Source organism: Citrobacter sp. Cpo091, from assembly GCF_030332645.1.
In the GTDB taxonomy this organism is placed as follows: domain Bacteria; phylum Pseudomonadota; class Gammaproteobacteria; order Enterobacterales; family Enterobacteriaceae; genus Citrobacter; species Citrobacter portucalensis.
In genome coordinates this window covers 230687-346029 of the sequence record NZ_JAOWHL010000040.1, presented here as the reverse complement: position 1 = coordinate 346029, position 115343 = coordinate 230687, and the positions used below count along the sequence as shown (strand labels likewise).

Sequence of the window (115343 nt, the reverse complement as noted above, 5' to 3'; positions counted from 1 at the left end):
TCACGCTCACGCAGGGAAGGGGATTACCCATCATCTGCCGCTGATTGTGCTGATGATCCTGTCCACCTTCGTTGGCGCGCTGATTGTGCCGCCGCTGCAGGGTGTACTGCCTGCGACGACCGAGCTTGAGCATGGTCGCGTCATGACGCTGGAAATTACCTCCGGTATCGTAGCGATTGCGGGCATCCTGATCGCAGCATGGCTGTGGCTGGGTAAACGCACGCTGGTGACGTCGATTGCGAACAGTGCGCCGGGCCGCCTGCTGGGTACCTGGTGGTATAACGCCTGGGGCTTCGACTGGCTGTACGACAAAGTGTTCGTTAAGCCGTTCCTGGGTGTTGCCTGGTTGCTGAAACGCGATCCGCTCAACTCAATGATGAACATCCCGGCGATCCTTTCCCGCTTTGCAGGTAAAGGCCTGCTGTTGAGCGAGAACGGTTATCTGCGCTGGTATGTTGCATCAATGAGCATCGGCGCCGTCGTTGTGCTGGCACTGTTGATGGTACTGCGTTGAGTTTGTTGGCTGGATGAACGATTGCCGTATGGCGCTGCGCTTATCCGGCCTACAAACCCAAAAATAATTTTTAGAATTCGTTGAAAATCTGTTCCTGATGTACAGGCGTCATCGGCGAAGTCAGACCGGAGACCGCCAGCGCAGAGCAACCGGAGCGTACTGAAGTACGTGAGGATTGCGAGCACTGCCGGGATTTGGGCTGACGAGTGAGATAGCCTGAGCAGGAGTAAATATAAGGGACATACTTAGCTATGTTATTACCCTGGTTGATATTAATTCCCTTTATCGGTGGCTTCCTGTGCTGGCAGACCGAACGCTTTGGCGTGAAGGTGCCGCGCTGGATTGCGCTGATTACCATGGGATTGACGCTAGCGCTTGGCCTGCAACTGTGGTTGCAGGGCGGCTATTCACTGACGCAATCCGCTGGCATTCCGCAGTGGCAGTCTGAATTTGTCCTGCCGTGGATCCCACGTTTTGGCATCTCTATTCATCTGGCTATCGACGGTCTGTCGCTGCTGATGGTAGTGCTGACCGGTCTGCTCGGTGTTCTGGCGGTACTTTGCTCCTGGAATGAAATCGAAAAATACCAGGGCTTCTTCCATCTGAACCTGATGTGGATCTTAGGCGGCGTGATCGGCGTGTTCCTTGCCATCGACATGTTCCTGTTCTTCTTCTTCTGGGAAATGATGCTGGTGCCGATGTACTTCCTGATCGCGTTGTGGGGGCATAAAGCCTCTGACGGTAAAACGCGTATCACGGCGGCGACCAAGTTCTTCATTTATACCCAGGCGAGTGGTCTGGTGATGTTGATTGCCATCCTGGCGCTGGTGTTTGTGCACTACAAAGCGACCGGCGTGTGGACCTTCAACTATGAAGAGCTGCTGAATACCCCGATGTCCCACGGCGTGGAATACCTGCTGATGCTGGGCTTCTTCATCGCCTTCGCGGTGAAAATGCCGGTGGTTCCGCTGCACGGCTGGTTGCCGGATGCGCACTCTCAGGCACCGACCGCAGGTTCCGTTGACCTGGCGGGGATTTTGCTGAAAACCGCAGCCTACGGTCTGCTGCGCTTCTCTCTGCCGCTGTTCCCGAACGCGTCGGCGGAGTTTGCGCCTATCGCAATGTGGCTTGGCGTAATCGGCATCTTCTACGGCGCGTGGATGGCCTTTAATCAGTACGATATCAAACGTCTGATTGCTTACACCTCCGTATCGCACATGGGCTTCGTACTGATTGCTATCTACACCGGCAGCCAGCTGGCTTACCAGGGTGCTGTTATTCAGATGATCGCGCACGGTCTGTCCGCAGCCGGTCTGTTCATCCTGTGTGGTCAGCTGTACGAACGTCTGCACACGCGTGATATGCGTATGATGGGCGGCCTGTGGGGCAAAATGAAATGGTTGCCTGCGCTGTCAATGTTCTTCGCAGTGTGTACGCTGGGTATGCCGGGTACAGGTAACTTCGTTGGCGAATTTATGATTCTGTTCGGCAGCTACCAGGTGGTTCCGGTCATTACCGTGATCTCGACCTTTGGTCTGGTGTTTGCCTCTGTTTACTCGCTGGCGATGCTGCATCGCGCTTACTTTGGTAAGGCGAAGAGCCAGATTGCCAGTGTTGAACTGCCAGGGATGTCGCTGCGTGAGCTGTTTATCATCCTGTTACTGGTTGTGCTTCTGGTACTGCTTGGCTTCTATCCGCAGCCGATTCTGGATACCTCGCATTCTGCGATGAGCAACATCCAGCAGTGGTTTGTTAATTCCGTTACTACTACAAGGCCGTAAATCGCCATGACAATAACTCCACAACACCTGATTGCGCTGCTACCGCTGCTGATCGTCGGCTTGACGGTGGTGGTTGTGATGCTCTCCATTGCGTGGCGACGCAATCACTTCCTCAATGCCACGTTGTCGGTCATTGGGCTTAACGCCGCGCTGGTTTCGCTCTGGTTTGTTGGCCAGGCGGGCGCCATGGACGTCACCCCGCTGATGCGGGTTGATGGTTTCGCCATGCTCTACACCGGGCTGGTGCTGCTGGCGAGTCTTGCCACCTGTACCTTCGCTTACCCGTGGCTGGAAGGCTACGATGACAACCGGGAAGAGTTCTACCTGTTGGTGCTGATTGCCGCACTTGGCGGTATTCTGCTGGCTAACGCTAACCATCTGGCGGCGCTGTTCCTTGGTATTGAGCTGATCTCTCTGCCGCTGTTTGGTCTGGTTGGCTATGCGTTCCGTCAGAAACGTTCGCTGGAAGCCAGTATCAAATACACCATTCTGTCTGCCGCAGCGTCTTCCTTCCTGCTGTTCGGTATGGCGCTGGTGTACGCGCAGTCTGGTAATCTGTCGTTTGTTGCACTCGGTAAGAGCCTCGGCGACGGCATGCTGCACGAACCGCTGCTGCTGGCGGGCTTCGGTCTAATGATTGTTGGCCTCGGCTTTAAACTCTCGCTGGTTCCGTTCCACCTGTGGACGCCAGACGTATACCAGGGCGCTCCTGCTCCGGTTTCCACCTTCCTGGCGACGGCGAGCAAAATCGCTATCTTCGGCGTGGTGATGCGTCTGTTCCTGTACGCACCGGTAGGGGATAGCGAAGCGGTACGTATCGTACTGGGCGTGATTGCCTTTGCTTCCATCATCTTCGGTAACCTGATGGCGCTGAGCCAGACCAATATTAAACGTCTGCTCGGTTACTCTTCTATCTCTCACCTCGGCTACCTGCTGGTGGCGCTTATTGCTCTGCAGAGCGGCGAGATGTCGATGGAAGCGGTTGGCGTTTACCTGGCCGGTTACCTGTTCAGCAGCCTCGGCGCGTTCGGGGTGGTCAGCCTGATGTCCAGCCCGTACCGCGGCCCGGATGCGGACTCTCTGTTCTCCTACCGTGGTCTGTTCTGGCATCGTCCGATCCTCGCGGCAGTGATGACGGTGATGATGCTGTCTCTGGCAGGTATCCCGATGACGCTGGGCTTTATCGGTAAGTTCTACGTACTGGCCGTCGGTGTCCAGGCTAACCTGTGGTGGCTGGTTGCCGCGGTGGTGGTCGGTTCCGCGATTGGTTTGTACTACTACCTGCGCGTTGCCGTAAGCCTGTACCTGAGCGCACCGCAGCAGTTGAACCGCGATGCGCCGTCCAACTGGCAGTACAGCGCGGGCGGTATCGTGGTGCTGATTTCTGCTCTGCTGGTACTGGTGCTGGGTATTTACCCGCAACCGCTGATCAGCATTGTGCAGTTAGCGACTCCGCTGATGTAAAAGAAATACGGAAACGAAAAAACCCGCCTTGGCGGGTTTTTTTATGCGTGAAATACGGTCAGTTTAATAGCTGACGGCTTACCAGCGGACCGCTGATGCCTTTCGCTGTGCGATCCATCACTTCCTGGATCACTGAAGAAAGCTCATTGACTTCGAATTTGGCCACGTAGCCATCCGCTTTTACTCGGCGAACGTGATCTTCGTTCGCGCTACCGGAAAGCGAAGAGTGGATAACGACCGGGATTTTCTTCAGACGTTCGTCGGTTTTTATCTTACGGGTAAGCGTAAAACCGTCCATCTCCGGCATTTCGAGATCGGTGAGAACCAGAGCGATCTTCTCACTGACAGGCTTGCCCTCCGCCAGCGCTTCTGCGGAAAGCTGCTGAATTTTTTCCCACGCATCCTGGCCTGTTACATGCATCAGATGCGGGATCTCCATGGCGTTTAGACCTTTTTCCAACATGGCGCGGGCCACTTTGGAATCATCAGCCACAATCGCCACCGCACCCGGCGTGATGTTGAATTTATTGGTTTTCAGAGCGGTTGCGCGCAGGTCGTGGTTCGCTGGTACGATGTCGTACAGGATCTGCTCAACGTCGAGCACCAACGCCAGGTTGTTGGTCTCTTTGTTGTCGTCCAGGCAAGCGATACTGGTGATATAGCGACCATTAACGGCTTTCTCGGCGGTATGCACCTGTTGCCAGTCCAGGCGCATAATGTTTTCCACTGACTCCACAGCAAACGCCTGGACGCTGCGGGCATATTCTGTGATCAACAGGATGTTGAGTCCGGTCTCTGGCTTACAGCCCGCGACGGCGGGCAGGTCAATCACCGGGATCACCTGATCGCGAATATTAACCATACCCAGTAACGGGGCCTTCATACCCGCCGGACGCGTAAAGGTCGGCATCGGCACGATTTCACGCAGTTTGAATACGTTGATGCCAAACAGCTCTGATTTCTGCTCCTCAACAGATTTGCCGAGGCGAAACAGCAGCAGTTCAAAACGGTTAGACAGGGTTAGGTTTGTCCTGTCATCAATATCTTTCTGGAAATTGTTCATCCTGTCCTCAGTGTGAAAGCCAGCCTTTCCACTGTTATCGGCACTGAGGCGGAAAAATAGAGCGTTAAACGCTGAAAATGGCGAAATCGTGAGCCAGTACCGTGTCTGGAAATATTGTTTTGCACTCTGCGAGTAAGCGCTGGCAGCCTTTTTCATCGTAGCGTGAGCTAACGTGGGTCATTATCAGACGTCCCACTCCGGCATCCAGCGCCAGCTGTGCGGCTTGTCGGGTTGAGCTGTGCCCACGACTGTTTGCTTTTTCCTCCATTGAAGCGTCCAGCGTGGTTTCGTGTACCATGACATCTACACCTCGAGCCAGTTCAATGGCGGACGCGCAGGGTCCTGTGTCACCGAAAATAGCGACTGATTTTCCCCTGGTGGCCGGGGCGAGGAAGTCGGCACCGTGGATCGTACGTCCATCTTCCAGCACGATGGTTTTCCCAGCTTTCAAATCCTGAAACCACGGGCCCGCTTTAACGTCTGCCGCCTTCAGGGCATTGGCGTCAAGCGCACCGGGTTTGTCGTGCTCTTGAATGCGAAAACCGTAGCATTCCAGCGGATGCGCCAGCGGGTAAGCCGTTACTTTTCGCAGGCCGTCATCCACAATCTCACCCGCGGTGATTTCTACAATATCCAGCGGATAATCGGTCCAGGAGCCGCTCAGACGCAATGCGGTTTCGGTAAACTCTCGCAACCCTTTTGGCCCGTAGAGCGTCAGAGGCTGGACATTGCCGGCCATTGAGCGACTGCACAGTAGCCCCGGTAAACCAAACAGGTGATCGCCGTGCAGATGGCTGATAAAAATACGATCGAGTTTTCCTGGATTGAAAGGCGTGGTGAGCATCTGATGCTGCGTCCCTTCGCCGCAATCAAAAAGCCACAGCCCCGCCTGAGTCGGGTGTTGCAGATTCAGTAAAATTGCCGTTACATTGCGTGAGCGCGTGGGGACTCCCGCAGACGTGCCTAAAAATAGTAATTCCATCTTTGCGTTACACTTTTCGCCATCAATAAGGCAGGGTGTTCAGGTTATCACAACATAGGGGCAGACAATGATTCACTGGCAAGATCTCCACCATGCAAAGCTGAGTACCCAACAACTGTACGCACTACTTCAGCTACGATGCGCGGTGTTTGTAGTTGAGCAACAGTGTCCGTACCAGGATGTGGATGGCGATGACCTGGCTGGAGAGAATCGGCATATTCTGGGCTGGCATAACGATGAGTTGGTGGCGTATGCGAGGATTCTGAAAAGCGATGACGAGCTGGAGCCGGTAGTGATTGGTCGGGTGATTGTAAGCGAAGCGCTGCGTGGTGAAAAACTGGGGCAACAGCTAATGGCCCAGACGCTGGCATCCTGCGCGCAACACTGGCCATACAAGGCGTTGTATCTGGGCGCGCAGGCGCATCTGCAATCATTCTATGCACGCTTTGGCTTTGTTCCGGTGACGGATATCTATGACGAAGATGGTATTCCACACGTCGGAATGGCGCGGGAAGCACATCAGGCGTAAACAGGCGCAATCAGTCCAGGTTGTCTATAGTTAGCGGGTACGTCAATAGAAAGGGAGAATATAATGTCTTTTCATTCTTATGAATCACGTATCGATGATGATCTGGAATTATTAAGTGAAACGCTGGAAGAGGTGCTGCGTTCTTCTGGCGACCCAGCAGATCAAAAATACCTTGAGTTAAAAGCGCGGGCAGAGCGGGCGTTAGAAGAGGTGAGAAATCGCGTCAGCCATGCTTCTGACAGCTACTATTACCGTGCGAAAAAAGCCGTTTGTCGGGCGGATGACTATGTGCACGAAAAACCCTGGCGCGGAATCGGCGTTGGCGCCACAGTCGGTTTAGTGATGGGATTATTGTTAGCGCGGCGATAAATTCCGTTCTGTCATCGCATTTGTACGTACTCCCTAACTGGGGGTACTGCTTTTTCTGCTCAGTACCCCGTATAATGAGAGGTTTTTAACAGGGAGAGGTCCGCGTGCATTCAATCACTACTGCGCTGGAAAGTCTGATGCGTCATTTATCGCAAGAGATGCCAGCAGCACCTGGAATTCGTATTTACGATATACCTTTCCCACTGAATGATGCGTTTGACGCTTTAGGATGGCTGGCCAGTCAACCCGTCTGGCCCCAGTTTTACTGGCAGCAGCGTAACGGCGATGAAGAAGCCGCCGTATTAGGGGCCGTCGCCGCATTTTCCTCGCTGGAATCAGCCCAGCAATTTTTACATCAGCATGATAATCATCCCGACCTGCGCATCTGGGGCCTGAATGCCTTTGAGCCTCAGCGTGGCAATTTACTGCTGCCGCGGCTGGAGTGGCGACGTTGCGCCGGAGTGGCGAGCTTACGCTTACATCTCTATAGCGACGTGTCGCTACGTGAAGACGCTACACAAGCGATCGCCTTCATCTCATCGCTTGCTCCCGTAAAACCGCTCCCTGCATTGCGTTTGAATTTGATGGGAGAACAGCACTGGCCGGAGAAAGCTGGCTGGATAGACCTGATAAAACTCGCCACTCAAACGATCGCAGGAGAAGATCTCGATAAGGTCGTGCTGGCGCGGGCGACCGATTTACAGTTTTCTCAGTCGGTTAATGCCGCTGCCGTGATGGCTTCCAGCCGTCGCTTAAATCTGAACTGCTACCATTTCTTTATGGCATTCTCCGCCGACACCGCTTTTCTTGGCTCTTCTCCTGAACGTCTGTATCGACGACGTGATACGGCGCTGCGCACCGAGGCGCTGGCCGGAACCGTGGCCAATCACCCTGAGGATCATCGGGCCTGGCAATTGGGCGACTGGCTAATGAAAGATGATAAAAACCAGCGCGAGAATATGCTGGTGGTCGAAGATATTTGCCAGCGCCTGCAAGGCTGTACGCAAACTCTCGATGTGCTGCCACCGCAGGTGCTCAGGCTGCGTAAAGTGCAGCACCTGCGCCGTTGCATCTGGACGGAACTGAATCAGGCCGACGATACGCTTTGCCTGATGCAGCTCCAGCCCACGGCGGCAGTTGCCGGTATTCCGCGTGAGCTGGCGCGTGAATTCATCCAACAAAATGAACCCTTTGAACGCGAGTGGTATGCCGGTTCAGCGGGTTATCTTTCTTTGCGCCAAAGCGAGTTTTGTGTGTCATTGCGTTCAGCGCAAATTAGCGCAAACGTGGTACGCCTGTATGCCGGGGCAGGGATTGTACGTGGCTCAGATCCTGAGCAGGAATGGCAAGAAATAGACAATAAAGCGGCAGGATTACGTACTTTATTACAGATGGAAGGATAGTGATTTCGTGTATATTTCCGATTCATATCAAAAATCCATTTATTCGATTCTCTATACTGTGTCGCAATATTGATACCGGACAATCTCATGTCAGTAAGCGCATTTAACCGACGCTGGGCGGCGGTCATTCTGGAAGCACTCACTCGCCACGGCGTCAGGCATGTCTGCATTGCCCCTGGCTCTCGTTCTACACCGTTGACGCTGGCGGCAGCGGAAAACCCCGCATTCATCCACCACACCCATTTTGACGAGCGCGGTCTTGGGCATCTGGCCTTAGGTCTGGCAAAAGTCAGCCGGCAGCCTGTCGCCGTGATTGTGACGTCCGGTACCGCGGTGGCGAATTTATATCCCGCGTTGATTGAAGCGGGCCTGACCGGTGAAAAACTGATTTTACTTACCGCTGACAGACCGCCAGAGCTTATCGACTGTGGCGCGAACCAGGCGATTCGTCAGGCCGGAATGTTTGCCTCGCATCCATCGCAAACGCTCTCTTTACCGCGTCCTACTCAGGACATTCCGGCAAGCTGGCTGGTGTCCACGATTGATAATGCGTTAGCTGCCCTGCATAGCGGGGCGGTTCATATCAATTGCCCGTTTGCGGAACCGCTGTATGGCGATATGGACGAAACGGGGATTGCCTGGCAGCAGCGCCTCGGCGACTGGTGGCAGGACGATAAACCCTGGCTGCGAGAAGCGCGTCGGCTGGAAAGCGACAAACAGCGTGACTGGTTTTTCTGGCGACAAAAACGCGGCGTAGTCATTGCGGGCCGCATGAGCGCGGAAGAAGGTAAGAAGGTTGCGCAGTGGGCGCAGACGTTAGGCTGGCCGCTGATTGGCGATGTTCTGTCGCAAACCGGACAACCGCTGCCGTGCGCCGACCTGTGGCTGGGAAATGCGAAAGCTGTAGCTGAATTGCAGCAGGCGCAGATTGTGGTGCAGCTTGGTAGCAGCCTGACCGGAAAACGTCTGCTGCAATGGCAGGCCAGCTGCGATCCGCAGGAATACTGGATTGTCGATAATATCGAAGGCCGCCTCGATCCGGCCCATCATCGCGGCCGCAGGTTGGTGGCGAAAGTTGGCGACTGGCTGGAGCTGCATCCGGCGGAGAAACGTCAGCCCTGGTGTATTGAGATCCCTCATCTGGCGCAACAGGCCTGGCAGGCGGTAGAAGCCCGTCGTGAGGCGTTTGGTGAAGCGCAATTAGCCCACCGTATCCGCGACTACTTGCCGGAGCAGGGGCAGCTGTTCGTGGGTAACAGTCTGGTGGTACGCCTGATTGATGCGCTGTCGCAGCTTCCGGCTGGTTACCCGGTCTATAGCAACCGTGGCGCGAGCGGTATTGACGGCCTGCTGTCAACGGCAGCTGGCGTACAGCGTGCCAGCGCGAAATCGACGCTGGCGATTGTTGGCGATTTATCTGCGTTGTATGACCTGAATGCGCTGGCGTTATTGCGCCAGGTTTCTGCACCGTTTGTCCTGATAGTGGTCAATAATAACGGCGGGCAGATTTTTTCCCTGCTGCCGACACCAGCCAGCGAACGCGAACGGTTCTATCTGATGCCGCAGAACGTACATTTCGAGCATGCTGCCGCCATGTTTAACCTTAAATACCAGCGCCCGGAAAACTGGGAGCAGTTGGAGAGCGCGTTGACTAACGCGTGGCGTACACCTGCGGCCACGGTGATTGAGCTGGTGGTGAACGAAACTGACGGGGCGCAAACCTTGCAGCAACTGCTGGCGCAGGTAAGTCACCTATGATCCTGCATGCGCAGGCGAAAGAGGGCCAAACGGGATTTCCCTGGCTGGTTTTCCTGCACGGTTTCTCTGGCGATTGCCAGGAATGGCAGACGGTCGGCGAAGCGTTTCAGGATTATTCGCGGCTATACATCGACTTGCCGGGACACGGTGGCTCCGCTGACATCGGCGTGAGTGGGTTCGATGATGTCAGCGTTTTGCTGCGTAACACTCTACTTAGTTACAACATACTTAACTACTGGCTGGTGGGATACTCTCTTGGCGGCAGAATCGCCATGATGGCGGCCTGTCAGGAGATGCCTGGGCTTTGTGGTCTGGTGGTTGAAGGCGGACATCCCGGCTTGCAAAGCGAGGAGGCGCGCGTTCAGCGTCGTCTCTCGGATGGCCGCTGGGCTGCACGTTTTCGCGCAGAGCCGCTACGTGAGGTGTTTAATGACTGGTATCAACAGCTCGTTTTTTCCTCGCTGAACGCGGCACAAAGAGAGGCGCTGGTCGCTCTGCGTAGCCAGAATAATGGGCAAACGCTGGCGGCAATGCTGGAGGCCACCTCGCTTGCCGTACAGCCTGATTTACGTGCGCAACTCACGACGCGCACATTTCCGTTTTATTATTTATGTGGTGAACGTGACGAAAAATTCCGCGCTCTGGCGGCGGAAATATCAGTACCAAACCATGTGATTCGTAATGCCGGACACAACGCGCATCGGGACAACCCCGCGGGCGTAGTGGACTGTCTGGCTCAGATTCTGCGTCGCTGACTATAGGACATTTTATGATCTATCCTGATGAAACAATGCTTTACGCACCGGTAGAATGGCACGATTGCTCTGAAGGCTATACCGACATTCTTTACGAGAAATCCACCGACGGTATCGCAAAAATCACCATTAATCGTCCACAGGTACGCAATGCCTTCCGTCCGGTCACCGTGAAAGAGATGATCCAGGCGCTGGCAGATGCCCGCTATGATGACAACATCGGCGTAATTATTCTGACTGGTGCTGGCGACAAAGCGTTCTGCGCAGGCGGCGATCAGAAAGTGCGTGGGGACTACGGCGGATACCAGGATGACTCCGGTGTGCATCACCTGAACGTACTGGACTTCCAGCGTCAGATTCGTACCTGTCCGAAACCGGTAGTAGCGATGGTTGCAGGTTTCTCCATTGGTGGTGGCCATGTGCTGCACATGATGTGTGACCTGACCATTGCGGCTGAAAACGCCATCTTTGGTCAGACCGGCCCGAAAGTCGGTTCTTTCGACGGCGGTTGGGGCGCTTCCTACATGGCGCGCATCGTCGGTCAGAAAAAAGCGCGTGAAATCTGGTTCCTGTGCCGTCAGTACGATGCAAAACAGGCGCTGGATATGGGTCTGGTCAACACCGTGGTTCCGCTGGCGGATCTGGAAAAAGAGACCGTACGCTGGTGCCGTGAAATGCTGCAAAACAGCCCAATGGCGCTGCGCTGCCTGAAAGCCGCACTGAACGCCGACTGTGATGGTCAGGCTGGTCTGCAGGAGCTGGCAGGTAACGCCACTATGCTGTTCTACATGACGGAAGAAGGTCAGGAAGGCCGTAACGCCTTTAACCAAAAACGTCAGCCTGATTTCAGCAAATTCAAACGGAATCCGTAATGCGTAGCGCGCAGGTATACCGCTGGCAGATCCCCATGGACGCGGGGGTGATTCTGCGCGACAGGCGGTTAAAAACGCGTGACGGGCTGTACGTTTGTCTTTGTGACGGCGAGCGCGAAGGGTGGGGAGAAATTTCCCCACTGCCGGGCTTCAGTCAGGAAAGCTGGGAAGAGGCACAAACCGAGCTGCTGGCCTGGGTGAAAGGCTGGTTGCAAGGGGATGACTCCTTACCGCAACTGCCTTCGGTCGCCTTTGGCGTAAGCTGTGCGCTGGCCGAACTGGCTGGCGTATTGCCACAGGACGCGGACTATCGTGCTGCGCCGCTGTGCACGGGCGATCCTGACGATCTGGTGCTACAACTGGCGGATATGCCGGGCGAAAAAGTGGCGAAGATCAAGGTCGGTCTGTATGAAGCGGTCCGCGACGGCATGGTAGCCAATCTGCTGCTTGAGGCGATCCCGGAGCTGCATTTGCGACTTGACGCCAACCGGGCCTGGACGCCGTTGAAAGCACAGCAGTTCGCGAAATACGTTAATCCGGAATATCGTGGACGCATTGCCTTCCTCGAAGAGCCGTGCAAAACCCGCGATGATTCTCGTGCCTTCGCGCGTGAAACCGGCATTGCCATCGCCTGGGATGAAAGTCTGCGTGAAGCGGATTTCACCTTCGAAGCCGAAGAAGGCGTCAGGGCCGTGGTTATCAAACCTACGCTGACCGGCAGTCTCGATAAAGTCCGTGAACAGGTGGCTGCGGCGCATGCGCTTGGTCTGACTGCCGTTATCAGTTCGTCAATCGAGTCGAGTCTGGGCTTAACCCAGCTGGCGAGAATTGCCGCCTGGTTAACGCCGCAGACCATTCCGGGTCTGGATACCCTGAGTCTGATGCAGTGCCAGCAGGTACGCACCTGGCCGGGTAGCACGTTGCCGTGTATCGACGTTGATGCGCTGGAACGTCTGCTATGACCCAGCAGGAAATGCCCGATAGCGTGATCTTATCGGGCCTGGTGCAGTTCAGTGACTGGCCTTGGCGTCACTGGCGACAGGTTCGTGCGAAGGCGCCAGCCTTACGCCTCAACGATGAGGTATTAAGCTGGAGCGATCTCTGCACACGTGTAGATCATCTGGCCTGCGGTTTTGCCGCTCAGGGCGTGGAAGAGGGCGATGGTGTTCTGCTTCGCGCCTGGAATCATCCGCGCGCTTTGCTGGCCTGGCTCGCGCTGCTGCAATGTGGGGCGCGGGTTTTACCTGTGAACCCACAGTTGCCTCAGTCGCTGCTTGATGCGCTGATCCCGGACTTAACGCTACGTTTTGCGCTGGATCTGGAGGCCGCTATCGCACTTCCGGAACTCAGTCCGTTACAGATGCAGTCGTTACCAGGCGATCGCGCCGCGGCGTGGTTGCCTGAACGTTTGAGCACGATGACGTTAACTTCAGGTTCTACCGGATTGCCAAAAGCGGCTGTTCATGCCTGTCAGGCGCATCTGGCAAGCGCGCAGGGCGTCCTGTCATTAATGCCGTTTGGTGCTGAGGATGACTGGCTGCTCTCGCTGCCGCTGTTTCATGTTTCCGGCCAGGGTATTTTGTGGCGCTGGTTGTTCGCCGGAGCGCGAATGACCGTGCGCGACAAGCAGCCGCTGGAGCAAATGCTGGCTGGATGTACCCACGCTTCACTGGTGCCCACGCAGCTGTGGCGCTTGCTGGTCAACAACACGCCGGTCACGCTCAAAGCGGTACTGCTGGGAGGTGCGGCAATTCCTGTTGAATTGACGGAGCAAGCGCGCGAGCAAGGGATTCGTTGCTGGTGCGGTTACGGATTAACGGAGTTTGCTTCTACGGTCTGTGCGAAAGAGGCAGATGGTATGGCAGATGTGGGTTCCCCCCTGGTGGGCAGAGAAGTCAGAATCGTTGATGATGAAGTCTGGCTGCGTGCCGCCAGCATGGCGCAAGGTTACTGGCGTAACGGACAGCTTATTCCTTTAGTGAACGCGGAAGGCTGGTTTGCAACCCGCGATCGCGGCGTGCTAAAGGACGGCAAGTTAACGATTGTCGGTCGTATGGACAATCTGTTTTTTAGCGGCGGGGAAGGTATACAGCCGGAAGAAGTGGAACGCGTGATTGCAGCGCATCCGCATGTTCTACAAGCCTTTATTGTGCCAATAGAAGACAAAGAGTTTGGCCATCGCCCGGTGGCGGTCATTGAGTATGACGCTAATGCTGGAGAAACTAATCTCGCAGAGTGGGTAAAAGATAAGCTAGCCCGTTTTCAGCAACCGGTATGTTGGCTGACGTTGCCACCTGAACTCAAAGCCGGAGGGATTAAAATCTCTCGTCGCGCGTTGGCGGATTGGGTAAGCGCTTCATCGTTAACATTAAGAAAACATTAATTACATTTCTCATTTCTGTGATTCCGCAGCTATTGTCCTTTTGTTTATGAGCTAATGTGTAACCTATTGTGAAATTTATTAACAATAGGTGCGCTATGGAATGGCATGTGAAGAAGTCTTGCTGTCACAAAAAAGCAGGGAGGCTCTATATCGTACTTTGCGATAGCGGTGGTTCGCTCAAGATGCTTGCCCAGGCGCAATCATCTGAGCGGATTAAGCCCGGCGATCTCCTTTCACCGCTGAAGGATGCACAGTATTGTATTAACCGCGATAAATCCCGTGTCATTAAGGTAATTGATGCCAGACAGTACATCTGTGATGAATGGGAACGTCTGTTACGACTGTCTGAAGATAAGTAATCTCAGGGCTGGTGTTTGCGTGAAGGCAGAAAAATCGTCATTAGCCCTGCCATGATGCACAGTACCCCTGCCAGCGCTTTCACTGAAAATGTTCCCTGCCAGCCGGGCAGGATCATTGAGGCAACCCACACCAGCACATAGCTCAGGCTGAGTAGGGCATAGGCTTTGCTCAGCGCGAGTTGGTGTAGGGCTTTATGCCAACAAATCACTGACAGTAAATACCCTGTCAATCCGGCATATAAAGCAAACGCTCCGATACTGACAGAGAATACGGCAGAGATGAACGCCAGCGGCTGCAGCATTGGCGGCAGATTATCCATCGCAAAGCCGAGGCTCAACTGGGCGATGGAGGTGATCATCACGCTACATAATCCCCAAAATACGCCCATTACACTGCACTCCCAAGAATAAATATGCCGGTAATGATCAGCCCAACGCCCAGCCAGTGGCGGGTTGTGACGGGTTCGCGCCAGATTTTCCAGGCCGCGAGAGTTACCCATACAAAGTTAAGACTCAGCATGGGATAGGCAATACCGACAGGAATGTTTTGTAAAACCGCCAGCCATAGCAGCATGGCCAGACCGAGGCTTGCCAGAGCAAGCCCAATCCATTGCGTAATGTAGCGTTTTCGCGCACGAACAGACACCGGTCGGGTTGCCTGCTTCTGGCATAGCTGGCCGCAGACGCTGAGCAGGCTGGCGAGGACTAAGGCTATCCAGATCATTTGGGCCGATACTGAATCAGGACCAGACGCCCCTGATTATCAATGTAGTCAGCGGGAGGGATCGCAAGCTGATTAATATCTTCATCCTTACCGACAGAGAGCACGAGCGTAATGTTTCCTTGTTGACGATGTTGTGCTAACCAGTCGGCAAAATTCTCCCGACTGACAAAGCGGCCTTGAGCATCCGGGTAGTTGAGACCGTATTTTAACTCGCCCGTTTGTCCGTACATCATGATGTCGTCGCGCTTCAGGCTCCAGGCCAGTCCCGCAGCGACGCCAACGCTGTCGGTGAGAATATAACGGCTCGGCTCCAGCGATTCTTTGGTCATCTCGACAAAAAACTGCGGCTGTTTAGATTCCATCACCCGGTCAGGAATGGAGAAGCCAAATAACAGCGCCAGCCCTAATGGGCATAGTGCTGCGAATTTCCAGTTCTTCTCGCGGTTATTTAGCGTATACCAGCCAAAAAGCGTCCAGATGATAAAGATGCCCCAGGCACAAAAAACCTTATACGTTTCGATATGCGACCAGACCGGCGTCTTCAATGGTCCCAGCGTGGAAACAATAAACGTAGCGACGATGCCGACGACACCAAATAGCACGTTGATCCAGCCATTGATGCGCAGGGATGCTGAGTCTTTTTCCGCAGCCTGCAGGCCGAAGCGCGCCGTTAATATCGCCAGCGGCGCGAAGCAGGAAAGAATATAGGTCGGCAGTTTTCCTTTCGCGATGCTGAAAAACAGGATTGGCATAATAATCCAGCTTAACAGGTACAGAGCACTGCGCGGAACATCCCGCTCACGCCAGCCCGTACGCAGCGCGCCGGGAAGCAGACCGAGCCACGGTAATGTGCCTGCCACAAATATCGGGATGTAGTACCAGATAGGAGCCTTATGCTGGGCATCATCCTGCGCAAAGCGCTGAATATGTTCAACCCAGAAGAAGTAATGCCAGAAATCCGGCTCGCGTTGTGCAATCGCTATACCCCACGGTAGTACGATCGCGATGCAGCCGATCACCGCCAGCAGACCGTAGAGAATGAGGTCTTTCCAACGCTTTTGTGCAAAAACCCAGGGTAATACGCTAAGCACAGGGACGGCGAGTGCCAGAAAACCTTTGGTCATTACACCCATACCGCAGGTCAGCCCAAGCAGCAAAAAAGCGATGATTTTGCGTGTTCTGGTGGTGGCCTGCATGCCTTCCCAAAAACAGCACATGCCCGCCATCAGCCAAAGCGCTATGATGGGATCAAGTACCGCGTAGGTGCCGATGCTGTAAACCGAAAAAAACGTTAAAAAGATAGCGGAGGAGAGTACGGCGGTACGCTTATCCTGCCACAGTCGCATGGCAAGCCAGGCTACCAGTAATGCGGTCAACAAAGTGGCAAAAATAGCACCCGCTCTGACGCCAAAATTGTTTGCGCCAAACAGCCATTGTCCGATGCTGTTCAACCAGTATCCGGCAATTGGTTTTTCAAAATAACGCAGCCCTAAAAAGTGTGGAACGATCCAGTCACCAGAGTTGAGCATTTCCCGGCTGATTTCAGCATAGCGCGTTTCATCAGGCTGCCAGAGCATACGGCTGTTGATAGGTAAAATAAAATACAGTGCGATTAAAGCGATAAATGCCAGAGTGTAGCGGGCAGCAGGTTTCATGGTGTCACACTCACCGGTTGTTGGCAGCCGAGCCATCCCTCTCTGCCGGGTATTTTTCCACGTACTATCTGTCCTAACGGCAGCGTACTGATATCGTCTGGGAGCAACTCGCCGAGCGGGCAAAATGTCATCCCCATATCGGCAGCACGAATGAGCAACTCGTCAAAATTCTGATGAAAGGCGATACCTTCAACTTCCGCATGAATGGTGTACACCGGTGTTCCTCTGCTCATCTGGATGTGGGAGAGAATATAGGAGTTGAAGTCCACCGCCTGGACCTCCTGACCAACCACTTCATCCCATGTTGGTAGGGTGACGGGAATTTGTGGCGTCCCCGTTTTCCCGGATTCCAGCACCGGACGAAATAACGACGTTCCCCGACAGTCACTGTTATAGCGCAGATGGAATGCTTCTTTGGCATGGACGACACGGTTGTCGGCACGCCATCCGGCAACGGCAGAGCAGGTGACTGGCTGACCGATGATGGCTTCAAGTGCGGTGATACCTTGCGAAATATCATCAATCAGCTGTTTGTCATTCCAGTTTCCGCTTCGCGCCTGCCAGGCGTGATGATCCCAGGCATGCAAACCGGTTTCATGAATCTGGGCGGTTTGTGCAATGATTGCCGCGTTGGCCTGGCCGATCTCTTTTCCCGGCCATGCGGTTCCCGCCAATAAAATATCCCATCCGTAGAGCGATGCTGCGTTTGAACGCAGCATTTTCCACAGAAATTGCGGCTTCACAAGACGCCAGAGATGGCGTCCCATGTTGTCAGGCCCAACGCTAAAGAAAAAACTTGCCCGAACGTTATGTCGGTTTAATGTCTCCAGCAGGCGGGGCACGCCTTCGCGCGTCCCCCTGAATGTATCGACATCAATGCGCAAGCCTACTTTGGTCATGATGTGTGTTCCGTGATATCCACACTGCGTAAGAAGAAGTCCAGCGTCTCTTCTACCGTTTCCTGCATCTCAATGGTCGGTTCCCAGTTCAGGCAGCGTTTTGCATTACGAATGTTAGGCTTACGATGCTCAACGTCTTGATAACCTTTACCGTAGTAGCTGCTGCTTTCGACGTCACGGAAACCGGCAAACGGCGGGAAGTGGTTACGCAACGGATGTTTTTCAAAGCAGGAAAGCAGCATTTCTGCCAGTTCCTGAATACTTGCTTCGTTCTGCGGATTACCGATGTTGATAATCTCACCGTCACAGCGGCCGCCTTCGTTTTCAATGATGCGGTACAGGGCTTCGATACCATCGCGAATGTCGGTGAAGCAGCGTTTTTGCTTACCGCCTTCAATCAGCTTGATCGGTGAACCTTCCACGAGGTTGAGGATCAGCTGTGTAATGGCGCGTGAGCTGCCGATACGCGCGGCGTTAAGGCTGTCCAGACGCGGTCCCATCCAGTTAAACGGGCGGAACAGGGTGAAGCGCAATCCCTCTTTTTCGCCGTATGCCCAGATAACACGGTCCAGCAACTGCTTGGATACGGAGTAGATCCAGCGTGGTTTATTGACCGGACCGACGATCAGATTCGAACTGTCTTCATCAAAGACTTTGTCGGTACACATGCCGTAGACTTCGGAGGTTGACGGGAAAATGATGCGCTTGCGGTATTTCACGCAGTAACGAATGATTTTCAGGTTCTCTTCAAAATCGAGCTCAAATACGCGCAGCGGGTTGCGGGTATATTCGATAGGCGTTGCGATCGCTACCAGCGGCAGCACAACGTCGCATTTTTTCACATGATATTCAATCCATTCGGAGTGAATGCTGATATCACCTTCGACGAAATGGAATCGCGGATGTTGCAGGAAACGCCCAATGGCGTCGCTGCCAATATCGAGTCCATACACTTCGTAATTATCTTCTTGCAGCAGGCGCTCTGTCAGATGGTTACCAATGAAGCCGTTAACGCCGAGGATCAGTACGCGAGTACGGCGTTTGCTGGTGGTCACTGACTGGCTGTTCAGGCGAGAACCAGGCACCAGACCCAGAACCTGCGCCAGTTGTGAACCCTGCATTGCAATACCATCGCCAGCTTGTCCGGTAATAATCTCCAGTGCACCATCGACACAGGCGATCAGTAAAGGAGACACGGAGATGACGGTACCCGGCTGGGCCGCAATGTCGTTTGTGCAAACGCGCGATGACCAGACGGTGAACTTTTGCGTGCCAACATAGCTAAATGCGCCCGGCCACGGATCGCTGACGGCACGGACCTGGTTATGTAACTCCGCGGCAGGTTTGTTCCAGTCGAGGAAGCTATCTTCCGGCGTACGGCGACCAAAACAGGTAGCATCTGCATCCTGTTGAGGGAATTCGGAGTAACTTCCTGCGTTGATGGCCGGCAGTGTCTGCTCCAGCAGGTGACGCGCAGCCTGGCACAATTTATGGTGCAGCGTTAACGCCACATCATCCGGTGAAATAGCAACGCGCTGCTGGGCAACTATGGCACCAGCATCCGCGCGTTTGACCATGCGGTGAAGTGTGACGCCCGTTTCGGTTTCACCATTGACCAATACCCAGTTCAATGGCGCGCGACCACGGTATTTCGGCAGCAGAGAGCCGTGCAGATTAAATGCACCCTTCGGGGCAAGACTGAGGATCTCATCACTCAGTAAATGGCGATAGTAGAACGAGAAGATAACATCGGGTGCCAGTTGGCTAATGCGCTCAATCCACAGGGGATGATTAACCTCGTCTGGGGCGTAAACCGGAATACCGGCGCTGGCCGCGAGGCGGGAAACAGATCCAAAAAACGCTTTTTCACCCGGGTTGTCGGTGTGCGTAAAAATGGCAGCGATTTCATAACCTGCATCCAACAAGGCCTGGACACCCTGACATCCCATATCGTGATAGGCAAATACGACGGCTTTCATGCGCGGTTTTCCTCGGTTGACTGCGTAGTTTGTGGGCGGATAACGTGTTGAACAAAATAGCGGGGGCGGGCGCGGACATCGTTATAGATGCGACCGATATATTCGCCGAGTAAACCCATGCCAATAAACTGTGCGCCGATAAAGGTAAACAGGACGGCAAACAGCATGAATACCCCCTCCGCTGCCCACTGTGGGCCGAGCGTCAGGCGCAGAACAACAAGCAGGACTGATAAGGTAAAGCCCGTGGCGGCGATCACGCTGCCCAACAGGCTCAACATGCGAAGCGGTGTTGTGGTAAGGCAAGTCACCAGGTCATACATCAGGTTGATCAGACGCATGAAGCTGTATTTGGAGTCACCAAATTCACGCTCTGCATGATGTACCGGGATCTCCGTGGCGCGACGGGCAAAAATGTTGGCCAGAATAGGGATAAAGGTGCTGCGCTCCTGGCAATGCAGCATGGCATCGACGATGTGACGGCGATAGGCGCGTAGCATGCAGCCGTAGTCGCCCATTGCTTTACCGGTGGTTCGTTGGATCAGATGGTTTATCATTCGTGAGGCGGTCTTACGAAATACGCTATCCTGACGGTTCTGGCGTACCGTGCCTACCACATCGAAACCCTCATCTGCAGTGGCGACCAACCGTGGGATCTCCTCCGGCGGGTTTTGCAAATCGGCATCCAGCGTGATGATCAAGTCTCCGGTGACATGGCTGAAACCGGCCATAATCGCCGAGTGCTGTCCGTAATTACGATTCAGTAAAATAGAGACAATATGGCTGTTCGGTGCCTGAGAGGCGTCCATCATCAACTGAGCGGAACGGTCGCTGCTGCCGTCGTCGATGAGCAGAATTTCATAGTCTTTGCCCAATTTCTCGCAGGCGTCGCTGGTGCGTCTGATTAACTCTGGCAGGCTTTCCTGTTCATTAAAAACGGGAATAACAACCGAGACTTTTTTAATCGGTGTGGCTTCAAACATGCTCATTGTCCTGCTATCTCGCGAAGCGCCGTAATGACCCGCTGAGTGTCAGCGTCGGTCATGTCGGGGAATAACGGCAGCGAACAGATGCGTGCGCTATTCCATTCTGTATTTGGGAGCGAAAGGGTAGTGAAGCGTTCGCGATAATATTTTTGCGTATGGGCTGCACGAAAATGCAGGCCGGTGCCGATATCTTTGGCCTTCAGCGCTTCCATCAGGGCATCTCTGCTCAACCCGCAGCGCGTTTCATCAACACGAATGATGAACAGATGCCAGGCATGAACGTGCGACCACTGCGGTAGGCTCAGCGGCTGGAATGGCGTATCGGCCAGCGCCTGTTGATAGTGCTGGGCAATTTGCGCCCGGCGTGAGTTCAGTTGCTCCAGCTTATTGAGCTGTACCAGCGCAATAGCGGCGTTAATATCCGTCAGGTTGTATTTGTATCCAGGTGCAAGCACTTCGGCTTGTGGTGCCCGGCCGTAGGTTTGTCGATCAAAAGCATCAACGCCCAGACCGTGAAACTTCAGACTGCGAAGCCGCTGAGCAAGCTGGCTGTCGTCGGTAACGATCAGTCCACCTTCCGCACAGGTGATATTTTTAATAGCGTGAAACGAGAAGATTGCCGTGCCGCGAGCACCGACATGACGGCCCTTATACAATGTCCCTACGGCATGGGCCGCATCTTCTATTACCGGGATTCCATAACGCTCGCCAATGGCATAAATTGCGTCGAGGTCGGCGGGGGCGCCAGCGTAATGTACTGGAACAATGGCTTTGGTTCGTGGGGTAATAGCAGCTTCAATTTGCTCAGGTGTCACCATAAGCGTATCGCGGTCGACATCGATCATCACTGGCGTCGCCCCCAGCAAAACAATCATGTTGAGGGTAGAAACCCACGTCATCGACGGCGTAATGACCTCGTCGCCTGCACCAATGCCCAGCGCCATCAGCGTAATGTGCATTCCTGCAGTGGCGGAGCAAACGGCGACGGCATGCTTATTCCCCGTGAGCTGGCAAAAAGCCTCTTCCAACTGTTGATTTTTCGGGCCGGTGGTTATCCATCCAGAGTCCAGAACCGCCTTCACTGCGGCAAGTTCTTCAGCGCCCATGGCCGGGCGAGAGAAAGGCAAAAAGTCAGACATCATTATTCCTTCAAGCCATTTAACGCCACCGAAGTTTTATTTTTAGTGATAAACAGGGGCGTCGTTAATTATTTCATCAGGCTACAAAGGTTAATGACTGAAGGTTAATTTATCCTTAAGAGTTTAAGGTTTGGGAACGATAGCTAAATAGAGGTGTTTTTTTGTTTATCTTAATGAAATTAAGTGTTTTTTTAGGTTTTTGCGACATTGCTGTTTGCTATAAGTTGATGAGTGCAATGCCGCTATTCAGAATGTTAATTATATGCCGTTATTAAAATGATAACCTACAGTAACCCTTTTAAGGTTAACGTTTTACGCGTGGCGATATTTAAATCGTAGGCACTGAGATCTTCCGGTTTAACCCAGGCGAATGCCTGGAACTCTTCGTTAATCTTCACTTCACGATTCGCCGCAACACAATCGAAGATAAGATAAATCATGTAAATCTCTTCCTGACTGCCATCAGCATAGGTTTTAGTGCGAATATCATCACTGAAGGTCCAGGGGGTAATTTCTGATAACACCAGTTGCTCGCCCAGCTCTTCCCTCACTTCACGGCGCAGAGCTTCTTCAATACGTTCACCCGGTTCAACACCGCCGCCAGAAAGCGCCCACTGACCGGGAAACACACCGCGGTCATCAGCCATTTTGCAGAGTAAATAACAGCCATCGTTTTGAATTAATGGGCAAACAATCGTTCTTTGGCGCATCAGTCGAGTCCTTGTTGGGGAGGTAGAGAAAATTCCGTCATGCACGCATCTTACCTTTTGCTGGCGGCAGAAAAAATGTTTCATCGGTGATCAAGAGCGCTTTGGCAGGGAAAACAGGATGTTTATTGAAAATGACGTTCTGGGACGTCCAACGGTGTAATTGGCACAAGAATTTAACCTTAAATAAATCTTGTGAGTAGTATTTAGTTACAATATGTCATTGCATCGCTTTTTTAGCTCATTGATTCCTCGCCATCTGACAGTACAATTCATCGGTTTTGGGGCTATGTTTTGATTCTTGCTGGAAAGGATAGAAAATGAAAAAAAGTTTAATGTTGGGTTTTGCCGGAATGCTGTTTGTTTCCGCGTCGGCGAGCGCGATTAGCATCAGCGGCCAGGCTGGCGAAGACTACACCAACCTGGGATTCGGTATGGGCACTGAGAGTACTGGTCTGGCCGTCAGCGGTAACTGGATGCATAACGATGACGACGGTGATGTTGCCGGGCTGGGTTTAGGTTTGAATATCCCACTGGGGCCGCTGATGGCGACCGTTGGTGGTAAAGGTGTTTATACTAATCCAAACGATGGCGATGAAGGCTATGCTGCTGCTGTCGGTGGTGGTTTACAATGGCCAATTGGCGATAGCTTCCGTCTGTTTGGTGAGTATTATTACTCTCCTGATTCACTTTCCAGCGGTATCGACAGCTATGAAGAAGCGAATGCCGGTGCGCGTCTGACCATTATGCGTCCGCTGAGCATCGAAGCCGGTTATCGTTACCTGAACCTGGCAGGCAAAGACGGCAACCGTGATAACGCGATTGCTGATGGCCCGTACGTTGGGGTTAACGCCAGCTTCTAACATTTCTGGCGCGGCGTTCAGTCGCGCCTTCCCCCCTCCATGCGTTATAGTGTTTTCATCATAAAAGCAGGAGAACACGATGTTAAACGTGGAGATGCTATCCACAGGGGATGAAGTGTTGCACGGACAAATCGTCGACACCAATGCCGCCTGGCTGGCCGATTTTTTCTTTAATCAGGGTTTACCGCTAACACGCCGCAACACGGTAGGTGACAATCTTAACGATTTGGTCGCCGTTTTGCGTGAGCGTAGCGAGCACGCCGATGTACTGATCGTTAATGGCGGTCTGGGACCTACCAGCGATGATTTGAGCGCGCTGGCAGCGGCAACGGCAAAAGGCGAAGGGTTGGTGCTGCATGAAGCATGGCTGGCCGAGATGGAGCGATATTTCCGCGATCGTGGCCGCGTGATGGCGCCAAGCAACCGCAAACAGGCTGAACTTCCGGCCAGCGCTGAGTTTATCAATAATCCGGTGGGTACCGCGTGTGGGTTCGCCCTGAAGCTTAATCGCTGCCTGATGTTCTTTACACCGGGTGTACCGTCAGAATTCAAAGTCATGGTGGAGCATGAGATCCTGCCTCGTTTGCGAGAGCGTTTCTCTTTGGCTCAGCCCCCGTTATGCCTGCGATTAACCACCTTTGGCCGTTCTGAAAGCGACCTGGCGCAGAGCCTGGATCCGCTGCCGTTGCCTCCGGGAGTAACAATGGGTTATCGCTCCTCAATGCCAATTATTGAGCTGAAGCTGACCGGTCCGGATTCCCAACGGGAAGCGATGCTGGCGCTGTGGCCAGAAGTTAAGCGGGTTGCCGGGCAGAATATGATTTTTGAAGGTACGGAAGGCTTACCCGCGCAAATCGCCCGCACGTTGCAAGAACGGCAATTCAGCCTGACGCTGAGCGAACAATTCACCGGTGGTCTGGTGGCATTGCAGCTTTCTCGTGCGAATGCGCCACTGTTGGCGAGTGAAGTGGTTCCGCCTCAGGAAGAAACGCTGGCGCAAACGGCGCATTGGATAACCGAGCGACGCAGCAAGCATTATGCTGGATTAGCACTCGCGATATCGGCTTTCGAAAACGAACATATTAACTTTGCGCTGGCCACGGCTGATGGGACACACGCCTTGCGCGTACGGCTGAATGCAAATCGCTACAGCCTGGCGATTCGTCAGGAAGTGTGCGCGATGATGGCGCTAAATATGCTGCGCCGCTGGCTTAACAATCAGGATATCGCTAGCGAACACGGCTGGATCGAAGTGGTTGAGTCGTTGACGATTTAATCCCAGATTGGGAAGGCTAAATGCCTTCCCAATCTGGCTCATGCGGTGGTATCGCCAGGCAATAGCCCGGTAATTAACTGAACTAAATCACGATCAATACCTTGTTCCAGCATTATGTGAGCGATACGTAAGGCTTCTTCTTGCGTACCTTTTTGCATTCCTTGTTCTAACCCTTGCTGTATCCCTTCTTGCAGTCCATTTTGGTGGCCTTCCTGCCTGAGCCTCTCTGCAATTGTCATCAGCTTCTCCTTGTGATGGGGGGATCGTTCGGCAACTTCGCGGATAAACTCACTGACGCGAGAAACGTCGCCGTACCGTATCAGGTAATTAAATAGCGTTTGTAGCTGGCTGTCATTAGCAGTGCTTGTAATTAATAGCGAGACCAGGCGGTCCACTAACCCCATTAAATCACGATCGCGGATATGTTTTTGCATCAACTCAAGCAGCGCAACCCCGCGATGCTGCGCGATTTCATCGTCAGGTATTACGGTAATGTCGACCAGCGGAAAAGCCTCTGAATACAGTTGTCGTGCCAGTTGCGGATTATCAAATTCATCCAGCCAGTTGAGCGACCAGGGATAGGGACTTTGTTGGCCGTGATAAAACAACATGGGGATCACCAGCGGCAGCGTTTTATTCCCGGCATCAAGATGATGCTGCATCGCCGCGGTGGCATAACGCATCAGGCGAAATGCCATATGCGGTACCGCGGTACTCTGATGTTCAATAACACAATAAATATAGCCCTGACCTTCGCGGGTTTTTAGTGACCACACTACGTCGGAGTAGTATGCGCGGAGATCTTGTTCGATAAAACTGGTGGACTCCAGCTTCAGCGTTTGTAAATCACATATCTCACGTAATGCGATAGGAAGATGTATATCCAGAAAATCCCGAGCCATCTCAGGGTAAGACATTATCTTTTTAAAAACGGCATCATGCGGTGTAGATGTAGTGGATTTAGCCATGGTAGTCCGTCACCAGAAAGAGAAGATGGCGTGACGGTATCCACTTTTAATATGCGCTGCATGCGGGAAATGGGTTCTTTGCGTGGATGAATCAGAGATAAATACGTCCGACTGCAACGTATTCAATTAAGCAGAACGGGCTACGTAAAAATGCCCGGTAGCAAACGCCACCGGGCAACAGAGTTAACCCAACGCTTTGGCAAGCAGGGTGATAGGATGTTCGCAGCGTTTGCTTGTAGACATCTCAATCTGCCATTTACAGGTTTCGCAGTCGGTGACGACGATATCAGCGCCGCTTTCTTCAATTTGGCGGAATAACGGTGCGCCAATAGACTGTGAAGTCGGATAGTTTTCCTTTTTAAAGCCGTAAGTCCCGGCAATCCCGCAACACTGAGAATCCAGCACCGTCAGCTCCAGCCCTGGAATTTGTCGCAGTAGCTCCAGCGTATAGAGCGTCCAGCCCATTTTCTCCATGTGACATGGCGTGTGATAGACCACCTTCAGCGGCAGCGTCTTCAGCGGCAGCGTTTTACCTTCATCCAGCTTGCGCCATAGCCAGCGGGTTGCCAGTTCAATGTGTTCACGCAGGCCTGAGTTGTCGACATCCAGCACTTCCGGATATTCATCACGTAGCGCAAAGGTACAGGTTGATGAGGTGGCGATCACCGGAATGCCTTTGCCATCAATCGCCTCTCTGAGTGAGGCCACGTTGCTTACTGCCTGCTTACGCGCTTTATCGGTAAAACCGTTGGCAATCAGCGGTACGCCGCAGCATTTCTCTTTACTCAGCAGTTGCACACCAGTACCCATCGCATTCAACACCTTGATCAGGTCTTTGCCGAGCTGGGGATGGTTGTAATTCACAAAACAGCCGTGGAAAAAGGCGACCTGATCCTGGTACTGCGCCTGCTGTGCGGCAACGCTGCGATACCAGCGGCGGAAGGTGCCAAAGGAGTACTTCGGCAGCGTACGGCGATGATCGATTTTTAACGCGTAATCCAGTAGTTGACGCACCGGTTTTAATGAGGTGGCGGTATTCACTATAGGGGCGAAGGGGGTGGATACGCTGCCCATTAAATCGGTATGACTTAAGACAAAGTTACGCAACGATGGGCGCGTCGTGTCGTATTTGGCGCGCGCGCGCTGGATGATATCGCCGATTTTCACGTCTGACGGACAGGCCACTTCGCAGCGTTTACAGTTGATGCAGTATTTCAGCGCGTCGTCATATAGCGCGCCATCTTTCAGGCGCAGGCGTTCACCGTCCGGGCCGGCCTGCTTAGGGCCCGGGTAGCTCGGATTGACGCGGCTTACCGGGCAGGCGGTGGTGCACACCGTACATTTGATACAACTTTCAAAACGTGTGTCGCTCATTGCTGTCCTCCTGCACGTTTCGCAATATGATGCGCGGCATGTAAGGCGCTAACTGCGCACACGCCGCCTCCGCAACCCTGGGAGATAGGGTCGAATCCGCCGAGGACGGAACCAATGGCATACATGTTCTCTATCGTTTTTCCCGCCAGTGATGGGCGTAATGCGGAATCGGTAGTCACGCCAAACTGTTGCCACGGTTGTGGATCGAAAACATCACGCTGATACCACTCGGCGCGGGTAGCTGTTTGCTGTACATCCAGTCCCAGGATTGGTTCGTAGATTGCCTCACGCGTGGCGACCAGCCCGCTGCTGAAGAAACTGCCGCTGGCGAGCACGGCGAAACGTGGCCGCAAGGGGATATCGGCATGATTTCGGGTCCAGATTTCGCTGACCACGCCATCCTGACAGGTGATTTTTTTCACTTCATCACCCGGCATCCACACACCGTCCTGGCGCACAAACTGGCGCTGTAATTTGTTGTGCAAACGCATGCCCAGCACCGAAGGTGGTAGGGTCGGTAACAGTGTCAGCGAGCAGGGGAGGCGCTCGTTAAGCCACTGCCAGAGCCGCTCATCGGCCAGACCAAAGCATGCCGGCATGATTATCATGTCGCAGGTTTTTGCCATTGGCAGCAATGCGTCATAGAGCAGCGACCATTTATCTTCGTTATCCAGCAGGCGCGCAATATTAACGGCGCGAAACTCGGTTGGGTTATCACGCAGGACATCCAGCTCCGGTAGCTCGATTTCTGCCGTCTCGACGCTGAGATTGCGTTGGCGTAATGACGCTGCGGCGAGATGCGCCTGAAAATCCAGTAACCCGCTAATCCCTACAACGCAGATACGCTGTGCGGACAGCGGCCAGACCGGCACTTCCGGGGAACTTAACCAGGTTGAGCGCAGGGTGCCCAGCGGGGTAACACGTTGATGTGCCTGATGCACTTTGCCCTGCAAATGCGTTCCGCATTCTTCCAGTAAATTTTGCGCCTGTTGGGCCAGTTCCAGAACGTTCTGCGTTCCGATGGTGCTATACGGATGTGCGGGTGCCTGAGTGCGCAGCGCATTCAAACCCGCTTCTATATCCGTCACCGGCTGACCATCGGGTAAGCTGCTGAGCAAATCCAGTGAGCCGGAGGAAAAATGCAGGGCGCTTTGGCCGCGGGTAACAATCGTGCAGCGCAGTCCGCTTTTTTGCAGTTGCAGGCCACATAGCAGTCCGGCGAGGCCGCCGCCGATAATGACGGTATCAAATTTCATCCTGGTGCTCCTTTTCCAGACCACACAACCCTTGATAAACCCAGCGCGTGAATTCGCTTTCGCGCAGCGCATCTCCCCAGGCGATAGGCTGCACGCCTTTCCAGCGTTCGTTGAGGAAGTCGGAAAGCTGGGTAATGGACTGCGCTGCGGTAGTGACATTGAAACGTTGCAGCAAACCTGCGGCGCGACAGGCACACAATTCGCCCTGGCAGGTCCCCATTCCAACACGGGTACGGCGACGCAAATCGAGCAGGCTGTTGACGGTTAAATTCTCGACGGCGTATTGCACTTCGCCTGCGGTGACTGCTTCGCATTCACAGACCAGACTGCGGTGCTGGCGGCCTTCGCTAAGCCACGCAGGGGTGCGATCGCCGTGACGGTAGACCGCCGAGCCGCGCAGTGGAGCTGGCAATGAGATCACGCGTTTAAGCGTATGCTCGGTAGATTCCTGTGAGCCAGGCAGCGCGGTGTCTGCCGTTGTGCAAGGCTGGGTATTGCCCAGCTTACGGCAAACGGCATCGGTGGCCCATTCCGCCATCAGGCGGTAGGTCATCAGTTTGCCGCCGGTAATGGTGATAAACCCTTCCAGTCCGTCACGTTCAGCGTGATCGAACAGTACAATCCCACGGCTGACGTTACGACCGCTTGGGTCGTCGTCGCTAGCCACCAGCGGGCGTACGCCAGAATAGGCGCGTAAAATGCGCGTTTTCGCCATAATCGGCGCCAGCTTCTCGCCTTCACGCAGCAGAATATCGACCTCTTCTGCGGTGACGCGGTTGCTGTCGATATCGTCGTAATCAATGTGCTGTGAGGTGGTACCGATCAGTGAAATGGTATCGCCAGGCACCAGAATATCGGCGTCAGAGGGCTTACGGCAGCGGTTAATGACATGCTGGTTAATGCGATGATCCATAATCAGCAACGAACCTTTGGCCGGGAACATACGGATGCTCAGATCGGCATATTCCGCAATGCGTTGACCCCAGATCCCAGCGGCGTTGACGACAACCGGTGCATGCAGGGACTGCATTTCGCCTGTCAGATGATTGCGCACGTTAACGCCGCAAACCGTTGCGCCTTCGCGGATCAGTCCCGTCACTTCATGCGCCGTTAAGATAACCGCTCCATGCTCACGCGCATCCAGCATGTTAGCTGCTGTTAAGCGGAAAGGATCGACCGTGCCGTCTGGTACTTTTACTGCACCAATCAGCTGTGGATTCACAGAAGGTTCGATAATACGTGCCTGCTGAGGGTCAATCGCTTCTGCGCGAATCCCTGCCTCTTCACAGGCGCGAATAAAGGTAGCCTGGAAGGACAGCTCATCCTCCGGCAGAGTAATAAACAGACCGTCCGTTGGCTCAACGCAATGACGGGCGATACGTTTCAGAATTTGGTTTTCGCTGATGCACTCACGGGCAGATTCAGCGTCGGTGACGGCGTAGCGTGCACCGCTGTGCAGCAGACCGTGGTTGCGCCCGGTCGCACCTGTGGCGATATCGTGGCGTTCCACTAAGATGACGCGCAACCCGCGCAGCGCACAGTCACGTGCGATCCCTGCACCTGTTGCTCCTCCACCAATGATAATCACGTCACTTGTTTGCGAGTCGCGAGTTTTCATTGTTTTTCCTCACAGTTCGTTTTTTATCATTTAGCCACATAAAAAACATGGATTGTTTGATTTCGCGCATAATCGCTCATTATTCGAAAATGAAACGTGATTTCGTGCGCCTTTATGAACATTTGTCATAAATCTGTAACAATATGTGCTGCGTTTCACATTTTTGTTATGTATCTTTCCTTAACATCGCGGCCACACTGGGAGCGGTAGGGTAGTAATGACGAACTGCAGTGTTTACTTCGAATGAAAGACGGCCACGGAGGCTACACTATGTTGAGCATTTTTAAACCAGCGTCACACACGGCGCGTTTACCTGCAGCGGAGATCGACCCGACATATCGTCGATTACGTTGGCAGATTTTTCTGGGGATTTTCTTTGGTTATGCCGCGTACTATCTGGTACGTAAGAACTTTGCCCTTGCGATGCCGTATCTGGTTGAACAAGGTTTCTCGCGTGGCGATCTGGGTTTTGCGTTGTCCGGTATCTCCATTGCTTACGGATTTTCGAAATTCATCATGGGGTCCATTTCGGATCGCTCGAATCCGCGCGTTTTCCTGCCAGCCGGTCTGATACTGGCCGCCGCTGTGATGTTGTTCATGGGCTTTGTGCCGTGGGCGACATCGAGCATTGCTATTATGTTTGTGCTGCTGTTCCTCTGCGGATGGTTCCAGGGGATGGGCTGGCCGCCGTGTGGCCGTACCATGGTGCACTGGTGGTCGCAGAAAGAGCGTGGAGGCATTGTTTCCGTCTGGAACTGTGCGCATAACGTGGGTGGCGGTCTGCCTCCGCTGTTGTTCCTGCTGGGTATGGCCTGGTTCAATGACTGGAAAGCGGCGCTGTATATGCCTGCTTTCGGTGCGATCGTCGTCGCGCTGATTGCTTTTGCCCTGATGCGTGATACACCGCAGTCCTGTGGTCTGCCGCCTATCGAAGAGTATAAGAACGACTATCCGGACGATTACACCGAGAAAGCGGAAGAAGAGCTGACTGCGAAGCAGATCTTCATGCAGTACGTACTGCCGAACAAACTGTTGTGGTACATCGCTATCGCCAACGTGTTTGTTTATCTGCTGCGCTACGGCATCCTGGACTGGTCACCAACCTACCTGAAAGAAGTGAAGCATTTCGCACTGGACAAATCATCCTGGGCCTACTTCCTGTATGAGTATGCGGGTATTCCGGGCACGCTGCTGTGCGGCTGGATGTCGGATAAAGTCTTCCGTGGTAACCGTGGCGCGACCGGCGTGTTCTTTATGACGCTGGTAACTATTGCGACCATCGTTTACTGGATGAACCCGGCAGGCAACCCGAACGTGGATATGGCTTGTATGATCATCATCGGCTTCCTGATCTACGGTCCGGTAATGTTGATTGGTCTGCACGCGCTGGAACTGGCACCGAAAAAAGCGGCGGGAACGGCGGCTGGCTTTACCGGTCTGTTCGGTTATCTCGGCGGTTCTGTGGCCGCGAGCGCCATTGTTGGCTACACCGTTGACTTCTTCGGTTGGGACGGCGGCTTTATGGTAATGATTGGCGGTAGCGTGCTGGCGGTTATTCTGCTGGTAGTCGTCATGATTGGCGAAAAACGCCATCACGAAGAGATGGAACTGAAGCGTAACGGGGGCTAATAGATGAAAACCACATTGAAAAGTCTCAGCGTGGCGCTGATGCTCGCAGGTATGGTGGTCAGCAGTGCAGCGGTTGCCGCAGATAAAATCGTGATTGCGCATCGTGGCGCCAGCGGTTATCTGCCGGAGCATACGCTGCCAGCAAAGGCGATGGCCTATGCCCAGGGGGCGGATTATCTGGAGCAGGATTTGGTGATGACCAAGGATGACCATCTGGTCGTCCTGCATGACCACTATCTTGACCGCGTCACCGATGTTGCCGAGCGTTTTCCGGATCGTGCGCGTAAAGATGGGCGTTACTACGCCATCGACTTTACGCTGGATGAAATTAAATCGCTGAAATTTACCGAAGGCTTCGATATCGAAAATGGCAAAAAGGTCCAGACTTACCCAGGGCGCTTCCCGATGGGTAAATCTGATTTCCGCGTGCACACGTTCGAAGAAGAGATTGAGTTTGTTCAGGGATTAAATCATTCCACCGGTAAAAACATCGGTATTTACCCGGAAATGAAAGCGCCGTGGTTCCATCACCAGGAAGGGAAGGACATTGCGGCTAAAACGCTGGAAGTGCTGAAAAAGTACGGGTATACCGACAAGAACGACAAGGTCTATCTACAGTGTTTTGATGTTGCAGAGTTGAAGCGCATTAAAAATGAACTGGAACCGAAGATGGGGATGGATCTCAATCTGGTACAGTTGATTGCGTACACTGACTGGAATGAAACCCAGGAGAAAAAGCCGGACGGTAGTTGGGTTAATTACAACTACGACTGGATGTTTAAACCGGGTGCCATGAAGCAGGTTGCGCAGTATGCGGACGGCATTGGGCCGGACTATCACATGCTGATTGATGAGAAGTCGAAGAAGGGCAATATCTCGTTAACTGGCATGGTGCAGGACGCACATCAGAATAAGATGGTTGTGCATCCTTATACCGTTCGCGCCGATCAACTGCCGGATTACACCACTGACGTAAACCAGCTGTATGACATTCTTTATAACAAGGCGGGCGTGGACGGGCTGTTCACCGACTTCCCCGACAAAGCAGTGAAATTCTTGAATAAAGAGTGATGGCGTAAGGCCTGTGATGCACCTCCGGTCACAGGCCTAAATGGATGAAACGTTTTAACTGCTAGATAAGGCCGTCTGCTGTCAACGTTTCCATACATGCCTGCAGGAGAAATAAAGGGCTGCCGTCCACCGGTGGCTCTTTTGCCAGTAAGGATATCTGTCGATAGAACGTCGGTTCCAGCGCGACTGAGCGTACTTTCCCACCAACCGCCTTCAGCGTTAATTCCGGTAATAACGCTATACCCAGCCCCTGACGAATAAAGCTCATCGCGGTATCCGGATGGTTAAACTCGTATTTAATGACCGGTTCAATTCCCTTCTCTTTAAATAGCGTCATGATGCTTAATTCATAGCGACCTTTGCTGATAATGAGCGGTTCTCCAACCAGTTGTTCCACTGAAATTGTGCTATTGGCCGCCAGCGGATGGCTTTCAGGAACTACAACGGTAAATTTGTCGCGATACACCGGTACGCAGTACATGCCATTTACCGGGAAATGCACAAATCCCGCATCGATGTCCCCACTGCGCAGGGAATCAACGATTGCCGTGCTGTTTTCTTCATAAGGGATAATTTTGATATGCGGGTGGTGCTGCTCGAAGTGGTGGATGATACCGGGCAAAATACAGGCACAGGCGCTGGGAAAGCAGCCGATTCGCAGGGTTCTGGCCGGGTTTTGTCGCTCTTGCTCGGCAATCTCTTTCACCGCGTTGGTTTCAGACACGATCGTCCGCAGGTGTGAAACGATCCGACTCCCGGCCGGACTAAGTTGAATGTCTTTGCGGCGTTCGCGGATAAGAATATCAACCCCTAGTTCTTCCTCTAGCGCTGAAATTGCCTGGCTAACGGCGGATTGGGTCATGTACAGCCGCTTGCTGGCTTCGGTAAAACCACCGTACTCAAGTACGGCAAGCAGGGCATGGATCTGGGTTAATGTCATTAGCTCCCTCTAATCAACAATATTAAAACGATTAATTTCTCTAATATAATGGACCTGTTTATACTTGCGGTCTACCGTAAAATCACACTTCGACGCACCTGTCCGTAGTTCAGTTGAGCTGAGCGTTGCCTGCGTGCGCCGTCTGGACAGGTTGTCGAATATGAAAGAAAAACTGTGGACGAAAGATTTTTGGGCAATAACGATAATCAGCTTTATTATATTTTTTGTTTTTTATGTCCTGCTCACGCTGTTGCCGATCTATATTTCGGATCGCCTGCATGCCACTCCAGATAAGGCCGGATTATTAGTCACCTTCTTTTTGGGGGCCGCAATTGTTGTGCGCCCGTTTGCGGGACAATGGGTAGGAAAATATTCGAATAAAACAATTCTGGTGCTCTCTTCTCTGGCCTTTTTGGTGGTCACTGCGCTGTATCCTGTTTGCCACTCAATTGAATCACTGCTGTTGATTCGGGTGCTTCATGGTGTAACGTTTGGCGTTATTACCACGGTAAAAGGAACGATTTCCGCGCGGTTGATACCGGCCTCCCGACGTGGGGAGGGCATCAGTTTTTTCTCGTTAGCCATGGGACTGGCAATGGTTGTGGGGCCGTGGGTAGGGCTGAACATGGCACGCTGGGAAGCTTTTACCACTGCATTCTGGCTGTGTAGCGCGGTTGCCGTACTGGGTATTATCCTGTCATTGATTGTCGCCGTACCGCCGGTTATCCGTCATGCTGACGGCTCAAAACCGAAGCTGGGATTTGCTGCTATGTTTGATCGCGCCGCACTGCCTTTCGCGATGGTGACGTTTTTCATGACCTTTTCCTACGCGGGCGTTTCCGCTTTTCTCGCACTGTATGCGCGCGAGCTCGATCTGATGGCCGCCGCCAGTAATTTCCTGTTGTGTTACGCCATTTGCCTGATGATCTGTCGAACCTTTACCGGCAATGTTTGTGATAAAAAAGGGCCGAAATACGTGGTCTATCCGTGTTTGCTGGCTTTCACCGTCGGGCTGGTGGCGCTTGGCTATACTAACGGCAGCATTATGATGATTATTTCCGGTGGATTAATTGGCATCGGTTATGGTTCGGTCACACCCGTATTTCAGACACAAATTATTAGTTCGGTGGAACCGCATAAAATTGGTATCGCCAATTCGCTGTTTTTCAATGCGATGGATGCGGGAATGGCAATCGGCGCGTTTATCATGGGGATGATGGTCGAGGGCGTGGGATATCGGGCGATTTATCTGGTGGGTGCGCTGCTGGTGGTACTGGCCGGGGCGCTGTATATCATGCAGATGAAAAAACGCGAAGACGTGGTACTGGTCTCCGCGCATGAAGTTCACTAAACACTACAGCTCTATTTCAATATCGCCTTTTGCCCGGCAACAGCACGGCAATATTTCACCGGGCTGAATGAAGGCCAGCGGTTCTGCAATCCAGTCAACCTGTCCCGCCACCAGGCGGGTACGGCAGGAGCCGCAGTAGCCTTCACGACACTGATATTCGACTTCAACATCGTGCGACTCGAGCGCGGCAAGCAGGGAAGGGTGTTCATCCTGGCACAGCAACTGCGTGCCAGAGATGCGCAGAGTCACGCGGCCCATCAGAGCTGGAAGTTACTCAGATCGTCAGTATCGACTTCGGCATCGATCTGGCCGACCAGATAAGAGCTGACTTCCACTTCCTGCGGCGCAACCTGGACGTTGTCAGACACCAGCCAGGTATTGATCCAAGGGATCGGGTTAGAACGTGTCTGGAATGGCAGATCGAGTCCAACAGCCTGCATACGGATGTTGGTGATGTACTCAACGTACTGGCACAGAATGTCTTTGTTCAGGCCAATCATTGAGCCATCACGGAACAGATAGTCCGCCCACTCTTTTTCCTGCAGCGCGGCCTGTACGAACAGGTCGTAGCACTCTTGTTTGCACTCTTCGGCAATTTCCGCCATCTCCGGATCGTCCACGCCGCTGCGCAGCAGGTTCAGCATATGCTGAGTACCGGTCAGGTGCAGGGCTTCGTCGCGGGCGATCAGACGAATAATTTTCGCGTTGCCTTCCATCAGTTCACGTTCGGCGAAGGCGAAAGAGCAGGCGAAGCTGACATAAAAGCGGATCGCTTCCAGCGCGTTCACGCTCATCAGGCACAGATACAGCTTCTTCTTCAGCTCACGCAGGTTTACGACAACCGTTTTACCATTAACGGTATGTGTACCTTCACCGAGCAAATGCCAGTAGCTGGTCATCTCGATCAATTCGTCGTAGTAGCTGGAGATGCCTTCTGCGCGTTTCTGGATTTGCTCGTTGGTGACGATATCGTCAAACACCACCGCCGGATCGTTAACAATATTACGGATGATGTGGGTGTAAGAGCGGGAGTGGATCGTTTCAGAAAACGCCCACGTTTCCACCCAGGTTTCCAGTTCAGGGATCGAGATCAACGGCAGCAGCGCGACGTTAGGACTACGTCCCTGAATGGAGTCCAGCAGCGTCTGATACTTCAGGTTGCTGATGAAGATATGTTTTTCATGTTCCGGCAATGCCTGGAAGTCGATACGATCGCGAGAAACATCGACTTCTTCCGGACGCCAGAAGAAAGAGAGCTGCTTTTCGATCAGTTTTTCAAAGATGTCATATTTTTGCTGATCGTAGCGGGCGACGTTCACCGGCTGGCCGAAGAACATCGGTTCCAGAAGCTGATCATTTTTCGTCTGTGAAAAAGTGGTGTATGCCATTGATGTGAATCCTGTCTGGAATGTACTGCCGGATGCGCTTTGCTTATCCGGCCTACAATACCGCGAATTAATTTGTAGGCCGGGTAAGCGTTACGCCACCCGGCAAAAGATTAAATCTTACATGCGCCGCTTTCGCAGCCATCGTCCTGAATGGACGGTACCAGATCGTCCTGAGAGTCTTCCGCACCGTCACGGGTGTTCTGATAATACAGCGTTTTGACACCAAATTTGTAGGCGGTGAGCAGGTCTTTCAGCAACTGCTGCATCGGTACTTTTCCGGACGGGAAGCGCGACGGATCGTAGTTGGTGTTGGCGGAAATCGACTGATCGATAAATTTCTGCATGATGCCTACCAGCTGCAGATAGCCGTCGTTGTTTGGCATTTCCCACAGCAGTTCGTATGCGTCGTGCAGGTGTTCGTAGTCCGGCACGACCTGACGCAGAATCCCATCTTTCGACGCTTTGATGCTCACGTAACCGCGTGGCGGTTCAATACCGTTGGTGGCGTTGGAGATCTGTGAAGAGGTCTCGGACGGCATCAGGGCTGACAGCGTGGAGTTACGCAGGCCGTGAGTCTTGATAGATTCACGCAGCTGTTCCCAGTCCATATGCAGCGGTTCGTTAGCGATAGCATCAAGATCTTTTTTATAGGTATCAATCGGCAGAATACCTTTCGCATAGGTGGTTTCGTTAAACCATGGGCATGCGCCTTGCTCTTTTGCCAGCTCGTTAGAAGCCTTCAACAGGTAATATTGAATCGCTTCAAAGGTTTTGTGAGTCAGGTTATTGGCGCTGCCGTCAGAGTAGCGTTTACCGTTTTTCGCCAGCCAGTAAGCGTAGTTGATCACGCCAATACCCAGCGTACGACGACCCATCGCACCGCGCTTGGCGGCCGGAATCGGATAATCCTGGTAATCGAGCAGCGCATCCAACGCACGTACCGCCAGTACGGCCAGCTCTTCCAGTTCGTCCAGACTTTCGATAGCGCCCAGGTTAAATGCGGACAGCGTACACAGCGCAATTTCGCCGTTTTCATCGTTAACGTCGGTCAGCGGTTTGGTCGGCAGGGCGATTTCCAGGCACAGGTTGGACTGGCGTACCGGCGCGACAACCGGATCAAACGGGCTGTGGGTGTTGCAGTGGTCAACGTTCTGAATGTAGATACGACCGGTCGAGGCACGTTCCTGCATCATCAGTGAGAACAGCTCAACTGCTTTCACGCGCTGTTTGCGGATGCTGTCGTCGTTTTCATATTGGGTGTACAGACGCTCGAACTCATCCTGATCGGCGAAGAACGCGTCATACAGACCCGGGACGTCGGACGGGCTGAACAGGGTGATGTCGCCGCCTTTCAGCAGACGGGTGTACATCAGCTTGTTGATCTGTACGCCGTAGTCCATGTGACGTACGCGGTTGCCTTCTACGCCACGGTTGTTTTTCAGGACCAGCAGGCTTTCAACTTCCAGGTGCCACATTGGGTAGAACAGCGTGGCTGCACCACCGCGTACGCCACCCTGAGAGCAGGATTTCACCGCAGTCTGGAAATGCTTGTAGAACGGAATACAGCCGGTGTGGAACGCTTCACCGCCGCGAATCGGGCTACCCAGCGCACGGATGCGACCAGCGTTAATGCCGATACCGGCACGCTGAGAAACGTATTTCACAATTGCGCTGGAGGTTGCGTTGATGGAGTCCAGGCTGTCGCCGCACTCGATTAGTACGCAGGAGCTGAACTGACGCGTTGGGGTACGCACGCCGGACATAATTGGCGTCGGCAGCGAGATTTTGAACGTAGAAACGGCGTCGTAGAAACGTTTTACATATTGCAGACGTGTTTCACGCGGATAGTTAGAGAACAGGCAAGCCGCTACCAGAATGTAGAGGAACTGTGCGCTTTCATAGATCTCACCGGTAACACGGTTTTGCACCAGATATTTACCTTCCAACTGCTTCACCGCAGCGTAGGAGAAGGTCATATCACGGTCGTGTACGATGAACGAGTCCATCTGCTTGAACTCTTCTTCCGTGTAGTCTTCCAGCAGATGATTGTCGTATTTGCCCATTTCAACCATTTTCACGACATGGTCGAACAGCTTTGGCGGTTCAAACTCACCGTACGCTTTTTTACGCAGGTGGAAAATCGCCAGACGGGCAGCCAGATACTGATAATCCGGCGCTTCGCGGGAGATCAGGTCGGCGGCTGCTTTGATGATTGTTTCATGGATGTCGGAGGTCTTGATTCCGTCATAAAACTGAATGTGGGAGCGCAGCTCGACCTGAGAAATCGATACGTTATTCAGTCCTTCTGCCGCCCAATCCAGAACTCGGTGGATTTTGTCGAGATTGATGCGCTCTGTACTACCATCACGCTTTGTCACCAGCAGACTCTGATTCATGTGGTTTTTTACCTGTCCGTGAAAGAAAAAATATCCCCCATATTATCCACAGAGTCATGTTGTGACTAAGTCTGTGGATAAATACTATATGTAGGGGTTGTTTGATAAAATAGACGCTATATGGTGAGTATTCTAGTAGGGATTCTTTTCAGCACAAGAGTTGATTTTGAGGTTAAATTGAGGTTGCAAAAGGGTGATAATCGCTAAGTGCGCGTCTTATAAGGCCTGGCGGGGATGTCAATAATTGAGAAAAAAAATAGAAAATTTGATCGAGTGCTGATTTCTTCATCTAAGGCAAGGAAAGTTCTTATGATCTGGCACAGGATTTGTAGGCCTGATAAGCGAAACGTCATCAGGCATGGTTCCAGTAAGCATGCCGGATGGCGGCGTTGCACGCTTTATCCGGCCTACAGGAGCGGTTAATCAACCTTGGCGGTGGTATGTACCATATAGTTCACATCAACGCCCGGGCCAAGTTTGAAGGTGTTGGTGATGGGGTTGTAATGCAGGCCGGTCATATGGCGCTCTTTCAGTACGGTCTGGTCAACCCAATCTAATAATTCAGCAGGCTTAATAAACTTTTTCACATCGTGCGTGCCTTTCGGCACCATGCGCAGAATATATTCCGCTCCGACCACCGCCATCAGCCAGGATTTGCCGTTGCGGTTAAGCGTGGAGAAAAATACTTCACCACCCGGTTTGACCAACCTGGCGCAAGCTCTGACCACTGACTGTGGGTCTGGCACGTGCTCCAGCATTTCCATGCAGGTGACAACGTCATACTGATGTGCATGCTTTTCCGCATGCTCTTCGACGGTTTCTTGTACGTACTCTACCTGGATACCGCTTTCCAGTGCATGCAGTTTTGCTACCTGCAGCGGTTCAAAACCCATGTCCAGTCCGGTAACGGTGGCACCTTCGCGCGCCATACTCTCCGCCAGAATACCGCCGCCGCATCCGACGTCGAGTACCTTTTTACCAAACAGGCCGCCTGAGCGCTCAGTAATATAGCCCAGACGCAGTGGGTTAATGCGGTGCAGCGGCTTAAATTCACCCTCAAGATCCCACCAGCGTGACGCGACTGCTTCAAACTTGGCAATTTCTTCATGGTCAACGTTGTGAGCTACCGGAGGTTTTTCGGCATTCATTGGGGCTTCTACTCCTAAATTTGCGATGCAAATGAGTATATCAGCCTGACGGGATGAATAAAGCCTCTGTCAGGGGGAATCCATTTACCTGAATCTGCACGGATGTGTTATAATTTGCGACCTTTGAATCCGGGATACAGTAGAGGGATAGCGGTTAGATGAGCGACCTTGCGAGAGAAATTACACCGGTCAACATTGAGGAAGAGCTGAAGAGCTCCTATCTGGATTATGCGATGTCGGTCATTGTTGGCCGTGCGCTGCCGGACGTCCGAGATGGCCTGAAACCGGTTCACCGTCGCGTACTTTACGCCATGAACGTATTGGGCAACGACTGGAATAAAGCCTATAAAAAATCTGCCCGTGTCGTTGGTGACGTAATCGGTAAATACCACCCTCATGGTGATACCGCCGTTTACGACACCATTGTTCGTATGGCGCAGCCATTCTCCTTGCGCTACATGCTGGTAGATGGTCAGGGTAACTTTGGTTCTGTCGATGGCGACTCCGCAGCGGCGATGCGTTATACGGAAATCCGTATGTCGAAAATCGCCCATGAGCTGATGGCTGACCTGGAAAAAGAAACGGTTGATTTCGTCGACAACTATGACGGCACCGAACAAATTCCTGACGTCATGCCGACCAAAATTCCTAACCTGCTGGTGAACGGTTCGTCCGGTATCGCGGTAGGTATGGCGACCAACATTCCGCCGCACAACCTGACCGAAGTGATCAACGGCTGTCTGGCATATATTGACGATGAAGACATCAGCATTGAAGGGCTGATGGAACATATTCCGGGTCCGGACTTCCCGACTGCCGCGATCATCAACGGTCGTCGTGGTATCGAAGAAGCCTACCGTACCGGTCGTGGCAAAGTGTACATTCGCGCACGCGCGGAAGTCGAAGCGGATGCCAAAACGGGTCGTGAAACCATCATCGTTCACGAAATTCCGTATCAGGTAAACAAAGCGCGCCTGATTGAGAAAATCGCCGAGCTGGTAAAAGACAAACGCGTTGAAGGCATCAGCGCGCTGCGTGACGAGTCTGACAAAGACGGTATGCGCATCGTGATTGAAGTGAAACGTGATGCGGTCGGGGAAGTGGTTCTGAACAACCTCTATTCCCAGACCCAACTGCAGGTTTCCTTTGGTATCAACATGGTTGCATTGCACCATGGCCAGCCGAAGATCATGAACCTGAAAGATATTATTGCCGCGTTCGTACGTCACCGCCGTGAAGTCGTAACCCGTCGTACTATCTTTGAACTGCGTAAAGCCCGCGACCGTGCGCACATCCTTGAAGCGCTGGCGATTGCGCTGGCGAACATCGATCCGATCATCGAACTGATCCGCCGCGCGCCGACCCCGGCTGAAGCGAAAGCTGCGCTGGTTGCGCGTTCGTGGGAGCTGGGCAACGTTTCCGCCATGCTGGAACGTGCCGGTGATGACGCCGCGCGTCCTGAATGGCTGGAGCCGGAATTTGGCGTGCGTGACGGTCAGTACTATCTGACTGAACAGCAGGCCCAGGCTATTCTGGATCTGCGTTTGCAGAAACTGACCGGCCTTGAGCACGAAAAACTGCTCGACGAATACAAAGAGCTGCTGGAACAGATCGCTGAACTGCTGCACATTCTGGGCAGCGCCGATCGTCTGATGGAAGTTATCCGTGAAGAGATGGAGCTGATTCGTGAACAGTTCGGTGACGCTCGTCGTACCGAAATCACCGCGAACAGCGCTGACATCAACATCGAAGATCTGATTAGCCAGGAAGATGTAGTCGTAACCTTGTCTCATCAGGGGTACGTGAAATATCAGCCGTTAACCGATTACGAAGCGCAGCGTCGTGGCGGTAAAGGTAAATCAGCAGCGCGCATTAAAGAAGAAGACTTTATTGACCGCCTGCTGGTGGCCAACACCCATGACACGATCCTCTGCTTCTCCAGCCGTGGTCGTTTGTACTGGATGAAGGTCTATCAGTTGCCGGAAGCAAGCCGTGGCGCACGTGGACGTCCAATCGTCAACCTGTTGCCGCTGGAAGCTAACGAACGTATTACCGCAATTCTGCCAGTACGTGAGTACGAAGAGGGCGTGAATGTCTTCATGGCAACCGCCAGCGGTACCGTGAAGAAAACGGCGCTGACTGAGTTCAGCCGTCCGCGTTCTGCCGGTATTATTGCGGTTAACCTGAACGAAGGCGACGAACTGATTGGTGTAGATCTGACATCTGGCAGTGACGAAGTCATGTTGTTCTCTGCGGCAGGTAAAGTGGTACGCTTTAAAGAAGATGCTGTCCGTGCAATGGGTCGTACCGCGACCGGTGTACGCGGTATCAAGCTGGCGGAAAAAGATAGCGTGGTATCGCTGATCGTTCCGCGCGGTGAAGGTGCGATCCTGACCGTTACTCAGAACGGTTACGGTAAACGTACGGCGGCGGAAGAGTATCCGACCAAGTCTCGTGCGACCCAGGGCGTTATCTCCATCAAGGTTACCGAGCGCAACGGTTCCGTTGTTGGCGCTGTGCAGGTTGAAGATACCGACCAGATCATGATGATCACCGACGCAGGTACGCTGGTACGTACTCGCGTGTCGGAAATCAGCGTGGTAGGGCGTAATACCCAGGGTGTGATCCTTATCCGTACTGCGGAAGACGAAAACGTCGTGGGTCTGCAACGCGTTGCTGAACCGGTTGATGATGAAGAGCTCGACTCCATCGACGGAAGTGCAGCTGAAGGTGACGAGGATATCGCACCTGAAGCGGAAAGCGATGACGATGCTGCAGCGGATGACGTTGACGAGTAATTAAGACGCTATAAAAAGGGCCGGAGAAATCCGGCCCTTTTTTTAATGGCATTGCGACAAAAGACATTTACCGCTACCTTAACCACACTCTATTAATGCCCTGAGGCGGAGCTTCGCCCCTTTGAAATACCTTGCTTCCGTTCATTCAACCCTAAAAGTTTCACGCTACCTGTTCAGAGCGTTGGCGCTCGTCATCTGGTGTCTGATTGCGTTCGCCTCCGTGTTCTACATTGTGAATGCGCTGCACCAGCGAGAGTCAGAGATCCATCAGGAGCTTAATCTCAGCTCCGATCAAGCCCAGCGCTACATTCAGCGCACATCTGATGTCATTAAAGAGCTTAAATATATTGCCGAGAATCGCTTAACGGCAGAAAACGGTGTGATGTCGCTGCGGGCGCGAGATGATAAAACCGTCGTGCCTAATTTTGAGCCGTTGTTTGCCGACTCAGACTGTTCTGTCATGGGCAACGCCTGGCGAGGTTCTCTGGAATCACTGGCATGGTTTATGCGCTACTGGCGCGACAACTTTTCCGCCGCCTATGATTTAAATCGAGTGTTCCTGATTGGCAGCGACAACCTCTGTATGGCCAATTTCGGCTTGCGTGATATGCCTGTCGAACGTGACGAGGCCCTGAAGGCGTTGCATGAGCGCATTATTAAGTATCGCAATGCTACGCAAGATGAAAACGGCAACAACCTGTTCTGGATCAGCCAGGGGCCACGTCCGGGAGTAGGGTATTTCTATGCGCTGACGCCGGTTTACCTCGCCAATCGCCTCCAGGCGCTGTTGGGCGTAGAGCAGCCTATTCGTATGGAGAATTTCTTCACGCCGGGCAGTTTACCGATGGGCGTGACCATCCTCGACGAAAATGGGCATGCGCTGATTTCGCTCACTGGCCCTGAAGGGAATATTAAGGCTGAGCCCCACTGGATGCAGGAACGCTCCTGGTTTGGTTACACGCCGGGTTTCCGCGAGCTGGTATTGAAGAAGAATCTGCCTCCGTCCTCCCTGAGCATCGTTTATTCCGTTCCGGTCGATCTGGTGCTGGAGCGAATCCGCATGATGATCCTGAACGCTATCTTGTTGAACGTGCTGGTTGGCGCGGCATTGTTTATGCTCACGCGCATGTATGAACGGCGCATTTTTATTCCAGCGGAAAGCGATGCTCAGCGGCTGGAAGAACATGAGCAGTTTAACCGTAAAATCGTAGCTTCTGCGCCGGTGGGTATTTGTATTCTGCGCACGATGGATGGGATTAACATCCTGAGTAACGAACTGGCGCACACCTATCTGAATATGCTGACGCATGAAGACCGTCAGCGGTTAACGCAAATTATTTGCGGCCAACAGGTCAATTTTGTTGATGTGCTAACCAGCAACAATACCAATCTGCAAATCAGCTTTGTGCACTCGCGCTATCGCAATGAAAATGTGGCAATTTGTGTCCTGGTTGATGTCAGTGCGCGCGTTAAAATGGAAGAGTCGTTGCAGGAGATGGCGCAGGCGGCGGAACAGGCCAGCCAGTCCAAATCGATGTTCCTTGCGACGGTGAGCCATGAGCTACGTACACCGTTGTATGGCATTATCGGAAACCTTGATTTGTTGCAAACCAAAGAGTTACCGAGTGGGGTGGATCGTCTGGTAACGGCGATGAATAACTCTTCCAGCCTGCTGCTGAAAATTATCAGCGATATTCTCGACTTCTCAAAAATTGAATCTGAACAGCTGAAGATTGAGCCGCGAGAGTTTTCACCGCGTGAAGTCATGAACCATATTACGGCTAACTATTTGCCGCTGGTGGTCCGCAAGCAGTTGGGGTTGTACTGCTTTATCGACCCGGATGTGCCTGTGGCGCTGAATGGCGATCCGATGCGTTTACAACAGGTGATTTCTAATCTGCTGAGTAACGCAATCAAGTTTACCGATACCGGTTGTATTGTGCTGCACGTGCAGTGCAGCGGCGACTACCTGAGCATTCGAGTGCGTGATACTGGTGTAGGGATCCCTGCCAAAGAGGTGGTTCGGTTGTTCGATCCTTTCTTCCAGGTGGGGACTGGCGTACAGCGTAATTTCCAGGGAACGGGACTCGGTTTGGCGATTTGTGAAAAACTGATCAGCATGATGGATGGGGATATTTCCGTCGATTCCGAGCCGGGAATGGGGAGTCAGTTTACGCTGCGTATTCCGCTTTATGGCGCACAGTATCCGCTGAAAAAGGGTGTTGAAGGATTGGCAGGCACGCGTTGCTGGCTGGCAGTACGCAATGCGTCACTGTACCAATTTCTCGAATCCAGCCTGACGCGTAACGGGATGACGGTGCTGCGATATGAGGGACAACAGCCCGATGCGGATGACCTGCTGGTGGCTGACGATGTGCTGGAACAGGCCTGGCAGGGACGGGCAGCGGTGATTTTCTGCCGCCGCCATATTGGCATTCCGCTGGAAAGAGAGCCTGGAGAATGGGTACACAGCGTGGCGTCACCGCACGAGCTGCCTGCGCTGTTGGCGCATATCTATAGCGTAGAGCTGGGGAGTGAAGATCTCTCCACGGCGCTGCCAGCCCCGGATAAAGCAGGTGCGACGAACGATGACATGATGATCCTGGTTGTTGACGATCACCCTATCAACCGGCGCTTACTGGCCGATCAGCTGGGATCGTTGGGATATCAGTGTAAAACGGCGAATGACGGTGTGGATGCGCTCAATGTACTCAGCAAAAACCATATCGATATCGTGCTGAGTGACGTCAACATGCCAAACATGGATGGTTATCGCCTGACGCAGCGTATCCGCCAGCTAGGGTTAACGCTGCCTGTTGTGGGAGTAACGGCAAACGCGCTGGCCGAAGAGAAGCAGCGTTGTCTGGAATCAGGTATGGATAGCTGTCTGTCCAAGCCGGTGACCTTAGACGTATTGAAGCAAACGCTGGCGGTCTATGCGGAAAGAGTGAGAAAAACGCGGGGATAGGGGATAAAAGAGCCGGATGGCGGCGTTAGTCTTATCCGGCCGACGAAACGTGCACGATGCTGTGTGTTCGTAGGCCTGATAAACGCAGCGCCATCAGGCATTTTGACGTGATAAAGAATTACTCTTTGTCTGACGGACTCAGCGTCACGGAGGAGAGGTAATTCAGCAGTGCGATATCGTTTTCCACACCGAGCTTCATCATTGCCGATTTTTTCTGGCTACTGATGGTTTTAATGCTGCGGTTGAGCTTTTTGGCGATCTCAGTAACCAGGAAACCTTCGGCAAACAAGCGCAGAACTTCACTCTCTTTCGGTGACAGACGTTTGTCGCCATAGCCGCTGGCGCTGATTTTCTCCAGCAGACGAGACACGCTTTCCGGGGTAAATTTCTTACCTTTCTGCAGCGCGGCCAGCGCTTTTGGCAGGTCGGTTGGCGCGCCTTGTTTCAGTACGATCCCTTCAATATCGAGATCCAGTACCGCGCTCAGGATAGCCGGATTGTTGTTCATGGTCAGAACGATAATCGACAGGCTCGGGAAATGACGCTTGATATATTTAATTAACGTGATCCCATCACCGTATTTATCTCCCGGCATGGAGAGGTCGGTAATCAACACATGCGCATCCAACTTAGGCAAATTGTTGATCAGTGCAGTGGAGTCTTCAAATTCGCCGACAACATTTACCCACTCGATTTGCTCAAGTGATTTACGAATACCGAACAGTACAATCGGGTGGTCATCGGCAATAATTACGTTCATAGTGTTCATGTATTGGGCTACCTTGCTACAGCAAGCTCTTGACGTAAACGTCAATGTCGCTGATGTATTTTTCTATACCTGGAGCATCTTTCTCTTGAATAAGATGTTCCAGCGCTTCACATAACTGCTTGCCGGGTACCAGATTAAGCATGGCAAACACGCCTTTCAGGCGATGGGCCGTTTGGGCTAATGCAGCGAAATCGCTGATAGCCGCCTCAGTATACAACCTCTTAACATCATCCGGTACTGTGTCTACAAAGAGAGCGTAGTAACCACTGGCATGAAGTTCGGCGTTTTCATCTCCGCCGAGGGGGAGTTCCTGGAACTCTTCTTGTGCCAGCTGCTCTTCAATCAGCTCAAGGACAGCTTCCTGCATAGCATTGCTCATATTAAAGTTGACGCGCAGCTGACCGGGGCCAATTTTCCGTACGCCAGACTCATCATCGCTTAAAAGCAAGCCCGAGGCAGTAAGATTAGACGGATTATCCGTTAAAAAGAGATCATATTCTTGACTATTCAACCGTTCATCAGGCGTGATGCAGGTTGCCCCCCAGTTTTCCAGCTGACGTAATACAATGCTACGTACGTCATTTGAGGTGACATCAACCATTACGCAGACGTCATCCAACAGGCGCTCTTCACTATCAGCATGTTGATCGTGCAGCGGCATTTTAACATGGACGATGTAACGTGTTCCAAGTTCTTCCCGTGCTTTAATATTCAGGTGTCCGCCAAGCTTGCGGGCTAACTGATCGCACAGCCAGAACGTCAGCGGGTTGGCTTTGCCATACCGATCGCCCTGCGTGTCATTAATGAATGGGAAATGGAGATTATCAACTTCATTTAATGTGACGCCTTCCCCGGTATCCAGAATGCGGAAGGTCAGGCGTTCGGCCTCTGACTCATCCTGGTCGACTTCCAGCGTGATTTTACCAATCTGCGTGGTGGTTACCGCATATTGGATCAACAGCAGCAAAATACGGCGCAAGGCATCGCGATCGCCACGGCGTTCGTCATGGGCGCTTAAGTGATTTTTAATCAGCAGCTGCAGCCCTTTACGCTTAATGGCCGGCAGAACCTCCGGAACCACGTCGTCAATTAATGCCTGCACGGAAAACAGTGTGGATTCACCTTTCCAGGCATCGTTCTCCAGCAGGTTGGCTAGCTGGATTTCGTCCACCATGCGCACCAGAACGTCGGCCTGATTGGCCAGTTTCTGGCTGTCTGGTGTATTGAGCGCGGCGGCATTAGCAGCCAGCGTTTTCGCGGGGTCTTTCAGCGCGCTGCCAATATTCTGCATAAAGGCCGCGCGGGCCTGCTGGTTTTTCTCATACAGCCGCTGCGCTTGTTTCAGTTTCTTATTGACCAGCACCTCGCGGTCCTGGTCACGAATGATAAAGATCTGCGTTCTCGGGGAGATCTGGCTGCGAAACAGTCTGATTTCATACAGTTCATTATTGATGGTGGCCTGAATCACTCCCTGATGCTGCTCTGCCATATTGGTAATGTTTTGCAGATTTAAATGCGGCAGCAGGTGGTCGGCAATTTTATTGCTGATAACCGTGCGGTTTGCTTCCTGATCGTGTACCAGTAATCCCAGCGGCAGAAGGGAAACAATCTCTTCATTGATTGCGCGCAGAACACGCAGCTCATTATTTGCCGCAAGGTTTGGCGCCACTTCAGTCGAACGGGCAGGGAGGTGGCGAAAGGTGGTATAACCAAACAGCGCCAGGGCCAGTAACGCAATGTTCAATAACAGCGGCAGCAGAATGTTTTGCAGCGTATCCAGCAGCAAGGAACCAAATGGAACTTGCCATACCAGTCGCATATCCGTTGAATTCAGCGCTGAAGAGATTTCAATCTTGCCATTGTTGAAGCTGATACTGACGCTGTCTGGTGACTCTTTTTCAGTAACATGCTCGGTTGTTGAGGTGGCATCAGGTTCCAGATGGAAACTGTCCAACGGCATCCCAGGAGGGATCAGGTCATTAATGGGGAGGTCAAAGGCGACAACGGTGGCCAAATGCCCCGGTTGATTAAAGGTCGTGCGTAGCGTGAAGTAATGTCCGTTCTGCCAGACCTGGCGGCGTAAAGAAGAGAAGCTTTCACGCTCATCCAGCGCATTAGCCTGTTGCAGCATTTCAGCGCGTCGGGAATCGACAATATTCCCAATCGTCGATTCTTTAAAACCGGAGGTAAGATCTTTCAGTGGTAACGTCGAGATGAGGATCAGGCTGTTATCCTGACCATTCAGGTAATACATTGACCACGGGACATTCTCCGCGCCCCACAGCGTATCCAGATACGTTGAAATGCGCTGGGTCATTTCCAGTGTAGAACTGTCATGCGAGCCGAAAATCAGCGCTTCAGTCTTTCTGCGGGGTTTCTCAAGATAATAGATATCTTGTTTCAGACGCGTTTCCTGTAGCCCATCTGCGCCTGGCGAACTGGTTGTAGCGGCAATATTGTCATAGATTTGCCAGGTCACGTATCGCCAGGTATCGACCCTTTTATGAATGGCATGGGTAATATCGACAATCTGATAACTCTTATCCTTTAGCCAGGTGTTGACGGCGCTCTGGACCATAACACCCATCATCACCAACAGCACAACGATCAGTAATAAGAAGAAACGGGTAATACTTCCTGGTAACAGGGAGAATCGGGTGGAAACCGTTGTGTCAGACTGACTCATTCGTGTTTATGACCTGTTAAACGACGCGAAAGATGAAGGGGCAGTATAAAGGGTAATGTATGAATTACCACACTTACACCGCGCGGCATAGCTTGCATTTTTTACGCCTCATTTTGTTGCAGCCATGACGGTGCAAAGGTGTACAGTGGATAAAGGCGGGTACAAATATTTGTACGGAAAGTATACATTTAGCATTAAATAACAAGAAATTATTTATCAAATTTATATCTGATCACAATGCCACGAGATAGTTAATAGTCGTTATAGTTTTTCATCGGTAGCACAGAAAGGTAAGCTTTGTGTAAAGAAGGGTAAAAAAAAACCGAACGCTGAGCATTCGGCTGAAATAGGGGTAAACAGACATTCATAAATGAATGACGGTAATAAATAAAGTTAATGATGATAGCGGGTCTATTTTAGTTGCGAGTGAAGATTTTGTTTTGTCATTCAGTGCTATAAGATATTTTTGTGCAATTCATTGATTTTAAAGTGAATTGAAATGATTCTTGATTATTTGTGCTTATTTCTACTGTTTTTTGATTTTAAAAAAGTTCCCTTGTATTAACATTTAGAAACATCTATGCCGATAAATGAAACACCTTAAAAGTTTTAGTATCATATTCGTGTTGGATTATTCTGTGTTTTTGCGGAGAATGAAGTTGCCGACTGGTTAATGACCTTAATCAGTATGCAGTGGCATAAAAAAGCAATAAAGGCATATAACAGAGGGTTAATAACATGAAAGTTAAAGTACTGTCCCTCCTGGTACCAGCACTGCTGGTAGCAGGCGCAGCGAATGCGGCTGAAATTTATAACAAAGACGGCAACAAATTAGATCTGTACGGTAAAGTCGACGGTCTGCACTATTTCTCCGACAACAAAGGTGATGATGGTGACAAGACTTACATGCGTATCGGCTTCAAAGGCGAAACTCAGGTTAACGACCAACTGACCGGTTACGGCCAGTGGGAATACCAGATTCAGGGTAATGCGGCTGAAAGTGAAAACAACGCCTGGACGCGTGTGGCGTTTGCGGGTCTGAAATTCGCTGACGTAGGTTCTTTCGACTACGGTCGTAACTACGGCGTAGTTTACGACGTAACGTCCTGGACCGACGTCCTGCCAGAATTCGGCGGCGATACTTACGGTGCTGACAACTTCATGCAGCAGCGTGGTAACGGCTTCGCGACCTACCGTAACACCGACTTCTTCGGTTTGGTTGATGGCCTGAACTTTGCCATTCAGTATCAGGGTAAAAACGGTAGCGTAAGCGGCGAAGACGAGAACGGCAGAACGTTCACTGGCGTGACCAACAACGGTCGTGACGCGCTGCGTCAAAACGGCGACGGCGTTGGCGGATCTATCACTTATGATATCGGTGAAGGCTTCGCACTGGGTACTGCTGTCACCAGCTCCAAACGTACTGACGAGCAGAACCGTTTGAACTTCGGTACTGGCGACCGTGCTGAAACCTACACTGGTGGTCTGAAATACGACGCGAACAACGTGTACCTGGCAGCACAGTACACCCAGACCTACAACGCAACGCGTGCGGGCTCTCTGGGCTGGGCTAACAAAGCACAGAACTTCGAAGCTGTTGCGCAGTACCAGTTCGACTTCGGTCTGCGTCCGTCCGTGGCTTACCTGCAGTCCAAAGGTAAAGACCTGGGCCGCGGCTATGGCGACGAAGATATCCTGAAATATGTTGATGTTGGCGCGACCTACTACTTCAACAAAAACATGTCCACCTATGTTGATTACAAAATCAACCTGCTGGATGACAACCAGTTCACTCGTGATGCTGGCATCAGCACCGATGACATCGTAGCACTGGGCCTGGTTTACCAGTTCTAATCTAGATTATGTCTATCAAAGGCCCTGCGGGGCCTTTTTTAATGCCGTTTTTTCGCCGTACAAACAACGATTTTTGGTGTACTCTTGCGCCCGTTCGCATGAGGATAATTACGTATGGAAATGAATTTTTATCGCGCAGCACTGCTGGCTGTGACGATCTTTTTTGTCGGGTGCGATGAGGCCCCGAAACCTGCTCAGACCACAATTCCTGCCACGGTTCTGGAAGGTAAAACGATGGGCACTTTCTGGCGGGTCAGTGTGGTAGGCGTAGATGCCAAACGCGCCAGGGAACTGCAGGCCAAGATCCAGACTCAGCTTGATGCCGATGATCAACTGCTCTCCACCTATAAAAACGATTCTGCGTTAATGCGCTTTAACCTGTCGAAAAGCCTGTCGCCGTGGCCGGTTAACGACGCCATGGCGGATATCGTGACTTCGGCGCTACGCATTGGTGCAAAAACCGATGGGGCCATGGATATCACCGTGGGGCCGTTAGTCAACCTGTGGGGCTTTGGCCCGGATCAGCAGCCGTTGCATATTCCCACCCAAGCGCAAATTGACGCTGCAAAAGCGCAAACCGGGCTTTCTCATCTGAAAGTTGTGAATGAAGCGCATCAGAACTACCTGCAAAAAGACTTGCCGGATCTGTATGTTGATCTCTCGACCGTTGGTGAAGGGTACGCCGCCGATCATCTGGCTCGATTGATGGAGCAAGAGGGGATCTCCCGTTATCTGGTTTCCGTTGGTGGTGCGCTGAACAGCAGGGGAATGAATGCTGAAGGGCATCCGTGGCGAGTGGCAATCCAGAAACCCACCGATCGTGAAAACGCGGTGCAGGCGATTGTCGACATTAACGGGCACGGCATTAGCACCTCCGGCAGCTACCGGAACTATTATGAGCTGGACGGTAAGCGCCTTTCCCATGTTATCGACCCGCAAACCGGTCGCCCGATCGAACATAATCTGGTGTCCGTAACGGTGATTGCGCCAACGGCGCTGGAAGCCGATGGCTGGGATACCGGATTGATGGTGCTCGGCCCGGAAAAGGCCAAAGAAGTCGTGCGTCGTGAAGGGCTGGCGGTCTATATGATTGTGAAAGAGGGTGAGGGGTTTAAAACCTGGATGTCGCCGCAGTTTAATAGCTTTCTGGTCAGCGAAAAAAATTAAAAAGCAAGATTGCGGGTTTTTATGCCCGACGATGGGGACACACTGAGGCTAAGCGCTATGCTTAACAAAGGAGTCCGAAATGAAAAATCGTTTACGCATCACTGACGATGACCGTTGGCAGTCCGTTGTGGATCGCGACGTTGACGCCGACGGTCAGTTTGTTTTTGCCGTCCAGACCACCGGTGTTTTCTGCCGTCCGTCCTGTCGGGCAAAACATGCGCTGCGCAAAAATGTCCGTTTTTTCGCCGATGCCCAGCAGGCACAGGATGCCGGGTTTCGCCCCTGTAAGCGCTGCCAGCCGGATAAAGACAGCGCGCAACAGCATCGGCTGGATAAAATTGCCCGCGCCTGTCAGTTGTTGGAGCAAGAGTCACCTCTTACGTTGGACGAGCTGGCACAGCAGGTGGCAATGAGCCCGTATCACTTGCATCGTCTGTTCAAAGCCACGACGGGCATGACCCCGAAAGTGTGGCAACAATCATGGCGTGCTCGCCGTCTGCGCGATGCCCTGGCGAAAGGTGTTTCGGTTACACAGGCGATTCTCAACGCCGGATTCCCCGACAGCAGCAGCTACTACCGCAAAGCCGATCAAGCATTAGGCATGACGGCAAAGCAATTTCGTAAAGGTGGCGACAACGTTTCTGTACGCTATACCCTCGCAGATTGCGCTCTGGGCCGTTGTCTGGTGGCGGAAAGCGAGCGGGGTATCTGCGCGATCTTGCTTGGCGATGATGACGCTACGTTGGTTGCGGATCTTCATGCGCTGTTTCCCGCCGCGCAGGATGTACCTGCAGATGCCGATTTTCAGCAGCGCGTGCACGAAGTGATCGTCGCGATCAACTCGCGTGACGCGTCGCTATCGCTACCCCTGGATATTCGGGGAACAGCCTTTCAGCAGCAGGTGTGGCAGGCGCTGTGCGCAATTCCGTGCGGTGAAACAGTGAGTTACCAACAGTTGGCCAGCGCCATCGGCAAACCGAAGGCGGTGCGCGCGGTGGCCAGTGCCTGTGGGGCCAACAAACTGGCGATTGTTATCCCGTGTCACCGGGTGATCCGTGGCGATGGCGCACTTTCGGGCTACCGATGGGGTATTGCGCGCAAGGCGCAGTTACTGCAACGGGAAACTACTGGCGAGGAAACATAATGCTCGATCTCTTTGCGGATGCTAAACCCTGGCAGGAGCCGCTGGCGTCAGGTGCGGTTATTCTGCGACGTTTCGCTTTTGACTCTGCGCCCTCTTTACTGCAGGCGATAGCGGCTGTCGCCAGACAGTCGCCGTTTCGCCAGATGGTGACGCCCGGCGGCTATACGATGTCGGTGGCGATGACCAACTGCGGCCATCTGGGCTGGACGACGGATCAGCATGGCTATCTTTATTCTCCGTTTGATCCACTCACCGGCACGCACTGGCCGCCGCTGCCGGATGCGTTCGCTGATTTGTGCCAACAGGCGGCGACGGCGGCGGGCTATGCTGATTTTCAACCCGATGCCTGCCTGATTAACCGCTACACGCCAGGGGCAAAACTGTCCTTACATCAGGATAAAGATGAGCCCGACCTGCGGGCGCCAATTGTCTCTGTATCGCTGGGGCTACCAGCCATCTTTCAATTTGGCGGCTTGCGCCGTAATGACCCTTTAAAGCGTTTACTGCTGGAACACGGCGATGTCGTGGTGTGGGGCGGTAATTCGCGGCTGTTTTATCATGGGATCCAGCCGCTTAAGACGGGCTATCATCCGTTGACCGGAGACTGTCGTTACAATCTGACTTTTCGCCAGGCAGGTAAAAAAGAATAAAAATAAGAATTATTATTGCTGTCAGCGAAGAGATGTTTAAACTGCGGGCTGTTATTACTTGTCCGGGTTGTGTGCATGGAACTTTTACTTCTTGTCTGGCGGCAGTATCGCTGGCCATTTATCAGCGTGATGGCGCTCAGCCTCGCCAGCGCCGCGTTGGGGATTGGGCTGATTGCGTTTATCAACCAGCGCTTGATCGAAACGGTCGACACCACGCTGATGGTGCTACCGGAGTTTCTTGGCCTGCTGCTGTTGTTGATGGTTGTCACCCTCGGTTCTCAGCTGGCGTTGACCACGCTGGGTCACCACTTTGTCTACCGCCTGCGTAGCGAATTTATCAAACGAATTCTGGATACTCACGTCGAGCGTATTGAACAGCTTGGCAGCGCCTCGTTGCTGGCCGGTTTAACCAGTGATATCCGCAACATCACCATCGCCTTTGTTCGTCTGCCTGAGCTGGTGCAGGGGATTATCCTGACCATAGGGTCGGCGGCGTATCTGGCGATGCTGTCGACCAAAATGCTACTGGTAACGGCAGTCTGGATGGCAATCACCATCTGGGGCGGATTTGTGCTGGTGGCGCGGGTGTATAAACACATGGCCACCTTGCGCGAAACTGAAGACAAGTTGTACAACGATTATCAGACGGTGCTGGAAGGGCGCAAAGAGCTGACGCTTAACCGCGAGCGCGCCGAGCATATCTTTAATCAGATGTACGTCCCGGATGCCAAAGAGTATCGCCACCATATTATCCGTGCCGATACCTTCCACCTGAGCGCGGTTAACTGGTCGAACATTATGATGCTGGGTGCCATTGGCCTGGTGTTCTGGATGGCTAACAGTCTGGGATGGGCTGATACCGCCGTGGCAGCGACCTATTCTCTGACGCTGTTATTCCTGCGAACACCGTTGCTCTCTGCCGTTGGCGCGCTGCCGACACTGCTCACGGCACAGGTGGCGTTCAACAAGCTGAATAAATTCGCACTGGCACCTTTTAAGGCCGAATTCCCACGCCCAACCGCGTTTCCCAACTGGCAAACGCTGGAGCTGCGCAACGTGGTTTTCCACTATCAGGATAATGCGTTTTCCGTGGGGCCGGTGAATCTGACGATTCATCGCGGTGAACTGATCTTTCTGATTGGCGGTAACGGTAGCGGAAAATCTACGCTGGCGATGTTACTGACCGGTCTATACCAGCCGCAGTCAGGCGAAATATTGCTTGATGGTAAGGCCGTTGCCGTTGAAAAACCGGAAGACTACCGCAAGCTATTCTCCGCCGTGTTTACCGACGTCTGGCTGTTCGACAAAATGCTGGGGCCGGAAGGTAAAGAGGCTAATCCGCAGCTGGTCGCGAAGTGGCTGGAACATCTGAAGATGGGTCATAAGCTGGAGCTGAGCGATGGTCGTATCCTCAATCTGAAGCTGTCGAAAGGGCAGAAGAAACGCGTGGCGCTGCTGCTGGCCCTGGCGGAGGAGCGCGACATCATTCTGCTGGATGAATGGGCTGCCGATCAGGATCCCCATTTCCGCCGGGAGTTCTATCAGGTGCTATTGCCTTTGATGCAGGAAATGGGGAAAACCATTTTCGCCATAAGCCACGACGATCACTATTTTATTCACGCCGATCGTCTACTGGAAATGCGTAACGGACAGTTGAGTGAACTGTTGGGCGATGAACGTGACGCCGCCTCGCGCGACGCGGTGGCTCGCACAGCCTGATCCTTCGTGCCGCCGGTTTTTTAGCCACCCGACGGCACTGTTTATTGTTATTTACATAAATCGGCATCATGATTAATGATATTTCATATCATGGATTTATGATTAATGTCTGTAATAAACAAAAACAGCGCCAGACTGCGTGATGAAGAGCGTGCGCGCCTCATCTGGCTGCTGACCACTGATAAAGCCATTATTTCAACGCTGTTGGGCAAGCTTACCCTGGCTGAGCAATATGACGTCGGTACGTTAGCCGACGATATTGCTGAGGTAGGGGCGCTGGTGGCCCACCTGCCACCGCCTGACCTGGCCGATACCCTCGAAGCTTTGCCCTCTGAAGAGCGCCACGCCCTGTGGCGACTGGTCGAAAATGAAAAGCGCGGTAACGTCTTGCTTGAGGCGTCTGAAAACGTCTGGGACGACCTGATCGATGAGATGAGCGACCGCGAGCTGCTGGATGCGCTGCAATATCTCGATATCGATGAACAGATTTACCTGGTGCAGCATTTGCCTCGTAACCTTACCGGTCGTCTGCTGGCGACGTTACCGGCAGAGGAGAGGACGCGCGTCCGCCAGGTGCTGCACTACGAGAAAAATAGCGTCGGCGCGATCATGGAGTTCGAGGTCATCACTGTGCGTCCGGACGTGACGCTGGAAGTGGTGCAACGCTATCTGCGGCGGCTGGGGAAAATGCCGGAGAACACCGATAAACTTTTCGTGACCGATCGCAATAAAGTGCTGGTTGGCGAACTGACGCTAACCTGCATTTTACTCAATGATGTGCAGCGAAAAGTCAGCGAGGTGATGGAAGATGACCCGCTCACCTTTTCTCCTGAAGATATCGCCGAAAACGCTGCGCGTACCTTCGAACGCGACAACCTGGTCAGCGCCGCGGTGGTTGACCCTTCCGGTAAACTGATGGGCCGTTTAACCATCGATGAGATTGTCGACGTTGTCTATGAAGAAACCGACACCGATCTGCGTCGAATGGGGGGCTTAAGCGCCGAAGAGGACGTGTTTGCGCCTGTTACCAAAGCGGTAAAAACCCGCTGGGCGTGGTTGGCCGTTAACCTCTGTACCGCCTTTATCGCCTCGCGGGTGATCGACGGTTTTGAACATACGATTTCGCAACTGGTGGCGCTGGCCTCGTTGATGCCGATTGTGGCGGGTATCGGCGGCAATACCGGGAATCAAACTATCACTATGATCGTCCGCGCGCTGGCGCTGCAAAATATTCAGCCGGGGAACCTGACGTTTCTCATCCTGCGCGAGATGGGCGTGGCGCTAATCAACGGCCTCGTGTGGGGCGGGATTATGGGGGGCATTACCTGGTGGCTGTACGATGATATGGCGCTCGGTGGTGTGATGACTCTGGCGATGATGCTCAATCTGCTGATGGCGGCGTTGATGGGGGTTATCATTCCGATGACGATGGTGAAGCTCGGGCGCGACCCGGCGGTCGGCTCGAGCGTCATGATAACCGCTATCACTGATACTGGTGGTTTCTTTATTTTTCTCGGTCTGGCAACGCTGTTTCTGATGTAGTCGCCCGTTTGCGTCTGACGATACGCGGTAGAATAAGCATCGTCATCATCCCGGCAACCACGCCAATCGCCAGGTTGCCGGTAGAAACCGTGGCAGCGACGGTCACCAGCATCACCAGCGTTTCAGTGACGGGTAGTTTCGTCAGCGTGGCGGGCTGGATGCTGTGCCAACTGAAGGTTTTTACCGCCACAATCACCATAATACCTGCCAGCACCGACATGGGTATTTCTGCCATCACTTCGCTTAACCCTGTGACTAACAGGAGTAATACCAGTCCGGCGGCAACCGTCGAGACGCGGCTGCGTCCTTTGCCCATCTCGACGTTAACGATGGTTTGACCAATCATCGCGCACCCGGCGATGCCGCCATAAAATCCGGCCAGAATATTGGCTATCCCCAGCCCGGCACTCTCGCGATTTTTATTCGACGGCGTCACCGTCAGGTCATCCACCAGACGGGCGGTTAACAACGACTCCATCAAACCAACAAAAGCGATACTCAGCGCGCAGGGCCAGATAATCGCCAGCGTGTGCAGGTTGAGCGGAACCAACAACTGGGTGAAACCCGGCAGTCCGCCGCTCATTGAACCTTCGTCACCGACGGTCGGTAACAGTTGCCCGCTGGTGACAGTGAACACGGTTAGCAGCACGATGGCGATAAGCGGTGCGGGAATTGCTTTAATAAACCGCGGAACCCACAGCACAATCAGCAGCGTCAGGACAAACAACCCCCAGATGAGCGGGCTTTTGCCCCAGAAATGCGGGACCTGGGCAAAGAAAATCAATATACCCAGCGCGTTAACAAAGCCGGTCATCACGGCTGTAGGGATGAATCGCATCAGACGTGCCATTCCCAATACACCAAACAGGATCTGAATCATCCCGGCCAGCACCACTGCAGGCAGGATGTATTGCACGCCGTGTTGATGCACCATCGGACCAATCACCAGCGCGACAGATCCTGCAGCGGCGGTAACCATTGCGGGACGACCGCCTAAAAAAGACATCGCCAGGCACAGTACGACGGAGGCGATCAGACTGACTTTAGGATCAACGCCTGCGATCACGGAAAACGAGATTACTTCCGGGATCAGCGCCAGGGCGGTTACCACACCGGCCAGCGTTTCGCGAACCAGCAGACGGGGTTGGCGGAGCACGGCACGGGTCGCGTGTTCAGCGACTGCGGCAGAGGAATGTTGAGTTGCAGACATAGTTACACTCAGGTCAGAAATGGCCTGATACAGCAGACCGACAGGCATCCGTGCAGTGAATAGCAAAGCGCAGCATAGTACCCGTCTGACGGACTGGTTTCCAGAAATGATTGTCAATAACCGTATAAACTATCAACGTATTAATAACATTTTTAAAAATAAAATATAATTTATAAACAATATTTAATTATTTTTACTTAAGTGTTACCGTTGGTGCCGCTCGATTTTCACCTGCATTAAAAGCAAAAAGCGATACTAAAAGTAAGGCATTAACATTATGAAAAAAGTGACTGCCATGCTCTTCACCATGGCCGTTGGGCTGAATGTTGTCTCGATGGCGGCAAAAGCGAAAGCGGCGGAAGAGCAGGAAACGGATGTGCTGTTGATTGGCGGCGGCATCATGAGCGCCACGCTGGGAACCTATTTACAGGAGCTGGAGCCGCAATGGTCAATGACCATGGTTGAGCGACTGGATGGTGTAGCACAGGAAAGCTCAAACGGCTGGAATAACGCCGGAACCGGCCACTCCGCACTGATGGAGCTGAACTACACGCCTAAAAAGGTCGACGGTAGCATCAGCATTGAAAAGGCAGTCGAAATTAACGAAGCCTTCCAGATTTCCCGCCAGTTTTGGGCCTATCAGGTCAATAATGGCGTAATGCATGAACCACGCTCGTTTATCACCACCGTTCCGCACATGAGTTTTGTCTGGGGTGACGAGAACGTGAACTTCCTTCGTGCCCGTTACACCGCACTGCAGCAGAGCACGCTGTTCCGTGGTATGCGCTATTCAGAAGACCACGCGCAGATCAAAGAGTGGGCGCCGCTGGTCATGGAAGGTCGCGATCCGCAGCAGAAAGTCGCGGCAACGCGTACCGAGATTGGTACTGACGTGAACTACGGCGAAATCACCCGCCAACTGATTACCTCATTGCAGAAAAAGCCCAACTTTGCGCTGCAGTTGAGCACCGAAGTGCGTGGCTTTAAGCGTAATGCCGATAATAGCTGGACGGTCACGGTCGCCGATCTGAAAAATAACGAAGCGGAACACGATATCAAGGCGAAATTTGTCTTTATCGGTGCCGGTGGCGCTGCGCTGAAGCTGTTGCAGGAAACCGACATTCCGGAAGCGAAAGGCTATGCCGGATTCCCGGTTGGCGGGCAGTTCCTGGTTGCAGAAAATCCGGATGTGGTCAATCGCCACCTGGCGAAAGTGTACGGTCAGGCCTCCGTTGGCGCGCCGCCGATGTCTGTACCGCATATCGATACCCGTATCCTTGATGGCAAGCGCGTTGTGCTGTTTGGGCCATTCGCGACATTCTCCACCAAGTTCCTGAAAAACGGTTCATTGTGGGATTTGCTCAGCTCGACCACCACCTCGAACTTTATGCCGATGGTCAACGTGGGTCTGGATAACTTCGATCTGGTGAAATATCTGGTGAGCCAGGTCATGCTCAGCGACGACGACCGTTTCGCCGCGCTGCAAGAGTACTATCCGCAGGCGAAAAAAGAAGACTGGCGTTTATGGCAGGCGGGCCAGCGTGTGCAGATCATCAAAAGCGATGCGGAGAAGGGCGGCGTGCTGCGTCTGGGTACTGAAGTCGTCAGTGATAAAGAAGGCACGATTGCAGCGTTGCTGGGAGCTTCTCCGGGCGCATCAACTGCGGCACCGATCATGCTGCATCTGATGGAAAAAGTGTTTAAAGATAAAGTAGCCAGCCCCGAGTGGCAGGCGAAGCTGAAAACCATTATTCCGTCTTATGGTACTAAGCTGAACGGTAACGTTGAGGCTACGGAACAAGAGTTGCAGTACACCAGTGAGGTTCTGGGTCTGAAATATGACAAGCCGCAGGTTGCTGATGAAGCACCGAAACCACAACTGAAACCTCAGGCACAACCGCAGCCTGAACAGAAAGCCGTTGCGGATATAGCGCTGTAAAATAAAATGCCGGATGGCGCTGTGCTTATCCGGCATTGTTTATGCGTCTGTAGGCCGGATAAGGCGGTACGCCGCCATCCGGCACATTCTCACTTAGCGCGTGACTGCGTCCTGAATTTTGTCTTCCGCTTTCCAGATACGGTATTTAACGTCCACGTTTTCCGGGGTGTAGACCACAATCGGCAGCTTGCTGTTGTAACGCAGCATTCCGTCATCACCCAGATGCGCAGTAATGAATTTCTTCTCTTTCTTACCGTCTGGGCAGGCCATCATGGTTGAAACCGGAGACGTAACTTTGTCAAAGACATAGTAGTCATATCCCCAACCTTCCAGCGTTTTGCTGTCCAGTTCTCCGCCCAGGCGGTGTTGGTTACAGTCAACTTCCAGCGTTTGTCCGATCAGCAGTTCTACTTTCAGAGTAGATTCATCTTTCTCAGGGGTAAGCTGGATAACCTGGCGCTTCATACCCTTTTCCGCCTTGGGATAAGGGGCGACTTTTTCCAGCGGCTGAGCGGCGGTTTCGTTACTGGCAGCCCATGCAGAGGTGCTGGCAAAGGCGGCGAAAAGTACGGCAGGGACAATTGTCTTCATCTTATTGTTCACAGTGTTTCCTTTCTTCTGTCTTATGAACGAGTCTGTAGCAGGTTAACATATTTGGATAATCTATTAATCTGGATTTACTTATATTTAAAGTGTATTAAGTAGGGTTTTGTTGCCATGGTGGCGATATATACTAGGAATTATCCTAATATTGAGATCTTTGTCTTTTTGAATAATTCGTTATATACATGGTTATATAACTCATTGAAATGTGAGCAAAAGCGCATTTTTTCCCGCCAACTCAACACTCCTTTGATCCGGCAACAGCATTTACCCCAATTGGGGTATGCACCTCTAACACATCCTGAAATATCTTACGGCTAAAAATAACTACTCATAAATAGTGCAGTTTTTTATGTCGTTCAACCCGCCGAGGGAGGGCGTCATTATGGAAGGACAATGTCATGGTTGATTTATCCCGTCGAGGTATGTTGACAGGCAGTTGGCGAAACGCCAGCGCAGGGATCCGTCCGCCGTGGAGCAAGGAAGACTCTCACTTTCTGGCCCATTGCCTCCGTTGTGACGCCTGCATCCAGGCGTGCGAAACCGACATCCTGCAGCGAGGCCAGGGTGGTTACCCGAGCGTAAATTTCAAACACGGCGAGTGCAGCTTTTGCTATGCCTGCGCAGAAGCCTGTCCCGAATCACTTTTTCTTCCGCGCCACACCAGGGCATGGGATCTGAATTTTACGATTGGGGAAAACTGTCTCGCACATCAGTCCGTTGAATGTCACCGCTGTCAGGATAGCTGTGAGCCCATGGCAATAACCTTTCGTCCCACGCTGTCCGGCATTTATCAGCCGCAGCTCGACAATCAGGACTGTAACGGATGTGGCGCCTGTGTCGCTATCTGCCCGGTATCAGCCATTAACGCGGAGTACAACCATGGACAATAACTGGCAGGTCTGCAGCCTGGTCGTTCAGGCCAAAAGCCAGCATATCAACGATATCGCCACGCAGTTGCGTTCTTTTCCCGGTTGCGAAGTTGCACTCAGCGATGTGGAAAGTGGTCAGTTGATTGTGGTGGTGGAAGCTGAGCAAAGTGAAACGCTAATGAAAACAATTGAGTCAGTACGCAACGTTGCGGGCGTACTGGCGGTGTCGCTGGTTTATCACCAGCAGGATGAGCAAGGTGAGGAAACACCATGAAACTCAGTCGTCGTAGCTTTATGAAAGCTAACGCCGTTGCGGCCGCTGCGGCGGCTGCCGGGTTAAGCGTGCCGGGCGTTGCCCGCGCGGTAGTCGGTCAGCAAGAAGCCATTAAATGGGACAAAGCCCCGTGCCGTTTTTGCGGGACGGGCTGTGGCGTATTGGTCGGAACGCAGCAAGGGCGTGTTGTGGCATGCCAGGGCGATCCGGATGCGCCGGTTAACCGTGGGCTCAACTGCATCAAAGGTTACTTCCTGCCGAAAATCATGTACGGAAAAGACCGTTTAACGCAGCCGATGCTGCGCATGAAAGACGGCAAGTATCACAAAGAAGGCGAGTTCACCCCGATTAGCTGGGACCAGGCCTTTGACGTGATGGAAGAGAAATTCAAAACGTCGATGAAAGAGAAAGGCCCTGAGTCTATCGGTATGTTCGGCTCTGGCCAGTGGACGATTTGGGAAGGTTATGCCGCTGCCAAATTGTTTAAAGCGGGTTTCCGTTCCAATAACATCGACCCGAACGCACGTCACTGCATGGCCTCAGCGGTAGTCGGTTTTATGCGTACCTTCGGTATGGATGAACCGATGGGCTGCTATGACGATATCGAACATGCGGATGCCTTCGTCCTGTGGGGCGCGAATATGGCAGAGATGCACCCGATCCTGTGGTCGCGCATCACCAACCGTCGTCTCTCCGATCCTAACGTGAACGTCGCGGTTCTCTCCACCTTCCAGCACCGCAGCTTTGAGCTGGCGGATAACGGTATGGTCTTCACGCCGCAAACCGATCTGGTGATCCTCAACTACATCGCGAACTACATCATTCAAAACAATGCGATTAACCAGGATTTCTTTAGCAAGCACGTTAACCTGCGTAAAGGCGTGACGGACATCGGCTACGGTCTGCGTCCAACCCATCCGCTGGAAAAAGCGGCGAAAAACCCGGGATCCGATGCTTCTGAACCGATGAGCTTTGAGGATTACAAAGCCTTCGTTGCTGAGTACACGCTGGATAAAACCGCCGAAATGACCGGCGTACCGAAAGATCAGCTGGAACAACTGGCGCAGCTGTATGCCGATCCGAAGAAAAAAGTCATCTCCTACTGGACGATGGGCTTTAACCAGCACACCCGCGGCGTGTGGGCCAACAACCTGGTCTATAACCTGCACTTGCTGACTGGCAAAATCTCCCAGCCAGGCTGCGGCCCGTTCTCTCTGACCGGCCAGCCTTCAGCCTGCGGCACCGCGCGTGAAGTCGGTACGTTCTCCCACCGTCTGCCTGCGGACATGGTGGTAACGAACGAAAAACACCGCGATATCTGTGAGAAGCACTGGAATATTCCGTCAGGGACCATTCCGGCAAAAGTTGGTCTGCACGCCGTGGCGCAAGACCGCGCGCTGAAAGATGGCAAGCTCAATGTCTACTGGGCGATGTGTACTAACAACATGCAGGCCGGTCCGAACATCAACGAAGAGCGTATGCCGGGCTGGCGTGATCCGCGTAACTTCATCATCGTCTCCGATCCGTACCCGACGATCAGCGCCCTGTCGGCTGACCTGATCCTGCCGACCGCGATGTGGGTAGAGAAAGAAGGCGCCTACGGGAACGCGGAACGCCGTACACAGTTCTGGCGTCAGCAAATTAAAGCGCCGGGCGAATCGAAATCGGATCTGTGGCAACTGGTGCAGTTCTCTCGTCGCTTCAAAACAGAAGAAGTATGGCCGGAAGAGCTGCTGGCACAAAAACCGGAACTGCGCGGTAAAACGCTGTATGACGTGCTGTTTGCTACGCCAGCAGTAACGAAATTCCCAGTGACTGAACTGGCTGAAGATCAACTGAACGATGAATCCCGCGAGCTGGGCTTCTATCTGCAAAAAGGGTTGTTCGAAGAGTACGCCTGGTTTGGCCGCGGTCATGGGCACGATCTTGCGCCATTTGACGATTACCACAAAGCGCGCGGTTTACGCTGGCCGGTCGTTGAGGGTAAAGAGACCCAGTGGCGCTACAGCGAAGGCAACGACCCTTACGTGAAAGCAGGTGAAAGCTACAAGTTCTACGGTAAACCGGACGGTAAAGCGGTTATCTTCGCGCTGCCATTTGAGCCTGCTGCTGAAGCGCCGGATAAAGAATATGACCTGTGGCTGTCTACCGGACGTGTGCTGGAACACTGGCATACCGGCAGTATGACGCGTCGTGTGCCTGAACTACACCGTGCATTCCCGGAAGCCGTGCTGTTTATCCACCCGCTGGATGCAAAAGCACGCGATCTGCGCCGTGGCGATAAGGTCAAAGTGATTTCCCGTCGTGGCGAAGTGATTTCGATTGTTGAAACACGCGGTCGTAACCGTCCGCCGCAGGGGCTGGTGTACATGCCGTTCTTCGATGCCGCACAGCTGGTGAATAACCTGACGCTGGATGCGACGGATCCGCTCTCCAAAGAGACGGATTTCAAGAAGTGCGCCGTGAAACTGGCGAAGGTGTAACGCGTTATGTCCCGGTCAGCAAAACCCCAAAATGGCCGCCGCCGCTTTCTGCGCGATATGGTTCGCGCAGCGGGCGGGCTGGCCGTCGTTGGCGTGGCGCTGGGGTTGCAACAACAAACCGCACGCGCAACCGGCGTGCGGTTGCGCCCGCCAGGTGCACTGAGCGAGGAGGCATTCGCCAGCGCCTGCGTACGTTGCGGTCAGTGCGTTCAGGCATGTCCCTATGACACGCTGAAGCTGGCAACGCTGGCCTCCGGGCTGGCGGCCGGTACGCCATATTTTGTCGCCCGTGATATTCCCTGCGAAATGTGTGAGGACATTCCGTGTGCCAAAGTCTGCCCGAGCGGCGCGTTGGACAGGGAAATTGAATCCATTGACGATTCGCGTATGGGGCTGGCGGTACTGCTGGATCACGAAAACTGCCTCAACTATCAGGGACTACGCTGCGACGTTTGCTATCGCGAGTGCCCGAAAATTGATGAGGCGATCACCCTGGAGCTGGACCGCAATATGCGTACCGGCAAGCATGCGCGGTTTATTCCGACCGTGCACAGCGATGCCTGTACCGGCTGTGGGAAATGCGAAAAAGTCTGCGTACTGGAACAGCCAGCAATAAAAGTGCTGCCGCTGTCGCTGGCGAAAGGGGAGTTAGGACACCATTACCGCTTCGGTTGGCTGGAGGGGAACAATGGCAAATCGTAAACGTGATGCCGGGCGTGAAGCGCAGGCAAAAAAAGGATGGTGGAAGAGTCATCGCTGGCTGCTGCTGCGTCGTTTGAGTCAGTTTCTGATACTGGCGATGTTCCTCAGCGGCCCGTGGCTTGGCGTGTGGATCCTGCATGGCAACTACAGTAGCAGCCTGTTGCTGGACGCTATCCCGTTCACCGATCCGCTGATTACTCTGCAAAGCCTGGCCAGCGGGCATCTGCCGGCGACGGTGGCGTTAACGGGAGCAGCTATCATCACGGTGCTGTATGCCCTGGCCGGTAAGCGACTGTTTTGCAGTTGGGTTTGTCCCATGAACCCGGTTACCGATTTAGCCAGTTGGTTGCGCAGAAGGTTTGACCTGAATCAGTCCGCAACCCTGCCGCGCCATATACGGTACGTCCTGCTGGTGGTTATCCTGGTCGGTTCCGCCCTGACCGGTACGCTGTTGTGGGAGTGGATAAATCCAGTCTCTCTGCTTGGACGGAGCCTGGTAATGGGATTCGGTAGCGGAGCGCTGCTGATCCTCGCGCTGTTTTTATTTGATTTACTGGTCGTTGAGCATGGCTGGTGCGGGCATCTTTGCCCACTGGGTGCGCTGTATAGCGTGGTGGGAAGCAAAGGGGCATTAACCGTTTCGGCAAAAGAACGTAACAGATGTAACCGCTGTATGGATTGTTTTCATGTTTGCCCGGAACCGCATGTGCTACGTGCGCCGGTGCTGGATGAGCAAAGTCCGGTGCAGGTAACCAGCCGCGATTGCATGGCCTGCGGTCGCTGCGTGGATGTCTGTTCTGAGGATGTTTTTACAATAACAACACGATGGAGTTCGGGAGCGAAATCATGAAAAGCCATGACCTGATTAAGACGCTGTGTCAATGGACGGCCCTGCTTGCCCTGGTCGTCAGTGGGGCCGTTTGGGCTGCAAATGGAGTGGATCTGAGCCAGTCACCGGAAGTCTCAGGAACACAGGAAGGGGCGATTCGCATGCCGAAAGAGCAAGAGCGCATGCCGCTGAACTATGTGAATCAGCCGCCGATGGTTCCGCATAGCGTTGAAGGGTATCAGGTGACGACTAACACTAACCGCTGCCTGCAATGCCACGGTGTGGAAAGCTATCGCACTACCGGTGCGCCGCGCATCAGTCCGACGCACTTTATGGACAGCGACGGCAAGGTATTGGCTGAAGTTGCGCCGCGTCGTTATTTCTGCCTGCAATGTCACGTTCCGCAGGCTGACGCCGCGCCGATTGTTGAAAATACCTTCACCCCCTCGAAAGGTTACGGGAAATAAGAGGTCATTATGGAAAATTCTAACCGTAAACCAGGCTGGATTAAGCGCGTCTGGCAATGGTGGCGTCGCCCCAGCCGTCTGGCGCTCGGCACGCTGTTGTTAATCGGCTTTGTGGGCGGCATTATTTTCTGGGGCGGCTTTAATACCGGTATGGAAAAGGCCAATACAGAAGAGTTCTGCATTAGCTGTCACGAAATGCGCAATACGGTATACCAGGAATACATGGAAACCGTACACTACAACAACCGCAGTGGTGTGCGAGCGACTTGCCCTGATTGCCACGTCCCGCATGAGTGGGGCCCGAAAATGATTCGTAAGATCAAGGCCAGTAAAGAGCTGTACGCGAAAGCACTGGGGCTGATAGATACACCGCAGAAATTTGAAGACCATCGTTTGACGATGGCGCAAAATGAGTGGCGGCGTATGAAAGATAATAATTCGCAAGAGTGCCGAAACTGTCACAACTTCGAGTTTATGGATTTAACCGCCCAGAAAGGCGTTGCGGCCAAAATGCACGACCAGGCCGTGAAAGACGGGCAAACCTGTATTGACTGTCATAAAGGGATAGCGCACAAACTGCCTGATATGCGCGAAGTCAAACCGGGCTTTTAACAGGATGTAGATAACCAGGTATGCTTGAAGCCAGAGAATTACTTTGCGAGCGAGATGACAGAATACTGTTCAGCAATCTGTCATTTCGCGTCAACGCAGGGGAATGGGTACAAATTACCGGCAGCAACGGCGCAGGGAAAACTACTCTGCTGCGGTTGCTTACCGGGCTGGCGCGTCCCGATGCAGGGGAGGTTTGCTGGCAAGAGCAGCCGCTGCATCACGTGCGGGACAGCTACCATCAGCAACTGCTGTGGATCGGACATCAGCCGGGGATAAAAACCCGGCTTTCGGCGTTGGAGAACCTGCGTTTCTTCCATCATGACGGCGACATTGCACAGTGTCTGGCTGCGCTGGCACAGGCGGGACTTGCCGGATATGAAGATATTCCGGTGAACCAGCTCTCCGCCGGACAACAGCGGCGCGTGGCGCTGGCCCGTTTGTGGCTGACCCGCGCCCGGCTGTGGATCCTCGATGAACCCTTTACCGCCATTGATGTGAACGGCGTTGAGCGACTGACTCAGCGTATGGCGCAGCATACGGAGCAGGGCGGTATTGTTATTCTCACCACCCACCAACCGCTCAATGTCGAAACCGATAAAGTGCGACGTATTGCGCTGACCAGCGAGAGGGCAACGCAATGATGTGGCGAATCTTCCGTTTAGAACTGCGAGTTGCGTTTCGTCATAGTGCGGAAATCGCCAATCCTTTATGGTTCTTCCTGATTGTTATTACGCTGTTCCCCCTGAGCATTGGGCCGGAACCGCAGCTACTGGCACGCATTGCGCCGGGCATCATTTGGGTTGCGGCGCTGCTGGCGTCATTGCTGGCGCTGGAACGCCTGTTTCGTGATGATCTGCAGGACGGCAGCCTTGAGCAACTGATGCTGCTGCCGTTACCGCTACCGGCCGTGGTGCTGGCGAAAGTGATGGCGCACTGGGTCGTGACCGGCCTGCCGCTGTTGATTCTCTCGCCGCTAGTGGCGCTGCTGCTGGGCATGGATATGTACAGCTGGAAAATTATGGCGCTGACGTTGTTACTCGGAACGCCGACGCTGGGCTTCCTCGGTGCGCCGGGTGTGGGGCTGACGGTGGGTTTAAAGCGCGGCGGCGTGTTGTTAAGCGTGCTGGTGCTCCCGCTCACCATACCCTTACTGATTTTTGCAACCGCCGCGATGGATGCGGCTTCTATGCACTTACCGGTTGAAGGGTACATGGCAATTCTGGGCGCGTTGCTGGTCGGCAGCGCCACGTTAAGCCCGTTTGCCACAGCTGCGGCGTTACGGATAAGCGTGCAGTAACGAGAATTAGATGTGTAGGCCGGGCAAGGTGCTCTGGCACAACGGATTTTAATTTATGGAGTCTGGTGACTGAACTATGTGGAAAACACTTCATCAATTGGCGATGCCCCCTCGGCTCTATCAGATCTGTGGCTGGTTTATCCCGTGGCTGGCGATTGCCAGCGCGGTGGTACTGATAACGGGATGGGTCTGGGGCTTTGGTTTTGCGCCTGCGGATTATCAGCAGGGGCAGAGCTATCGCATTATTTATCTGCACGTTCCGGCGGCAATCTGGTCGATGGGCATTTATGCCTCGATGGCTGTTGCCGCGTTTATCGGCCTGGTCTGGCAGATGAAAATGGCTAATCTGGCGCTGGCTGCGATGGCGCCGATTGGTGCAGTGTTTACCTTTATTGCGCTGGTGACCGGCTCCGCATGGGGCAAACCGATGTGGGGAACCTGGTGGGTCTGGGATGCCCGACTCACCTCTGAACTGGTGCTGCTGTTTCTCTACGTGGGCGCCATTGCGCTGTGGCATGCCTTTGACGACCGCCGTCTGGCAGGTCGTGCCGCCGGTATTCTGGTGCTGATTGGCGTGGTCAACTTACCGATTATCCACTATTCGGTTGAGTGGTGGAATACGCTGCATCAGGGTTCTACCCGCATGCAGCAAAGCATCGATCCGGCGATGCGTACGCCGCTGCGTCTGGCGATCGTCGGCTACCTGTTACTGTTTGTCACGCTGGCGCTGATGCGCATGCGTAACCTGATTTTGATGATGGAAAAACGCCGCCCGTGGGTGAGCGAACTGATCTTAAAAAGAGGCCGCCAATGACCCCTGCATTTGCATCATGGAGTGATTTTTTCGCGATGGGCGGCTACGCCTTGTATGTCTGGCTTGCCGTAGCGATGAGCGTTATCCCGCTGGTGGTGCTGGTACTGCATTCCGCGTTACAACATCGCGCAATTTTACGCGGTGTGGCGCAGCAGCGGGCGAGAGAAGCGCGTATGCGTGCGGCGCAAGTGCAACGGGAGGCGGCGTGAATATTCGACGTAAAAATCGGTTATGGATAGCCTGTGCGGTACTGGCGGGTCTGGCGTTGACCATTACGCTGGTGCTTTATGCGCTGCGTTCTAATATTGACCTGTTCTATACGCCGGGAGAGATACTCTACGGTAAGCGCGAAACGCAGCAGATGCCCGAAGTCGGTCAGCGCCTGCGCGTGGGCGGAATGGTGATGCCCGGTAGCGTAAAGCGCGATCCGCAGTCGTTGAAGGTGAATTTCAGTATCTATGACGCCGAAGGTGTGGTGGATGTCACCTACGAAGGCATTCTGCCGGATCTGTTCCGCGAAGGGCAGGGTGTTGTTGTTCAGGGCGAGCTGAACGAAGGAAATCATGTGCAGGCCAAAGAAGTTCTTGCCAAACATGATGAGAATTACACCCCGCCGGAAGTCGAAAAAGCGATGCAGGAAAACCATCGTCGCCCGGAAAGTGTTTATAAGGATAAAACGTCATGATGCCTGAAATTGGCAATGCGCTGTTGTGCCTTGCGCTCGGCGTGGCGTTACTACTGTCAGTCTATCCGCTGTGGGGCGTAGCGCGCGGCGACGTGCGAATGATGGCCTCCGCGCGGCCTTTTGCCTGGGTTCTTTTTATCTGCGTGATGGGGGCGTTCCTGATTCTGGTCAACGCCTTCGTGGTTAATGACTTTACTGTCACCTACGTTGCCAGCAACTCCAATACCCAGCTTCCGGTCTGGTATCGGGTGGCAGCAACCTGGGGGGCTCATGAAGGCTCGCTGTTGCTATGGGTGCTGCTGATGAGCGGCTGGACCTTCGCCGTTGCGGCGTTCAGCCAGCGTATGCCGCTGGACATCGTTGCTCGCGTGCTGGCGGTGATGGGGATGGTAAGCGTTGGCTTTCTGCTGTTTATTCTGTTTACCTCCAACCCGTTTGCCCGTACGTTGCCCAACTTCCCTATTGAAGGGCGCGACCTGAACCCGCTGTTGCAGGATCCGGGGCTGATTTTCCATCCGCCGTTGCTGTACATGGGGTATGTCGGCTTCTCCGTGGCCTTCGCGTTTGCGATTGCCGCGCTGATGAGCGGACGACTGGACAGTACTTTCGCCCGTTTTTCGCGTCCGTGGACGCTGGCGGCGTGGGTGTTCCTGACGCTGGGTATTGTGCTCGGTTCGGCCTGGGCCTATTACGAGCTGGGCTGGGGCGGTTGGTGGTTCTGGGATCCGGTTGAGAACGCCTCGTTTATGCCATGGCTGGTGGGAACGGCGCTGATGCACTCGCTGTCGGTAACCGAACAGCGTGCCAGCTTTAAAGCCTGGACGCTGCTGCTGTCAATCTGCGCATTCTCGCTTTGCCTGTTAGGTACTTTCCTGGTGCGCTCCGGCGTGTTGGTATCGGTGCATGCCTTCGCCTCCGATCCGTCACGCGGGATGTTTATTCTGGCCTTTATGGTATTGGTGATTGGCGGCTCCCTGCTGCTGTTTGCGGTGCGCGGTCACAAGGTCCGCTCACGGGTGAACAACGCGCTGTGGTCGCGTGAATCTCTGCTGTTGGGCAACAACGTTCTGCTGATTGCCGCCATGCTGGTGGTGCTCTTGGGCACGCTGCTGCCGCTGGTGCACAAACAGCTGGGTCTGGGCAGCATTTCGATTGGCGAACCGTTCTTCAACACCATGTTTACCTGGCTGATGGCGCCGTTCGCGCTGTTGCTGGGAATTGGGCCATTAGTGCGTTGGGGCCGTGACCGACCGCGTAAACTGAAAACGTTACTGATTATCGCGTTTGTCACCACGCTTGTTCTGTCGCTGCTGCTGCCGTGGTTGTTTGAGGATCGCATTGCCGCTATGACGGTGGTAGGGCTGGCGATGGCATGCTGGATATTCGTGCTGGCGATGTCCGAAGCGTTCCTGCGTGTTTCCCGCGGAACGAAGTTAACACCAAGCTATTGGGGCATGGTGTCGGGCCACGTTGGGCTGGCGATTACTATTGTCGGTATTGCCTTCAGCCAGAACTACAGCGTTGAACGCGATGTGCGCATGAAAGCGGGTGATAGCGTCAGTATCCATAACTATCAGTTCACGTTCCGCGAAGTGAAAGATATTACCGGACCTAACTACCGGGGTGGTGTCGCCATTATTGGCGTTACCCGAGATGGTAAACCGGAAGCCACGCTGCATGCGGAAAAACGCTTCTATAATAGCACCAGTTCGATGATGACCGAAGCGGCAATTGACGGCGGATTCACGCGCGATCTGTACGCCGCGCTGGGTGAAGAACTGGATAACGGCGCATGGGCTGTGCGTCTGTACTACAAACCGTTTATTCGCTGGATTTGGGCCGGAGGATTGCTGATGGCGCTGGGCGGATTGTTCTGCCTGTTTGATCCACGCTATCGTCAGCGCGCGCGTCCTCGCGCCGCGGTGCAAAAAAATGCGTCGGAGGCTGTATGAAGCGCAATGCACTGTTAATTCCGTTTATTATTTTTCTGATCATTGCTGCGGCGCTGCTGTGGCAGCTGGCGCGTAACGCTCAGGGAGACGATCCCACGAATCTGGAATCGGCGCTGATCGGCAAACCCGTTCCGACATTCCGCCTGGAGTCGCTGGAGAATCCGGGTCAGCATTATCAGGCCGATGTGCTGACCCAGGGCAAACCGGTACTGCTGAACGTCTGGGCGACCTGGTGCCCGACCTGTCGCGCCGAACATCAGTATCTGAACCAGCTATCTGCACAAGGCGTGCGGGTGGTGGGTCTGAACTATAAAGACGATCGTCAGAAAGCCATTGTCTGGCTGAAAGAGCTGGGCAATCCTTACTCATTAAGCCTGTTTGACGGCGACGGTATGCTCGGTCTGGATCTTGGCGTGTACGGCGCGCCGGAAACGTTCCTGATCGACGGTAAAGGTATTATTCGCTATCGCCATGCCGGTGATTTGAATGCCAGGGTGTGGGAGAGCGAGATCAAACCGTTGTGGGATAAGTACAGTAAGGAGGCTGCGCAATGAGATTTTTACTGGGCCTGCTGATGCTGGTTATCTCGGGATCTGCGCTGGCGACCATCGATGTGATGCAGTTTAAGGATGAAGCGCAGGAGCAGCAGTTCCGTCAGCTTACCGAACAGCTGCGCTGTCCTAAATGTCAGAACAACAGTATCGCCGATTCTAACTCGATGATTGCCACCGACCTGCGCCAGAAAGTGTACGAACTGATGCAGGAAGGGAAAAGCCAGAAAGAAATTGTCGATTATATGGTGGCGCGCTACGGCAACTTTGTCACTTACGATCCGCCGTTGACGCCGCTTACTGTGCTTTTGTGGGTGATGCCGGTGGTAGCGATTGGTTTGGGCGGCTGGATTATTTTTGCCCGTACTCGCCGACGCGTCCGGGTGAAGCTTGAAGAGTTTCCTGACGACGTTATCCCGGATGGCAAGCGCGGTGGATTTGGGTTGTTTGTGCCCGGCATCGTGGTGGCGCTGATCGTTGGCGCGGTGAGCTATTATGAAACCGGCAGCTATAAGCAGGTTCAGGTCTGGCAGCAGGCCACCGCTCAGGCTCCGGCGCTGCTGGAACGCGCGTTGGATCCGAAAGCTGACCCGCTCAATGAAGAAAATATGACACGTCTGGCGCTGGGACTGCGCACGCGTTTACAAGCCGATCCTACAAACGTTGAAGGTTGGATCATGCTTGGGCGTATTGGCATGGTACTCGGTAACGCCAGTACGGCCACTGAAGCCTATGCCAATGCCTATCGACTGGATCCTAAAAACAGCGATGCGGCGCTGGGTTATGCGGAAGCACTGACCCGTTCATCCGATCCTGACGATAATCGCCGGGGAGGGGAGCTGTTACGCCAGCTGGTGCGCGGCGAGCATGCCAACGTGCGGGTTCTCAGCATGTACGCGTTTAACGCTTTTGAACAGCAGCGCTTCGGCGAGGCGGTTGCGGCGTGGGAGATGATGCTGAAATTATTACCGGCCAATGATACCCGTCGGGCGGTGATAGAACGCAGCATTAAGCAGGCGATGGAGCAGCTAACGCCGCAGGAGAAGTAAGAGTCCAGATTACCCGAAGGCGTGCTGCTTTCGGGCCTGTGCGAGCTTTGTAGGCCGGATAAGACGCTGCTGCGTCGTCATCCGGCATCTCATTGATTACTGCATGCCGCGCGTTTGCAAAAACAGGATGGTGGCAGCAACGCGAGAACGCACGTTGAGTTTGCGCAGCAGGTTGCGAATATGCACCTTCACCGTCTGTTCAGAAATATTCAGCACTGATGCAATCTGTTTGTTCGACAGTCCCTGAGCAAGTTCATGCAATACATCCAGCTCGCGTTCGGTGAGAATGCTGAATGGATCTTCCTGCGCGCCAAACAGGTCACGTTCGCGCAGATATTCGCTAACACGAGCGCTAAACGCTTTACCACCTTTGGCGCCGTTACGAATGGCTTCCAGCAAGACTTCGGGATCGCTATCTTTCAGTAAATAACCATCCGCGCCGGCATCAATTAAGGCGTACACATCGCTGGCGGCATCCGATACGGTAAGAATAATAATTTGCGCGGTGACGCCGTCCCGACGCAGCGCATTCAGGGTGTCCAGCCCGCTCATACCTTTCATATTGAGATCCAGCAGGATCACATCAAGGTCCAGACGGTTTGCCAGATCGATAGCACTTGCGCCGTCGCCTGCTTCAGCGACTACGTCAAATGCGGGATCCAGTTGCAATAATTGACTAATTCCCCGCCGCATGAGTGGGTGGTCGTCGACAATCAGCACCCGAAAAGGCGTTACTTCAGGCATACTATTCTCCTGAGCTTTTATTAGTATCATTATTGTTTTCAGCGCATCAATCGTCCAGATTCATCGCGCTGATGAGAGGATGAATTTTACCCCAATTTGTGCATGGGTAAGTAGCAAAACCTGTGCTGAAGGCTGCTGTAAAACTCAGGAATGCGGAATCGCGGACATAAAAAAAACCAACCGCAAGGGTTGGTTTTTTTAGGGATTTTTGGTCGGCACGAGAGGATTTGAACCTCCGACCCCCGACACCCCATGACGGTGCGCTACCAGGCTGCGCTACGTGCCGACGCTATGGCTGCTAATACTACTGCTTTCCGCTACGAATGCAAGAGGATGCCTCACTAACTGATTTATAATTAATCAGTTAGCAATAAATCGTTTCTCATCCGTCAGAACCTGTAGCAGCAGGCTGAGCTGCGGTTTCTGATCTTTTATTTTCTCGCCACGTAAATCATAGGTCTGATAATTTCCGTTGTTGTTCAGCACCAGCGTCATCTCTGGCGTAGTCACTGCCATCGTGCTGCCGTCAGCGGCGGTCACCCAGTAATGGCGACGTGTAGCATTGAACAAATCCTGCCCCTGCGAGTATTCGTTAGCCGGCGTGCTGACATGCAGCAGGCGCTGCATCAGCGTCGTCATCAGGTCTGTATGATCGGTCAGGCTATTGATACGCTGGGCAGGTGTTCCCGGCCAGTGAATCACCAGAGGAACCTGCAGATGACCGCGCGACCAGGCAAAGTTGTTCTCTTCCTGAGTCAGTGGCACACCGCGGCCAGCGGTGATAATCACCACCGTGTTGTCCAGTTTACCCGAGTCGCGCAGGGCGCTAAGAACACGGTTAATATTGGCATCCACATCCTGAGCGGCGCTGGCGTAGCGTTTGGCAAAGTTCTTCTGGTTACTGTCATCAAGGTTTGTCCCGTTAAAGGAGACCCAGGAGAACCAGCGATTATCTTCCTGCGCGTAGCGTCCCAGCCAGTTAATCCATTGGCTTGCGGTTTGCTCATCAGATTGTGTTTGCACGCTCGGCATGGAGAAGTCTGACAGCAGCGCCTGGCGATAAAGCGGGCTGGTAAAGCCATCCGAGGAGAATAGTCCTAACTGATACCCTTGCTGGTTCAGTGCAGAGATCAGCGCCGCAGGCGTTCGGGTCGACAAAATGCCGTCCATGTAGCTTGGCGATACACCATAGAACAGGCCAAAGATCCCGTTATCCGTGGTGTTGCCTGAGCTCATGTGACGTGTAAAGGAGATATTCTGCCCGGCGAACTCAGCCAGCGCAGGCATCTGTTTTTCAAAGCGTGAGTAGTTCAGGCCGTCTACGGTGATCAGCAGAACGTTCTGGCCGGTGCCCAGATCGCGATAGTGCAGTTCGCTGAGCGGGTACTGCACGGAAACCGCTTCCGGATTACCCTGTTCGATCAGGCGACGCTGATACTCTTGCGCATCCAGCAGGCCATGTTTTTCCAGAAACTTACGCGCCGTCATCGGGTAGGAGAGCGGCAGGTTTGCGCGCTGCATGGTAATCGGGCGATAGAAATTGGCATCTGCCCAGATATACACCACATGCGAGGCGATAAAAGAAACGAAGAAGAATGCCGCTAACGGTTTTGCGAAATGGCGACGACGCGTCAGGCTGCGCAGCTTTTGCCAGCTCCAGGTCGCAAACAACATTTCTATTAACAGGATAACCGGCACGCTGATAAACAACAGTTGCCAGTCACGCGCCGCTTCGTTCTGGTCAGGATTAATGACCAGTTCCCAGACTATCGGGTTAAGGTGCAGGTGGAAGCGGGTGAAAACTTCGCTGTCGATTAACAACAGCGTCATGCCAGCTGTCGCCAGAATAGCTGATAAGAATCGCATCAGCCTCTGGGACATGACGATAAACGTCAGGGGAAACAGGATTAGCAGATAGGTGGCAAACACCAGAAAGCTAAAATGCCCGACAACGCTCAGGTAGGAATATACACGACCTGCAAGGGTTGTCGGCCAGTCGGCGACAAACAGGTAACGGCTACCGAGAACCATGGCCAACAGAATGTTGAACAAGGCAAACCAGTGCCCCCAGCTAACCATCTGGGAGACTTTCTCACGGTAGCGCTGACGATGAGTTACCATAAACTATTGTTCGTTTCCCCGGAGCAGGCTCTTAATGCGCTTGGTCGTCGTTTACCGAAGACTGCAATGCGCGGGCAAAAGAGTTGGCAATCGCCTGGCGCTGGGCCGGTGCGATGCTTGTATTGATAAGGTTAGTCACCATGTTTCCCAGAACCATCAGGGAAAGGTCGGTCGGCGCCTTATGTTTTTCCAGTACGTTGAGCATCTCATTCAGCAGTTGTTCAACGTGTTCGTCACTATAGCGGGAAATTTGTGGCATAAATCGAAATCAGTCTGTTCATGAAAGGGCAACATATTACCGTACAGACAGTTTTTTTTCTGCTTTTTTATCTTCTATTGCGTCACTGCCCGGCAGGTGGTTGAATACCGCCCGGTCTAAAAGGAGAGTTTATCATGAGTCTGGATATCAACCAGATTGCCCTGCACCAGCTTATCAAACGTGACGAGCAGAACCTTGAGCTGGTCTTGCGCGATTCATTACTGGAACCGACAGCGACGGTTGTCGATATGATGGCTGAGTTGCATCGGGTGTATAGCGCCAAGAATAAAGCCTATGGCCTGTTTAGCGAAGAGAGTGAACTGGCGCAAACGCTGCGTTTACAGCGTCAGGGCGAAGAGGATTTTCTGGCATTTAGTCGTGCCGCGACCGGACGCTTGCGGGACGAGCTGGCGAAATATCCTTTTGCCGACGGCGGCATTGTCCTGTTCTGCCATTACCGCTATCTGGCGGTAGAGTATCTGCTGGTCGCCGTGCTGAACAATTTAAGCAGCATGCGCGTCAATGAAAATCTGGATATCAACCCGACGCACTATCTGGATATCAATCATGCGGACATCGTGGCGCGTATTGATTTAACCGAGTGGGAAACCAATCAGGAGTCCACACGCTATCTGACGTTCCTGAAAGGGCGGGTAGGGCGCAAAGTCGCCGATTTCTTTATGGATTTCCTCGGTGCCAGCGAAGGTCTGAACGCCAAAGCACAAAACCGTGGCCTGCTGCAGGCGCTCGATGACTTTACCAATGAGGCTCAACTCGATAAAGCCGAACGCCAGAACGTGCGTCAGCAGGTGTACAGCTACTGTAACGAGCAGCTGCAGGCTGGTGAAGAGATCGAACTGGAGTCGCTGTCTAAAGAGCTTTCCGGCGTCAGTGAAGTCAGCTTCAGCGAATTTACCGCTGATAAAGGCTACGAGCTGGAAGAGAGCTTCCCTGCGGATCGCAGTACGCTGCGTCAGTTAACCAAATTTGCCGGCAGCGGCGGTGGGTTAACCATTAACTTCGACGCTATGTTACTGGGTGAACGTATTTTCTGGGATCCGGCGACGGACACCTTGACCATCAAAGGTACGCCGCCGAACCTGCGCGACCAGCTGCAGCGCCGCACGTCTGGCGGGAAATAAAACCGTGTGCCGGGTGAGAGCGTTAACGCCTTATCCGGTCGACGAGAACCATCAGTATCGATGACAAAATCCCATAAAAAAACCCCGCCTTGGCGGGGTTTTTCTTCAACTTGTTTGCGATTACGCGCGAACGAAGTCGATGTGAGTCAGCTTCGGCTTGAACGGGTGACGCTGTACAGCCTGAGCTTTAACTTTAACTTCTTTACCGTCAACAACGATGGTCAGAACTTCGCTGTAGAATTCAGCTTTAGCTTGCATGTTCATAACTGCATCGTGATCCAGTTCGATAGCAATCGGGGCTTCTGCGCCACCGTAGATGATTGCCGGGAACTTGTTAGCGGCACGCAGGCGGCGGCTCGCACCCTTACCCTGCTCTTTACGTACTTCAGCGTTGATAGTAAACATTTAAATCTCTCTTTAATAATTCCTGCTACAGGCGACCCAGCAACAGGTAAGTGATCTGCTTTGCGTATGCAAAAGCGGGCGAGATTCTATACTCAAACGGCTGGTACATCAATCAAAAGTACGATTAACCGCGTAATTCATGTGCCCGACGAAAGCGTCCTTCATAATCGAAGACCTTTTCACGGACCTGCCAGTACTGACCTTTCATGCGCGCCACCACGAAATCAGGATGCCGTAACAACGCCTGCTGATTGAGGATATCGGCGGCGGTTATCCAGCGTAAGGGTATACCGGGTGTTCGGGTGTGCGGGCGAATAAACAGTTGTTCGAAGGCCGTACGCTGCGCGGGAGTGTGCAGGCGAAAGCGTTCGCTGACGTCAGCGCCATCTTCATCGTAATAGGTGATTTTCAGCCATTCGCCTTTATCATCCTGCCCGTTTTGTAACACCATACCGCTACAGCGCAGGACCAGCGCATCTTTGAGCCTGAGCGCGGCTTTCAGCATGTCATCCGGGTCAACCAGCACCGTGTCGCACTCGCGACAACGGCGGGCGGCGATGTCATTTTCCGCGTTGCACTGTGGGCAGTTTTTAAAACGGAAACGAAAATCGCACTGTTCGCGATGGCCGTCATCATCTTCAAACCATCCCTGGCAGCGGCGGCCAAAATGTTCAATCAGCGTGCCGTCTGCCGTGGTTTTGCCCCAGAAGGTGTTTGCAAATCCGCAGGCAGGACAGAACACCTGTACCGGAACGTTGTCGCTTTTCCCTTTCGGAGCACCCACTTCCGGTGCGTACAGATCGTGCGGGTTGCCGGCGTAATCGAGGATCAGACAGTCGGTTTTACCCGGTGCAAGGCGCAACCCACGACCAACAATTTGTTGGTAAAGGCTAACTGACTCTGTTGGGCGCAGAATGGCGATAAGGTCGACGTGCGGTGCATCGAAGCCGGTGGTCAGGACCGATACATTCACCAGATAGCGAAAACGCTGGGCTTTGAACTCTTCAATCAGCACGTCGCGCTCAGCGCCTGGCGTATCTCCAGTGATTAGCGCGGCGTCGTCAGCGGGCAGCAGGCCCTGAATTTCTTTGGCGTGCTCAACGGTGGCGGCGAAAATCATCACCCCTTTGCGGGTTTGGGCAAACTCGATAATCTGGCTGATGATATGTGGCGTTATTCGTTGCTGCTTTTTCAGCTCCTGATTCAGATCCGCTTCGCTAAACAGGCCGTTACTCTGCGCCTGCAGGCGACTAAAGTCATACTGCACGACCGGCATGTCGAGGCGTTCTGGCGGCGTCAGGTAGCCGTGTTTAATCATGTAGCGCAGCGGTAATTCATAAATGCAGTCGCGAAACAGCGCTTTTTCATCGCCGCGCACCATACCATGATAATGAAAATGATAAATCCAGCCCTTACCCAAACGAAAAGGTGTGGCAGTAAGCCCGAGCAGACGTAAGTGGGGATTTACTTTAGTCAGGTGAGTGAGGATTTGCTGATACTGACTCTCTTCATCATCGCCAATACGGTGGCATTCATCGACGATCAGCAGGGAGAATTCACCCTGAAAGGCCTCCAGATTACGCGCTACCGACTGTACGCTGCCAAAGACTACTTTCCCGTGGCTCTCTTTACGCTTCAGGCCTGCGGCAAAAATATCGGCTTCAAGCCCCAGCGCACAATATTTGGCATGGTTTTGTGCGACCAGTTCTTTGACGTGCGCCAGTACCAGTACGCGACCACGTGCCACGCGGGCCAGTTCAGCAATCACCAGACTTTTGCCCGCGCCGGTTGGCAGGACGATAACCGCCGGGGTGCGGTGGTGGCGAAAATGGTTGAGCGTGGCGTCCACGGCTTCTTTTTGGTACGGGCGAAGAGTAAAAATCATGAGCTCATTAAGGTAAACAGCAACAATGTATAGTATGCCATGAATCATTTCCCTTGAGGGATGGTGTAACACCGCTATACTGGGCGGATAATAGTCCCACTTTTCGGGCGTAAACCCGCTTCTCGTATTTTTACAGGCAAAAATCACACTCATGCGACTTGATAAATTTATCGCTCAGCAACTCGGCGTCAGCCGCGCTATTGCCGGGCGTGAGATCCGTGCTAACCGCGTTACCGTCGACGGTGAAATCGTTAAAAACAGTGCCTTTAAGCTGCTACCAGAACACGACGTCGAATATGACGGTAATTCCCTGGTTCAACAAAATGGCCCGCGCTATTTTATGCTGAATAAGCCTCAGGGTTATGTTTGCTCAACGGATGACCCGGATCATCCGACGGTGCTCTATTTCCTTGATGAACCGGTTGCCTACAAACTGCATGCGGCAGGGCGTCTGGATATCGACACCACCGGACTGGTACTGATGACCGATGACGGACAGTGGTCGCATCGTATCACCTCTCCTCGTCACCATTGTGAGAAAACCTATCTGGTGACGCTGGAGTCGCCAGTGGCAGACGATACCGCCGAGCAGTTTGCCCATGGCGTACAGTTGCATAATGAAAAAGACCTGACCAAACCGGCTGTTCTGGAGGTCATTACGCCAACTCAGGTGCGATTGACCATCAGCGAAGGGCGCTATCATCAGGTAAAACGTATGTTTGCCGCGCTGGGTAACCACGTTGTGGAACTGCACCGTGAACGAATTGGTGACATCAGGCTTGATGACGATCTGGAGCCGGGTGAATACCGTCCATTGACCGAAGAAGAAATCGCCAGCGTTAACTTAACCCCGCGTTAATTTCAGGAGCTAAATGTGACCACCCGGCAGAACTCGTCAATTGCCATAGTCTTTATCCTTGGCTTGTTAGCCATGCTGATGCCGTTGTCGATTGATATGTATCTTCCGGCGCTACCTGTTATCTCAGAACAGTTTGGTGTGCCTGCGGGTAGCGCGCAGATGACCCTCAGTACCTATATTCTGGGGTTTGCAGTGGGGCAGTTGCTCTATGGCCCAATGGCTGACAGCATTGGGCGCAAGCCGGTGATTCTGGGCGGAACGCTGGTGTTTGCGGCGGCGGCAGTGGCCTGCGCCCTGGCGCAAACTATCGATCAACTGATCGTGATGCGTTTCTTCCACGGTCTGGCTGCTGCGGCGGCGAGCGTGGTAATCAACGCCCTGATGCGCGATATCTATCCAAAGGAAGAGTTCTCGCGCATGATGTCATTCGTCATGTTGGTCACCACGATAGCGCCATTACTGGCACCTATCGTGGGTGGTTGGGTGCTGGTATGGCTGAGCTGGCACTATATCTTTTGGATCCTCGCCATGGCGGCTGTTCTGGCGTCGGTGATGATCTTTACGCTGATCAAAGAGACCCTGCCTGTAGAGCGTCGCCAGCCGTTTCGCCTGCGTACCACTATTGGCAACTTTGCCTCGCTGTTTCGTCATAAACGAGTGCTGAGCTATATGCTGGCCAGTGGGTTCAGCTTTGCCGGGATGTTCTCGTTTCTGAGCGCCGGACCCTTTGTTTACATTGAGATCAACCACGTTTCACCGCAGCATTTCGGTTATTACTTCGCACTGAACATCGTATTCCTGTTCGTGATGACTATCATCAACAGTCGCTTTGTGCGTCGGGTTGGGGCATTGAATATGTTCCGTACCGGTCTGTGGATCCAGTTCGTGATGGCGGGATGGATGGTCTTTAGCGCACTGTTTGGGCTGGGGTTCTGGGCTCTGGTCGTTGGCGTTGCGGCGTTTGTTGGCTGTGTATCGATGGTGTCATCAAACGCCATGGCGGTTATTCTGGATGAATTTCCGCATATGGCGGGAACGGCGTCATCGCTGGCTGGGACATTCCGCTTTGGTATTGGCGCCATTGTCGGGGCCCTGTTGTCTCTGGCGACCTTTAACTCGGCCTGGCCAATGATATGGTCGATCGCATTTTGCGCTACCTGCTCAATTCTCTTCTATCTTTACGCCAGTCGCGCTCAAAAACGGTGATCTATTACACAACCTGGGGGCCATAAGGTCTCCAGAGTTGATGTACATCAACCGCAAATCTATCATTTCCCCCGCTTATGTTTATTTTATGTAAAATCAATTTATGTAAAAAGTCACATCATTGTAGTTAAAAAGGTTGAGTTAGATCGCAGAAACGAGTACATATAGCCCGGAAATATGCCAGAACCGTTGAATAAATTTAATTACTGGGTTCTGTAAGCAGCATAAGTACTGGATGTAAACGTTTACCAACTGTTTAAAGACGTATTGTCAATGATGTGTTAATATTGATGTAAAATAATTGTGAAGTGATTGTGCTTCCAGGGAAAGAAAGTGATGACATTACAACTCTCAATCGTTCATCGTCTGCCGCAGAGCTATCGTTGGTCGGTGGGTTTCGCAGGTTCGAAAGTTGAACCGATTCCGCAAAACGGTCAGAGTAATGAGAACAGCCTGGTGGCACTCAAATTGCTCAGTCCTGATGGTGACAGCGCGTGGTCAGTCATGCATAAGCTCAGCCAGGCCCTCAGTGATATCGAGGTTCCTTGTTCCGTACTGGAATGTGAAGGGGAGCCGTGCCTGTTTGTGAATCGCCAGGACGAATTTGCCGCGACCTGCAGACTGAAAAACTTCGGCGTGGCTATCGCAGAACCGTTTTCAAACAACAATCCTTTTTGAGCGTCAGCTTAGCGCGAGCAGCTGACGTGTATAGGCCTGCTGTGGTGCGTTAAAGACGTGCTCGCATTGCCCTTGCTCCACGACCTCTCCCTGACGTAGCACAATAACCTGATGGCATAACGCGCGTACTACGTGCAAATCATGGCTGATAAAAATATAAGCCAGCCGATGCTTTTCCTGTAAGGATTTTAACAACGTCAGGATTTGCGCCTGTACGGTCCTGTCGAGCGACGATGTTGGTTCATCCAGAATGATCAGGGAAGGTTTGAGAATCAATGCTCTCGCAATAGCAATGCGTTGGCGTTGCCCACCAGAAAACTCCGCAGGATAACGATGTCGCGTTTCGCTATCCAATCCCACTTCCGCCATTACCGCTTTCACCTGTGCCTCGCGTTGTTCGGCTGACAGGGTAGGCTGATGAACGCGCAACCCCTCCTCGATAATCTGTAGCACGCTCAGGCGTGGGTTTAGCGAGGAGTTGGGATCCTGAAATACCACCTGAATACGGTGACGGACCGGCAACAGCTGGCGTCGATTTAAGGTATGCAGTGCCAGACCATCGAACACAATGCTTCCCTGCGAGGTGATTAACCGCAGAAGCGCCAGTCCGGTAGTGCTTTTTCCTGAGCCTGACTCTCCCACCAGCCCCAGCGTTTCACCGGGCCGGAGGGAAAAACTGACGTCGTTAACGACGACGTTGTGGTCCACCACGCGTTTCAGGATACCTTTGCGGATAGGAAAGGCGACGCGGAGTTTTTCCACTTCCAGCAACGGAGCTTGCCCGACAGGCAAAAGTACCGGGTCGCCGGAAGGTTCGCTGTTTAACAATTTCTTCGTGTAGGGATGCGTTGGCGCAGTGAGCAACTGTGCTGCTCTATTTTGCTCAACGCACTGGCCGTTTTGCATGACCGCCACGGTATCGGCCAGTTTTTTCACAATGCTCAGGTTGTGGGTGATGAACAGTAATCCCATGTTCAGTTCGCGCTGTAGTTCCCTCAGCAGTTGCAGGATCTGTGCCTGGACGGAAACGTCCAGCGCGGTAGTCGGTTCATCGGCAATAAGCAGCTCCGGTCGTGTTAGCAACGCCATGGCGATCATCACGCGCTGGCGTTCACCGCCGGACAGTTGGTGCGGGTAATCTGCGAGACGTTTGGCTGCCTGACGGATGCCTACGCGATCCAGGCAGGTCAGGATTTCTGCCCGCGCCGCCTCCCGACGCATTCCCCTATGCAGCGACAGCACTTCATAAAGCTGTTTTTCCAGATTGTGGAGCGGGTTCAGTGACACCATCGGCTCCTGGAAAATCATGGCGATTTTATTCCCCCGTACGCCGCGAAGCGTCTGCTCGTTGGCGTGAAGTAATGATTCACCATGAAAACGGATGTCCCCGGAAGGGTAAACTACCGGAGGGGACGGTAACAACCGTAGGATAGAAAGCGCGGTCACGCTTTTCCCCGAGCCAGACTCGCCCACCAGCGCTAGCGTTTGTCCGGCATCAACCCGTAGTGAGAGGGCATTGACTACGGTGCGCACGGTCTCTTGTTGACGAAAACCTACCGATAAATTTTCAATGGCTAACAGAGGTTGTGTCATTTTAAATCGCCTTGTTGGGATCAAACGCATCGCGTACCGCTTCACCAATAAAGATCAGTAGTGATAGTAGCAGGGCAACGGAGATGAACGCGGTGATGCCAAGCCACGGTGCCTGCAGGTTGTTTTTACCCTGTAACAGGAGTTCTCCCAGTGATGGCGAGCCAAGCGGTAAACCGAACCCAAGAAAATCCAGTGAGGTCAGAGTAGTTATCGAGGCGCATAAAATAAACGGTAAAAAAGTCAGGGCCGCGACCATCGCGTTGGGCAGCATATGACGCAGAATAATACTGCGATCGCTTACGCCTAGCGCTTGAGCGGCTCGAATGTAATCAAAGTTTCGGGTACGTAAAAATTCCGCGCGCACCACGCCAACCAGGCTCATCCAGCCAAACAGCACAGTAATGCCCAGCAGCCACCAGAAGTTAGGCTGGACCACGCTCGACAATAGAATGATGAGAAACAGCGTTGGCATTCCTGACCAAACTTCAATGAATCGTTGCCCCCACAGGTCCACCTTGCCGCCATAATAGCCCTGAATTGCGCCAGCCATAATGCCCATCACGCTCGAACAGAGGGTGAGCATTAGACCAAACAAGACAGAAATACGTGTGCCGTAGAGGATGCGCGCCAGTACATCACCGCCGTTGGCGTCTGTTCCCAGCCAGTTTTGTGCGGAAGGCGGGGAAGGGAAGGGCTTATCGGTGGCAAAGTTAATGCTGGTGGCCCCAAAGCGTATTGGTGCCCACAGGATCCAGCCCTGGTTTTCCAGGCGCTGTTGTAGCCACGGGTCCTGATAATCAGCCTGAGTCGCCAGCGGTCCGCCGAAGTCGCTTTCACTGTAGTTTTTGAACAGGGGGAAATACCAGCTATTGTCGTAGCGCACCAGTAGCGGCTTATCATTGGCAATCAGTTCTGAACACAGGCTAAGACCGAACAGCACCAGAAAAATCCACAGCGACCAGTAGCCGCGACGATTGTGGCGAAAGCGCGCCCAGCGGGCCTGATTGACGGGGCTTAATCGCGACATTAGCGTCCCTCAAAATCAATACGAGGATCGACCAGCGTATAGCTGATGTCGCTGAGGATATTCAGCAGCAGACCGATCAGGGTGAAGATATAAAGCGTGCCAAACATTACCGGGTAGTCGCGTGATACGGTGGATTCATAACCCAGCAATCCCAGGCCGTTAAGCGAAAACATCACTTCAATCAGCAGTGAGCCGGTAAAAAACATGCTGATAAACGTTGCCGGGAAGCCGGCGATCACCAGCAACATGGCATTGCGAAACACATGTTTCCACAGAATATTTTTCTCGCTGACCCCTTTAGCGCGTGCGGTGACGACATATTGTTTGCGCACCTCATCCAGAAATGAGTTCTTGGTCAGCATAGTCAGTGCGGCAAACCCACCAACCACCGTCGCCAGCACCGGCAGGGTAATATGCCAAAGGTAGTCGGTTACTTTCTGATACCAGGGCAGGGAGTCAAAATTGGCGGATACCAGCCCGCGAAGCGGGAACAGGTCGTAGTAGCTTCCCCCGGCAAAAAAGACGATCAGCAAAATGGCAAACAGAAAGGCCGGTATGGCATAGCCGATAATAATAAATGCGCTGCTCCAGACATCAAACCGGCTGCCGTTATGCACCGCTTTGCGGATCCCAAGCGGTATCGACACCAGATAGATGATGAGCGTACTCCACAGCCCCAGCGTGACGGAAACAGGCAGGCTGTCTTTGATAAGCGTCAGCACCGAGGCGCTACGAAACAGGCTGTCACCGAAATCGAAACGAATGTAATCCCAGAGCATTTTGAAGTAACGCTCATGAATGGGCTTATCGAACCCATAGCGGCGAGTGATTTCGGCGATCACTTCCGGGTCCAGACCCCGGCCGCCTCGATAATTACTGTCGCTGATGTTACCAACGCCGGTTTGCGCGTGGCTGGCACGAACGCCTTCGCTACCCGCGCCGGGTAATGCCCCGTTTTGCCCGAACTCAATGGCGGCGACGGCCTGTTCAACCGGTCCGCCTGGGGCTATTTGCACGATAAAAAAGTTGATGGTGATGATGGCCCAAAGCGTTGGGATCACCAGCAGTAGACGTCGAATCAGATACGCGCCCATTTATTCTCCCTGTCGTCTGGCAGCGGGCAGTTTCGCCGCTTTGTTGACGTCATACCACCAGTTGTCGAGGCCAATGGTGTAAATTGGGCGAATAGCAGGATGTGAAAATTTATCCCACCATGCAATGCGATCCTCTGCCATAAACCACATCGGCAACATGTAGTAGTTCCAGGTTAATACCCTGTCCAGTGCCCGGCCTAGTGGGATCAATTTGGCTTTATCACCTTGTGCCGCGATGATTTGGTCGATCAGTTTATCAATCACCGGGCTTTGTACGCCGGGGGCGTTGTAGCTGGAGTCAATATATTGAGAGGCCCACAGAATTTGCAGGTCTGAACTCGGCCACGGCATCGCGCGATACAACCTCGGCATCATGTCATAGTCGCGACTGCGCAGGCGGTTCGTGATTTGTGAGTTATCCACCTGGCGGATATTCATGGTAATACCTAAGCGCTGCAGGTTGTGCTGGAACGGCAGCACCCATTGACTGTTGCTGCCCGCCGGGAGCAACAGTTCAAAGCTCAGAGGTTTACCGCTGGCGCTATTTACCCGCTGCTGACCCTTTAGTACCCACCCGGCCTGCTCCAGTAAGGTATCGGCTTTCAACAGGTTGTCGCGATCGTAGCCATCGCCTTTTGATTTTGGCGGCTGATAGATTTGGCTAAAGACCTCAGGGGGGAGATCTTTTTTCAAGGGCGCGAGTATCACCAGCTCATCTGCGTCGGGGTATTTTGTCGCGGCATATTCGGTATTCTGAAAATAGCTGTTGGTCCGGCTCCAGGCATTATAGAACAGCGCTTTATTCATCCATTCAAAATCAAAAGCCAGCGTGATGGCTTCCCGTACCCGTCGGTCGCTGAATACCGGACGCTGAATATTAAATGCCAGCCAGCGGGTATCCTGCGCGGACTCGTTTTTTTGCTCATCTTTGATGATGTAATGATTCGCGAAATTTTTCCCGGTATAACGCGTCGCCCAGTTTTTGGCATCATTTTCAAGACGCAGATCAAACGCACCGGCCTTAAACGCTTCAAAGGCGACGTTATCATCCAGATAGTAGTCGTAGCGGATGGTATCAAAGTTCCAGCGTCCACGATTGACTGGCAGATTAGCGGCCCAATAATCTTTGACGCGCGAATAGACAATATACTGGCCCATCTTCCATTTCGTAATGCGATAAGGGCCACTGGCGAGCGGCGGCGATGATAAGGGATCGCTGAGCTTATGATCTTTCCAGTACTTCTCTGACATCACGGGTAATGAAAACAGGCTGAGCATGTCCTCTTTACCCGGTTTGGCTAATTCAATGCGTACGGTTAATGGCGCGATGGCTTTTACCGTTGTTCCCTTGTAGACCAGACGAAACTGCGGCACGCCTTCAGTCATAAATTTGTGGAAGGTGAATGCGACGTCGCGGGCGGTAATGGGTGAGCCATCGTGAAAACGCGCTCGTGGATTAATGGCAATTTCTACCCAGGAATAGTCGTCAGCATAGCGTGCGCTGTCGGCAATGAGCGGGTAATAGCTACCAGGTTCATCGTCAGAGGTCGTAAACAACGTATCGTAAAGCGTTTCGGTACGTGCACCAGGGTTACCGCGCATCGCATAGCGGTTAAAGTTGTCAAACGTGCCAATGGCGGACAGGGTGATTTGACCCCCTTTAGGGGCTGCGGGATTTACATAATCGAAGTGATTAAAGTTAAATGCGTACTTCGGTTCACCCAGTACGGCAAAAGCATAGCTTTCTTTGATGGATTGCGCCTGGGCGCTAAACCCGATGAGGGTAATAAACAGAAACAGTACGCGAGGGATCATATAAAAGCGATTTCCTTTTCCTGCCACAACCCGACGGGCATCATGCCTGAAAGATAAGGGATGTAGCGGCGAGTGAGAGTATATGAATCGCATACTGCGATCACCACGTCGGCTTATTGGGCTGTGCCATCCAACGCACAAAATCAGCAAGCTTTAATGGTCGGCTAATCCAGTATCCCTGGAAAAAATGCACCCCACGATCGCGCAGCCAACGGGCTTGCTCAGGAGTTTCTACCCCTTCCGCAACCGTCAGCATATTAAGACGTTTAGAAAGTGTCAACACGGCGTCCAGAACCGGAGAGGTCAGGGTTTCCGTCCCGATGGCGTTAATAAATCCGCGATCGATTTTCAGGTAGTCAACGGTAAAGCGTTCCAGATAAATAAGCGCGCTATGGCCGGTGCCAAAATCATCAATCGCAATTTCAAAACCTGCGGAATGTAGCCATTCAAATAGCTTTGTGGCCTCGTGCTGATTGAGCATATCTCGTTCAGTGATTTCCAGCACTATCTGAAAATAGTTTGCGGGAAGTGAAGCGTGCAGGTGCCGGATGTCGTCTTTAAATGTCTCGCCATGCAGATGCGATGGCGCGATATTGATCCCCAATTTTGCGCCAGCGGGTAACACTTTTTGCAGCGCCGGGGCATCCTGGGCGATCAACTTAAAGAGATGCTGAGTCAGCGGGACAATCATTTTCTGTGATTCAGCGTAATGAATAAAGGCATCCGGTGGGATCTCGCCCGTTGTTGGGTGATTCCAACGTAACAGGACCTCGACGCCTTTCACTTCCAGCGTTTGCATCTCTACGACGGGCTGGTACACCACATAAAACTGGTTATGCTTGATGGCGTTGAGGATATCTTTGCCTGGGCGTAAACGGATGCTGTAGATGTAGTACCAGAGGAGAAGGGCGGCAATAATCCCGGCCATACATCCCAACAAAATAGAATACCAGACGTCGGTATAGCTCCACTCTTGTGCGTATAAGCGAATTTTAAGCGGGATCCCTTCAAGAGTGGCCTGCCGCCAGGAGGTATGAGGAAGAGCGGAGACATCGATGATTCGCGATGAGAATGTCGAAATTGCGGTATTACCGACGATAATTGCAATACCGTCAAAATCATCCTGCCGGGCGGTATAGAGCAGATAAGGTGCCAGATTGATATTCAGTGAGGTAAATACGCCGCTATCGTTGAACGACGCGTTTCGGTGCCAAATCATGATCGCTGGTTTGTCCGGCATCATGGGCGTACCGGGAAGTAATTCCACATCAATATTTCTGCTGATATCGAGGTTCGGGATCAAATCTAAAATCGGAGTGAACATGGAACCTGTTGCGGAAGAGCAGAAAGCGATACCGTCTTTTACCAGTAAGAAAGCGCGAACGTTCAGGCTAAAGGCTGCACTGGAGGTCAGTTTAGCGCCAACTTGTTGGCAACTGTTGGCAACCAGCGGCTGAAGGGCATCGGTGGTGGTTTTGAGGTCGGTAAAGTAGCTGCTGACGTAATTCTGGATATCGGCAAGGAGCGTGTCGTACTTAACTTCTCGTTTATGCCAGGTGACGAAAAACTGCAGGGTACTCACGAGTATTGCGACGATAAGCCCCGTTAACATACAGGAAAGCAGGATTTTCCGACCGGATGAAGAAGAGCGTCTGAACATAGATCCTTATTTTACCTGATTTAACCGCTTACTCTGTATGAATATAACCTGAAATGACTCATGTTGTGAGATTTTTCTTAGTCGCAGGGGGAAACAAAAAAGCACCGCCGAAGCAGTGCTTTTGGAATGTCTCATCAGGATAGCCAAGGGATAGCTGCCAAACGAAACTAACTGCGGCTCAGAACCCGGCGAGCTTCGTTGTAGCGTTTTTTCCAGTAAGGCTCGTTCATGCTGGAAATGATAACGCCACTGCTGGTCGAGGCATGTACAAACTGGTTGTTACCGATATAAATACCGACGTGACGGCCAGTAGAACCAGCACGGAACAGAACCAGATCGCCTGTGCGCAGATTAGTGCGCGAAACGGATTTTCCCGTTTCCTGTTGTTCATAGGTTGAGCGCGGAAGCTCTAAACCAAATTGCTCGCGGAATGTACGCTGCACGAAGCTTGAGCAATCAATACCTTTTTTGGTGCTGCCGCCAAGGCGGTAACGCACGCCTTTCCAGTCAGCATACTGGTCCATAATACGTGATTTAACATCGATATTACGTACCATATTTTCAAATTCATCCTGAGAGGCTTGCAGTGAAGAGTTATCTCCATTGCCCACAGCATGCGTCTCAGAATGCATATTCTTGGCGGTGTTCGTTGTGCTACATGCAGAAAGCAGAACCGCAACTGCTATCGCGGGTATGCCCCGCAAGATATATCTCAAAATCGGTTGAGATTTGACCATTTTGTTTGTTTTCCCTTGAAGTCCTTAACGATAAATATCGTTATAAAAAATGCCAAACGTGACGAGACTAATTACCATCGCACGATGAGACAATTCCTTAAGGTCAAATCTGTGGCAGAACGCACAAATTTATTCTGAAAGGGAATAATTATCCCGCGAGGCAAAACGAGTTCGAGATTACCCGATCGTTCCGGTCAATGCGAGTGATTTTACGTGATTTCTTATAAGAAAAATTGATACAGAAAGTGAATAAACGGCATTGTCTAAATTAAGAACAGTTAGGGCGAAAAATACGCAACCTACTCATTTTAAACATGAATAAGATGACAGGAGAATGACAATCAGAATGATGAAATATTGCCCGGCATCATCAGGGAATCAGAAGTATCCCTGATGATGTTAATTACTCTGCGTTATTTGTTTAAAAATTGTTTGTTTTTGCCGGGTAGATAATTCACGAACAGAGTGACTAATCGGTCGCTTAATGGCGTCATTAGCCACCAGGGAAGGCCAATCAAGACCACCGTCATGGAGCCAACCACGATATCAGTGAGCCAATGAGCGCCAATCATTACGCGCGGAAAGGCAAAAACCACAGCAATAATAAGGCCGATTATTCCTGCGACTTTTCCGAAATAACGCAGCATAAATGCGGAAAAAATAAGCAGCATCATGCCGTGATCGCCAGGAAAACTGTCTTTCGACGCATCTTTGGTCGGAATATGCAGCAGTTCGCTGACGCGATAAATATTATCCAGCATAAGCGTGGGGCTGGCGCGTTTAACGGGAATAAGCGCCTGGCCCAGCTGATTTAATACCACTGCGGTGAACAGCATAACCAAACCAATTGCCACAATGCGTCGGCGACCTTCCGACGTCTCTTTGAGCCAAAAGTGCAGCATCAATGCGCCCATAGCCAGCAATGAGCAGCCATCAAATGCCCGATTATTGGTAATAGCAACAACCCATAAGAACAGCGGGCTTTCCACCAGTTTATGATTAAAGAAGCGGAAGACGCCCGTATCGAGTGAAGACCAGAACCCATGCCCGGCTGGAATATACCAGGACAGAAACAGTGCCAGACCCGCAATATTAAGCAGGAGGATTAAAGGGTATCGGGTTTTCATCGTCGTTTACCATTGCTAAAAACGAAGGCAACCTTACGCGCTAGCGTCTAAACGAAGTCTCAACAACGCGCTCTGTAACGCATTCCAGTCAGTCTCGGTATCGGCGATGAGTTCAATACGGCTATCCGGTGGCGCGACGTTTTGCGTCTCTATATGCCAGTCGTCTCCCTGGCGGTTAATGCGTACCAGTCCTTCTTTAATACGCATTACCCCCTTCACGCGTCCAACAGGAGCAAGACGCGACCATTCCAGCAGACCGATGGTATCGAACACTGTATCGGCGTCAAAAATCCAACCGCAGGCCTGATGGCCCTGACCGCTGTTCAGGCTACGACGCCAACGCTGCTGTGCGGGTAAGCTCAACGCTGCCAGCCCCTTTTTGTTGGCATGGCTATGGGCGTGCTCCGCGCTTGCAGGAAGCTCCGCCAGGTTTAGTCGGGGCAAATCCAGTAGCTGACCGTCAATTTGCCCATGGTCGGCATGAACTAACTGGCGATTACCACCGTAGTGTTGCCACCAGCTTTGTAGGGCGTTTTCGCTTTCCGTCGTGGCACGGTCGGTTTTGTTGGCAACAATGATATCAGCGGCGGCCAGCTGATCGCGGAAATTGTCATTGGCGACGCTTTTCTCATCCAGTAACAGGCGAGGATCAAGGATACAGAGGGTTGCGCGCAGATCGATCCACGGCTCATAAACCGGTGCGGTGAGTAAATCCAGAATCTGTTTGGGATGCCCGAGGCCGGTGGGTTCAATCAGCAGGCGGTCGGGTTTTCCCTGACGCAGCAGCGTATTGAGGCCAACCTGCATTGGCAGACCGTTAACACAGCACATACAGCCGCCGGGGATCTCTTTTAGCAGCGCACCGCTGTCGGCCAGCAACGCGCCATCAATGCCAACTTCACCAAACTCATTAACCAGCACGGCCCACTTCTCAGCAGGGTCTTTGTTTGCCAACAAATGAAGAATAGAGGTGGTTTTGCCACTGCCGAGAAAACCAGTGATGAGATTGGTTTTAGTCACATTTACTCCAGAATCATAAATTACCGTAATGGCATTTAACAATCCTGGCGAAAAACGGGGAAAAAGAGAAGGGGTGAGAGGACGAAGAGGCGCTTCGTCCTGCTTAATGGCAGAAATCGTTAACTTTTTAACGTCTCAATGACAGCCTGATGCGCACCGTATTGGGCAATGCGTTGCCAGGCCTGCTGAATGGCCGCGACAAACTGCGGATTCTGTACGAGATCGGTAGCGAAAATCTCGCGCAGCGAAAGCAGGGCGTTGACGCGTTCTGACTCTGTGCTCTGTTTAACCAGAGCGGCAATTTTGTCACTCAACGGGTCACGAACATCAATAGCGGTGCCTGAATCATCCACGCCGCTCACATAACGCATCCAGCCTGCGACGCCGAGCGCCAGCAGTGGCCACTCGCTTTGGCGGGCTAAATGTACGCGGATCCCTTCCAACATGCGCTGGGGTAATTTCTGGCTACCGTCCATCGCGATTTGCCAGGTTTTATGTTTCAACGCTGGGTTGGCAAAACGCTCCAACAGGCTTAGGGCATACTGGTCTAAATCAACATCGGTAATTTGCAGCGTAGGTGCCTGTTCGTTGAGCATCAGGCGGTAAGCGGCTTCACGAAATGCGCTGTCCTGCATACAGTCGCTGATGTGCTGGAACCCGGCCAGATAGCCGAGATAAGCGAGAAACGAATGACTGCCGTTCAGCATCCGCAGTTTCATTTGTTCCCACGGCAACACATTTTCGACCATCTGGACGCCCGCCGTTTCCCATTGTGGGCGGCCACACACAAAATTATCTTCAATCACCCACTGGATAAACGGTTCGCAGCTGATTGCGCAAGGATCGGCAACCCCCAGCTCGCGGGCAATTTCGGCCAGTGACTCTTCAGTGGCGGCAGGGACAATGCGGTCGACCATGGTGCCTGGGAAACTGACATGCTCCTGAATCCAGGTTGCCAGTTCTGGTGTACGTTTCTCCGCCATTCCAAGGACGGCGTTTTTTACCACATGACCATTGTCCGGGATGTTATCGCAAGAGAGGACGGTAAACGGCTGTAGCCCGCGTTCACGTCGGCGGTGTAGGGCTTCAACAATAATTCCGGGGGCAGAGTGCGGTTCAGTCGGTGTTTGCAGATCGTGAGCAATACGTGGATTACTGAGGTCTAACGAACCTGTCGCCGGATCGATGCAGTAGCCTTTTTCTGTGATGGTTAGCGAGACAATAGCCACCTGAGGTTCGCAGAATTTTTCGATAATGGCCGCCAGCGAATCCAGCCTGGCGTTGAGACATTCGTTGACGGCGCCGATAACAATTGGTTGGTTACCGTTGGCCCCTTTTTCCAGCACGGTAAATAAATGATCCTGTTCGCGCAGTTGGCTCATCAGTCGATCGCCGCTGAACAGACTGATCTCACAAATACCCCAGTCACCACCCTGCGCATTCAGCACCCTGTCGGTTAGTAACGCCTGATGGGCGCGGTGAAAAGCACCGAAACCAAAATGCACAATCCGCGTTTTTAATTGCTGGCGGTCGTATTGCGGCATCATGACATTTTCCGCCAGTGGCGCTGAGGCAATAGTTTTCATTTAATACACCTGATTAACCATAAATTAACAATGGCAGTATAAAGTTATATGACAACAAATTGAATTGGTGTGCCTCATTTATCCGGGGAATGTGAGCTTGATCAACCAATCATCGGCAATGTGTTGATCAGTTGACGGATGCCTGTATGGTAGTCGTCATTAAGATGATTTAATTTGGTATAACAACTTGTGAGGTGAAACAATGGAACAAACCTGGCGTTGGTACGGACCTAATGATCCGGTATCGCTTGATGATGTGCGTCAGGCTGGCGCAACGGGTGTTGTGACCGCCTTGCACCATATTCCAAACGGTGAAGTGTGGCCGGTAGAAGAAATTCAGCAGCGTCAGGCCATTCTGGCTGAAAAAGGGCTGACCTGGTCGGTAGTGGAAAGTATCCCTGTCCACGAAGATATCAAAACGCGTTCAGGTCAATATCAAACGTGGATTGCCAACTATCAGCAGAGTATCCGTAATCTGGCGACCTGTGGTATCGATACGGTGTGCTATAACTTCATGCCGATCCTCGACTGGACGCGTACCGACCTCGAATATCAACTGCCGGATGGTTCCAAAGCGCTGCGTTTTGACCAGATTGCTTTTGCGGCCTTTGAACTTCACATTCTGCAACGCCCGGGAGCTGAAGCGGATTATACCGCCGAAGAACAACGCCAGGCGATGGACTACTTCAATGCCATGAGTGATGCAGAAATTGAAAAACTGACCCGCAATATCATTGCTGGCCTGCCTGGTGCAGAAGAGGGCTATACGCTGGATCAGTTCCGTGCGCGTCTCGCTGAATACGACGGCATCAGCAAGGACGATCTGCGCGATAATATGGCGGTATTCCTGCGGGCGATTGTGCCAGTGGCAGAAGAAGTCGGCGTGCGTCTGGCCGTGCATCCTGACGATCCGCCGCGCCCGATCCTCGGCCTGCCGCGTATCGTTTCGACTATCGAAGATATGCAGTGGCTGAAAGAAACGGTCGATAGCATTAATAATGGTTTCACCATGTGCACCGGTTCTTACGGCGTGCGCGCTGATAACGATCTGGTGAAAATGATCGAAACCTTTGGCGATCGAATCCACTTCACGCACCTGCGCTCAACCTGTCGTGAAGATAACCCGAAAACCTTCCATGAAGGTGCGCACCTGCAGGGCGATGTGGATATGGTATCGGTGGTGGCTGCCATTTTGAGCGAAGAGCAGCGGCGTAAAAAAGCGGGCGACCTGCGTCCTATCCCGATGCGTCCGGATCATGGACACCAGATGCTTGACGATCTGCACAAGAAAACCAACCCGGGCTACTCTGCGATTGGCCGCCTGAAAGGCCTGGCAGAAGTCCGTGGCGTTGAGCTGGCGCTGAAACAAACGCAGTTCCGCGATCTGCTGTAAGTCTAACAACAGGGATTGCGCGACAGGCGCGATCCCTGTTTTTCATCAAGGCTGAGCGAGCGCCTGCTCCAGCACTGTCAGCACTTTATTGATCTGCTGTATCTGCAATCCACCAAATCCAAAAAACATAACAGCATCGCTGTTCTCTTTGCGCCATGCGGCTTCTGATCCATTTTCTATATCCGGCAGAGTGTCGAAACGGATCCCGGTCAACAGGCAGCATTGTTGCAACCTGGTGATGAATTCTGCGTGTCTGGCAATGCGTAACGAGAGGTGCAGACCTGCCGTTGCGCCAGCGATTTTCCCTTCGGGAAACAGAGTGGAAAGGCCATCGCGTAACAGGGTGAGGCGCGTCGCATAGCTGCAGGCCAGCTTGCTGATATGCGTATAAAACACCTGATTTTGCATCAGTTCGGCCAAAAATTGCTGCAACAACCACTGACTGCCGTTGTTATTGAGCGCTTTCATATTCTGTACCGCCGGAAGCAATTCATCAGGGCAAATAAGATAGCCAAGCCGTGCGCCTGGCCCCAGCGTTTTAGAAAATGTCCCCATGTAGATAACCCGGTTGTGATAATCCATGGCTTTCAGCGCGGGAAGGGGATTTTCCCCATAGGTAAAAACGGCATCGTAATCATCTTCAATGATGTAAGCGCCGACGCGTTGCGCCCACGTTAATAATGACTGACGGCGCTCCAGTGAAAGCACGCTTCCCATCGGATACTGATGCGCTGGAGTAACATAACAAAGCTGGGTTTCATACTCGGGTAAATTATCTGTTTGCAGCCCGTGGTTATCTACGGCAATTGACGTAATGTCTGCACCGTAATAATTAAAAAGATGCCATGCGCCAGAATAACAAGGGGATTCGGTCACAATATGGCACTTTTTTTGCTGACTGACAGCATGATGAATAATAAATATTTGGCTGAGCAGTGATAATCCTTCCTGAATCCCGTTGGTAATGATGATGTTCTCTGCTCGGGTATTAATTCCGCGGGATAAATTAAGGTATCTGACCAATTGCTCACGCAGTGAAAATAATCCACTTGGTGAATGGTATCGGGTAAACAATTGTTCTTTAAGTATGCTTGGAGCATTATTCCATTTCCGCCAGCTTGACCAGGGAAAAGCGTTGGGATCGGGGACGCCCATCCGACAGTAGCACTCTCGTCCAGGCTCGGCGTAAACATCGGTTGAGACTCCGGCAGCTTTAGGTTTTGTCGGCGGAGAACCCTGGGTAACGGGCACATGTGTTGGTGTTATACGTACAGGCGTGGTGAATATCACTTCATAGCCGATGCCGTGTCGGCTCTTGATTAACCCTGCAGCCATAAGCTTATCATAGGCCATCACTACCGTTATTTTGGCTACGTTCAATACCTGAGCCTGCTCGCGAATAGAGGGAAGCTTATCGCCACAAAGCAAATCTCCCCGCTGAATAGCCTGGAAATAAAATTGAAAAATTTGCAATTGCAGCGGAGTGCGGAGTTCTCTATTGAGCGTTAATGTAAGCATGAGTAATTCCTTATTAATATATGGCCACTATATTACGAATTTCTCGTTTTTACTATTTGATACACCTCATGGAGTAGCAGCTGTTCCTATAGCTTGCTATCGCTGTCTCTATTTTTGATTTTTATTATCCCTTAGCGTGTCGCTATTAAAAAATGGAGGCAAGCATGTCGTGGATAAGAAAGAACGCATTGTGGTGCATATTGGCTGGGGCGGTGGCAATGGCCCTGGCTATTTGGGGAACGTGGCAAGGCGTTCATTACACCAGTACCACCGAATTTTGTTTATCGTGTCACTCGATGCGCACGGCTGGAGAGGAATATAAAACCAGCGTGCATTTTCGTAACGCATCTGGCGTGCGGGCTGAGTGTAAGGATTGTCATATTCCCCCGGGCGTTGTTCCAACGCTTATTCGTAAAACTGAAGCCTTAAACGACCTCTATCACACCTTTATTTCTCCTTCTATCGATACTCCTGAAAAGTTTGCTGCCAAACGCCCGGAGCTGGCCCAGCGGGAGTGGGCACGCATGAGCGCGAATAATTCAGCGGCGTGTAAATCCTGCCATAGCTATGAGGCAATGGATCATGGCAAGCAATCGGCAAACGCGGCGGCGCAAATGACTGCAGCGGCAGCAAAAGACAGTAACTGTATCGATTGTCACAAAGGAATAGCCCATCACAAACCCGATATGAGCAGCGGTTTTCGCGATCGCTATAAGCAGCTACAGCGTCAGGGAGATATGCCAACAGATGCGACCACACTGTTCTCATTAAGCGAAAAATCACTGGCGGCAACGGCAGGGAGTCCGGTCGGGAAGGCGCTGTTATTTCCTGCTACCGAGGTCAAGGTGCTGAAAAAAGAAGGCAGTAACGTGCAGCTCGAAATCACGGGCTGGCGAGAAAGCAAAGGGCGTGGACGGGTGATTACCCAGTATATGGGGAAACGCGTTTTCTCCGCCGTTCTCGATGAGCCCCTGATGGCGAACGTAAAAGTGCTACAAACCCAGGTCGATCCTGACTCACATCAGGAATGGCAGCAGGTGAGCGTCACCGCCTGGACCATCGATCAGGACTTTATCAACACGCTTGCGCCAATCTGGGAGTACTCAGATCAAATGCTGCAATCCACCTGTAGCGCCTGTCATAGCACTCCTCCTACAACCCGATATACCGCTAACGGCTGGATCGCCGGACTGAAAGCCATGTCGACCTATTACCGGCTTAATCCGGTGGAGGAACGTACGTTGTTGAAATACCTCCAGACCCACGCCAGCGATGTGTCTGAAACCAACAAAAAGTAAGGATAATGTATGGATATTCATGACTTTAATCCGTCCCGTCGCCGTTTTCTCAACGGAATGCTGGCGGTGGGGGCTGCCAGTGCACTGGCGCCTAATCCGCTGATATCAAAAGTGTGGGCGGCGGGGGAAAATCCCGAACAGTGGATCCAATCTGGTTCGCACTATGGCGCTTTTGAAGCCAAAGTGGTCAACGGTGAGTGGACCGAAACCCGTCCGTTCAAACATGACAAATACCCCTGCGATATGCTGAACGCGGTGCGTGAAGTGGTCTACAACCCGTCGCGGGTGCGCTACCCGATGGTGCGTCTGGACTGGCTGCGTAAGCGTGAGAAGTCAGATCGCAGTCAGCGCGGAGATAACCGTTTTGTTCGGGTCAGTTGGGATCAGGCGCTGGATCTGTTTTACGAAGAGCTGGAGCGGGTGCAAAAAACCTATGGCTCATCAGGCGTATTTACCGGGCTTGCCGACTGGCAAATGGTGGGCAAATACCATAAAGCGGGCGGGGCGATGGATCGGGGACTTGGCCTGCATGGTAGCTATGTGACAACCGTCGGCGACTATTCTGCGGCAGCGGCACAAGTCATTTTACCGCATGTGATTGGTTCGCTGGAAGTTTATGAGCAGCAGACGTCGCTTCCGCTGGTGATTCAAAATAGCAATACCATCGTGCTGTGGGGCTGCGATCCGATCAAGAACCTGCAGATCGAGTTTTTGGTTCCCGATCACGATGCGTTTGGCTACTGGCAGCAGATTAAAGAGGCGGTAGCGCAGGGTAAGATGCGCGTTATCAGTGTTGATCCGGTGCGGAGCAAGTCGCAAAACTATCTTGGCTGCGAGCAGTTGGCGTTGCGGCCACAAACCGATGTGGCGTTAATGCTGGCGCTGGCGCATACCTTGTACGAAGAAAAACTGTACGACACGGCGTTTATTACCGATTACACCGTCGGCTTTGAGCAGTTTTTGCCGTATCTGCTGGGCGAAACCGATAAACAGCCGAAAAATGCCGAATGGGCGGCAGAAATCTGCGGCCTGACGGCAGAGCAGATCCGAGACTTCGCCCGCCTGTTGGTGAAAGGTCGGACACAGTTTATGGGCGGTTGGTGCGTACAACGCATGCACCATGGTGAGCAGTATCCGTGGATGCTGGTGGTGCTGGCCAGCATGGTCGGTCAAATTGGTTTGCCCGGCGGCGGGGTAGGATTTGGCTGGCACTACAACGGCGGTGGTACGGTAACATCCGCCGGGCCTGTGCTTTCTGGACTGGGAGGGATCACGAATCCCCCGCAGGCAAAGTACAACGCGGATTTTCGCGGCGCATCGGAGCATATCCCCACTTCGCGTATCGTTGACTGCCTGCTTGAGCCGGGCAAAAAGGTTGCCTTTAACGGCGAGACGTTAACCTGGCCTGACATCAAAATGGCGATCTACAGCGCGGCGAATCCATTTCATGCGCAGCAGGACAGGAATCGCATGATCGACGCGTGGAAGAAGCTGGAAACCGTGGTGGTGTTGGATCACCAATGGACCGCGTCGTGCCGTTTTGCCGATATCGTCCTGCCCGTTACCACCCGCTTTGAACGTAACGATATTGAGCAGTTCGGTACGCATTCGAATAAAGGGTTGATGGCGTTGTATCAGATCGTCAAACCGCAATATGAAGCGCGACATGATTTTGATGTATTTGCCGGGCTGTGTAAGCGCTTTGACAAGGAAGCGGTGTACCGTGAAAACCGTGATGAAATGCAGTGGATACAGGCGCTTTATGACGAAGGCGTGAAGATGGGGGCATCGCTCGGCGTCTCATTACCGGATTTCACAACGTTCTGGCAGGGTGACGGATATATTGAATATCCGCCGGGTCAGCCGTGGGTACGTCACGGTGAGTTTCGCGACCAGCCAGACCTGAATCCGCTGGGAACGCCGTCAGGTCTGATTGAAATCTACAGCAAAACCATCGCGGGCTTTACCTATGAGGATTGTCCGGGGCATCCGGTGTGGATGGAACCCTTTGAGCGTACCCATAGCGGCAAAAAAGATAAATACCCGCTGCATCTGCAATCCTGCCATCCGGACAAACGTCTGCATTCCCAACTGTGCTCTAGCGAGGCGTTTCGCAACACCTATGCGGTTGCCGGAAGAGAACCGCTTTATATCAGTGAACAGGATGCCACCGCTCGTGGCTTAAAAGCCGGTGATATCGCCCGCGTTTTTAACGCTCGTGGTCAGGTACTGGCTGGCGTAGTTGTCAGTCCGGATTTTTCCCCTGGCGTGATTCGTATTCATGAAGGCGCGTGGTATTCCCCGCAGGAAGGGGGGAAAGCTGGGACATTATGCACCTATGGCGACCCGAACGTGCTAAGCGCGGATATAGGTACTTCACAATTGGCTCAGGGGCCTTCAGCGCATACCGTGCTGGTGGAGGTCGAGCGTTATCAGCAGAAAGCCCCGCAGGTGACGGCATTCGGTGGTCCGCAGATTGTGAAAGAGGAGGGGTCCAGTGCAGCATAAGCAAATTCATCAGCAGCGGGCGGCTGTGTACCAGTGGTTTTCGCAACTGCTATTTCGTGAGCTGGATGAAAAACAGCTCGCCAGTCTGGAAAACGGCGATAGCCAGGCTTGGATTGCCTCACTGGCGGCGGTTCCTGGAGTGTCTGCCGAGGTTAAACGTTTTGAGCATAGCCTGGGCCGGGTTTTGCGGCGCGACTCCCGACAACTGGAGCTGGCAGCAGATTTTGCCTCGCTGTTTCTGCTGGCCCCGCCAGCTAGTGTTTCTCCCTATGCAGGGCACTATCCACACACGACAGCGGCAGAAGAACGTCGGCAAATGAATGTGCTGCTGATTGAGCAAGGTCTGGCAGCGCGAGAGAATGAACCCTCCGATCATATTGCTGTGCAGTTGGCATTAATGGCGAGGATGGTTGCTAAAGAGGAGAGGCTATCGGCGCAATATTACTTTTTGCATCATCATATTCTGTGCTGGGCACCGTTATTTCGCGATGCTTGTCTGGTGCGGGATAACGAGGGGTTTTATCCTCAGACGGTGAATCTGATAGTGCGTTTTATGCAAGAGGATGAACAGTATCTGGAGTCGTTGCTGATGGATGATTTTTATTTCAGCAGCCAGCGCTGAAAATGAAAAAAGGGACAGCCTGCGTTGTAATGCCAGTCAGTTAAGCATTATGGAGCATATTTTATTGCGGCATAGGGTTCCGTTCACCTCAGCGGAGTCATTTCTCTGAAGCGCAGATACCCGTGAACGTGCAAGGGAGGCTCACCGCCGCCTCCCTTGCAACCCTGGCTCCCGGCAGGAAAATCGTCGCGATGCGATTCATTCGGCTCATGCCGTCTGCCTGTCGGGTCGGGGCCGAGCCTGCGTCCCTGCAGGCCGTCCCCTCTGCCCGCATCCCTGCGGGCAGACCCGGTCAGCCGTCAACGCCTCATCGATTTTCAGCCGGACCGGGGTCATCGCTTCAACTCTCTGATTTCCAGTTAAATCTGTTTTGCTGTTTAAACAAAAAAAGAAGATGGTCAGGTGTGGCTGGTCCGGCTGAAAATTGCCGACGTGATTCCGTAAGGCCGGGAGAACCCGCAGGGATGCGGGTTCAGGGCGCGCTTTGCAGGGACGCTACCTCGCGCCCGGTCCGATAGCCTGAAGGAAAAAGCGGAGGGTATTGCGTAGCAACAATTTTCCCGCCGGGAGCCGGGATTGTTAAGGGTACGGCGATAGTACCCTTAACACGTTCACAGGCAGTATCGTTTCAGAGAAGTGATAAATTTAGGGTGAACGTAACAATACATCAGAGGTAACAGATTCAATACCTCCGGCTGTTCCATTCTCAGTTATCGTTACGATCATTCACCTTTGTAAACTAACAAGCATTACAGCCAGCGCTGTCCCTTGCCGTCACTGCGCAGCAGAAAATTAATCTGCACGGCCCATATAGCGACGTTCTTCGATATGAATACGGATTTTTTCACCCGCACTCAGATACTCAGGAACCTGGATCACCAGACCGGTGCTCAGGGTTGCTGGTTTGTTGCGCGCACTCGCTGAAGCACCTTTAATCCCCGGTGAAGTTTCAACGATTTCCAGATCTACGGTCTGCGGCAGTTCAAGCGCCAGCAGTTGGCCGTCCCAGGTCAGTACCTGCATATCCGGCATACCGCCTTCCGGCATGAACAGCAGCTCTTCTTCAATCTGGTCTTTGGTGAAGGTATACGGGGTATAGTCTTCTTTATCCATAAAGATGTATTCGTTGCCATCGACGTAGGAGAAATCAACGCCACGACGGCTCAGAGTGACGGTATCGACGATATCGTCGCCTTTGAAGCGCTCTTCAACTTTCAGACCGGTACGCACATCAGAAAAACGCATTTTGTACAGCGTGGCAGCACCACGTGCAGACGGTGATTGAATATCGATATCTTTTACAATCAGCAGCTTGCCGTTGTAGTTCAGTACCATACCTTTTTTAATTTCGTTCGCTCTTGGCATCGAAAAAATCCTGTAGTGGGGAGTGTCTAAAATATCGCGTAAAACTACTCGCGCCGGGGCATTCAGGCAAGCGGAATTCATGCTTTTGCTGGTGCAAAAAAGGTGGTACTGTGCCCTTCCCGCACAATCCGATGGTTTACGATAAAGAGAGTACTGTATGGAATGCCGTCCGGATTGTGGTGCATGCTGCACCGCGCCTTCAATCTCCAGTCCCATCCCCGGTATGCCTGATGGCAAGCCCGCTAATACGCCCTGCGTTCAGTTGGATGAATCCCTGCGTTGCAAAATTTTTGCGTCGCCGCTACGACCAAAGGTGTGCGGCGGTTTACAGCCCAGTGCGGAAATGTGCGGGCGGACGACGCACCAGGCCATGGTTTATCTCATCGAGCTTGAAGCGCTAACCGCGCCTTAAACGTCCTTGATGCGCGTCAGGCACACGACGGTGGCGACGATCATCACCAGTGCAAACCAGAACACCGCGTGATAGTTCCAAATTTCAGCGGCAATCCCCGCCAGCGATCCGGCAATAATCCAGCCCACGCGAATGGTATTCGTATAGAGGGTGGTGGCTGAACCCGCCTGTCCCGGCATCAGATCCTGGAAATAGAGCATACCAATCCCGCCGAGAATACCGATGTAAATCGCGTTCAGCAGCTGTAAGCCAAGCAATATCGCCGGAGAGTGAGCCAGCAGCATACCGGCATAAAAGAAGAATCCGGCAACGACGGCAATTCTCATCAACAGACGTTTACCCAGACGCTTTGCAAAATAGCCAGCAATCAGCATGGTTGGGATTTCCAGTCCGGCTGCGGTGCCCATCATGATGCCAGCCAGTTTTTCCGGCAGATGCAGTTCGTTGATGATAAACAGCGGCATATTAATGATATAGAGACTATTGGTTCCCCACATTAATGTGCAGATAACAAACAGCAGCAACGTGTCGCGTCGATTGCGGCGCGGGGCCTCAACTGCGCCTGTCGCGAGAGGCACGTTTTTACTCATTGAGGGTAAAAACAGCCAGACCATTACGCCGCAGACAACAAACGCCACCGCCGCGCTGAGATACATCACCGTAAAGCTGAATCCCATGGCCAGCGCGTAGGCCAGCGGCGGGCCAATTACCCAGGCTAGCGAAACCTGCGCACGTAATATTGAGCTGAACATGACGGCTTCCCGACCTGTGCGGTCGGCGTGTTCACGGGCGAGAGCAAACATTTGCGGGTTGGCGGTCGATCCAAAGCTGCTGAGGAATACCCCGACAAACAGCAAGATAAAATAATTACGGTTCCAGGCGAACAGCATGCAGGCCAGCATCCCCAGCACGCAGCAAAACACAATCAGGTTCTTGCGATCGCCTTTTCTATCTGAACGTCCGGCCAGAAACTGACTTACCAGAATACCGATCACAGCGCTTCCGGTAAAAAAGAACCCAACCATGCCGGGACGGGCGTGGACTTCATCCGTCAGAAAAAGGCTGAGCGTTGGCGTCTGCAACGCACCGGCGATACCCGTCAGAAATGCGACAAGCAGGAACGCCGAAGACGTTAAATCAAACGCCTTGGGTGTGGCGGCTACGGGGGTGTTATGCATGTTTTGATATCAATGATGTGAAGAGACGCGGAGTTTACGCCGCTTGTCAGAAAATAAACAGGGAGCCAAATCAAAATCGGCATCAAAAATCAAAATAGCATTTCAGTCAAAGAATGCTGTTTGCTGACGTTGCTGAATCTGACAAGCTGACGGCGTTTTTGCGTCAGCATTTTTTACTCCTTCGCAGAGAAAATGTGCGTTATCTCTAAATTCAGCAAGTAATTTGTCAACTTTACTTGTGTGCTGAAGAAAAAAGAGCAAGACTTCTTGAAACGTTTCAGCGTCATCTTGCCTTAGCTGATGGAGTCGGGTGGCGCCTTTTTTCTCATGTTGGCTGAATCGTTTCAATTCAGCGGGAGAGGAGAATCATGTTCCAGTTATCTGTTCAGGATATTCACCCGGGCGAACAGGCCGGGAATAAAGAAGAGGCTATTCGCCAGGTTGCCGCTGCCTTAGTGCAGGCGGGTAACGTCGCGGAAGGCTACGTCGATGGCATGCTGGCGCGCGAACAACAGACGTCCACGTTCCTCGGCAACGGTATTGCGATTCCTCACGGTACGACGGACACGCGCGATCAGGTACTGAAAACCGGTGTGCAGGTATTTCAGTTTCCACAGGGCGTGACCTGGGGCGAAGGGCAGGTTGCTTATGTGGCAATCGGTATCGCCGCAAGCTCTGATGAACACCTCGGTTTACTGCGTCAGCTGACACACGTGCTGAGCGATGACTCCGTCGCTGAACAGCTGAAATCTGCGACCACGGCGGAAGAACTGCGTGCGCTGCTGATGGGTGAAAAGCAAAGTGAACAGCTGAAGCTTGATAACGAAACGCTGTCGCTGGATGTCGTGGCCAACTCGCTGGTGACGCTGCAGGCACTCAACGCGGCGCGGCTGAAAGAAGTCGGTGCGGTTGACGCCACCTTTGTAGCCAGAGCAATCAATGAGCAGCCGATGAATCTTGGTCAGGGGATCTGGCTGAATGACTGTGCTGAAGGTAACGTGCGTAGCGCCGTTGCGGTCAGCCGTGCAGCAACAGCGTTCGATGTACAAGGTGAAGCGGCAGCCCTGCTGGTGACCGTCGCCATGAATGACGATCAACCGGTTGCGGTGCTGAAGCGCCTTGGCGATCTGCTGCTGAATAATAAAGCTGACCGTTTGTTGAAAGCTGATGCGGCAACGGTGCTGGCGCTGCTGACCAGCGATGACGCCTTAACTGATGATGTACTGAGCGCCGAATTTATTGTGCGCAATGAGCATGGTTTACATGCCCGCCCGGGCACCATGCTGGTGAATACGATTAAACAATTTAACAGTGAAATTACCGTGACAAATCTTGATGGAACCGGCAAGCCGGCGAATGGACGCAGTCTGATGAAAGTTGTGGCGTTAGGCGTGAAGAAAGGACATCACCTGCGCTTTACTGCACAGGGTGAAGATGCTGAACAGGCGCTGAAGGCGATTGGCGAAGCCATCGCGGCAGGTCTTGGGGAGGGCGCGTAATGAGCAGACGTGTTGCTACTATCACCCTTAACCCGGCCTACGACCTGGTGGGTTTCTGCCCGGAAATTGAACGCGGTGAAGTGAACCTGGTTAAAACCACCGGTCTGCATGCGGCAGGGAAAGGGATCAACGTCGCTAAGGTTTTGAAGGATTTAGGTATCGATGTCACTGTGGGTGGCTTCCTGGGTAAAGACAACCAGGATGGTTTTCAGCAGTTGTTCAGCGAGCTGGGCATTGCCAACCGTTTTCAGGTCGTGCAGGGTCGTACCCGTATTAACGTCAAGCTGACCGAAAAAGACGGTGAAGTATCTGACTTCAACTTCTCTGGTTTTGAAGTTACCCCGGCTGACTGGGAACGCTTTGTGAATGATTCGCTGAGCTGGCTGGGCCAGTTCGATATGGTGTGCGTCAGCGGCAGTTTGCCAACCGGCGTGAGCCCGGAAGCCTTCACCGACTGGATGACGCGCCTGCGTAGTCAGTGTCCTTGCATTATCTTTGATAGTAGTCGTGAAGCGTTGGTAGCAGGTCTGAAAGCGGCACCATGGCTGGTGAAGCCAAACCGTCGCGAACTGGAAATCTGGGCCGGTCGTAAGCTGCCGGAAATGAAAGATGTGATTGAAGCGGCGCATGCGCTGCGTGAACAGGGGATCGCTCATGTGGTGATTTCACTCGGCGCGGAAGGTGCGCTGTGGGTTAACGCCTCAGGTGAGTGGATTGCTAAACCGCCGTCAGTTGAGGTGGTCAGCACCGTCGGCGCGGGTGATTCAATGGTTGGCGGTCTTATTTACGGTCTGCTGATGCGTGAGTCCAGCGAACATACCCTGCGTCTGGCGACGGCTGTTGCCGCCCTGGCGGTAAGCCAAAGTAATGTAGGCATTACCGATCGTCCTCAGTTGGCCGCAATGATGGCGCGTGTCGACTTAAAACCGTTTAACTGACAGCAGGAGAGGCATAATGAAAACGCTGCTGATTATTGACGCTAATCTCGGCCAGGCTCGCGCTTACATGGCGAAAACCCTGCTTGGAGCGGCGGCACAGAAAGCACATCTGGAAATTATTGATAATCCGAATGATGCCGAACTGGCAATTGTTCTGGGCGATACGCTTCCTGCCGACAGTTCGCTGAACGGCAAAAAAGTCTGGCTGGGCGACATTGGTCGTGCGGTTGCGCATCCTGAACTCTTCCTCAGCGAAGCTAAAGGCCATGCAAAACCCTACAGCGCCCCGGTTGCAACAGCACCTGTGGCCAGCAGTGGTCCAAAACGCGTGGTGGCGGTGACGGCGTGTCCGACCGGTGTTGCTCATACGTTTATGGCTGCTGAAGCGATTGAAACTGAAGCGAAAAAACGTGGCTGGTGGGTGAAGGTTGAAACCCGAGGTTCTGTTGGCGCAGGTAATGCCATTACGCCGGAGGAAGTGGCTCAGGCTGATTTGGTGATTGTGGCCGCTGACATTGAAGTTGATCTGGCGAAGTTTGCCGGCAAACCGATGTACCGCACCTCTACCGGTCTTGCGTTGAAGAAAACCAAGCAGGAGCTGGACAAAGCGCTGGAAGAAGCAACACCGTACCAGCCAACCGGTAAAGCGCAGACTTCAGCAACCGAAAGTAAGAAAGAGAGCGCGGGGGCGTATCGTCACCTGCTGACGGGCGTCTCTTACATGCTGCCGATGGTGGTTGCTGGCGGTCTGTGTATTGCACTCTCGTTCGCTTTTGGTATCGAAGCGTTTAAAGAGCAGGGGACGCTGGCGGCGGCGCTGATGCAGATTGGCGGTGGTTCAGCCTTCGCGCTGATGGTGCCGGTACTGGCAGGTTATATCGCGTTTTCCATCGCTGATCGTCCGGGTCTGACGCCGGGTCTTATCGGAGGTATGCTGGCGGTAAGCACCGGTTCCGGATTTATTGGCGGGATTATTGCTGGTTTCCTTGCCGGTTATGTGGCGAAGCTTATCAGCACGAAGCTGAAACTCCCGCAGAGTATGGAAGCGCTGAAACCGATCCTGATCATTCCGCTGTTCTCAAGCCTGGTGGTTGGTCTGGCCATGATTTACCTGATCGGCAAACCGGTGGCGGGTATTCTGGAAGGTTTGACTCACTGGCTGCAAACCATGGGTACGGCCAATGCGGTGCTGCTTGGCGCGATTCTTGGTGGCATGATGTGTACCGACATGGGTGGTCCGGTTAACAAGGCGGCGTATGCTTTCGGTGTGGGTCTGCTGAGTACGCAAACTTATGCGCCGATGGCGGCCATCATGGCTGCGGGTATGGTACCTCCGCTGGCTCTGGGTCTGGCAACGCTGGTTGCGCGTCGTAAGTTCGACAAAGCGCAGCAGGAAGGCGGCAAAGCTGCCCTGGTACTGGGCCTGTGCTTTATCACCGAAGGGGCAATCCCGTTCGCTGCCCGTGACCCAATGCGCGTTCTGCCTTGCTGTATCGTTGGTGGTGCGATTACCGGGGCTATCTCGATGGCGGTGGGTGCGAAGCTGATGGCGCCACACGGCGGGCTGTTTGTCCTGTTAATCCCAGGCGCAATCACGCCGGTGTTGGGATACCTGCTGGCAATTATTGCTGGTACGCTGGTAGCCGGTCTCTCCTACGCGGTGCTGAAGCGCCCGGAAGCTGAGGTTGTGGCAAAGGCGGCCTGATTTAACGTCAATACCAGGGGCAGAGAATTCTCTGCCCCTTTTTTATGCATTTACCTACACCGTTGCAGCATCGCCACAATAATCCATCCAGCCTTAATAAAACGGGTCAGGCAATCATTGGCGCGATGATAAAACCAAAGGCAACGCCAGCAATGATCCCACCCAGACCTGGCAGCATAAACGGATGGTTTAAGACATACTTGCCCACGCGCGTTGTCCCTGTGGTGTCGAACTCCATTGCCGCCAGCGAAGTCGGGTATGTTGGTAGAACAAACACCCCGGTTACCGCCACATAGGAGGCCAGAATTGCCCATGTAGGCACGCCGAGCGCAACGGCCAGAGGGATGATTAGCGGCGTGGTGGCGCCTTGCGAGTAAAGAAGCGCGCAGGTACCAAACAGCACCAGTGCCAACAGCATGGGGTAAGCCCGTAGAATATCGCCTGCGATATCCTTAATCTCCGCTAAGTGGGCATCAATGAAGGTCGTTCCCAGTGTAACAATCCCGAGAATGACCGCCAGTGAACTCATCCCCGATCGAAACGTGGATGTCAGGACAATAGCATCGGTTGATGTTTTGCATAACACCACCATCAGGCAAGCGGCAGCCAGCATACAGATAATGATGATATCCCGGGTATTCATTGGGTTGCCTGCATCGAATCCAGGGCGTAGCTGCGGGCAGGCGGCAAGAATAACGATGACGACCGTTGCCAGCATAAACAGGGCGACTGAGAGTTTGGCACCCGGCGTAGTGCTGTTTTGCCCTTCATATTTACGCACTAATCCTTTTTGCAGGCGTTCCAGATAGACTTCATCATCCTGTAGCTCGCATCCCTGACGTGAGGCGATAAAAGCGGCAACCATCGCGGCGACAAAAGAAGCTGGCAGACATACAGCCATGACCTGAATAAAAGTGATACCGTTGCCTTCCATAATGGTCAGCATAGCCGCCATTGCGGCACTGATCGGCGAACCGGATATCGCCACCTGGGAGGCGACTACGGATCCGGCGAGCGTACGAGAAGGGCGGATACCGGACTCTTTGGCGACTTCAGCAATCACTGGCAGGGTAGAAAATACAATGAACCCTGTTCCGGCCATAATGGTCATCGACCAGGTGATAATCGGTGCAATAATATTGATATATTTAGGGTTACGCCGCATGAAATTACCGGCAACGCGAACCAGATAATCCATACCTCCTGCGGCCTGTAGCGCCGATGCTGCCACGACAACTGTCATAATAATGAGGATAACGTCAACGGGTGGCGAGCCAATTTGCAGATCAAATCCCAACGTTAAAATAGCCAGCCCCAGACCACCGCATAAACCGATACCTATTCCGCCGAGGCGGATACCAAAAAATATTGCACCCAACACGACGATAATTTCTAACCAAACCATAATGGCCTCCGCCAGAGAATAATTTGTTATTAAAATAAGTGGTTGTTTAATGCTTTATTAATCTGGTGACGGCTGTTATTGCGCCAGAAGATGATGTTTGCCAACTCGTTTTTCGTACCATTTAATACCGGCGCGAACTAATGATCCGGTTGAGTCAATATATTTATCTGGAGACTTTCTGACTGCGTCGGCAAGAATGACGGGGACTTCAGTACATCCCAGTACAATGATTTGTGCGCCGCGTGAGAAGAGCACTTCAGCCTGTTCATTCATCAGCGTTTGTGCCCGCTTAAGGTCGCCGGCTTTTAAGCAATAAATACTTTCCATGACCTTTTCCTGACCGGATGAATCAGGACTGATGCAGGTTAAACCAAGAGATTCTATGCCTTTTTGGTAGAGTCCCATGTAAAGGGTGGCGTTAGTAGCAAGTAAACCGATACGTGATTTTCCGCAGTTTTTGACCTCATTCATGGTTGTTTCAACGATACTGAGTAACTCTGTATGACAGCACTCTTTTAATTCATTAAACCAAAAGTGGGCGGTATTACAGGGGATCACAATACACTCCGCACCAGCATCTTCCAGTTTGTGCATATAATCACGCATTGCCGGAAGTGGAGAATGACCATGATGCATTAACGCATCAGTTCGGTCTGGAATATCAGGGATGGATGAAATAATTAATGGGATATGTTCCTGATCGCGTTGCGCTGCGGTAAAGGTGACGAATTTATTAAAAAAATCGACGGTTGCAGCAGGCCCCATACCACCAAGTACGCCAATTAAACCTTTCACGATATATACCTCTAATTTACCGATATTTAATATTCAGAGCTGGTGTCTATCTGGTGCTTATGTTTAACAGCAGAGTGTCGTGAGGAGAAATGCAATAATGTTTGGTTCAATGCAAAAAACGCATGAGCGTGATGTCTTTTACCACCTCGGCAGTCCGGTAATCAGCCAGAGGCCCGTCATTCAGCGGTGGATGAGCGGTCGTGGTCGATGGGTAAAGAAACATGTTAATGTCAAAAACGAAGGTATTATGCAAAAAACGAATCACCAGATGCTGATGTTGAATATCATCTCCGGGAATATTCAGGCATGATGCTTAAGACTAATCGACATATTTAAACATCCGCGTGACAGGCATGAAAAATATCGAGACAAAATGGTTATATGATTTTCTGACGCTGGAAGCGTGTCGTCATTTTTCTCAGGCCGCAGAGGAGCGCAACCTATCCCAACCGGCATTTAGTCGGCGGATCAAGGCGCTAGAATCCGCTGTTGGGGTGCTGCTGTTTGACCGTACGACAAGTCCACTGCAGCTGACGGAGGAGGGTAAGTTATTTCATTCGCAGACCCGTAGCCTGCTACAACAGCTGGAATGCAATTTAGATGAGCTAAGTGGTCACAACCTGCTTGGCGTTCCCAATATCAAAATAGCGGCGGCACATTCTCTGTCGCTGACGATGTTGCCCAGATTAGTACATTCAATGTCGGCATGGGGCGAAGAATTTGTTTACCACGTCGAAGCGATTGACGTAGTCCAGGCGGTCAATACATTGCGCGAAGGGAAAAGTGATTTCATTATCTCCTTTCGCGATGAAGACTTAATGCAGTCGCCTTTCTGCGGCTTGAAGGTTTTTGAGTCTGAGCTGTATCCCGTCTGTGCTGCGGATGCACAGGGTAAGGCGTTGTTTGATATCTATCAGCCGCAGGTGCCGATTCTGAACTATACCAGCACTTCCTACATGGGAAGATTGGTTAACCGTCACCTGGCGGAGGTGGGCAGTATTTCAGCGCGTACGCTGTTTATGTCTTCGATGAGTGAGCTATTGAAGAATATGGCATTGGATGGTCATGGTATCGCCTGGCTGCCAGCGTGGACGATCGTGAACGAACTACGGGATAAGCGCCTGGTTTGTCTGGACACGCCGGAGTTGATAGTGCCAATTCAGGCCTATATTTACCGAATGGATACCCGTTTGAATAAAACGGCAGAGCATTTCTGGCGGATTTTGTACAACCATATGCCAGAGGATCTGGTTACGCTCACTTGATACGCGCCAGCTTGTCTGGCGCGCGGAGATCGTTACGCCACTGCTTTTTCTGTTTGCTGGGCTTTCAGCCAGGCGATCTCTTCGGCCCATATATCCGGATTAATGGTTTCCAGTACCAGCGGAATACCGTCAAAACGATTATCCTGCATAATCCAACGGAAGGCATCATGGCCAATATTACCTTCACCCAGGCTGTGATGACGGTCAACGCGACTGCCAAACGCGCTCTTGGCGTCGTTCAGGTGCATACCGCGTAGATACTTGAAACCGACAATGCGTTCAAATTCCGCAAACGTCTTTTCGCACTCTTCTGCGGAACGCAAATCGTAACCCGCCGCGAAAGCGTGGCAAGTATCAATACAAACGCCAACACGGGACTTATCTTCGACGCCGTCGATAATGGCGGCCAGGTGCTCAAACTTGAATCCCAGATTACTACCTTGTCCGGCGGTATTTTCGATAACTGCCGTAACGCCCTGGGTCTGAGCGAGGACGATGTTGATGGATTCGGCAATGCGCGCCAGACATTCATCTTCCGGGATCTGCATCAAATGGCTGCCCGGGTGAAAGTTCAGCAGGGATAAGCCAAGCAGTTCACAGCGTTGCATTTCATCAAGAAACGCATCACGCGATTTTTCCAGCGCATCGCTGACCGGGTGACCGAGGTTAATCAGATAACTGTCGTGAGGCAGGATTTGTGCGGAGGTGTAGTGGTACTTCTCGCAGGCAGATTTGAAATCATCAATGATTTCGGTGGTTAGCGGCGCAGCACGCCACTGGCGCTGATTCTTGGTGAACAGGGCGAATGCGGTCGCTTCGATTTCTGCGGCTCGAATAGCGGCGTTAGCCAGACCGCCAGCGGCGCTTACGTGCGCTCCGATATATTTCATAAATTTAACCCGCCATACTCAAATACAAAAAGGGAGAGTATAGCGGGTTAATGGAGGTGAGTCGTGATCGTTTATGCCATCAGGGCGTGGACAGCGACGTTAATCGCACCACCACCGACAATCAGCCAGACAAACAGCAGCAGGGCCATCAGTAACGGTTTGGCACCGGCTTTTTTCAGTGCGCTAACGTGAGTGGTTAACCCCAGTGCAGCCATCGCCATTGCCAGCAAAATGGTATCCAGCGTTACCAGCATGTTCACAACCGACTGCGGCAGCAGGTGGAACGAGTTAAAAATCGCGACCACAATGAACAGGATGGCAAACCATGGAATAGTGATTTTGCTTTTCTCACCGCCCGTAGCCGGAGACAACTGTTTAACGCGTGCGGCCAGGAGGATGAGGAACGGTGCCAGCATCATGACACGCAGCATTTTGGCAATAACCGCGGCGTTTTCTGCATCCGGGTTAATGGCGTGCCCGGCAGCCACTACCTGTGCTACTTCATGCATGGTGGAACCAATGTAAATGCCGTAGGTTTCTGGGCTAAACCAGTGTGCCAGCAGCGGATACATTGCCGGATACAGGAAGATAGCGATGGTACCGAAGATCACCACGGTGGCGACAGCGACGGTTACCTTACTGGCTTCCGCTTTCACTACCGGCTCGGTTGCCAGCACGGCGGCGGCCCCACAAATGCTGCTCCCCGCACCAATCAGCCAACTGGTGTGGCGGTCCAGACCAAACACTTTCTGCCCCAGGAAGCAGGCAATCAAAAAGGTACTGCTCAGCGTTAACACATCAATCACGATACCGCTGACGCCGACGTCAGCAATTTGCGCGAAGGTGAGACGGAAGCCGTAGAGGATGATCCCCAAACGTAATAAATGTTGTTTAGCAAACAGCACGCCGCCGTCACAGCTTTTCCAGATGTGCGGATAGACGGTGTTGCCGAGGACCATCCCCAACAAGATTGCTAAGGTGAGGGCGCTGAACCCGGCACCTGCGACGGCGGGAATAGATCCACCCCATAAGGCGACCCCAGTGATAACTGCACTCAGGGCAAGCCCCGGAATAAAATGCCACGCTGTACGACGATGAGTCTGCAAGGTGAGTTCTGTCATATCCTTCTCCTTTATCTGGGTAAAAGAGTACGGCGAAGTGGTTTAAAAATAAAATTGATTATATATTTATAATTAATCTATATAAGTGGTATACCCGTCATACTTCAAGTTGCATGTGCGTTGGCTGCGCTCGTTCACCCCAGTCACGTACTTAAGTACGCTCCCGGGGATTAATGAGGGACATCCATGTCCCTCACCAGAGGCCAGCCTTTGGCTGGTCAAATTCGTTCCTGACGAATTTGTCTCTCTCTTGCCGCCTTCCTGCAACTCGAATTATTTAGGGTATAAGTAACGGATATCCGGTGGAAAACGACTATGCATATCACCTTGCGACAACTTGAAGTGTTTGCTGAGGTACTAAAAAGCGGTTCAACGACCCAGGCGTCTGTCATGCTGGCATTGTCGCAATCGGCGGTGAGTGCGGCACTTACCGATCTGGAAGGGCAACTCGGCGTGCAACTGTTTGACCGCGTCGGCAAACGGCTAGTGGTCAATGAGCACGGGCGTTTGCTCTACCCACGAGCGTTGGCGTTACTTGAGCAAACGACCGAAATCGAGCAGCTTTTTCGCGAAGATAATGGTGCCATTCGGGTCTATGCCAGTAGCACCATTGGTAACTATATCTTGCCTGCTATGATCGCCCGCTATCGGCAGGATTTTCCTGATTTGCCGCTCGAGCTGAGCGTGGGTAACAGTCAGGATGTGATCAATGCTGTGCTTGATTTTCGGGTAGACATTGGGCTGATCGAAGGGCCGTGTCACAGTACTGAAATTATCTCTGAACCGTGGCTGGAAGACGAGCTGGTGGTGTTTGCCGCACCGTCGTCACCGCTCACAAAGGGGCCTGTTACGCTGGAACAGCTGGCGGCTTCGCCGTGGATCCTGCGTGAGCGAGGATCCGGTACGCGTGAACTGGTGGATTACCTGCTGTTGTCTCATCTGCCGAGATTTCAGATGGCAATGGAGTTGGGTAACTCAGAGGCCATTAAGCATGCGGTACGTCATGGTCTCGGGATCAGCTGCTTGTCGCGTCGGGTCATTGCGGAGCAGCTGCAGGCGGGAACGCTGAGCGAAGTTCCCGTGCCGCTGCCGCGTTTAGTCCGCACTCTCTGGCGCGTGCATCACAGGCAAAAACACATCTCCAATGCCATTACGCGATTTTTGCATTACAGCGACCAGGTCGAGCTGGGCGAATAGGGCGCTTACTGTCGTAAGGTCATCTCTTTATAGAACGGCGGTTA

Annotated in this window: 100 protein-coding genes and 1 tRNA gene (1 of these 101 cut by a window edge); 56 read left to right on the top strand and 45 right to left on the bottom strand. The window is 52.8% G+C overall.

Annotated features, from left to right (window positions below; translation table 11 throughout):
• From nuoL to nuoN, 3 genes are all read left to right on the top strand, one after another.
• Positions 1 to 514 carry the 3' end of an NADH-quinone oxidoreductase subunit L gene (nuoL, locus tag OGY04_RS20540; protein WP_003834744.1) on the top strand. 1328 nt of this gene lie to the left of the window's left edge, so 514 of the gene's 1842 nt are visible here — the last part of the coding sequence; its start codon lies off the left edge, out of view; it ends in the stop codon at positions 512 to 514.
• Positions 515 to 765: 251 nt separating this feature from the next.
• On the top strand, positions 766 to 2295 hold the full coding sequence (gene nuoM / locus OGY04_RS20535) for an NADH-quinone oxidoreductase subunit M (protein ID WP_003027692.1): 1530 nt from the start codon (positions 766 to 768) through the stop codon (positions 2293 to 2295).
• Between the two features lie 6 nt (positions 2296 to 2301).
• Positions 2302 to 3759, top strand: coding sequence for an NADH-quinone oxidoreductase subunit NuoN (gene nuoN, locus OGY04_RS20530; RefSeq protein ID WP_003027689.1), 1458 nt, complete (start codon positions 2302 to 2304; stop codon positions 3757 to 3759).
• A 58-nt stretch (positions 3760 to 3817) separates the two neighbouring features.
• Here nuoN and OGY04_RS20525 read toward each other — a convergent pair whose 3' ends face one another.
• On the bottom strand, positions 3818 to 4822 hold the full coding sequence (locus tag OGY04_RS20525; RefSeq protein WP_286585970.1) for a chemotaxis protein: 1005 nt from the start codon (positions 4820 to 4822) through the stop codon (positions 3818 to 3820).
• A 64-nt stretch (positions 4823 to 4886) separates the two neighbouring features.
• Complete coding sequence (gene rbn, locus OGY04_RS20520) at positions 4887 to 5804, bottom strand: ribonuclease BN (protein WP_286585969.1); 918 nt, start codon at positions 5802 to 5804, stop codon at positions 4887 to 4889.
• Between the two features lie 67 nt (positions 5805 to 5871).
• Here rbn and OGY04_RS20515 point away from each other — a divergent pair, with 67 nt between their 5' ends.
• The 9 genes from OGY04_RS20515 (at position 5872) to pmrD (ending at position 14232) form a co-directional block, all read left to right on the top strand.
• A complete protein-coding gene (locus OGY04_RS20515; RefSeq protein ID WP_286585968.1) occupies positions 5872 to 6333 on the top strand; it encodes a GNAT family N-acetyltransferase in 462 nt (153 codons plus the stop codon).
• Positions 6334 to 6396: 63 nt separating this feature from the next.
• The gene (gene elaB / locus OGY04_RS20510; protein WP_003027683.1) at positions 6397 to 6702 is read left to right on the top strand and encodes a stress response protein ElaB; all 306 of its coding nucleotides are present in this window, start codon (positions 6397 to 6399) and stop codon (positions 6700 to 6702) included.
• Positions 6703 to 6806: 104 nt separating this feature from the next.
• Positions 6807 to 8105 carry an isochorismate synthase MenF gene (menF, locus tag OGY04_RS20505; protein WP_286585967.1) on the top strand — a complete coding sequence of 433 codons (1299 nt, stop codon included), beginning with the start codon at positions 6807 to 6809 and terminating at the stop codon, positions 8103 to 8105.
• 87 nt (positions 8106 to 8192) lie between these two features.
• Complete coding sequence (menD, locus tag OGY04_RS20500) at positions 8193 to 9863, top strand: 2-succinyl-5-enolpyruvyl-6-hydroxy-3-cyclohexene-1-carboxylic-acid synthase (protein ID WP_234096368.1); 1671 nt, start codon at positions 8193 to 8195, stop codon at positions 9861 to 9863.
• The gene (gene menH, locus OGY04_RS20495; protein WP_286585966.1) at positions 9860 to 10618 is read left to right on the top strand and encodes a 2-succinyl-6-hydroxy-2,4-cyclohexadiene-1-carboxylate synthase; all 759 of its coding nucleotides are present in this window, start codon (positions 9860 to 9862) and stop codon (positions 10616 to 10618) included. Before menD ends, menH begins: the two co-directional genes overlap by 4 nt.
• 14 nt (positions 10619 to 10632) lie before the next feature.
• Positions 10633 to 11490 (top strand): 1,4-dihydroxy-2-naphthoyl-CoA synthase, encoded by an 858-nt coding sequence (gene menB, locus OGY04_RS20490; RefSeq protein ID WP_003027671.1) that lies wholly within the window; start codon positions 10633 to 10635, stop codon positions 11488 to 11490.
• Positions 11490 to 12452 carry an o-succinylbenzoate synthase gene (gene menC / locus OGY04_RS20485; protein WP_032944069.1) on the top strand — a complete coding sequence of 321 codons (963 nt, stop codon included), beginning with the start codon at positions 11490 to 11492 and terminating at the stop codon, positions 12450 to 12452. Before menB ends, menC begins: the two co-directional genes overlap by 1 nt.
• Positions 12449 to 13873, top strand: a complete 1425-nt coding sequence (menE, locus tag OGY04_RS20480) for an o-succinylbenzoate--CoA ligase (RefSeq protein ID WP_502872421.1) — start codon at positions 12449 to 12451, stop codon at positions 13871 to 13873. Before menC ends, menE begins: the two co-directional genes overlap by 4 nt.
• Before the next feature lie 95 nt (positions 13874 to 13968).
• Positions 13969 to 14232: a signal transduction protein PmrD gene (gene pmrD / locus OGY04_RS20475; RefSeq protein ID WP_235127127.1), complete on the top strand. Its 264-nt coding sequence runs from the start codon at positions 13969 to 13971 to the stop codon at positions 14230 to 14232.
• Positions 14233 to 14234: 2 nt separating this feature from the next.
• On the opposite strand, the gene arnF is transcribed toward pmrD, so the two are convergent.
• The 8 genes from arnF to nudI form a co-directional block, all read right to left on the bottom strand.
• Complete coding sequence (gene arnF / locus OGY04_RS20470) at positions 14235 to 14621, bottom strand: 4-amino-4-deoxy-L-arabinose-phosphoundecaprenol flippase subunit ArnF (protein ID WP_003834713.1); 387 nt, start codon at positions 14619 to 14621, stop codon at positions 14235 to 14237.
• The gene (arnE, locus tag OGY04_RS20465; RefSeq protein WP_003834709.1) at positions 14621 to 14956 is read right to left on the bottom strand and encodes a 4-amino-4-deoxy-L-arabinose-phosphoundecaprenol flippase subunit ArnE; all 336 of its coding nucleotides are present in this window, start codon (positions 14954 to 14956) and stop codon (positions 14621 to 14623) included. Before arnE ends, arnF begins: the two co-directional genes overlap by 1 nt.
• Positions 14953 to 16611 carry a lipid IV(A) 4-amino-4-deoxy-L-arabinosyltransferase gene (arnT, locus tag OGY04_RS20460; protein ID WP_137377523.1) on the bottom strand — a complete coding sequence of 553 codons (1659 nt, stop codon included), beginning with the start codon at positions 16609 to 16611 and terminating at the stop codon, positions 14953 to 14955. The genes arnE and arnT overlap by 4 nt, the downstream gene beginning before the upstream one ends.
• Positions 16608 to 17510 (bottom strand): 4-deoxy-4-formamido-L-arabinose-phosphoundecaprenol deformylase, encoded by a 903-nt coding sequence (arnD, locus tag OGY04_RS20455; RefSeq protein WP_008785331.1) that lies wholly within the window; start codon positions 17508 to 17510, stop codon positions 16608 to 16610. The genes arnT and arnD overlap by 4 nt, the downstream gene beginning before the upstream one ends.
• A complete protein-coding gene (arnA, locus tag OGY04_RS20450; RefSeq protein ID WP_125362700.1) occupies positions 17507 to 19489 on the bottom strand; it encodes a bifunctional UDP-4-amino-4-deoxy-L-arabinose formyltransferase/UDP-glucuronic acid oxidase ArnA in 1983 nt (660 codons plus the stop codon). The genes arnD and arnA overlap by 4 nt, the downstream gene beginning before the upstream one ends.
• Entirely contained in the window at positions 19486 to 20469 is a 984-nt protein-coding gene (arnC, locus tag OGY04_RS20445; RefSeq protein WP_008785329.1) for an undecaprenyl-phosphate 4-deoxy-4-formamido-L-arabinose transferase, read from the bottom strand. Before arnC ends, arnA begins: the two co-directional genes overlap by 4 nt.
• Positions 20470 to 20471: 2 nt before the next feature.
• Positions 20472 to 21611 (bottom strand): UDP-4-amino-4-deoxy-L-arabinose aminotransferase, encoded by a 1140-nt coding sequence (gene arnB / locus OGY04_RS20440; RefSeq protein WP_286585965.1) that lies wholly within the window; start codon positions 21609 to 21611, stop codon positions 20472 to 20474.
• Positions 21612 to 21895: 284 nt separating this feature from the next.
• Entirely contained in the window at positions 21896 to 22321 is a 426-nt protein-coding gene (nudI, locus tag OGY04_RS20435; protein WP_048215870.1) for a nucleoside triphosphatase NudI, read from the bottom strand.
• A gap of 317 nt (positions 22322 to 22638) precedes the next feature.
• On the opposite strand from nudI, the gene OGY04_RS20430 reads away from it, so the two are divergent.
• Both OGY04_RS20430 and OGY04_RS20425 read left to right on the top strand, forming a co-directional pair.
• Positions 22639 to 23181, top strand: coding sequence for a YfaZ family outer membrane protein (locus OGY04_RS20430; RefSeq protein ID WP_048215871.1), 543 nt, complete (start codon positions 22639 to 22641; stop codon positions 23179 to 23181).
• A gap of 79 nt (positions 23182 to 23260) precedes the next feature.
• The gene (locus OGY04_RS20425) at positions 23261 to 24457 is read left to right on the top strand and encodes a nicotinamide mononucleotide deamidase-related protein YfaY (protein WP_103285574.1); all 1197 of its coding nucleotides are present in this window, start codon (positions 23261 to 23263) and stop codon (positions 24455 to 24457) included.
• 38 nt (positions 24458 to 24495) lie between these two features.
• Here OGY04_RS20425 and OGY04_RS20420 read toward each other — a convergent pair whose 3' ends face one another.
• The 4 genes from OGY04_RS20420 to glpA form a co-directional block, all read right to left on the bottom strand.
• Positions 24496 to 25425, bottom strand: a complete 930-nt coding sequence (locus OGY04_RS20420; RefSeq protein WP_286585964.1) for an Rpn family recombination-promoting nuclease/putative transposase — start codon at positions 25423 to 25425, stop codon at positions 24496 to 24498.
• Positions 25426 to 25608: 183 nt separating this feature from the next.
• The gene (gene glpC, locus OGY04_RS20415) at positions 25609 to 26799 is read right to left on the bottom strand and encodes an anaerobic glycerol-3-phosphate dehydrogenase subunit GlpC (protein WP_003834686.1); all 1191 of its coding nucleotides are present in this window, start codon (positions 26797 to 26799) and stop codon (positions 25609 to 25611) included.
• Positions 26796 to 28055 carry a glycerol-3-phosphate dehydrogenase subunit GlpB gene (glpB, locus tag OGY04_RS20410; RefSeq protein WP_286585963.1) on the bottom strand — a complete coding sequence of 420 codons (1260 nt, stop codon included), beginning with the start codon at positions 28053 to 28055 and terminating at the stop codon, positions 26796 to 26798. Before glpB ends, glpC begins: the two co-directional genes overlap by 4 nt.
• Positions 28045 to 29673 (bottom strand): anaerobic glycerol-3-phosphate dehydrogenase subunit A, encoded by a 1629-nt coding sequence (gene glpA / locus OGY04_RS20405; RefSeq protein WP_032944055.1) that lies wholly within the window; start codon positions 29671 to 29673, stop codon positions 28045 to 28047. The genes glpB and glpA overlap by 11 nt, the downstream gene beginning before the upstream one ends.
• A gap of 270 nt (positions 29674 to 29943) precedes the next feature.
• Between glpA and glpT the strand changes: the two genes are divergently transcribed.
• Both glpT and glpQ read left to right on the top strand, forming a co-directional pair.
• A complete protein-coding gene (gene glpT / locus OGY04_RS20400) occupies positions 29944 to 31302 on the top strand; it encodes a glycerol-3-phosphate transporter (protein ID WP_003834677.1) in 1359 nt (452 codons plus the stop codon).
• A gap of 3 nt (positions 31303 to 31305) precedes the next feature.
• On the top strand, positions 31306 to 32373 hold the full coding sequence (gene glpQ / locus OGY04_RS20395; protein WP_008785318.1) for a glycerophosphodiester phosphodiesterase: 1068 nt from the start codon (positions 31306 to 31308) through the stop codon (positions 32371 to 32373).
• Positions 32374 to 32434: 61 nt separating this feature from the next.
• Here glpQ and OGY04_RS20390 read toward each other — a convergent pair whose 3' ends face one another.
• Positions 32435 to 33313, bottom strand: a complete 879-nt coding sequence (locus tag OGY04_RS20390) for a LysR family transcriptional regulator (RefSeq protein WP_048234858.1) — start codon at positions 33311 to 33313, stop codon at positions 32435 to 32437.
• Between the two features lie 160 nt (positions 33314 to 33473).
• Between OGY04_RS20390 and OGY04_RS20385 the strand changes: the two genes are divergently transcribed.
• Positions 33474 to 34664 carry an MFS transporter gene (locus tag OGY04_RS20385; RefSeq protein WP_286585962.1) on the top strand — a complete coding sequence of 397 codons (1191 nt, stop codon included), beginning with the start codon at positions 33474 to 33476 and terminating at the stop codon, positions 34662 to 34664.
• Between the two features lie 3 nt (positions 34665 to 34667).
• On the opposite strand, the gene yfaE is transcribed toward OGY04_RS20385, so the two are convergent.
• The 4 genes from yfaE to ubiG form a co-directional block, all read right to left on the bottom strand.
• Positions 34668 to 34922 (bottom strand): ferredoxin-like diferric-tyrosyl radical cofactor maintenance protein YfaE, encoded by a 255-nt coding sequence (yfaE, locus tag OGY04_RS20380; protein ID WP_003027609.1) that lies wholly within the window; start codon positions 34920 to 34922, stop codon positions 34668 to 34670.
• Complete coding sequence (gene nrdB, locus OGY04_RS20375) at positions 34922 to 36052, bottom strand: class Ia ribonucleoside-diphosphate reductase subunit beta (RefSeq protein ID WP_003834668.1); 1131 nt, start codon at positions 36050 to 36052, stop codon at positions 34922 to 34924. Before nrdB ends, yfaE begins: the two co-directional genes overlap by 1 nt.
• Positions 36053 to 36162: 110 nt before the next feature.
• Positions 36163 to 38448: a class 1a ribonucleoside-diphosphate reductase subunit alpha gene (gene nrdA / locus OGY04_RS20370; RefSeq protein ID WP_003834667.1), complete on the bottom strand. Its 2286-nt coding sequence runs from the start codon at positions 38446 to 38448 to the stop codon at positions 36163 to 36165.
• Positions 38449 to 38867: 419 nt separating this feature from the next.
• Positions 38868 to 39596, bottom strand: coding sequence for a bifunctional 2-polyprenyl-6-hydroxyphenol methylase/3-demethylubiquinol 3-O-methyltransferase UbiG (ubiG, locus tag OGY04_RS20365; protein WP_048234860.1), 729 nt, complete (start codon positions 39594 to 39596; stop codon positions 38868 to 38870).
• A 158-nt stretch (positions 39597 to 39754) separates the two neighbouring features.
• Here ubiG and gyrA point away from each other — a divergent pair, with 158 nt between their 5' ends.
• The gene (gene gyrA, locus OGY04_RS20360) at positions 39755 to 42394 is read left to right on the top strand and encodes a DNA topoisomerase (ATP-hydrolyzing) subunit A (protein ID WP_286585961.1); all 2640 of its coding nucleotides are present in this window, start codon (positions 39755 to 39757) and stop codon (positions 42392 to 42394) included.
• 121 nt (positions 42395 to 42515) lie between these two features.
• Complete coding sequence (gene rcsC / locus OGY04_RS20355) at positions 42516 to 45362, top strand: two-component system sensor histidine kinase RcsC (protein ID WP_008785313.1); 2847 nt, start codon at positions 42516 to 42518, stop codon at positions 45360 to 45362.
• Between the two features lie 118 nt (positions 45363 to 45480).
• Here the strand turns inward: rcsC and rcsB are convergent, their stop codons facing one another.
• Both rcsB and rcsD read right to left on the bottom strand, forming a co-directional pair.
• Positions 45481 to 46131 (bottom strand): response regulator transcription factor RcsB, encoded by a 651-nt coding sequence (rcsB, locus tag OGY04_RS20350; RefSeq protein ID WP_003027592.1) that lies wholly within the window; start codon positions 46129 to 46131, stop codon positions 45481 to 45483.
• A 16-nt stretch (positions 46132 to 46147) separates the two neighbouring features.
• On the bottom strand, positions 46148 to 48817 hold the full coding sequence (rcsD, locus tag OGY04_RS20345; RefSeq protein WP_286585960.1) for a phosphotransferase RcsD: 2670 nt from the start codon (positions 48815 to 48817) through the stop codon (positions 46148 to 46150).
• 738 nt (positions 48818 to 49555) lie between these two features.
• On the opposite strand from rcsD, the gene OGY04_RS20340 reads away from it, so the two are divergent.
• From OGY04_RS20340 to mgtE, 6 genes are all read left to right on the top strand, one after another.
• Entirely contained in the window at positions 49556 to 50671 is a 1116-nt protein-coding gene (locus tag OGY04_RS20340; RefSeq protein ID WP_048215883.1) for a porin OmpC, read from the top strand.
• Between the two features lie 114 nt (positions 50672 to 50785).
• On the top strand, positions 50786 to 51838 hold the full coding sequence (gene apbE, locus OGY04_RS20335) for an FAD:protein FMN transferase ApbE (protein WP_079934557.1): 1053 nt from the start codon (positions 50786 to 50788) through the stop codon (positions 51836 to 51838).
• Between the two features lie 79 nt (positions 51839 to 51917).
• Positions 51918 to 52982, top strand: coding sequence for a bifunctional DNA-binding transcriptional regulator/O6-methylguanine-DNA methyltransferase Ada (gene ada / locus OGY04_RS20330; RefSeq protein WP_286585959.1), 1065 nt, complete (start codon positions 51918 to 51920; stop codon positions 52980 to 52982).
• The gene (gene alkB, locus OGY04_RS20325; protein ID WP_048224665.1) at positions 52982 to 53632 is read left to right on the top strand and encodes a DNA oxidative demethylase AlkB; all 651 of its coding nucleotides are present in this window, start codon (positions 52982 to 52984) and stop codon (positions 53630 to 53632) included. Before ada ends, alkB begins: the two co-directional genes overlap by 1 nt.
• A 75-nt stretch (positions 53633 to 53707) precedes the next feature.
• Positions 53708 to 55351, top strand: coding sequence for a multidrug ABC transporter permease/ATP-binding protein (locus OGY04_RS20320; RefSeq protein WP_286585958.1), 1644 nt, complete (start codon positions 53708 to 53710; stop codon positions 55349 to 55351).
• A gap of 105 nt (positions 55352 to 55456) precedes the next feature.
• Positions 55457 to 56893 (top strand): magnesium transporter, encoded by a 1437-nt coding sequence (gene mgtE, locus OGY04_RS20315; protein WP_008785304.1) that lies wholly within the window; start codon positions 55457 to 55459, stop codon positions 56891 to 56893.
• Here mgtE and OGY04_RS20310 read toward each other — a convergent pair.
• Complete coding sequence (locus tag OGY04_RS20310) at positions 56856 to 58103, bottom strand: SulP family inorganic anion transporter (RefSeq protein WP_286585957.1); 1248 nt, start codon at positions 58101 to 58103, stop codon at positions 56856 to 56858. The two genes, mgtE and OGY04_RS20310, sit on opposite strands and share 38 nt — an antisense overlap.
• 277 nt (positions 58104 to 58380) lie before the next feature.
• On the opposite strand from OGY04_RS20310, the gene mqo reads away from it, so the two are divergent.
• The gene (mqo, locus tag OGY04_RS20305; protein WP_100272100.1) at positions 58381 to 60042 is read left to right on the top strand and encodes a malate dehydrogenase (quinone); all 1662 of its coding nucleotides are present in this window, start codon (positions 58381 to 58383) and stop codon (positions 60040 to 60042) included.
• A gap of 93 nt (positions 60043 to 60135) precedes the next feature.
• On the opposite strand, the gene eco is transcribed toward mqo, so the two are convergent.
• Entirely contained in the window at positions 60136 to 60633 is a 498-nt protein-coding gene (gene eco, locus OGY04_RS20300; RefSeq protein ID WP_032941984.1) for a serine protease inhibitor ecotin, read from the bottom strand.
• Positions 60634 to 61046: 413 nt separating this feature from the next.
• Between eco and napF the strand changes: the two genes are divergently transcribed.
• From napF to OGY04_RS20225, 15 genes are all read left to right on the top strand, one after another.
• Positions 61047 to 61538, top strand: coding sequence for a ferredoxin-type protein NapF (gene napF / locus OGY04_RS20295; RefSeq protein ID WP_003027564.1), 492 nt, complete (start codon positions 61047 to 61049; stop codon positions 61536 to 61538).
• On the top strand, positions 61528 to 61791 hold the full coding sequence (napD, locus tag OGY04_RS20290) for a chaperone NapD (RefSeq protein WP_003027560.1): 264 nt from the start codon (positions 61528 to 61530) through the stop codon (positions 61789 to 61791). Before napF ends, napD begins: the two co-directional genes overlap by 11 nt.
• Positions 61788 to 64274: a nitrate reductase catalytic subunit NapA gene (napA, locus tag OGY04_RS20285; RefSeq protein WP_008785300.1), complete on the top strand. Its 2487-nt coding sequence runs from the start codon at positions 61788 to 61790 to the stop codon at positions 64272 to 64274. The genes napD and napA overlap by 4 nt, the downstream gene beginning before the upstream one ends.
• Positions 64275 to 64280: 6 nt before the next feature.
• Complete coding sequence (gene napG / locus OGY04_RS20280; RefSeq protein ID WP_003834629.1) at positions 64281 to 64976, top strand: ferredoxin-type protein NapG; 696 nt, start codon at positions 64281 to 64283, stop codon at positions 64974 to 64976.
• Entirely contained in the window at positions 64963 to 65826 is an 864-nt protein-coding gene (gene napH, locus OGY04_RS20275) for a quinol dehydrogenase ferredoxin subunit NapH (RefSeq protein WP_003027552.1), read from the top strand. The genes napG and napH overlap by 14 nt, the downstream gene beginning before the upstream one ends.
• The gene (napB, locus tag OGY04_RS20270; protein WP_003834627.1) at positions 65823 to 66272 is read left to right on the top strand and encodes a nitrate reductase cytochrome c-type subunit; all 450 of its coding nucleotides are present in this window, start codon (positions 65823 to 65825) and stop codon (positions 66270 to 66272) included. Before napH ends, napB begins: the two co-directional genes overlap by 4 nt.
• Before the next feature lie 9 nt (positions 66273 to 66281).
• On the top strand, positions 66282 to 66884 hold the full coding sequence (gene napC / locus OGY04_RS20265; protein WP_003027548.1) for a cytochrome c-type protein NapC: 603 nt from the start codon (positions 66282 to 66284) through the stop codon (positions 66882 to 66884).
• 20 nt (positions 66885 to 66904) lie between these two features.
• Complete coding sequence (ccmA, locus tag OGY04_RS20260) at positions 66905 to 67525, top strand: cytochrome c biogenesis heme-transporting ATPase CcmA (RefSeq protein WP_008785298.1); 621 nt, start codon at positions 66905 to 66907, stop codon at positions 67523 to 67525.
• Positions 67522 to 68181: a heme exporter protein CcmB gene (ccmB, locus tag OGY04_RS20255; RefSeq protein WP_048215891.1), complete on the top strand. Its 660-nt coding sequence runs from the start codon at positions 67522 to 67524 to the stop codon at positions 68179 to 68181. The genes ccmA and ccmB overlap by 4 nt, the downstream gene beginning before the upstream one ends.
• A gap of 76 nt (positions 68182 to 68257) precedes the next feature.
• A complete protein-coding gene (locus OGY04_RS20250; protein WP_003027538.1) occupies positions 68258 to 68995 on the top strand; it encodes a heme ABC transporter permease in 738 nt (245 codons plus the stop codon).
• A complete protein-coding gene (ccmD, locus tag OGY04_RS20245; protein WP_020996676.1) occupies positions 68992 to 69204 on the top strand; it encodes a heme exporter protein CcmD in 213 nt (70 codons plus the stop codon). Before OGY04_RS20250 ends, ccmD begins: the two co-directional genes overlap by 4 nt.
• On the top strand, positions 69201 to 69680 hold the full coding sequence (gene ccmE, locus OGY04_RS20240; RefSeq protein WP_016150677.1) for a cytochrome c maturation protein CcmE: 480 nt from the start codon (positions 69201 to 69203) through the stop codon (positions 69678 to 69680). The genes ccmD and ccmE overlap by 4 nt, the downstream gene beginning before the upstream one ends.
• A complete protein-coding gene (locus tag OGY04_RS20235; protein WP_008785295.1) occupies positions 69677 to 71632 on the top strand; it encodes a heme lyase CcmF/NrfE family subunit in 1956 nt (651 codons plus the stop codon). Before ccmE ends, OGY04_RS20235 begins: the two co-directional genes overlap by 4 nt.
• Positions 71629 to 72186 carry a thiol:disulfide interchange protein DsbE gene (dsbE, locus tag OGY04_RS20230; protein WP_003834613.1) on the top strand — a complete coding sequence of 186 codons (558 nt, stop codon included), beginning with the start codon at positions 71629 to 71631 and terminating at the stop codon, positions 72184 to 72186. The genes OGY04_RS20235 and dsbE overlap by 4 nt, the downstream gene beginning before the upstream one ends.
• On the top strand, positions 72183 to 73232 hold the full coding sequence (locus tag OGY04_RS20225) for a cytochrome c-type biogenesis protein CcmH (protein WP_286585956.1): 1050 nt from the start codon (positions 72183 to 72185) through the stop codon (positions 73230 to 73232). Before dsbE ends, OGY04_RS20225 begins: the two co-directional genes overlap by 4 nt.
• 96 nt (positions 73233 to 73328) lie before the next feature.
• Here OGY04_RS20225 and narP read toward each other — a convergent pair whose 3' ends face one another.
• The 4 genes from narP to OGY04_RS20205 all read right to left on the bottom strand — a co-directional run bounded on the left by narP (position 73329) and on the right by OGY04_RS20205 (position 76356).
• Positions 73329 to 73976 (bottom strand): nitrate/nitrite response regulator protein NarP, encoded by a 648-nt coding sequence (narP, locus tag OGY04_RS20220; RefSeq protein WP_003834605.1) that lies wholly within the window; start codon positions 73974 to 73976, stop codon positions 73329 to 73331.
• 209 nt (positions 73977 to 74185) lie between these two features.
• Positions 74186 to 74262 (bottom strand) — tRNA-Pro (locus tag OGY04_RS20215).
• 74 nt (positions 74263 to 74336) lie between these two features.
• Positions 74337 to 76097: an LPS biosynthesis-modulating metalloenzyme YejM gene (yejM, locus tag OGY04_RS20210; RefSeq protein ID WP_057066518.1), complete on the bottom strand. Its 1761-nt coding sequence runs from the start codon at positions 76095 to 76097 to the stop codon at positions 74337 to 74339.
• Positions 76098 to 76128: 31 nt separating this feature from the next.
• A complete protein-coding gene (locus OGY04_RS20205; RefSeq protein WP_003027506.1) occupies positions 76129 to 76356 on the bottom strand; it encodes a YejL family protein in 228 nt (75 codons plus the stop codon).
• A 134-nt stretch (positions 76357 to 76490) separates the two neighbouring features.
• On the opposite strand from OGY04_RS20205, the gene yejK reads away from it, so the two are divergent.
• A complete protein-coding gene (gene yejK / locus OGY04_RS20200; RefSeq protein ID WP_286585955.1) occupies positions 76491 to 77498 on the top strand; it encodes a nucleoid-associated protein YejK in 1008 nt (335 codons plus the stop codon).
• Between the two features lie 120 nt (positions 77499 to 77618).
• Here the strand turns inward: yejK and rplY are convergent, their stop codons facing one another.
• Together rplY and radD are read right to left on the bottom strand one after the other, a co-directional pair.
• Positions 77619 to 77903 carry a 50S ribosomal protein L25 gene (rplY, locus tag OGY04_RS20195; protein WP_043016994.1) on the bottom strand — a complete coding sequence of 95 codons (285 nt, stop codon included), beginning with the start codon at positions 77901 to 77903 and terminating at the stop codon, positions 77619 to 77621.
• A 124-nt stretch (positions 77904 to 78027) separates the two neighbouring features.
• A complete protein-coding gene (gene radD / locus OGY04_RS20190) occupies positions 78028 to 79788 on the bottom strand; it encodes a DNA repair helicase RadD (RefSeq protein WP_008785292.1) in 1761 nt (586 codons plus the stop codon).
• A 151-nt stretch (positions 79789 to 79939) separates the two neighbouring features.
• Here radD and rsuA point away from each other — a divergent pair, with 151 nt between their 5' ends.
• From rsuA to OGY04_RS20175, 3 genes are all read left to right on the top strand, one after another.
• Positions 79940 to 80647 (top strand): 16S rRNA pseudouridine(516) synthase RsuA, encoded by a 708-nt coding sequence (rsuA, locus tag OGY04_RS20185; RefSeq protein ID WP_286585954.1) that lies wholly within the window; start codon positions 79940 to 79942, stop codon positions 80645 to 80647.
• Positions 80648 to 80662: 15 nt separating this feature from the next.
• The gene (locus OGY04_RS20180) at positions 80663 to 81853 is read left to right on the top strand and encodes a Bcr/CflA family multidrug efflux MFS transporter (RefSeq protein ID WP_003834584.1); all 1191 of its coding nucleotides are present in this window, start codon (positions 80663 to 80665) and stop codon (positions 81851 to 81853) included.
• A 333-nt stretch (positions 81854 to 82186) separates the two neighbouring features.
• Positions 82187 to 82531 carry a YejG family protein gene (locus OGY04_RS20175; protein ID WP_085951589.1) on the top strand — a complete coding sequence of 115 codons (345 nt, stop codon included), beginning with the start codon at positions 82187 to 82189 and terminating at the stop codon, positions 82529 to 82531.
• A gap of 3 nt (positions 82532 to 82534) precedes the next feature.
• Here OGY04_RS20175 and yejF read toward each other — a convergent pair whose 3' ends face one another.
• The 9 genes from yejF to OGY04_RS20130 all read right to left on the bottom strand — a co-directional run bounded on the left by yejF (position 82535) and on the right by OGY04_RS20130 (position 94190).
• Positions 82535 to 84124, bottom strand: coding sequence for a microcin C ABC transporter ATP-binding protein YejF (yejF, locus tag OGY04_RS20170; RefSeq protein ID WP_191238282.1), 1590 nt, complete (start codon positions 84122 to 84124; stop codon positions 82535 to 82537).
• 1 nt (position 84125) lies between these two features.
• Positions 84126 to 85151, bottom strand: coding sequence for an ABC transporter permease (locus OGY04_RS20165; RefSeq protein WP_003834577.1), 1026 nt, complete (start codon positions 85149 to 85151; stop codon positions 84126 to 84128).
• Complete coding sequence (locus OGY04_RS20160; RefSeq protein ID WP_286585953.1) at positions 85151 to 86245, bottom strand: microcin C ABC transporter permease YejB; 1095 nt, start codon at positions 86243 to 86245, stop codon at positions 85151 to 85153. Before OGY04_RS20160 ends, OGY04_RS20165 begins: the two co-directional genes overlap by 1 nt.
• Complete coding sequence (locus OGY04_RS20155) at positions 86246 to 88060, bottom strand: extracellular solute-binding protein (protein ID WP_286585952.1); 1815 nt, start codon at positions 88058 to 88060, stop codon at positions 86246 to 86248.
• Between the two features lie 100 nt (positions 88061 to 88160).
• Complete coding sequence (locus tag OGY04_RS20150) at positions 88161 to 89720, bottom strand: cyclic di-GMP phosphodiesterase (protein WP_008785287.1); 1560 nt, start codon at positions 89718 to 89720, stop codon at positions 88161 to 88163.
• Positions 89721 to 89887: 167 nt separating this feature from the next.
• On the bottom strand, positions 89888 to 90457 hold the full coding sequence (gene mepS / locus OGY04_RS20145; RefSeq protein ID WP_003834567.1) for a bifunctional murein DD-endopeptidase/murein LD-carboxypeptidase: 570 nt from the start codon (positions 90455 to 90457) through the stop codon (positions 89888 to 89890).
• 413 nt (positions 90458 to 90870) lie between these two features.
• On the bottom strand, positions 90871 to 91584 hold the full coding sequence (locus OGY04_RS20140; protein WP_191215549.1) for a phosphatase PAP2 family protein: 714 nt from the start codon (positions 91582 to 91584) through the stop codon (positions 90871 to 90873).
• A 33-nt stretch (positions 91585 to 91617) separates the two neighbouring features.
• Positions 91618 to 92604, bottom strand: a complete 987-nt coding sequence (locus tag OGY04_RS20135; RefSeq protein WP_003834563.1) for a CobW family GTP-binding protein — start codon at positions 92602 to 92604, stop codon at positions 91618 to 91620.
• A 119-nt stretch (positions 92605 to 92723) separates the two neighbouring features.
• Positions 92724 to 94190, bottom strand: a complete 1467-nt coding sequence (locus OGY04_RS20130) for a mannitol dehydrogenase family protein (RefSeq protein ID WP_286585951.1) — start codon at positions 94188 to 94190, stop codon at positions 92724 to 92726.
• A 202-nt stretch (positions 94191 to 94392) separates the two neighbouring features.
• On the opposite strand from OGY04_RS20130, the gene uxuA reads away from it, so the two are divergent.
• On the top strand, positions 94393 to 95583 hold the full coding sequence (gene uxuA, locus OGY04_RS20125) for a mannonate dehydratase (RefSeq protein ID WP_032944021.1): 1191 nt from the start codon (positions 94393 to 94395) through the stop codon (positions 95581 to 95583).
• Between the two features lie 45 nt (positions 95584 to 95628).
• Here the strand turns inward: uxuA and pdxR are convergent, their stop codons facing one another.
• Positions 95629 to 97101 (bottom strand): MocR-like pyridoxine biosynthesis transcription factor PdxR, encoded by a 1473-nt coding sequence (gene pdxR / locus OGY04_RS20120; protein WP_241176558.1) that lies wholly within the window; start codon positions 97099 to 97101, stop codon positions 95629 to 95631.
• 164 nt (positions 97102 to 97265) lie between these two features.
• On the opposite strand from pdxR, the gene torC reads away from it, so the two are divergent.
• From torC to torD, 3 genes are read left to right on the top strand one after another with little or no spacing between them, the layout of a single operon-like run.
• Positions 97266 to 98399, top strand: a complete 1134-nt coding sequence (gene torC, locus OGY04_RS20115; protein WP_286585950.1) for a pentaheme c-type cytochrome TorC — start codon at positions 97266 to 97268, stop codon at positions 98397 to 98399.
• A gap of 9 nt (positions 98400 to 98408) precedes the next feature.
• A complete protein-coding gene (gene torA, locus OGY04_RS20110) occupies positions 98409 to 100907 on the top strand; it encodes a trimethylamine-N-oxide reductase TorA (RefSeq protein ID WP_286585949.1) in 2499 nt (832 codons plus the stop codon).
• Complete coding sequence (gene torD / locus OGY04_RS20105; RefSeq protein ID WP_128316796.1) at positions 100897 to 101529, top strand: molecular chaperone TorD; 633 nt, start codon at positions 100897 to 100899, stop codon at positions 101527 to 101529. Before torA ends, torD begins: the two co-directional genes overlap by 11 nt.
• 792 nt (positions 101530 to 102321) lie before the next feature.
• Here torD and yeiP read toward each other — a convergent pair.
• On the bottom strand, positions 102322 to 102894 hold the full coding sequence (yeiP, locus tag OGY04_RS20100) for an elongation factor P-like protein YeiP (protein ID WP_003027452.1): 573 nt from the start codon (positions 102892 to 102894) through the stop codon (positions 102322 to 102324).
• 157 nt (positions 102895 to 103051) lie between these two features.
• On the opposite strand from yeiP, the gene OGY04_RS20095 reads away from it, so the two are divergent.
• Positions 103052 to 103306 carry a YkgJ family cysteine cluster protein gene (locus OGY04_RS20095; RefSeq protein WP_008785278.1) on the top strand — a complete coding sequence of 85 codons (255 nt, stop codon included), beginning with the start codon at positions 103052 to 103054 and terminating at the stop codon, positions 103304 to 103306.
• Here OGY04_RS20095 and setB read toward each other — a convergent pair.
• Positions 103303 to 104484 carry a sugar efflux transporter SetB gene (gene setB, locus OGY04_RS20090; protein ID WP_213752772.1) on the bottom strand — a complete coding sequence of 394 codons (1182 nt, stop codon included), beginning with the start codon at positions 104482 to 104484 and terminating at the stop codon, positions 103303 to 103305. The two genes, OGY04_RS20095 and setB, sit on opposite strands and share 4 nt — an antisense overlap.
• Before the next feature lie 368 nt (positions 104485 to 104852).
• On the opposite strand from setB, the gene fruB reads away from it, so the two are divergent.
• From fruB to fruA, 3 genes are read left to right on the top strand one after another with little or no spacing between them, the layout of a single operon-like run.
• A complete protein-coding gene (gene fruB, locus OGY04_RS20085; protein ID WP_003834546.1) occupies positions 104853 to 105983 on the top strand; it encodes a fused PTS fructose transporter subunit IIA/HPr protein in 1131 nt (376 codons plus the stop codon).
• On the top strand, positions 105983 to 106921 hold the full coding sequence (gene fruK, locus OGY04_RS20080) for a 1-phosphofructokinase (protein WP_003834544.1): 939 nt from the start codon (positions 105983 to 105985) through the stop codon (positions 106919 to 106921). The genes fruB and fruK overlap by 1 nt, the downstream gene beginning before the upstream one ends.
• Positions 106922 to 106937: 16 nt before the next feature.
• Positions 106938 to 108626 (top strand): PTS fructose transporter subunit IIBC, encoded by a 1689-nt coding sequence (fruA, locus tag OGY04_RS20075; protein WP_048215908.1) that lies wholly within the window; start codon positions 106938 to 106940, stop codon positions 108624 to 108626.
• Positions 108627 to 108732: 106 nt separating this feature from the next.
• On the opposite strand, the gene OGY04_RS20070 is transcribed toward fruA, so the two are convergent.
• Both OGY04_RS20070 and cuyB read right to left on the bottom strand, forming a co-directional pair.
• The gene (locus OGY04_RS20070) at positions 108733 to 110031 is read right to left on the bottom strand and encodes an anaerobic C4-dicarboxylate transporter (RefSeq protein WP_008785273.1); all 1299 of its coding nucleotides are present in this window, start codon (positions 110029 to 110031) and stop codon (positions 108733 to 108735) included.
• A gap of 75 nt (positions 110032 to 110106) precedes the next feature.
• The gene (gene cuyB, locus OGY04_RS20065; protein ID WP_286585948.1) at positions 110107 to 110826 is read right to left on the bottom strand and encodes a cysteate racemase; all 720 of its coding nucleotides are present in this window, start codon (positions 110824 to 110826) and stop codon (positions 110107 to 110109) included.
• A 97-nt stretch (positions 110827 to 110923) separates the two neighbouring features.
• On the opposite strand from cuyB, the gene OGY04_RS20060 reads away from it, so the two are divergent.
• Together OGY04_RS20060 and hypT are read left to right on the top strand one after the other, a co-directional pair.
• Positions 110924 to 111136, top strand: coding sequence for a hypothetical protein (locus OGY04_RS20060; protein ID WP_286585947.1), 213 nt, complete (start codon positions 110924 to 110926; stop codon positions 111134 to 111136).
• A gap of 43 nt (positions 111137 to 111179) precedes the next feature.
• Positions 111180 to 112091, top strand: a complete 912-nt coding sequence (gene hypT, locus OGY04_RS20055; protein WP_286585946.1) for a hypochlorite stress DNA-binding transcriptional regulator HypT — start codon at positions 111180 to 111182, stop codon at positions 112089 to 112091.
• 32 nt (positions 112092 to 112123) lie between these two features.
• Here the strand turns inward: hypT and nfo are convergent, their stop codons facing one another.
• On the bottom strand, positions 112124 to 112981 hold the full coding sequence (gene nfo, locus OGY04_RS20050) for a deoxyribonuclease IV (RefSeq protein ID WP_032944004.1): 858 nt from the start codon (positions 112979 to 112981) through the stop codon (positions 112124 to 112126).
• 71 nt (positions 112982 to 113052) lie between these two features.
• A complete protein-coding gene (locus OGY04_RS20045) occupies positions 113053 to 114102 on the bottom strand; it encodes a YeiH family protein (protein WP_008785269.1) in 1050 nt (349 codons plus the stop codon).
• Between the two features lie 315 nt (positions 114103 to 114417).
• Here OGY04_RS20045 and yieE point away from each other — a divergent pair, with 315 nt between their 5' ends.
• Entirely contained in the window at positions 114418 to 115299 is an 882-nt protein-coding gene (gene yieE, locus OGY04_RS20040; RefSeq protein ID WP_003834519.1) for a DNA-binding transcriptional regulator YeiE, read from the top strand.
• Positions 115300 to 115343: the final 44 nt, after the last annotated feature.

What these genes read in the sequence shown, in the direction of transcription:
- nuoM (WP_003027692.1), top strand. Translation starts at nt 766, where the DNA reads ATGTTATTACCCTGGTTGATATTAATTCCCTTTATCGGTGGCTTCCTG.
- nuoN (WP_003027689.1), top strand. Translation starts at nt 2,302, where the DNA reads ATGACAATAACTCCACAACACCTGATTGCGCTGCTACCGCTGCTGATC.
- OGY04_RS20525 (WP_286585970.1), bottom strand. Translation starts at nt 4,822, where the DNA reads ATGAACAATTTCCAGAAAGATATTGATGACAGGACAAACCTAACCCTG.
- rbn (WP_286585969.1), bottom strand. Translation starts at nt 5,804, where the DNA reads ATGGAATTACTATTTTTAGGCACGTCTGCGGGAGTCCCCACGCGCTCA.
- OGY04_RS20515 (WP_286585968.1), top strand. Translation starts at nt 5,872, where the DNA reads ATGATTCACTGGCAAGATCTCCACCATGCAAAGCTGAGTACCCAACAA.
- elaB (WP_003027683.1), top strand. Translation starts at nt 6,397, where the DNA reads ATGTCTTTTCATTCTTATGAATCACGTATCGATGATGATCTGGAATTA.
- menD (WP_234096368.1), top strand. Translation starts at nt 8,193, where the DNA reads ATGTCAGTAAGCGCATTTAACCGACGCTGGGCGGCGGTCATTCTGGAA.
- menH (WP_286585966.1), top strand. Translation starts at nt 9,860, where the DNA reads ATGATCCTGCATGCGCAGGCGAAAGAGGGCCAAACGGGATTTCCCTGG.
- menB (WP_003027671.1), top strand. Translation starts at nt 10,633, where the DNA reads ATGATCTATCCTGATGAAACAATGCTTTACGCACCGGTAGAATGGCAC.
- menC (WP_032944069.1), top strand. Translation starts at nt 11,490, where the DNA reads ATGCGTAGCGCGCAGGTATACCGCTGGCAGATCCCCATGGACGCGGGG.
- menE (WP_502872421.1), top strand. Translation starts at nt 12,449, where the DNA reads ATGACCCAGCAGGAAATGCCCGATAGCGTGATCTTATCGGGCCTGGTG.
- pmrD (WP_235127127.1), top strand. Translation starts at nt 13,969, where the DNA reads ATGGAATGGCATGTGAAGAAGTCTTGCTGTCACAAAAAAGCAGGGAGG.
- arnF (WP_003834713.1), bottom strand. Translation starts at nt 14,621, where the DNA reads ATGGGCGTATTTTGGGGATTATGTAGCGTGATGATCACCTCCATCGCC.
- arnE (WP_003834709.1), bottom strand. Translation starts at nt 14,956, where the DNA reads ATGATCTGGATAGCCTTAGTCCTCGCCAGCCTGCTCAGCGTCTGCGGC.
- arnT (WP_137377523.1), bottom strand. Translation starts at nt 16,611, where the DNA reads ATGAAACCTGCTGCCCGCTACACTCTGGCATTTATCGCTTTAATCGCA.
- arnD (WP_008785331.1), bottom strand. Translation starts at nt 17,510, where the DNA reads ATGACCAAAGTAGGCTTGCGCATTGATGTCGATACATTCAGGGGGACG.
- arnA (WP_125362700.1), bottom strand. Translation starts at nt 19,489, where the DNA reads ATGAAAGCCGTCGTATTTGCCTATCACGATATGGGATGTCAGGGTGTC.
- arnC (WP_008785329.1), bottom strand. Translation starts at nt 20,469, where the DNA reads ATGTTTGAAGCCACACCGATTAAAAAAGTCTCGGTTGTTATTCCCGTT.
- arnB (WP_286585965.1), bottom strand. Translation starts at nt 21,611, where the DNA reads ATGTCTGACTTTTTGCCTTTCTCTCGCCCGGCCATGGGCGCTGAAGAA.
- nudI (WP_048215870.1), bottom strand. Translation starts at nt 22,321, where the DNA reads ATGCGCCAAAGAACGATTGTTTGCCCATTAATTCAAAACGATGGCTGT.
- OGY04_RS20430 (WP_048215871.1), top strand. Translation starts at nt 22,639, where the DNA reads ATGAAAAAAAGTTTAATGTTGGGTTTTGCCGGAATGCTGTTTGTTTCC.
- OGY04_RS20425 (WP_103285574.1), top strand. Translation starts at nt 23,261, where the DNA reads ATGTTAAACGTGGAGATGCTATCCACAGGGGATGAAGTGTTGCACGGA.
- OGY04_RS20420 (WP_286585964.1), bottom strand. Translation starts at nt 25,425, where the DNA reads ATGGCTAAATCCACTACATCTACACCGCATGATGCCGTTTTTAAAAAG.
- glpC (WP_003834686.1), bottom strand. Translation starts at nt 26,799, where the DNA reads ATGAGCGACACACGTTTTGAAAGTTGTATCAAATGTACGGTGTGCACC.
- glpB (WP_286585963.1), bottom strand. Translation starts at nt 28,055, where the DNA reads ATGAAATTTGATACCGTCATTATCGGCGGCGGCCTCGCCGGACTGCTA.
- glpA (WP_032944055.1), bottom strand. Translation starts at nt 29,673, where the DNA reads ATGAAAACTCGCGACTCGCAAACAAGTGACGTGATTATCATTGGTGGA.
- glpT (WP_003834677.1), top strand. Translation starts at nt 29,944, where the DNA reads ATGTTGAGCATTTTTAAACCAGCGTCACACACGGCGCGTTTACCTGCA.
- glpQ (WP_008785318.1), top strand. Translation starts at nt 31,306, where the DNA reads ATGAAAACCACATTGAAAAGTCTCAGCGTGGCGCTGATGCTCGCAGGT.
- OGY04_RS20390 (WP_048234858.1), bottom strand. Translation starts at nt 33,313, where the DNA reads ATGACATTAACCCAGATCCATGCCCTGCTTGCCGTACTTGAGTACGGT.
- OGY04_RS20385 (WP_286585962.1), top strand. Translation starts at nt 33,474, where the DNA reads ATGAAAGAAAAACTGTGGACGAAAGATTTTTGGGCAATAACGATAATC.
- yfaE (WP_003027609.1), bottom strand. Translation starts at nt 34,922, where the DNA reads ATGGGCCGCGTGACTCTGCGCATCTCTGGCACGCAGTTGCTGTGCCAG.
- nrdB (WP_003834668.1), bottom strand. Translation starts at nt 36,052, where the DNA reads ATGGCATACACCACTTTTTCACAGACGAAAAATGATCAGCTTCTGGAA.
- nrdA (WP_003834667.1), bottom strand. Translation starts at nt 38,448, where the DNA reads ATGAATCAGAGTCTGCTGGTGACAAAGCGTGATGGTAGTACAGAGCGC.
- ubiG (WP_048234860.1), bottom strand. Translation starts at nt 39,596, where the DNA reads ATGAATGCCGAAAAACCTCCGGTAGCTCACAACGTTGACCATGAAGAA.
- gyrA (WP_286585961.1), top strand. Translation starts at nt 39,755, where the DNA reads ATGAGCGACCTTGCGAGAGAAATTACACCGGTCAACATTGAGGAAGAG.
- rcsB (WP_003027592.1), bottom strand. Translation starts at nt 46,131, where the DNA reads ATGAACACTATGAACGTAATTATTGCCGATGACCACCCGATTGTACTG.
- rcsD (WP_286585960.1), bottom strand. Translation starts at nt 48,817, where the DNA reads ATGAGTCAGTCTGACACAACGGTTTCCACCCGATTCTCCCTGTTACCA.
- OGY04_RS20340 (WP_048215883.1), top strand. Translation starts at nt 49,556, where the DNA reads ATGAAAGTTAAAGTACTGTCCCTCCTGGTACCAGCACTGCTGGTAGCA.
- apbE (WP_079934557.1), top strand. Translation starts at nt 50,786, where the DNA reads ATGGAAATGAATTTTTATCGCGCAGCACTGCTGGCTGTGACGATCTTT.
- ada (WP_286585959.1), top strand. Translation starts at nt 51,918, where the DNA reads ATGAAAAATCGTTTACGCATCACTGACGATGACCGTTGGCAGTCCGTT.
- alkB (WP_048224665.1), top strand. Translation starts at nt 52,982, where the DNA reads ATGCTCGATCTCTTTGCGGATGCTAAACCCTGGCAGGAGCCGCTGGCG.
- OGY04_RS20320 (WP_286585958.1), top strand. Translation starts at nt 53,708, where the DNA reads ATGGAACTTTTACTTCTTGTCTGGCGGCAGTATCGCTGGCCATTTATC.
- mgtE (WP_008785304.1), top strand. Translation starts at nt 55,457, where the DNA reads ATGTCTGTAATAAACAAAAACAGCGCCAGACTGCGTGATGAAGAGCGT.
- OGY04_RS20310 (WP_286585957.1), bottom strand. Translation starts at nt 58,103, where the DNA reads ATGTCTGCAACTCAACATTCCTCTGCCGCAGTCGCTGAACACGCGACC.
- mqo (WP_100272100.1), top strand. Translation starts at nt 58,381, where the DNA reads ATGAAAAAAGTGACTGCCATGCTCTTCACCATGGCCGTTGGGCTGAAT.
- eco (WP_032941984.1), bottom strand. Translation starts at nt 60,633, where the DNA reads ATGAAGACAATTGTCCCTGCCGTACTTTTCGCCGCCTTTGCCAGCACC.
- napF (WP_003027564.1), top strand. Translation starts at nt 61,047, where the DNA reads ATGGTTGATTTATCCCGTCGAGGTATGTTGACAGGCAGTTGGCGAAAC.
- napD (WP_003027560.1), top strand. Translation starts at nt 61,528, where the DNA reads ATGGACAATAACTGGCAGGTCTGCAGCCTGGTCGTTCAGGCCAAAAGC.
- napA (WP_008785300.1), top strand. Translation starts at nt 61,788, where the DNA reads ATGAAACTCAGTCGTCGTAGCTTTATGAAAGCTAACGCCGTTGCGGCC.
- napG (WP_003834629.1), top strand. Translation starts at nt 64,281, where the DNA reads ATGTCCCGGTCAGCAAAACCCCAAAATGGCCGCCGCCGCTTTCTGCGC.
- napH (WP_003027552.1), top strand. Translation starts at nt 64,963, where the DNA reads ATGGCAAATCGTAAACGTGATGCCGGGCGTGAAGCGCAGGCAAAAAAA.
- napB (WP_003834627.1), top strand. Translation starts at nt 65,823, where the DNA reads ATGAAAAGCCATGACCTGATTAAGACGCTGTGTCAATGGACGGCCCTG.
- napC (WP_003027548.1), top strand. Translation starts at nt 66,282, where the DNA reads ATGGAAAATTCTAACCGTAAACCAGGCTGGATTAAGCGCGTCTGGCAA.
- ccmA (WP_008785298.1), top strand. Translation starts at nt 66,905, where the DNA reads ATGCTTGAAGCCAGAGAATTACTTTGCGAGCGAGATGACAGAATACTG.
- ccmB (WP_048215891.1), top strand. Translation starts at nt 67,522, where the DNA reads ATGATGTGGCGAATCTTCCGTTTAGAACTGCGAGTTGCGTTTCGTCAT.
- OGY04_RS20250 (WP_003027538.1), top strand. Translation starts at nt 68,258, where the DNA reads ATGTGGAAAACACTTCATCAATTGGCGATGCCCCCTCGGCTCTATCAG.
- ccmD (WP_020996676.1), top strand. Translation starts at nt 68,992, where the DNA reads ATGACCCCTGCATTTGCATCATGGAGTGATTTTTTCGCGATGGGCGGC.
- OGY04_RS20235 (WP_008785295.1), top strand. Translation starts at nt 69,677, where the DNA reads ATGATGCCTGAAATTGGCAATGCGCTGTTGTGCCTTGCGCTCGGCGTG.
- dsbE (WP_003834613.1), top strand. Translation starts at nt 71,629, where the DNA reads ATGAAGCGCAATGCACTGTTAATTCCGTTTATTATTTTTCTGATCATT.
- OGY04_RS20225 (WP_286585956.1), top strand. Translation starts at nt 72,183, where the DNA reads ATGAGATTTTTACTGGGCCTGCTGATGCTGGTTATCTCGGGATCTGCG.
- narP (WP_003834605.1), bottom strand. Translation starts at nt 73,976, where the DNA reads ATGCCTGAAGTAACGCCTTTTCGGGTGCTGATTGTCGACGACCACCCA.
- yejM (WP_057066518.1), bottom strand. Translation starts at nt 76,097, where the DNA reads ATGGTAACTCATCGTCAGCGCTACCGTGAGAAAGTCTCCCAGATGGTT.
- OGY04_RS20205 (WP_003027506.1), bottom strand. Translation starts at nt 76,356, where the DNA reads ATGCCACAAATTTCCCGCTATAGTGACGAACACGTTGAACAACTGCTG.
- yejK (WP_286585955.1), top strand. Translation starts at nt 76,491, where the DNA reads ATGAGTCTGGATATCAACCAGATTGCCCTGCACCAGCTTATCAAACGT.
- rplY (WP_043016994.1), bottom strand. Translation starts at nt 77,903, where the DNA reads ATGTTTACTATCAACGCTGAAGTACGTAAAGAGCAGGGTAAGGGTGCG.
- radD (WP_008785292.1), bottom strand. Translation starts at nt 79,788, where the DNA reads ATGATTTTTACTCTTCGCCCGTACCAAAAAGAAGCCGTGGACGCCACG.
- rsuA (WP_286585954.1), top strand. Translation starts at nt 79,940, where the DNA reads ATGCGACTTGATAAATTTATCGCTCAGCAACTCGGCGTCAGCCGCGCT.
- yejF (WP_191238282.1), bottom strand. Translation starts at nt 84,124, where the DNA reads ATGACACAACCTCTGTTAGCCATTGAAAATTTATCGGTAGGTTTTCGT.
- OGY04_RS20165 (WP_003834577.1), bottom strand. Translation starts at nt 85,151, where the DNA reads ATGTCGCGATTAAGCCCCGTCAATCAGGCCCGCTGGGCGCGCTTTCGC.
- OGY04_RS20160 (WP_286585953.1), bottom strand. Translation starts at nt 86,245, where the DNA reads ATGGGCGCGTATCTGATTCGACGTCTACTGCTGGTGATCCCAACGCTT.
- OGY04_RS20155 (WP_286585952.1), bottom strand. Translation starts at nt 88,060, where the DNA reads ATGATCCCTCGCGTACTGTTTCTGTTTATTACCCTCATCGGGTTTAGC.
- OGY04_RS20150 (WP_008785287.1), bottom strand. Translation starts at nt 89,720, where the DNA reads ATGTTCAGACGCTCTTCTTCATCCGGTCGGAAAATCCTGCTTTCCTGT.
- mepS (WP_003834567.1), bottom strand. Translation starts at nt 90,457, where the DNA reads ATGGTCAAATCTCAACCGATTTTGAGATATATCTTGCGGGGCATACCC.
- OGY04_RS20140 (WP_191215549.1), bottom strand. Translation starts at nt 91,584, where the DNA reads ATGAAAACCCGATACCCTTTAATCCTCCTGCTTAATATTGCGGGTCTG.
- OGY04_RS20130 (WP_286585951.1), bottom strand. Translation starts at nt 94,190, where the DNA reads ATGAAAACTATTGCCTCAGCGCCACTGGCGGAAAATGTCATGATGCCG.
- uxuA (WP_032944021.1), top strand. Translation starts at nt 94,393, where the DNA reads ATGGAACAAACCTGGCGTTGGTACGGACCTAATGATCCGGTATCGCTT.
- pdxR (WP_241176558.1), bottom strand. Translation starts at nt 97,101, where the DNA reads ATGCTTACATTAACGCTCAATAGAGAACTCCGCACTCCGCTGCAATTG.
- torC (WP_286585950.1), top strand. Translation starts at nt 97,266, where the DNA reads ATGTCGTGGATAAGAAAGAACGCATTGTGGTGCATATTGGCTGGGGCG.
- torA (WP_286585949.1), top strand. Translation starts at nt 98,409, where the DNA reads ATGGATATTCATGACTTTAATCCGTCCCGTCGCCGTTTTCTCAACGGA.
- yeiP (WP_003027452.1), bottom strand. Translation starts at nt 102,894, where the DNA reads ATGCCAAGAGCGAACGAAATTAAAAAAGGTATGGTACTGAACTACAAC.
- OGY04_RS20095 (WP_008785278.1), top strand. Translation starts at nt 103,052, where the DNA reads ATGGAATGCCGTCCGGATTGTGGTGCATGCTGCACCGCGCCTTCAATC.
- setB (WP_213752772.1), bottom strand. Translation starts at nt 104,484, where the DNA reads ATGCATAACACCCCCGTAGCCGCCACACCCAAGGCGTTTGATTTAACG.
- fruB (WP_003834546.1), top strand. Translation starts at nt 104,853, where the DNA reads ATGTTCCAGTTATCTGTTCAGGATATTCACCCGGGCGAACAGGCCGGG.
- fruK (WP_003834544.1), top strand. Translation starts at nt 105,983, where the DNA reads ATGAGCAGACGTGTTGCTACTATCACCCTTAACCCGGCCTACGACCTG.
- fruA (WP_048215908.1), top strand. Translation starts at nt 106,938, where the DNA reads ATGAAAACGCTGCTGATTATTGACGCTAATCTCGGCCAGGCTCGCGCT.
- OGY04_RS20070 (WP_008785273.1), bottom strand. Translation starts at nt 110,031, where the DNA reads ATGGTTTGGTTAGAAATTATCGTCGTGTTGGGTGCAATATTTTTTGGT.
- OGY04_RS20060 (WP_286585947.1), top strand. Translation starts at nt 110,924, where the DNA reads ATGTTTGGTTCAATGCAAAAAACGCATGAGCGTGATGTCTTTTACCAC.
- hypT (WP_286585946.1), top strand. Translation starts at nt 111,180, where the DNA reads ATGAAAAATATCGAGACAAAATGGTTATATGATTTTCTGACGCTGGAA.
- nfo (WP_032944004.1), bottom strand. Translation starts at nt 112,981, where the DNA reads ATGAAATATATCGGAGCGCACGTAAGCGCCGCTGGCGGTCTGGCTAAC.
- OGY04_RS20045 (WP_008785269.1), bottom strand. Translation starts at nt 114,102, where the DNA reads ATGACAGAACTCACCTTGCAGACTCATCGTCGTACAGCGTGGCATTTT.
- yieE (WP_003834519.1), top strand. Translation starts at nt 114,418, where the DNA reads ATGCATATCACCTTGCGACAACTTGAAGTGTTTGCTGAGGTACTAAAA.